The sequence below is a fragment of the Synechococcus sp. CC9616 genome, from assembly GCF_000515235.1.
In the GTDB taxonomy this organism is placed as follows: domain Bacteria; phylum Cyanobacteriota; class Cyanobacteriia; order PCC-6307; family Cyanobiaceae; genus Parasynechococcus.
In genome coordinates, this window is sequence record NZ_KI911558.1 from 1,607,769 (window position 1) to 1,697,818 (window position 90,050).

General features: G+C 58.0%; 88 protein-coding genes, 2 tRNA genes and 3 rRNA genes. 46 read left to right on the forward strand and 47 right to left on the reverse strand.

The features are described 5' to 3' along the window. The 3 genes from SYN9616_RS0109450 to SYN9616_RS15610 form a co-directional block, all read left to right on the forward strand. On the forward strand, positions 1-241 hold a 241-nt coding region (locus SYN9616_RS0109450; RefSeq protein ID WP_232200279.1), incomplete at its 5' end, for a phospholipase D-like domain-containing protein. Positions 242-370: 129 nt separating this feature from the next. Next, entirely contained in the window at positions 371-1,396 is a 1,026-nt protein-coding gene (locus tag SYN9616_RS0109455) for a reprolysin-like metallopeptidase (protein WP_028952862.1), read from the forward strand. Between the two features lie 45 nt (positions 1,397-1,441). After that, a complete protein-coding gene (locus tag SYN9616_RS15610; protein WP_051411001.1) occupies positions 1,442-1,849 on the forward strand; it encodes a hypothetical protein in 408 nt (135 codons plus the stop codon). A gap of 16 nt (positions 1,850-1,865) precedes the next feature. Here SYN9616_RS15610 and SYN9616_RS0109465 read toward each other — a convergent pair whose 3' ends face one another. Next, positions 1,866-2,105 (reverse strand): hypothetical protein, encoded by a 240-nt coding sequence (locus tag SYN9616_RS0109465; protein WP_028952863.1) that lies wholly within the window; start codon positions 2,103-2,105, stop codon positions 1,866-1,868. Positions 2,106-2,133: 28 nt separating this feature from the next. Continuing rightward, positions 2,134-2,562 (reverse strand): hypothetical protein, encoded by a 429-nt coding sequence (locus tag SYN9616_RS0109470; protein ID WP_232200280.1) that lies wholly within the window; start codon positions 2,560-2,562, stop codon positions 2,134-2,136. A 41-nt stretch (positions 2,563-2,603) separates the two neighbouring features. Here SYN9616_RS0109470 and SYN9616_RS0109475 point away from each other — a divergent pair, with 41 nt between their 5' ends. Further along, positions 2,604-4,262, forward strand: a complete 1,659-nt coding sequence (locus SYN9616_RS0109475) for an alpha-D-glucose phosphate-specific phosphoglucomutase (RefSeq protein ID WP_028952865.1) — start codon at positions 2,604-2,606, stop codon at positions 4,260-4,262. 1,038 nt (positions 4,263-5,300) lie between these two features. Beyond that, entirely contained in the window at positions 5,301-6,425 is a 1,125-nt protein-coding gene (locus SYN9616_RS0109480) for a hypothetical protein (protein WP_156918752.1), read from the forward strand. Between the two features lie 59 nt (positions 6,426-6,484). On the opposite strand, the gene SYN9616_RS0109485 is transcribed toward SYN9616_RS0109480, so the two are convergent. The 3 genes from SYN9616_RS0109485 to SYN9616_RS0109495 are packed head-to-tail and all read right to left on the reverse strand — an operon-like array spanning position 6,485 to position 11,436. Then, positions 6,485-6,790 (reverse strand): hypothetical protein, encoded by a 306-nt coding sequence (locus tag SYN9616_RS0109485; RefSeq protein ID WP_028952867.1) that lies wholly within the window; start codon positions 6,788-6,790, stop codon positions 6,485-6,487. Further along, positions 6,790-10,239 (reverse strand): efflux RND transporter permease subunit, encoded by a 3,450-nt coding sequence (locus tag SYN9616_RS0109490; protein ID WP_028952868.1) that lies wholly within the window; start codon positions 10,237-10,239, stop codon positions 6,790-6,792. The genes SYN9616_RS0109485 and SYN9616_RS0109490 overlap by 1 nt, the downstream gene beginning before the upstream one ends. A 9-nt stretch (positions 10,240-10,248) precedes the next feature. Then, entirely contained in the window at positions 10,249-11,436 is a 1,188-nt protein-coding gene (locus SYN9616_RS0109495; RefSeq protein WP_028952869.1) for an efflux RND transporter periplasmic adaptor subunit, read from the reverse strand. A 95-nt stretch (positions 11,437-11,531) separates the two neighbouring features. Here SYN9616_RS0109495 and SYN9616_RS15615 point away from each other — a divergent pair, with 95 nt between their 5' ends. After that, positions 11,532-13,745, forward strand: a complete 2,214-nt coding sequence (locus SYN9616_RS15615) for an AAA family ATPase (RefSeq protein ID WP_037990906.1) — start codon at positions 11,532-11,534, stop codon at positions 13,743-13,745. A 35-nt stretch (positions 13,746-13,780) separates the two neighbouring features. Here SYN9616_RS15615 and SYN9616_RS0109505 read toward each other — a convergent pair whose 3' ends face one another. The 3 genes from SYN9616_RS0109505 to SYN9616_RS15625 form a co-directional block, all read right to left on the reverse strand. Next, positions 13,781-14,416, reverse strand: coding sequence for a hypothetical protein (locus tag SYN9616_RS0109505; RefSeq protein ID WP_028952870.1), 636 nt, complete (start codon positions 14,414-14,416; stop codon positions 13,781-13,783). A gap of 98 nt (positions 14,417-14,514) precedes the next feature. Then, positions 14,515-15,033 (reverse strand): hypothetical protein, encoded by a 519-nt coding sequence (locus tag SYN9616_RS15620; protein ID WP_051411002.1) that lies wholly within the window; start codon positions 15,031-15,033, stop codon positions 14,515-14,517. Positions 15,034-15,052: 19 nt separating this feature from the next. Continuing rightward, entirely contained in the window at positions 15,053-15,646 is a 594-nt protein-coding gene (locus SYN9616_RS15625; protein ID WP_051411003.1) for a 4'-phosphopantetheinyl transferase superfamily protein, read from the reverse strand. Between the two features lie 71 nt (positions 15,647-15,717). Here SYN9616_RS15625 and bcp point away from each other — a divergent pair, with 71 nt between their 5' ends. Beyond that, positions 15,718-16,185 carry a thioredoxin-dependent thiol peroxidase gene (bcp, locus tag SYN9616_RS0109520; protein WP_028952871.1) on the forward strand — a complete coding sequence of 156 codons (468 nt, stop codon included), beginning with the start codon at positions 15,718-15,720 and terminating at the stop codon, positions 16,183-16,185. On the opposite strand, the gene SYN9616_RS0109525 is transcribed toward bcp, so the two are convergent. Continuing rightward, on the reverse strand, positions 16,163-16,906 hold the full coding sequence (locus SYN9616_RS0109525) for a type III pantothenate kinase (protein WP_028952872.1): 744 nt from the start codon (positions 16,904-16,906) through the stop codon (positions 16,163-16,165). The two genes, bcp and SYN9616_RS0109525, sit on opposite strands and share 23 nt — an antisense overlap. 2 nt (positions 16,907-16,908) lie before the next feature. After that, complete coding sequence (locus tag SYN9616_RS0109530) at positions 16,909-17,700, reverse strand: phosphoadenylyl-sulfate reductase (protein WP_028952873.1); 792 nt, start codon at positions 17,698-17,700, stop codon at positions 16,909-16,911. Positions 17,701-17,767: 67 nt separating this feature from the next. Here SYN9616_RS0109530 and SYN9616_RS0109535 point away from each other — a divergent pair, with 67 nt between their 5' ends. Genes SYN9616_RS0109535 through SYN9616_RS0109560 form a run of 6 tightly spaced genes read left to right on the forward strand, consistent with a single transcriptional unit; the run spans position 17,768 to position 25,725 of the window. Next, a complete protein-coding gene (locus SYN9616_RS0109535) occupies positions 17,768-18,916 on the forward strand; it encodes an NAD(P)/FAD-dependent oxidoreductase (protein ID WP_028952874.1) in 1,149 nt (382 codons plus the stop codon). Continuing rightward, complete coding sequence (hflX, locus tag SYN9616_RS0109540) at positions 18,913-20,583, forward strand: GTPase HflX (protein ID WP_028952875.1); 1,671 nt, start codon at positions 18,913-18,915, stop codon at positions 20,581-20,583. Before SYN9616_RS0109535 ends, hflX begins: the two co-directional genes overlap by 4 nt. A 3-nt stretch (positions 20,584-20,586) precedes the next feature. Continuing rightward, the gene (locus SYN9616_RS0109545) at positions 20,587-22,401 is read left to right on the forward strand and encodes an SLC13 family permease (RefSeq protein WP_028952876.1); all 1,815 of its coding nucleotides are present in this window, start codon (positions 20,587-20,589) and stop codon (positions 22,399-22,401) included. Positions 22,402-22,442: 41 nt separating this feature from the next. Beyond that, positions 22,443-23,852 (forward strand): TrkH family potassium uptake protein, encoded by a 1,410-nt coding sequence (locus SYN9616_RS0109550; RefSeq protein WP_028952877.1) that lies wholly within the window; start codon positions 22,443-22,445, stop codon positions 23,850-23,852. A 24-nt stretch (positions 23,853-23,876) separates the two neighbouring features. Further along, positions 23,877-24,581 (forward strand): TrkA family potassium uptake protein, encoded by a 705-nt coding sequence (locus SYN9616_RS0109555; RefSeq protein WP_028952878.1) that lies wholly within the window; start codon positions 23,877-23,879, stop codon positions 24,579-24,581. A 4-nt stretch (positions 24,582-24,585) separates the two neighbouring features. Beyond that, positions 24,586-25,725, forward strand: coding sequence for an anhydro-N-acetylmuramic acid kinase (locus SYN9616_RS0109560; RefSeq protein WP_028952879.1), 1,140 nt, complete (start codon positions 24,586-24,588; stop codon positions 25,723-25,725). A 1-nt stretch (position 25,726) separates the two neighbouring features. Here SYN9616_RS0109560 and SYN9616_RS0109565 read toward each other — a convergent pair whose 3' ends face one another. Further along, complete coding sequence (locus SYN9616_RS0109565) at positions 25,727-26,020, reverse strand: hypothetical protein (RefSeq protein ID WP_028952880.1); 294 nt, start codon at positions 26,018-26,020, stop codon at positions 25,727-25,729. A 158-nt stretch (positions 26,021-26,178) separates the two neighbouring features. Between SYN9616_RS0109565 and SYN9616_RS0109570 the strand changes: the two genes are divergently transcribed. Further along, complete coding sequence (locus SYN9616_RS0109570) at positions 26,179-26,544, forward strand: hypothetical protein (RefSeq protein ID WP_028952881.1); 366 nt, start codon at positions 26,179-26,181, stop codon at positions 26,542-26,544. Between the two features lie 49 nt (positions 26,545-26,593). Continuing rightward, a complete protein-coding gene (locus SYN9616_RS0109575) occupies positions 26,594-26,824 on the forward strand; it encodes a hypothetical protein (protein ID WP_028952882.1) in 231 nt (76 codons plus the stop codon). Here SYN9616_RS0109575 and SYN9616_RS17700 read toward each other — a convergent pair. Continuing rightward, positions 26,802-26,972 carry a hypothetical protein gene (locus tag SYN9616_RS17700; protein WP_198015169.1) on the reverse strand — a complete coding sequence of 57 codons (171 nt, stop codon included), beginning with the start codon at positions 26,970-26,972 and terminating at the stop codon, positions 26,802-26,804. The two genes, SYN9616_RS0109575 and SYN9616_RS17700, sit on opposite strands and share 23 nt — an antisense overlap. Positions 26,973-27,064: 92 nt before the next feature. Here SYN9616_RS17700 and SYN9616_RS0109585 point away from each other — a divergent pair, with 92 nt between their 5' ends. Further along, positions 27,065-28,789: an ATP-binding cassette domain-containing protein gene (locus tag SYN9616_RS0109585; protein WP_028952883.1), complete on the forward strand. Its 1,725-nt coding sequence runs from the start codon at positions 27,065-27,067 to the stop codon at positions 28,787-28,789. 116 nt (positions 28,790-28,905) lie between these two features. Next, a complete protein-coding gene (locus SYN9616_RS17705) occupies positions 28,906-29,079 on the forward strand; it encodes a hypothetical protein (RefSeq protein ID WP_198015170.1) in 174 nt (57 codons plus the stop codon). 6 nt (positions 29,080-29,085) lie between these two features. Here the strand turns inward: SYN9616_RS17705 and SYN9616_RS0109595 are convergent, their stop codons facing one another. Then, complete coding sequence (locus tag SYN9616_RS0109595) at positions 29,086-30,246, reverse strand: trypsin-like peptidase domain-containing protein (protein ID WP_084218333.1); 1,161 nt, start codon at positions 30,244-30,246, stop codon at positions 29,086-29,088. A gap of 132 nt (positions 30,247-30,378) precedes the next feature. Here SYN9616_RS0109595 and SYN9616_RS0109600 point away from each other — a divergent pair, with 132 nt between their 5' ends. The 8 genes from SYN9616_RS0109600 to SYN9616_RS0109640 all read left to right on the forward strand — a co-directional run bounded on the left by SYN9616_RS0109600 (position 30,379) and on the right by SYN9616_RS0109640 (position 36,156). After that, the gene (locus SYN9616_RS0109600; RefSeq protein ID WP_037991457.1) at positions 30,379-30,651 is read left to right on the forward strand and encodes a DUF2973 domain-containing protein; all 273 of its coding nucleotides are present in this window, start codon (positions 30,379-30,381) and stop codon (positions 30,649-30,651) included. Positions 30,652-30,709: 58 nt separating this feature from the next. Beyond that, entirely contained in the window at positions 30,710-31,093 is a 384-nt protein-coding gene (locus tag SYN9616_RS0109605) for a hypothetical protein (RefSeq protein WP_028952886.1), read from the forward strand. Positions 31,094-31,325: 232 nt separating this feature from the next. After that, positions 31,326-33,842 carry an ATP-dependent helicase HrpB gene (gene hrpB, locus SYN9616_RS0109615; protein ID WP_028952887.1) on the forward strand — a complete coding sequence of 839 codons (2,517 nt, stop codon included), beginning with the start codon at positions 31,326-31,328 and terminating at the stop codon, positions 33,840-33,842. 91 nt (positions 33,843-33,933) lie between these two features. Continuing rightward, entirely contained in the window at positions 33,934-34,080 is a 147-nt protein-coding gene (locus SYN9616_RS0109620; protein WP_028952888.1) for a chlorophyll a/b-binding protein, read from the forward strand. Positions 34,081-34,157: 77 nt separating this feature from the next. Then, positions 34,158-34,403: a hypothetical protein gene (locus tag SYN9616_RS15630; RefSeq protein WP_156918754.1), complete on the forward strand. Its 246-nt coding sequence runs from the start codon at positions 34,158-34,160 to the stop codon at positions 34,401-34,403. Then, on the forward strand, positions 34,393-35,556 hold the full coding sequence (gene xseA, locus SYN9616_RS0109630; RefSeq protein WP_028952889.1) for an exodeoxyribonuclease VII large subunit: 1,164 nt from the start codon (positions 34,393-34,395) through the stop codon (positions 35,554-35,556). Before SYN9616_RS15630 ends, xseA begins: the two co-directional genes overlap by 11 nt. After that, entirely contained in the window at positions 35,553-35,807 is a 255-nt protein-coding gene (gene xseB, locus SYN9616_RS0109635) for an exodeoxyribonuclease VII small subunit (RefSeq protein WP_028952890.1), read from the forward strand. Before xseA ends, xseB begins: the two co-directional genes overlap by 4 nt. After that, positions 35,800-36,156, forward strand: a complete 357-nt coding sequence (locus SYN9616_RS0109640; protein WP_028952891.1) for a DUF2834 domain-containing protein — start codon at positions 35,800-35,802, stop codon at positions 36,154-36,156. Before xseB ends, SYN9616_RS0109640 begins: the two co-directional genes overlap by 8 nt. Here SYN9616_RS0109640 and SYN9616_RS0109645 read toward each other — a convergent pair. The 11 genes from SYN9616_RS0109645 to SYN9616_RS0109705 form a co-directional block, all read right to left on the reverse strand. Beyond that, the gene (locus tag SYN9616_RS0109645; RefSeq protein ID WP_028952892.1) at positions 36,132-36,485 is read right to left on the reverse strand and encodes a hypothetical protein; all 354 of its coding nucleotides are present in this window, start codon (positions 36,483-36,485) and stop codon (positions 36,132-36,134) included. The genes SYN9616_RS0109640 and SYN9616_RS0109645 overlap by 25 nt on opposite strands. Positions 36,486-36,529: 44 nt before the next feature. After that, complete coding sequence (locus SYN9616_RS0109650; protein ID WP_232200281.1) at positions 36,530-37,375, reverse strand: YihY/virulence factor BrkB family protein; 846 nt, start codon at positions 37,373-37,375, stop codon at positions 36,530-36,532. Positions 37,376-37,562: 187 nt separating this feature from the next. Beyond that, positions 37,563-37,679, reverse strand: a 5S ribosomal RNA gene (gene rrf, locus SYN9616_RS0109655). Positions 37,680-37,780: 101 nt separating this feature from the next. Beyond that, positions 37,781-40,646: ribosomal RNA gene (locus tag SYN9616_RS0109660) — 23S ribosomal RNA — on the reverse strand. Between the two features lie 413 nt (positions 40,647-41,059). Further along, positions 41,060-41,132 (reverse strand) — tRNA-Ala (locus SYN9616_RS0109670). A 9-nt stretch (positions 41,133-41,141) separates the two neighbouring features. Beyond that, positions 41,142-41,215: transfer RNA gene (locus tag SYN9616_RS0109675), tRNA-Ile, on the reverse strand. A gap of 182 nt (positions 41,216-41,397) precedes the next feature. Next, positions 41,398-42,882, reverse strand: a 16S ribosomal RNA gene (locus SYN9616_RS0109680). Together the 16S, 23S and 5S rRNA genes with 2 tRNA genes alongside form the textbook arrangement of a ribosomal RNA operon. A gap of 673 nt (positions 42,883-43,555) precedes the next feature. Continuing rightward, on the reverse strand, positions 43,556-44,362 hold the full coding sequence (locus tag SYN9616_RS0109690) for an inositol monophosphatase family protein (RefSeq protein ID WP_028952895.1): 807 nt from the start codon (positions 44,360-44,362) through the stop codon (positions 43,556-43,558). Then, entirely contained in the window at positions 44,356-46,140 is a 1,785-nt protein-coding gene (locus SYN9616_RS0109695) for a TolC family protein (RefSeq protein ID WP_028952896.1), read from the reverse strand. Before SYN9616_RS0109695 ends, SYN9616_RS0109690 begins: the two co-directional genes overlap by 7 nt. Positions 46,141-46,164: 24 nt before the next feature. Beyond that, positions 46,165-47,562, reverse strand: a complete 1,398-nt coding sequence (locus SYN9616_RS0109700; RefSeq protein ID WP_028952897.1) for a TIGR03279 family radical SAM protein — start codon at positions 47,560-47,562, stop codon at positions 46,165-46,167. A gap of 21 nt (positions 47,563-47,583) precedes the next feature. Beyond that, positions 47,584-48,447 carry an undecaprenyl-diphosphate phosphatase gene (locus tag SYN9616_RS0109705; RefSeq protein WP_028952898.1) on the reverse strand — a complete coding sequence of 288 codons (864 nt, stop codon included), beginning with the start codon at positions 48,445-48,447 and terminating at the stop codon, positions 47,584-47,586. 98 nt (positions 48,448-48,545) lie between these two features. Between SYN9616_RS0109705 and SYN9616_RS0109710 the strand changes: the two genes are divergently transcribed. From SYN9616_RS0109710 to nadB, 3 genes are all read left to right on the forward strand, one after another. Then, a complete protein-coding gene (locus SYN9616_RS0109710) occupies positions 48,546-49,259 on the forward strand; it encodes a DUF3120 domain-containing protein (RefSeq protein ID WP_028952899.1) in 714 nt (237 codons plus the stop codon). Between the two features lie 116 nt (positions 49,260-49,375). Continuing rightward, entirely contained in the window at positions 49,376-49,783 is a 408-nt protein-coding gene (psbU, locus tag SYN9616_RS0109715) for a photosystem II complex extrinsic protein PsbU (protein ID WP_028952900.1), read from the forward strand. Between the two features lie 60 nt (positions 49,784-49,843). Beyond that, positions 49,844-51,505 carry an L-aspartate oxidase gene (nadB, locus tag SYN9616_RS0109720; protein WP_028952901.1) on the forward strand — a complete coding sequence of 554 codons (1,662 nt, stop codon included), beginning with the start codon at positions 49,844-49,846 and terminating at the stop codon, positions 51,503-51,505. 2 nt (positions 51,506-51,507) lie between these two features. On the opposite strand, the gene SYN9616_RS0109725 is transcribed toward nadB, so the two are convergent. Next, positions 51,508-52,437: a vitamin K epoxide reductase family protein gene (locus SYN9616_RS0109725; protein ID WP_028952902.1), complete on the reverse strand. Its 930-nt coding sequence runs from the start codon at positions 52,435-52,437 to the stop codon at positions 51,508-51,510. A gap of 86 nt (positions 52,438-52,523) precedes the next feature. Between SYN9616_RS0109725 and rimO the strand changes: the two genes are divergently transcribed. Together rimO and SYN9616_RS0109735 are read left to right on the forward strand one after the other, a co-directional pair. Further along, the gene (rimO, locus tag SYN9616_RS0109730) at positions 52,524-53,900 is read left to right on the forward strand and encodes a 30S ribosomal protein S12 methylthiotransferase RimO (protein ID WP_028952903.1); all 1,377 of its coding nucleotides are present in this window, start codon (positions 52,524-52,526) and stop codon (positions 53,898-53,900) included. Then, positions 53,897-55,126 (forward strand): MFS transporter, encoded by a 1,230-nt coding sequence (locus tag SYN9616_RS0109735; protein ID WP_028952904.1) that lies wholly within the window; start codon positions 53,897-53,899, stop codon positions 55,124-55,126. Before rimO ends, SYN9616_RS0109735 begins: the two co-directional genes overlap by 4 nt. Here SYN9616_RS0109735 and SYN9616_RS0109740 read toward each other — a convergent pair. Beyond that, on the reverse strand, positions 55,113-55,205 hold the full coding sequence (locus SYN9616_RS0109740; RefSeq protein WP_028952905.1) for a hypothetical protein: 93 nt from the start codon (positions 55,203-55,205) through the stop codon (positions 55,113-55,115). The two genes, SYN9616_RS0109735 and SYN9616_RS0109740, sit on opposite strands and share 14 nt — an antisense overlap. Before the next feature lie 147 nt (positions 55,206-55,352). Here SYN9616_RS0109740 and SYN9616_RS0109745 point away from each other — a divergent pair, with 147 nt between their 5' ends. Next, positions 55,353-56,927, forward strand: a complete 1,575-nt coding sequence (locus SYN9616_RS0109745; RefSeq protein WP_028952906.1) for a B12-binding domain-containing radical SAM protein — start codon at positions 55,353-55,355, stop codon at positions 56,925-56,927. 190 nt (positions 56,928-57,117) lie between these two features. After that, entirely contained in the window at positions 57,118-57,342 is a 225-nt protein-coding gene (locus SYN9616_RS0109750; RefSeq protein ID WP_037990914.1) for a photosystem I reaction center subunit IV, read from the forward strand. Positions 57,343-57,669: 327 nt separating this feature from the next. On the opposite strand, the gene SYN9616_RS0109755 is transcribed toward SYN9616_RS0109750, so the two are convergent. Beyond that, positions 57,670-62,181, reverse strand: a complete 4,512-nt coding sequence (locus tag SYN9616_RS0109755) for a calcium-binding protein (RefSeq protein ID WP_037990916.1) — start codon at positions 62,179-62,181, stop codon at positions 57,670-57,672. Between the two features lie 275 nt (positions 62,182-62,456). Beyond that, positions 62,457-62,810 carry a hypothetical protein gene (locus tag SYN9616_RS15635; protein WP_156918755.1) on the reverse strand — a complete coding sequence of 118 codons (354 nt, stop codon included), beginning with the start codon at positions 62,808-62,810 and terminating at the stop codon, positions 62,457-62,459. Between the two features lie 38 nt (positions 62,811-62,848). Here SYN9616_RS15635 and SYN9616_RS18215 point away from each other — a divergent pair, with 38 nt between their 5' ends. Further along, positions 62,849-63,049, forward strand: a complete 201-nt coding sequence (locus tag SYN9616_RS18215) for a helix-turn-helix domain-containing protein (protein ID WP_028952910.1) — start codon at positions 62,849-62,851, stop codon at positions 63,047-63,049. Positions 63,050-63,055: 6 nt separating this feature from the next. Here the strand turns inward: SYN9616_RS18215 and SYN9616_RS0109770 are convergent, their stop codons facing one another. Then, positions 63,056-63,466, reverse strand: a complete 411-nt coding sequence (locus tag SYN9616_RS0109770) for a DUF4346 domain-containing protein (protein ID WP_028952911.1) — start codon at positions 63,464-63,466, stop codon at positions 63,056-63,058. A gap of 9 nt (positions 63,467-63,475) precedes the next feature. Continuing rightward, a complete protein-coding gene (locus SYN9616_RS0109775) occupies positions 63,476-64,651 on the reverse strand; it encodes a GNAT family N-acetyltransferase (protein WP_028952912.1) in 1,176 nt (391 codons plus the stop codon). Positions 64,652-64,675: 24 nt separating this feature from the next. Between SYN9616_RS0109775 and SYN9616_RS15640 the strand changes: the two genes are divergently transcribed. Further along, positions 64,676-64,978, forward strand: coding sequence for a hypothetical protein (locus SYN9616_RS15640; RefSeq protein WP_232200282.1), 303 nt, complete (start codon positions 64,676-64,678; stop codon positions 64,976-64,978). Between the two features lie 105 nt (positions 64,979-65,083). Here SYN9616_RS15640 and SYN9616_RS0109785 read toward each other — a convergent pair whose 3' ends face one another. The 3 genes from SYN9616_RS0109785 to SYN9616_RS0109795 all read right to left on the reverse strand — a co-directional run bounded on the left by SYN9616_RS0109785 (position 65,084) and on the right by SYN9616_RS0109795 (position 67,151). After that, positions 65,084-65,473 (reverse strand): hypothetical protein, encoded by a 390-nt coding sequence (locus tag SYN9616_RS0109785; RefSeq protein ID WP_051411005.1) that lies wholly within the window; start codon positions 65,471-65,473, stop codon positions 65,084-65,086. A 78-nt stretch (positions 65,474-65,551) separates the two neighbouring features. Further along, positions 65,552-66,223, reverse strand: coding sequence for a RibD family protein (locus tag SYN9616_RS0109790; protein WP_028952914.1), 672 nt, complete (start codon positions 66,221-66,223; stop codon positions 65,552-65,554). Positions 66,224-66,230: 7 nt separating this feature from the next. After that, positions 66,231-67,151, reverse strand: coding sequence for a 6-carboxytetrahydropterin synthase (locus tag SYN9616_RS0109795; RefSeq protein WP_028952915.1), 921 nt, complete (start codon positions 67,149-67,151; stop codon positions 66,231-66,233). A 51-nt stretch (positions 67,152-67,202) separates the two neighbouring features. Here SYN9616_RS0109795 and SYN9616_RS0109800 point away from each other — a divergent pair, with 51 nt between their 5' ends. After that, entirely contained in the window at positions 67,203-67,778 is a 576-nt protein-coding gene (locus tag SYN9616_RS0109800) for a shikimate kinase (RefSeq protein ID WP_028952916.1), read from the forward strand. A gap of 11 nt (positions 67,779-67,789) precedes the next feature. On the opposite strand, the gene SYN9616_RS0109805 is transcribed toward SYN9616_RS0109800, so the two are convergent. Continuing rightward, positions 67,790-69,127 (reverse strand): FAD-binding oxidoreductase, encoded by a 1,338-nt coding sequence (locus SYN9616_RS0109805; RefSeq protein ID WP_028952917.1) that lies wholly within the window; start codon positions 69,125-69,127, stop codon positions 67,790-67,792. Between the two features lie 101 nt (positions 69,128-69,228). Then, positions 69,229-69,492, reverse strand: a complete 264-nt coding sequence (locus SYN9616_RS0109810) for a chlororespiratory reduction protein 7 (RefSeq protein ID WP_028952918.1) — start codon at positions 69,490-69,492, stop codon at positions 69,229-69,231. Between SYN9616_RS0109810 and SYN9616_RS0109815 the strand changes: the two genes are divergently transcribed. After that, on the forward strand, positions 69,491-70,168 hold the full coding sequence (locus tag SYN9616_RS0109815; protein ID WP_028952919.1) for a DUF6816 family protein: 678 nt from the start codon (positions 69,491-69,493) through the stop codon (positions 70,166-70,168). The genes SYN9616_RS0109810 and SYN9616_RS0109815 overlap by 2 nt on opposite strands. Here SYN9616_RS0109815 and SYN9616_RS0109820 read toward each other — a convergent pair. Beyond that, positions 70,134-70,859: a glutathione S-transferase family protein gene (locus SYN9616_RS0109820; protein ID WP_028952920.1), complete on the reverse strand. Its 726-nt coding sequence runs from the start codon at positions 70,857-70,859 to the stop codon at positions 70,134-70,136. The genes SYN9616_RS0109815 and SYN9616_RS0109820 overlap by 35 nt on opposite strands. Before the next feature lie 58 nt (positions 70,860-70,917). On the opposite strand from SYN9616_RS0109820, the gene SYN9616_RS0109825 reads away from it, so the two are divergent. The 5 genes from SYN9616_RS0109825 to SYN9616_RS0109845 are packed head-to-tail and all read left to right on the forward strand — an operon-like array spanning position 70,918 to position 75,147. Continuing rightward, positions 70,918-71,124, forward strand: a complete 207-nt coding sequence (locus tag SYN9616_RS0109825) for a DUF751 family protein (protein WP_028952921.1) — start codon at positions 70,918-70,920, stop codon at positions 71,122-71,124. 7 nt (positions 71,125-71,131) lie between these two features. Beyond that, positions 71,132-71,536, forward strand: coding sequence for a 30S ribosome-binding factor RbfA (gene rbfA / locus SYN9616_RS0109830; protein ID WP_028952922.1), 405 nt, complete (start codon positions 71,132-71,134; stop codon positions 71,534-71,536). Then, positions 71,517-73,115 carry a glycoside hydrolase family 3 N-terminal domain-containing protein gene (locus SYN9616_RS0109835; RefSeq protein WP_028952923.1) on the forward strand — a complete coding sequence of 533 codons (1,599 nt, stop codon included), beginning with the start codon at positions 71,517-71,519 and terminating at the stop codon, positions 73,113-73,115. Before rbfA ends, SYN9616_RS0109835 begins: the two co-directional genes overlap by 20 nt. A gap of 35 nt (positions 73,116-73,150) precedes the next feature. Continuing rightward, entirely contained in the window at positions 73,151-74,353 is a 1,203-nt protein-coding gene (locus SYN9616_RS0109840; RefSeq protein ID WP_028952924.1) for a glycosyltransferase, read from the forward strand. Next, entirely contained in the window at positions 74,350-75,147 is a 798-nt protein-coding gene (locus SYN9616_RS0109845) for a uroporphyrinogen-III synthase (RefSeq protein ID WP_028952925.1), read from the forward strand. The genes SYN9616_RS0109840 and SYN9616_RS0109845 overlap by 4 nt, the downstream gene beginning before the upstream one ends. On the opposite strand, the gene SYN9616_RS0109850 is transcribed toward SYN9616_RS0109845, so the two are convergent. The 3 genes from SYN9616_RS0109850 to zds are packed head-to-tail and all read right to left on the reverse strand — an operon-like array spanning position 75,123 to position 77,594. Beyond that, complete coding sequence (locus tag SYN9616_RS0109850) at positions 75,123-75,671, reverse strand: hypothetical protein (protein ID WP_028952926.1); 549 nt, start codon at positions 75,669-75,671, stop codon at positions 75,123-75,125. The two genes, SYN9616_RS0109845 and SYN9616_RS0109850, sit on opposite strands and share 25 nt — an antisense overlap. A gap of 16 nt (positions 75,672-75,687) precedes the next feature. Further along, positions 75,688-76,125, reverse strand: a complete 438-nt coding sequence (locus SYN9616_RS0109855) for an SRPBCC family protein (RefSeq protein WP_028952927.1) — start codon at positions 76,123-76,125, stop codon at positions 75,688-75,690. 2 nt (positions 76,126-76,127) lie between these two features. Beyond that, on the reverse strand, positions 76,128-77,594 hold the full coding sequence (zds, locus tag SYN9616_RS0109860) for a 9,9'-di-cis-zeta-carotene desaturase (protein WP_028952928.1): 1,467 nt from the start codon (positions 77,592-77,594) through the stop codon (positions 76,128-76,130). Between the two features lie 70 nt (positions 77,595-77,664). Here zds and SYN9616_RS0109865 point away from each other — a divergent pair, with 70 nt between their 5' ends. The 4 genes from SYN9616_RS0109865 to SYN9616_RS0109880 all read left to right on the forward strand — a co-directional run bounded on the left by SYN9616_RS0109865 (position 77,665) and on the right by SYN9616_RS0109880 (position 80,043). Then, entirely contained in the window at positions 77,665-78,057 is a 393-nt protein-coding gene (locus SYN9616_RS0109865) for an iron-sulfur cluster assembly accessory protein (RefSeq protein ID WP_028952929.1), read from the forward strand. Positions 78,058-78,128: 71 nt separating this feature from the next. Beyond that, on the forward strand, positions 78,129-78,548 hold the full coding sequence (locus SYN9616_RS0109870; protein WP_028952930.1) for a hypothetical protein: 420 nt from the start codon (positions 78,129-78,131) through the stop codon (positions 78,546-78,548). A gap of 20 nt (positions 78,549-78,568) precedes the next feature. Beyond that, a complete protein-coding gene (locus tag SYN9616_RS0109875; RefSeq protein ID WP_028952931.1) occupies positions 78,569-79,771 on the forward strand; it encodes a lipid-A-disaccharide synthase-related protein in 1,203 nt (400 codons plus the stop codon). Then, positions 79,771-80,043 carry a hypothetical protein gene (locus tag SYN9616_RS0109880; protein WP_028952932.1) on the forward strand — a complete coding sequence of 91 codons (273 nt, stop codon included), beginning with the start codon at positions 79,771-79,773 and terminating at the stop codon, positions 80,041-80,043. The genes SYN9616_RS0109875 and SYN9616_RS0109880 overlap by 1 nt, the downstream gene beginning before the upstream one ends. Here SYN9616_RS0109880 and SYN9616_RS0109885 read toward each other — a convergent pair. Together SYN9616_RS0109885 and SYN9616_RS0109890 are read right to left on the reverse strand one after the other, a co-directional pair. Further along, positions 79,991-80,920: a TIGR01777 family oxidoreductase gene (locus SYN9616_RS0109885; RefSeq protein ID WP_028952933.1), complete on the reverse strand. Its 930-nt coding sequence runs from the start codon at positions 80,918-80,920 to the stop codon at positions 79,991-79,993. The two genes, SYN9616_RS0109880 and SYN9616_RS0109885, sit on opposite strands and share 53 nt — an antisense overlap. 27 nt (positions 80,921-80,947) lie before the next feature. Continuing rightward, complete coding sequence (locus tag SYN9616_RS0109890) at positions 80,948-82,180, reverse strand: cation:proton antiporter (protein ID WP_232200303.1); 1,233 nt, start codon at positions 82,178-82,180, stop codon at positions 80,948-80,950. 58 nt (positions 82,181-82,238) lie between these two features. Between SYN9616_RS0109890 and SYN9616_RS0109895 the strand changes: the two genes are divergently transcribed. Next, positions 82,239-82,493 carry an NAD(P)H-quinone oxidoreductase subunit O gene (locus tag SYN9616_RS0109895; RefSeq protein WP_028952935.1) on the forward strand — a complete coding sequence of 85 codons (255 nt, stop codon included), beginning with the start codon at positions 82,239-82,241 and terminating at the stop codon, positions 82,491-82,493. Here the strand turns inward: SYN9616_RS0109895 and SYN9616_RS0109900 are convergent. From SYN9616_RS0109900 to SYN9616_RS15650, 6 genes are all read right to left on the reverse strand, one after another. Beyond that, a complete protein-coding gene (locus tag SYN9616_RS0109900; RefSeq protein ID WP_028952936.1) occupies positions 82,472-84,541 on the reverse strand; it encodes a phospholipid carrier-dependent glycosyltransferase in 2,070 nt (689 codons plus the stop codon). The genes SYN9616_RS0109895 and SYN9616_RS0109900 overlap by 22 nt on opposite strands. Beyond that, positions 84,541-85,212 (reverse strand): J domain-containing protein, encoded by a 672-nt coding sequence (locus tag SYN9616_RS0109905; protein WP_028952937.1) that lies wholly within the window; start codon positions 85,210-85,212, stop codon positions 84,541-84,543. The genes SYN9616_RS0109900 and SYN9616_RS0109905 overlap by 1 nt, the downstream gene beginning before the upstream one ends. A 24-nt stretch (positions 85,213-85,236) precedes the next feature. Then, a complete protein-coding gene (gene cysK, locus SYN9616_RS0109910; protein WP_028952938.1) occupies positions 85,237-86,205 on the reverse strand; it encodes a cysteine synthase A in 969 nt (322 codons plus the stop codon). Positions 86,206-86,424: 219 nt separating this feature from the next. Then, on the reverse strand, positions 86,425-86,811 hold the full coding sequence (locus tag SYN9616_RS17980; protein WP_156918756.1) for a carbohydrate porin: 387 nt from the start codon (positions 86,809-86,811) through the stop codon (positions 86,425-86,427). Continuing rightward, on the reverse strand, positions 86,812-88,482 hold the full coding sequence (locus SYN9616_RS15645; protein ID WP_051411007.1) for an S-layer homology domain-containing protein: 1,671 nt from the start codon (positions 88,480-88,482) through the stop codon (positions 86,812-86,814). A 210-nt stretch (positions 88,483-88,692) separates the two neighbouring features. Next, positions 88,693-90,050 (reverse strand): iron uptake porin (locus SYN9616_RS15650; protein ID WP_037990923.1); only part of this gene is annotated, 1,358 nt, incomplete at its 5' end.

Sequence of the window (90,050 nt, forward strand, 5' to 3'; positions counted from 1 at the left end):
CCACAAGTTTGCGGTGATCGACAACAAAACTGTGATCACAGGCAGCTTCAACTGGTCACCCGCTGCCTCACACACCAACGACGAAACCCTGCTGGTGATCCACTCACCCCAACTCGCCAAACACTTCACCCGTGAGATAGATCGCCTCTGGGACAGCGCTGAGCTGGGGATTACACCTCACATCCAACGCAAACTCGATCGTCAACGGATCAAGTGCGGGGATGGGGTGGAGAGGGAATGAGAGGGATTGAAGGCTAGAGTTAGAAGGCGTGAAGAGCACTAAGAATCATCGAAAGGGATTAAAAATTATCATCTTGCTTGAACTACTAACTATTAGGCTAATATAGACATACCGGCAGCCACATTAACAATGAAAGAAATTTTGACCACAGAGCTGATCCATTCAGACGAGCTAATCAGAGACATGAAGAAAGTAGTCGGCGACGATTTGACATTAAAAGTGTATATATCTCCCGGAAATGAATCACATACTGCTTGGGATGACGAAGCACAAAAAGACATCAAAACCAAGACTAAAGCCCCTGACGACTGGCAATACAATATTATCAGGAACGCATTTTCAAGAATAAATTCAGAGCTAGGAGTTACGATCAAAGAGGTTTTCGAGGAAAGCGATTCTGACACTCAAGTCAAGCTGACAACGGTCCCAAATGCAGACGCAGTCAATGGTGAATGGATAAGAAGCTGGGACAAAAGCGGCGTTACTGATATCTATCTTTCAATGACCTATCAATCTGGTCTTGATGGCTCTAAATATCCGGATGCTCATAAGAATCCTGATAAATACCAACATATTGATTGGGAAAGATCAGAGTGGAAAAAAATATTTGTTCATGAGCTAGGTCACCTTATAGGACTTGAGCATCCATGGGATAAAGAAGATGGAGACTGGGCAGTTAAAAATTCAGACATTAAAACAGTTGATACAATTATGGGCTACGAAAGTTATGACTTAAATGGCAACATCATGGACTGGTTTCAGGAGATCGACTCAAAAGCACTCAGGGAAATCTGGGGGACAGCTGATTCTCCAATATCAATAGATAGTGCGGAAGATAAATCTATCAATAAACCATCAAAATTCAAGAAGAAATCAGTAGACAAAATCACCAATTTCAATCCTTCGACTGACACTCTAAAAATTGATGCTGACAGCTTTGGTATCGATAGCTCTGCCACCTTTGCCGCTGGCAAAAACAAAAAAGTGGTCAAAAAGCAACTTGCAAAACAAGATTTTGACGTCCTCTATGACCAAAAGGCAGGTGGGCTTTACTTCAACGAAAACGGCGCAGACAAAGGCTTTGGCGATGGCGGCATGATTGCCATCCTCAAAGGCGCTCCTGATCTGAGCTCAGGCCATTTGGCGTTCATTTGATCCCCGCAGCCGAAGAACCCTTGCTGATCGGGTCAGAATGCCGCCATGAACAAGACTGTCCTTTCACCAGCGCTGCTGCTGTTGTTTGCTCTGGCCCTGCCAGCAGGGGCTGCTGAAAAATACGTTTCCTGGCCCAGCAAAAATGAGCTGCGTCAGATCCAGATCGATGCCTTCAGCTGTTCACGGGAAAATTCCGAGTCGACCTGTCAGAGCGCAAGGCGCAAGGCGGACGGCCTGATGGATCATCCACGGCTGCCGGGCGTTTGTAAGGACGTGCTCTGGAAGCTGATGGAGACGGCGAAGGTGGCCCCTGCCAACACCTACAAACGGCGCGACGAGATTGATCAACCCGCCAGGCGACTTACGACCATCTGTGCAGAACCGATCAAGAAGAAAGATCCCAAGAAACAGGGTGGCCCCCAGCCCAACAATGGACTTGGCTTCGGGGCCTGATTCTGAGGTGTAATCCTTAGTCGAAATCGAAGCTGAACCGCTGTCCCTGCATCAGTCGGCCCACCTCGCCACGAATCTCCTCAAGCAGGGCACCGCTGACTTCAGGATGCTTCTTGATTTCATCAACAAAACTCTGAACATCAGCCGCCGTCAGGCCGTGGCTGGAGATCTTCTCGTTCACCTTGGACCGGAAGCTCTCCAGTAGAGCTTTCTGGTCATCGTTGAGGGGCTGGGCACTTGGATGTTTGATTTCCATCTGGGAGGAGAAAGGAAAAAGAGATTGGTCAGCGGGACACTGCTTCATCACCAAACATCTGGAGCAGCGTCTCAGAGGTGGAGAGCATCTCTCCCATGCTGAGTTCGCTCTCCTGGCCGGCGATGTCGTTAGCCAGCTCACACACGGAGGAGGAGCGACCCGCAGCATCGCAGCTGTTGGACAATCGCACCATGGCATTGGACAGCTTGCCGCGCAGGCATTCCTCCGATCCGCCCTCACCGATCACCGCTTCAGCGGCCTTGACTGCTCCGGCGGAGGCCTCCGGATATGGGTCGGCCCGTTTCCAGGCCGGAGAAGCAAGAGCTGGAGTCGGCCAGAACATCAAGCCCTGGAATCCAGCCAGGAACAGCAGCAGCAGCGATCGGTGCATACCAGAGCCGGAAATGAGAAGTGTGTGGCTGGCGACCACAACTGGACGTTGATAACACGCTGCCACGGTCTTCCGTGTTTACGTTTCAGGTAGTCCCACTCTTCGTGATGACCACCTCGGCCCCGGCGGATCCGACCCAGCGTCAGGTACGCCTCGAGACCCCCTTCACAGACCAGAAGCCAGGGACCTCCGGCCTGCGCAAGAGCAGCAGCCAGTTCGAGGAGCCCAATTACCTGGAGAGTTTCATCGAGGCGTCGTTTCGCACGCTGCCGGGTGTGCAGGGGGGAACCCTGGTGCTGGGCGGAGACGGCCGTTATGGCAACCGCCGGGCCATCGATGTGATCCTGCGGATGGGCGCCGCCCATGGTCTCAGCAAGGTGATCGTCACCACCGGAGGCATCCTCTCAACACCAGCGGCCTCAAACCTGATTCGCAAACGCCAGGCCATCGGCGGCATCATCCTCTCCGCCAGCCACAACCCTGGAGGTCCAGAGGGCGATTTTGGCGTGAAGGTGAATGGCTCCAACGGTGGACCGACACCCGCCACATTCACCGACGCGGTTTTTGAGTGCACCAAAACCCTTGAGCAGTACTCCATCGTTGATGCGGCAACGATTCCACTCGACAGCACCGGACTGCACAGCATCGGCGCGATGCAGGTGGAGGTGATCGATGGCGTCGATGACTTCGTCGCCCTGATGCAGGAGCTTTTCAACTTCGAGCAAATCCGCGATCTGATCCGCAGCGACTTCCCGCTGGCCTTCGATGCCATGCACGCGGTGACTGGGCCTTACGCCACGCGCCTGTTTGAAGGTCTGCTGGGTGCTCCAGCCAGCAGCGTGCGCAATGGCGTTCCCCTGGAAGATTTCGGCGGTGGTCACCCCGACCCGAACCTCACCTATGCCCATGAGCTGGCTGAGCTGCTGCTCAAGGGCGACGACTACCGCTTCGGCGCCGCCTGCGACGGCGATGGCGATCGCAACATGATCCTGGGGCAGCACTGCTTTGTGAATCCCAGCGACAGCCTCGCGGTACTCACCGCCAATGCCACGCTGGCGCCGGCCTATGCCTCCGGCCTGGCGGGAGTGGCCCGCTCCATGCCCACCAGCGCTGCGGTGGATGTAGTGGCCAAGGAGTTGGGCATTGCCTGCTTCGAAACGCCGACCGGATGGAAATTCTTCGGCAACCTGCTGGATGCCGGCAAGATCACCCTTTGCGGAGAAGAGAGTTTCGGCACCGGCAGCAATCACGTGCGCGAAAAGGACGGGCTATGGGCAGTGCTGTTCTGGCTACAGATCCTGGCTGAGCGTCGCTGCAGCGTGGCCGAGATCATGGCCGAGCACTGGAAGCGCTTCGGACGCCACTACTACTCGCGTCACGACTATGAAGCCGTGGCCAGCGAAGCGGCCCATGGCCTGTACGACCGCCTGGAATCCATGTTGCCGAGCCTGTTGGGTCAGTCGTTTGCCGGACGCAACATCAGCACTGCGGACAACTTCAGCTACACCGACCCAATCGACCAGTCGGTCACCAAAGGGCAGGGGCTTCGCATCCTGTTGGACGACGGCAGCCGCGTGGTGGTGCGTCTCTCCGGCACAGGCACCAAAGGGGCCACGATCAGGGTCTATCTGGAAAGCTATGTGCCCAGCAGCGGCGACCTCAACCAGGATCCCCAGATCGCCCTGGCGGGGATGATCAGAGCCATCAATGACCTGGCCGAAATCCAGCAACGCACGGGCATGGATCATCCAACCGTGATCACATAATCGAGTTCATGATTGGATGAGCTGGCTATCTAGACCTAGAGAAACATTTGGCAATTTGCAAAATGAGTCTTCCCTTTAAGAGAGTGGAGAAACTTATTGATGACTCACCAGTAAGATGATGGCAGCCAACAAACACAGAGTCAGCAAAGCGTAGCAACAGATACCCTTGACTTGGAGCCGCCGGACTACAAAAAGATCAGTACTTGAATATTTTTATGTCGAAGCACCAAGCAAAACGAAGCCACACAAAAAGCAATTCATAAACTTATATGCTATGCAGCACATCCTCACTAAGCACTTCCCAAAAAGCCTTCATCTCAATATTCAAAATCTAAAAACCTCGTAGAATTACAAACAGAATAAATCTCACTCAGTTCCTACATGACTCTTATACGACCGGACAATGTCCCCCCCCACGTTTGGAATGAATTTCGTCAAAACGGGAGACCTGACGCTCCGACACCTTCGCCCGGCCAGAGAGGACCAGATATGTGCGGTGGGCATGCAGACAGGCATAACAATAAATATCTCATTGGACCAATTAATAGCTCAATAACAGGCCATGAATATTTAGCTACTGTTACAGTAAAAAATCGCAGTAGGGAACAAGGAGGCCGTCATACTGTTAACCGTTGCAATGCAAGATTTCGTGGATCATGGAACGAAAGATTTGCCAGCCGAGTCAGGGTTCAATTCGAAGCTCTTCCGAGGCACGGTTTTAACAACAATCTATTGAATAGATCCGTCCAAACGCGACAATTCGAGCTCATCAATAGGCACAATTATCGCAATTGGGGATCTGCGCGTCCAACCAATTGGATTCGGGTACCACGACCCATGCAAATTCCAGGTAGCCCTCGTCAGTCGAGAATGTGGCCAAGAAATTCTTATGTCATCAATAGCACTCAAAGGGGAGATATTTACAATCTACGGAATCGTTACCTTCACAACACAATTAATTTCCTGGGAGCTCGACGAGTCCAAATTCGTTTCAACTTACCTAACAATAACAAGTTGCAACCCCTTAGACAGCTTGACATGAGATATTTTCGCGACAACTTTACGCAACATTTTGGATATACTACGGTACGGAATTTCTCAGAAGAAAGGACCAATTATGTTTATGACGAAGATGCCCAGATAGCAACCGGGCAGGGCCTCTGGCATTTTGTTCATCACAACAACCTGCCTGAGAACCACTTTCAAACGCGCACCAACAACAGTAATAAGCAACTGAGAGGTTTTAGTCGCATTTCACACGATGGTTTTGATATCCCCAACCAGAGCTTAAATGCACTGAATCATGCAACACATAATTCTTCTGAACAACCTACTCACACGTGGCTAACTTATATTTTGGCACCCGAGTCTGGCAAATATACATTTTCGTATCTCAACGCCAGCCAAAATAGAAATGTCAATGATGAATTCCAATTTTATAAAATCAGCGCATCGCCGGAAGAAACGGGTGAGAAAGCGAGTTTAATCGAATCTTTTCCAGTCAAACTTGAGAAAGACGATATTGTGATGGCTTATGGGCAACATAGTGATCCAATTAAACCGTTGGGCTGGCAAATATCAGATAAAAATAGAGCCAACTCTAGTGGAACAAACAACGCCACCGAGGTCCCGGCATCGGCGATGTTTTTATCTTCTCAAGCCGCAATCCTTTCCAAGGGAATTGATGAAATCAATGCTGAAGGCTCCGACAATACAGCGACTTTTCAAATCTTCTCAACTCGACCTACTTCAGACCAATCTTACCAAGTTCGCGATGCCCTAAATATCCAGCCTCCCGAAAATAAAAATCTAGCCTTTAACCCAACGGCCTTTGCTCCCGATGAGGATGGTCCACAAAGTACCCACATCTTTCATGACTATCGAATCAAACCAGAGGAACGTATTGAATTCAAGACTCTTGATCTAGGCGTTCCAGACATTGAGTTGCCAACTAATATTTATGCCGCAGATTTCAAAGTTGGCGTACTACAGGATCTCTATGCAGAACGGCAATCAGGCAACGCTTCAAATGAATACGAATCAATCAGGATAAACCTTGATGATTCATTCTTTGCAGGAAGAAATATGATATCAGAGCAAAACAACTACGACATACCCATCATCGATTCAGCTCCATTCTTATCACTTTCTCATTCAAGTTAATAGTTTCAGAATCGGTCCATAAAGACTTTTTCTGGCATTTGGCGTGAATAACCCAACCCTCAGCGACGACGGCTGCCGCGGTGGGGGTTGTAGCGCTTGTAAGCGTCGTCGGTGGTTTCTTCCTGCAACTGCCGCATCGATTCAATCGAGAAGCCGGCAAGGCCGCCCGAAGCGATCACCATGATCACAAAAAGACGGGTGCGCTGATCAGGGATTTCAGCGGGACTGTTCTTGATCAACACCGTGATGAAAAAGGCCACTGCGGCCCCAATCACACTGCCGATGGCAATGGCCGCAAGAACACGCGCCCCACTGAACGGCTTGGCTTGATTGACCTCTGGATTCCGTGATGGCGTTGGATCCATTAGCTGGGCTGGGGCGTGGGTTGGAGATCACTGGATCCTCCTTCTCCTCCCTCCGGAGGCTTGGCATCCGCCTGACCCAACAAACTCTTCATCACCACGAAGAAAACCGGCACCACAAGGGTGGAGAGGAACGTGGCCACGAGCAATCCGCCAAACACCACAAGACCCAGGGAAGCCTGGCTCTGAGCTCCAGCACCGCTTGCGAGCATCAAGGGGAGGAAGCCCGTCAGCGAGGAGATCGACGTCATCAGGATCGGGCGAAGTCGGGACTTCGCAGCAAAACGAGCGGCATCGATTGCCCCCATGCCTTTACCCATTTGCTGATTGGCCAGGTCGACAATCAAGATGGCGTTTCCTCCCGCCAGACCGATCAACATCACCAGACCCACCTGGGCATAGATGTTGAGAACCTGGCCGGCACCGCCGAGGAATACCAGGGCACCCAACAGAGCCGTCGGCACCGTCAGCAAAATGATGATCGGGTCGGTATAGCTCTCATACTGAGCGGAAAGCACCAGGAACACCGCCAAAATGCCGAGGGCGAAGATCACAACAGCCAGGGATCCTGCCTTGACTTCCTCGCGGGAGATGCCGGTCCAATCGAAACCGAGTCCCTGGAACTTTCCGTCTTCAAAGGTCTGCTTCATGGCCGTAATCGCCTGACCAGAGCTCCGACCAGGAGCCGGACTTCCTTCCACCTTGATCGAACGGAACAGGTTGAAGTGCGGAATCACACTGGGACCATTGATCGGCTTGATCGTGAAGAATTCCGATAACGGAATCTGTTCTCCGTCGTTGTTGGAGACATAGCTGGATGTGAGCTGCTGGGGCTTGGATCGGTTGATGTCATCCGACTGGACATACACCCGGCGAACCTTTCCCTCCTGGAAGGTGTCGTTCACATAGGCACCACCAAAGTTGACACTGAAAGCTGACATCGCACTGCCGTAATCCACTCCCAACGACGCCATCGTTTCGCGATCAACGGTGATCTCGTACTGGGGCGATTCAGGTGCGAAAAGGGTATAAACACGATTCAAGAGAGGATTCGCATTACTGTCTTGAATGATTTTTCCGGCCGAGCCAAAGAAATCAGACAGGGAATAAGCACCACTGCTGCGATCAAGAAGCTGGAATTCAAAACCTGCTCCAGTTCCATAACCGGGAATGGACGGCGGCTCAACGACGATCACACGACCGGCATCAATCTGGTCGTAGAACTTTTTGTTCAACCGTTCAACAATGGCCGCAAGAGATTGCTCTTTTTTCGTCCTCTCATCCCAGTGTTTGGTTCCGAAGAAGAACAGGCCTTTGTTGGGAGCGTTACCGTCAAGGCTGGCGCCACTGAACAGAGCAGCAGAGGCAATATCAGGCTCTGATCTCAGGATTTCGGCAACCTTTCGATTGATTTCAAGGGTTTTTTCGTTGGACACACCCTCAGGTGCCTGAACAAAACCAACAGAGAAGCCCTGGTCTTCAATCGGCACAAAGCCAGCAGGAACACGGGTGAAGGCGAAACCCGTGAGAAGAATGCCCACCGCCAAAATACCCATGACGACAGGACGGGCCTTCAATGCCATGTCGAGGATGCTCGAATAGCGGCTTTCAAATCCGCCATAGAAACGGTTGAACCCGGAGAAGATGACAGGGACAAACCAGCCCACAACCAAGCCGATCCCTGCAAACAACACCACCGGAATAGGATTGGAAAAGAGCACACCTGTGGTGATCAAGCCCACCACAGCACCTCCAACGGCAAACGGCAACCTGAGAGGAAGTCGGGTGACTTTTGAAGCCACAAAACCAACGATGCCGCCAATGATCGTGGGGATCAGCGCTTGCGCTGCTCCGTTACCAGCACTAAGCAAGCCGTAAATGAAACCGAGGGTGACACCGGCGACGGCATACTGATTGCGATTGAGTTCTTTGGTTTCTCTCGAGAGCAACAATGCCGACAGCATCGGCGAGAACGTGAGCGCGTTGAAGGTTGAGATGCTGATTGAGAACAGAATCGTGGCAGCGAACTGCTTGTAAATCGTTCCCGTAGCGCCTGGGAAGAACAACACGGGGATGAACACGGCCATCTTCACCAAAGAGGTGGCGATCACAGCGCTGAACAATTCGTCCATGGTTTCCATGGCCGCCTGAACTGCCGTTCGGCCCTCCTCTCTCTTGGCAGAGGTGTCCTCGACAACAGTGATGGCGTCATCCACCACCAAACCTGTGGCAAGTACCAGGCCGAACAGGGTGAGCTGATTCAACGAGAAACCGAAGGCCAACACCAGGCCAAACGTGCCGATCAGCGCAACTGGGATTGCGATCGCAGGAACCAACGTTGCTTTCCAGTTCTGAAGAAAGAGGAACAAGATCAACACCACCAGGATCACAGCGTCCCTAAGGGAATTGGTCACACCCTTGATCGATTGATTAATGAAGTCGGTGACATCGAAGATTTTCTCAACTTCCAAACCAACGGGAAGTGTTTTTTCGAAGTCGCTGATCACATCCTTCACGCCATCGGAGACGACAATGGCGTTACTACCAGTGAGCTGATAGATCGCAACACCAACAGCGGGATTCCCACGAAGATCGATCGCATCAACTCCATACACTTCACCACCGAGGCTCACTCTTCCAACGTCTTTAAGCCGGATCAGACCACCATCATCCGTCGTTTTGAGAATGATGTTCTCAAATTCTTTCTCAGAAGTCAGTCGACCCTGGAGCTGAACAGTGAAGGTAAATTCCTGGCCTTTCGGAGCTGGAGCACCACCAATCTTTCCAGCTGGAACAAGACGGTTTTGACTGCGCAATTGCGTGACCACATCATTCGCGGTGATGCCGTTAGCAGCCAACTTCTCAGGATCCAACCAGAGGCGGAAAGCGATTTTGCGGTTGCCGAAGTAAACCACTTCACCAACACCTTGCACCCGCTTGATATTATCTGTAAGGTTCTTATCAAGATATCCACTAATTGTTTCAACGCTGTATTCAGTCTGCGAAGGATCTTTGTTAATGAAGTTGTAAACCAACAGGGCTGAGGTCGACGATTTGTTGACCGTGACACCCGATTTACGAACTTCCTCAGGCAGCTGGGGTTCAGCCAGAGCAACCCGGTTCTGAACATTCACCTGATTGATGTTGGCGTCCGTGCCGCTGTTGAACGACACGCGAATGGAACTCACGCCATCGGCTGAACTGTTGGAGGTGATGTAATCCATTTCCTCCACACCGTTGATCTGCTGCTCAAGCACTGAGGTGACACCCTGCTCAACAGAAACGGCATCAGCTCCCACATAGGTGGCTTGAACCTTCACCGTTGGTGGAGCGATATCAGGGAGGTTCTCAATTGGCAGGATTGGAATAGCGATCAAGCCAACGATCACAATCAGCAGACTGCAGACCGTGCTGAGGACCGGCCTGGTAATGAAGTTATTGGAAGCAGACATCGATCAACCTCAGTTCTCTTGAGCTGGAGTCGCCGAGGCGGCGGCGTCCTTGGACAAAATCTGGACAGGCATGCCGTGCTTGAGGTTGAGCAGGTTGGTGGTAGCCACCTTTGCGTTAGGTATCAGGCCCTCTGTGATCGGATAGAGGTCATTCTCCAGTTCACCCAGTTTCACCGGTGTCTGGATTGCAAACTGCGTGCTCGCTGGGATTTTGCCGGCCTCAATAGCTTTCGTCAGTGTGTCGATATCGGCCTTGCCGGGGTTGGCCTTGAGCTCCTCGAAGCTGCCAAGACGGAACACAAAACTCTGGCCCGAGGTCTGGGTCACCGCTGCGAAGGGAACCGACAGCTCATCTTTGGCCTTGATCAGAACGCGGGTCCGAAGACGTTGACCATTCAGCAGTTTTCCATTGGGATTGTTGAACACGGCTTTGACCAACAGGCCCTGGGTCTTGGTGTTGATCTGAGGGTTGATCGTGTCCACCTTGCCGGTGGCGATCACAGCGTCACTACCGGGGGCGCTGAGCAGCACCGGCTGGCCAATGGCCAATCGTTCTGAGAAGACAGCCGGCACCTCGACACGCGCCTCAAGCTCGTTGTTCTGAACAATGCTGGTGAGGGTTTGCCCCTTGTTGATCACATCACCAACCTTCACCAACACATCGGAGATGAATCCTCCAGAAGGAGCCCGCAGGTTGCTGTAGCTGAGATTCGCCTCAATGGACTTGATCTGCTCCTTGGCGGAAATCACCCGTTCACGAGCCGTGTTGTACTGCGTGCGGTAGCTGTCGCGCTGCTTCTCGGAGGCTGCTCCCTGCTTGGCCAGATATTCGTAGCGATCAAGGTTTGTCTTGGCGGTTTCGGCCTGGGCTTCCTCCTCCGCCAGCTTGGCTCTGGCTCTGGCGAGCTCAGCTTGGGTCTGCACCTGATCGAGCACCAGAAGCAACTGACCGGGCTCAACCTGATCTCCCTGACGGATCTTCAGCTCGAGAATGCGACCGGACTCCTGGGCTGCCAGTTCAACCCGGCTGGTGGCTTCCAGGGTGCTGACGGTATCGACGCCTTCGGTGAACTCAGACTGCGTGGCTGTCGCCGCCTGCACTTTCGGCGGTGGTGGCTGGGCCGGTTCCTCACCTTTGCAGGAGCTGACTGTGATCAGGGCAGCGAGGGGAAGAAGCAGGCGCAGCGGTCGACGCACGTAACGAGTGTCTCTTCGCGGATTATGAGCACGATCTCGCGAGATGACGACTATCCACAGCAAGCGGCACAATTGACACCACGCGGTTTCGCGGCTTGAGCCAGGACCTCTTCGCGTTTCATGGCGAACAACAGCGTCGCCGGATGGCCCCGCTGGCCGATCGCATGCGCCCCCGAAATCTCGATGAATTCGAGGGACAGAGCGGAATCCTGGCTGAAGGGCGACTGCTGCGCCGTGCCATTGCCGCCGATCGCGTCGGCAACGTGATCCTGCATGGACCGCCGGGGGTGGGCAAAACGACCCTGGCGCGGATCATTGCCAACCACACCCGCGCTCACTTCAGCAGCCTCAATGCCGTTCTGGCAGGGGTAAAAGACCTCAGAACCGAGGTGGATGCCGCCCGACTGCGGCTGGAGCGCCATGGACTGCGCACCATCCTGTTCATCGACGAGGTGCATCGCTTTAACAGTGCCCAGCAGGATGCCCTGCTGCCCTGGGTGGAGAACGGAACTGTCACCTTGATCGGTGCCACCACCGAGAACCCTTATTTCGAAGTCAACAAGGCCCTGGTGAGTCGATCATGCCTGTTCCGGCTCACCCCACTGGAGCCCGACGATCTTCACCAGTTACTGCAACGGGCGATCGATGACCCGGAACGGGGCTACGGCCAGCAAACCGTGCAGCTCAGCGAGGAGGCCGCCTCCCATCTCGTGGATGTGGCCGGAGGAGATGCCCGAAGCCTGCTCAATGCCCTTGAGCTCGCCGTGGAAAGCAGTGAGCTCGATGAGCAGGGAGCCATCCAGATCGATCTGGCCATTGCTGAGGAATCGATCCAACAACGAGCCGTGCTGTACGACAAGCACGGCGATGCCCACTACGACACGATCAGCGCCTTCATCAAGTCGCTGCGGGGGTCCGACGCCGATGCAGCGCTGTTTTGGCTGGCCCGGATGGTGGAAGCAGGAGAAAATCCACGCTTCATTTTCCGGCGGATGCTGATCGCTGCTGGAGAGGATGTCGGCCTCGCGGATCCACAGGCGGTGGTGGTGGTAGAAGCCTGCGCTGCCGCCTTTGATCGTGTTGGCCTGCCAGAGGGGCTGTACCCCCTTGCTCAGGCCGCCATTTACCTGGCAGGTGCTGAGAAAAGCAACAGCGTGCTGGGCTTCTTCGACGCTCTGAAAACGGTGCGTGCCGCCAACCGTCAGGACGTTCCCAGCCACCTGCGTGATGCCAATCGCGATGGGGCGGCCTTCGGCGATGGGGCGGGCTATCGCTATCCCCATGCCTACGCGGAGCATTGGGTGGAGCAGCAATACCTTCCCTCCCTGTTGCAAGGGGAGGTGTTCTGGCAGCCAGGGCATCTGGGCTGGGAAGGTGAGCGGCGGGAGCGCATGGCGGAGCGCCGGGCCGCCCAGCTCGCCGCGGCCGCTGAGCTGGCGGTGGAGCAGCCGCTGCTCCTGAGCAGCGGACCGGACAGCCCTGCGGTGGATCGCTGGATCCAGCGTCAGCTCGGCCAGGAAGGGGAACGACTGAATCGACTGCGGCAGCGGCTTTGGCAGGGGGTTTCATGGCAACGGACCGATCGGGTGCTGCTTGTGGGCATGCGCTCACTGCTCTGGGCCATTGATCCTCTGGCGAAAGTTCCCGAAGGTGGTGTGACCCTACTGGCGGCATCGGAGGAGGATCGTCTCCGCCTCGAGGCCCAGCTCGACCTGCTCGATGCGGAACGTCGCCCCAAGGTGCTCGGCGGTGAGCATGAGGCCCTCAATGAGCTGCTGCCAGAGCACAACTTTGAATGGATCGGAGGCCGACTCGGCGCACTCGACCTGCAGCAACCGCACAGATCAGAGCTCTGGTCTTGCCTTGCTGATCGCTGCACAGCCAACACCAGGTTGCGGCTGCTGGTCAGCCGGCCTGAAGCAGGACCTGCCACGGCCTTGCTGCACACGCTCCGGCTGTCAGGCAAGAGCCAATCAACCAATCAGCCCGCGCTCAAAACACTGCTGGACGAAGAACAACGCTGGCTCAGTGGACTCAAGGGACCGGCCAAGCAGCTCAAAAAGCTGGGATGGCAACTGGACGAGGAGGACTGGAACGAAACGCTTGACCTCGGAGGCGGTGCAGCTCTGGAACAACGCTGGTTGGCGGAAGGTTCCGCCTATCGCCTGGCCATGCAGGCAGTCGACCAAACCGTGTTGGAAGAACTTCGTCCAATGCTGCGACAGAACAGTGAGCCAGGCCTGGCGCTGCCGATGCACCACCAACTGCTGACGGGCCGTTACCAGGCCACAAAAAAAAGCCCCGGTTGAACCAGGGCTTAATGAACAAAGAGCTCAGGGCCTGATCACCACAGGGGACGAGCAGGAGCAGGAGCGGGAGCAGAAACTGCAGGCTCAGGAAGAGCAGAGTTGGCCTGCACGCAAGCGGGCAGGAACACATACCAGGAGAGAAGGGAGGTGCACTGAGCGTCGCCTTCGCACTTGTCAGGAGCACAGACGTTCTGAGCACCGTCGTAGGTGTTGCAGGTGTCAGCCAGACGGAAGTCGACTGGGAGATAGCTCATGATTCCAGCAGAGGACAGCGAGCCGTCTACGGAGTCAAGGATGATGGCGGAACGAAGTGCAAAAACCGCGGTGCTCTTCATCTTCCAGTAAGGGAAGTAGGAGCGGGTCTGATCCTTGAGGAACTTGACACCGTCGGTGGAATAGAGGAAACGGGTAACGCCTACTACATCGACCGAATAGGTCTTGGACAGGCCTTCCTGAATTTCTTCAGCGGTCCAGCCGGAACCGTTAATACCGGCCATCAGTGCCCGGTCGGTGATTTCACCGGAGCTGAGGAAAGTTTTGAAAGCGCTGAAACTGGTGGACCAAACAGCACCACCAGTGTTCCAACGAACAGGAGTGGCAGCTTCAGCTGGAGCAGCCAGAGCAGCGAGAGAGGCACCAGCAAGGAAGCCGGCGGCGAGACGAGTGAACACGGACGACAAATGGGGACGTCATTCGAAAAATAGCCGTGAAAGGAAAATCCGCCAACAAAACGTTCAGGTTCAGGATTGTCTCCTCACTGATTCAAGTCTCAACTCTTCGTTTCCGGGATATCGATGCCGATCCAGGACGCCGGACAATCACTTGTGAAAGGTTGCAGAACCTGCTCGCGATGTCCTTTGCAATACCTGGTGGACAGACGGTTCTCGCGACGTTTCACAAGAGCCAGATATGCCGTATCGCCACGTCCTGGCTCGATCCAAAGCCTGGTTGAGCTGTCATCACTGCGGACCGTCGTTTTGGCCTTCTCCATGGGTGTCAGTCCCAGCTCGACAAGAGAACCGGCAAATGCCCCCCAGTAATGACGCGTCATCTGTCCACGCGTGAAGTCCTGCAGCAGAACCTCCGCCTCGCGTTGCTGATCGAGGCTGAACTCACGTTCACTGAGCTTCGACTCAAGAACTGTTTGATCAGCCGCAATAGCAAGGGTGGAGCTCCCGTCCAATCCGATCACTCGCCTTGGTCCCACTAGGCCGGAGGTCCCGATCAACATCAGTGCCAGAGCCGCGGCAGCGCTGCTCAAAGCCACTCCACCTGAACGGTCGCCCATCAACCTTCCAAATGACGCCTCAGAGTAGGCAGACCATGTGCTTCAGTCCGGCGGTTCCAGCGTTGTTGGCAATCGCCATCCACCAGTGACCAACAGTTAGATGCTGCAGCCGCACCTGCAGGCCATGGTCCTGATGTCTGGCATGAGCCTGCGATCCACTCCAGGACCACCGCGAAAGATCAATGGCAAGAGAACCTTCCTGCCATTTGATCGCCGCCTCTTTGGCGATCCACTGACGCAGAACCTCGCGCCGGAGAGCTGCCGTTGGCAGCCCGCACAAGGCGGCTCGGTCATCGGTGTGGAAAAAACGCTGAGCCAGGGCAGCAGCATTGAAAACTCGATCTGATCGCTCCAGATCAACGCCGATCGCTTGGCGAGACCAGCTCAGCAGCAAGGCATCACTGGTATGGCTGATGCTGACGTAACCCCAGCCAGGCTCCAGTTTTGGAGCCACCCCAGGGGGAGCCCTCAGGGGGATGCTTTGTGGCGACACCCCAAAACTATCCGCCAGGCAGGCACGCAGCCAGGAGCGGGAGCGGCGGAATTGTTCCGAGTGTTCTCCCGTCAAATCAGCGGCCCAATCAGACTCCTGCTGCGAAAGGCTGACGGGCATCTGCAGCCAACGTTCAGCCGTAACCAGCCAGAGGGCCGTTACGCTTCCGACACCAAGTTCCTGCTGGTTTCGTGGCTCTTCAGATCGGTGATCCCGCACCCGATTTCACACTCCCGGATCAGAACGGTGACCCCGTGAAGCTGTCCGAACTGAAAGGTCAGCGGGTCGTCCTCTACTTCTATCCGAAGGACGACACTCCCGGATGCACCAAAGAAGCCTGCAATTTCAGAGACCGTTGGTCGAGTTTTGAGGAGCATGGAATTCGCGTGCTGGGCATCAGCAAGGACAACGCCACCTCTCACGCCAAGTTCATCGGCAAGCACGAGCTTCCCTTCACCCTGCTCACAGACCTGGAGCCTTGCCCTGTCGCCGCCAGTTACGAGAGTTACGGCCTCAAGAAATTCATGGGGCGTGAATACATGGGAATGATGCGCCACACCTTCGTGATCGATGCCGAAGGAAAGCTGGAACGCACTTACTTCAAAGTGAAGGCCGCCACCATGGCCGACACCATCCTCAGCGATCTCGCTCTGGACTGATCGTTTCGATCCACGTCACCAACCCCTTCAGGACCAGATCGGGATCCGTTGTGACATCGGTTTCGATTGGGGAGCTGCCGGGGTCAAGCAGCTCCCGTTGGAGAGTCATGGAATCGCCACCACAGATCCAGAGACAGGCACCCGAGCGCTTCTGAGCGTCCCGCACCGCTCCAGCCATGGCCTGCAGAGCACCGCGCACCATGGCTGAAGCAGTACCCCGGGGGAAGCGATCACGGGGCTCATCCCCCAGATCTGGAAACACCTCTGGACAGACCAACGACTCGGTACCGACATCCATCGACCTCAGCTGCAACCGCAAGCCCGGACTCAGCTGTCCGCCGACAAAGGCCCCATCCGCATTGAGCAACGTGAGGCTCAGAACCGTTCCGGCATCGGCAAGCAGCAAGCCAGAGCTGAGATCCATGCCGGCCAGCTGACTGTTCTGCCAGGCGGCCCAGGCGCCAAGGACACGATCCACACCCAACCAGTCCGGACAGCCCGGCAGGGGAACATCTGCGCTCGTCAGTCGATCCCGATGCTCGAGGTCTGCATCAACGGGTATCGCTCCCACCGCCGCCCAGATCAATCCACGCTGGTGCTGTCCAGCGATCAGGCGAGCGCTGTCCGGGGGACCGTGATCAAATCTCCAGTGCTCTCCGTCCTGTTCGGCCCAGTGCCAGCGGCTGTTACCAATCAGCAGGCCACGGGAGACGGACGGCACCGTCAGATGCCGTCTCCCATCATTCCCTCAGCGGACGGCTGTGGAACATGAATTCCACACTCCTGTTTCAGACCGCCGAATCGGGTGTCGCGACCGCTCTGTCCGGCAGCATCCGGTCCACTGGAATGCCAATCGCCAACCGTTGAGTACCCCTGTTCAAACAAAGGATGCTGGGGAAGATCGTTCTCCTGCATGTAGTAGTAAACGTCTTTGTTGGTCCAATCCAGCAGGGGGTGCAGGGCCAGGCGACCCCGGATGGGATCAAGCCAGGTCATGGTCTGTCGGTGATCCGTCTGCTTCCGTCGCACCCCGCTGGCCCAGCAGTGAATGCCGAGGGATGAAAACGTTCGCTCGAGGGGATCGACTTTGCGAAGCCGGTGATAAAGCTCGAGGTCTGCCACATCACCCGTTTCCCAGAGACGTCCATGCAGGGCCTCCATCCGAGCCGGGGAGAGCTGAGCCTGGGCCACGACAAGGTTGATTCCCAAATGCTGCGTGAGCGTGTCGGCGTAGCGGTAGGTCTCGACGGGGAGATAGCCGGTATCCACCCAGATCACTGGGATCTGGCGTCCAGCGGGTTGTGAGCTGAGCATGTGCAGCAACACCGCCGACTGGATCCCGAAGCTGGTGGTGAGGGCAAATGTTTTGGGGTAGGTCTCCAGTGCCCAGGCCAGCCTCTTCTGGGACGACAGGCCAGCGAGTTCCGAACGAAACAGTGCCAGTTCCTTCGCTGCAGTCGCTGCCGTCTCACCGGAAACCGCTGTGCCCACCATGCCGTCAGACGTCTCCGTCATTCCATCATCTTCCCCTGTCACCGACCCTGAGACTCTGCCTATGGTTCCAGCAGATCGAGCGTCGCGGATGCTGCAGGAGCCGTTACCCACCAACAGTTGCTTGATCGTGGGTGGTGGATTCGGTGGACTGACGGCAGCGCTGTCACTTGCTGAACAACAACCCCGCAGGCCTGTCGTTCTGATTGAACCCAGGCAGCAGTTCCTCTTCCAGCCCCATCTCTACGAACTACTCAGCGAAGAGCTTCAGGCATGGGAAGTTGCTCCTGCCTACAGGGATCTGCTCAGCAATCGGGGCATCAGCTGGATTCAGGATCGGGTGGTGTCGATCAACTCGAGCGCGCAGACCGTCAGCACCGCAGCAGGACATAAGTTCCACTGGGAGCAGCTGCTGGTGGCCTCTGGATCCGGTCCGAATGATTTCGGCATCCCAGGAGTCAAAGACAACGCCCTCGGTTTTCAGAACCTTGATGACGTTCATCAGCTGAAGCGTCTGATTCGCGAACTCCGCCGGCAACGCCTCAACAATGCGTCTCTCGTCATTGTTGGAGCAGGTCCAACCGGCGTGGAACTGGCCTGCAAACTGGCTGATCTGCTGGAAGGCAGAGCCCGCCTGCATCTGATTGAACAGGGCGCAACAATCCTGCCGAACAGCCCGGCCTTCAATCGCGAGCGTGCGGCCGCGGCCCTGGAGCGTCGTGATGTGACGGTGCACCTGGAGACGGCGGTGACAGCCGTGACCCCAACCAGCATTGAGCTCAACAGCGGCAACCCGCTCGCTCATCACGGCCTGATTTGGACCGCAGGCAGCCGTCCGAATCTTCCCGACATCTCGCCAGCTCCTGCGATGGCCAGAGGACGGTTGGCGATCGATGCTCAGCTGCGCCTGGTGGATCAACCATCGGTGTTCGCCATTGGTGATGTGTCCTGCTGCGAAAGCGAACCATGGCCGAGCACAGCCCAGGTGGCGATGCAACAGGGGGTGGCCGTTGCCCGATCAATCCAACAGCAACAGCTGGATGAGCACCCCACAGCCTTCCGCTTTGAAGACCGTGGAGAAATGCTGAGCCTTGGCATTGGTGACGCCACACTCACCGGCATGGGCATCACCCTTGCAGGGCCACTGGCCTTCGGAATTCGCCGAGCGACCTACCTCACAAGGCTGCCAGGACTGTCACTGGGACTGCGTGCTGCAGGCGCCTGGCTGCTGGGTCGTTGAAACAGGCTCAGCTCGCCGGCCGCACCCGAGGACTTCGCCCCAAGCAACATCGCCAGCTGGATCGGCTGAGCCATCGGCGTCATCCCGAAAGCGTCGGGGCTGATCTGCTCACCCTCGAACGGCTGGCTGATCTGGCAAAGGAGCTGGAACAACCGCTGCATCTCGTTCTGGATGGACGCGGGCTTTGTCGACTGCTCTGGGTTGGACCACTGTCCAGCTCCGAATCCCTGCTGCAGCATCTGCCGGAAGCCCCACGTCGCCAGGCAGGTGGCTGGAGGCTGGTGAGCTGTTGCCATCAGCAGCAAAGCCTGCAACCCAACGCAAAAGACGCCGTGGTGGCTCTCGACCTCGCACCGCGGAGCTGGCTTTGGTTCAGTGATCGCCCGGCACCGGATGGTCAGCGTCCTGCGGCGCTGCTGCAACCGGAGCCGGCAGAGTCCTGCGGCTGGTGCGAACTCGGTCGCGGCGACCTGCGCCAGCTCTGCCAGGGAGAGCTCGATCCCGGTGTCAGCGCAGCGGCGCCACACCAGGCTGTGACCGACGGCACGGAACGGGTCCTGCTGCTGACTCTGACAACGCGCGACAAGACCCGTAGCGAACGCGACCTTTCGGAACTGGAGGGACTGGTGCGCAGCGCTGGCGCCAGACCTGTCGCGGTGATCCGTCAGCGGCCTGGACAGACCAACGCCCAGACGGTCTGGGGGACAGGGAAGCTGCAGGAAGCGGCTCTGGAGGTACGGCGCAGCCAGGCCTCGCTTGTGATCACCGACCGGGAGCTCACCCCGGTTCAGTCAAGAACCCTGGAACGGCTGCTGGACTGCCCCGTGATGGACCGCAGCGAGCTGATCCTCGACATTTTCGCCCAGCGAGCTGGCAGCGCCTCAGGACGGCTGCAGGTGGAACTGGCGCAACTGCGCTATCGCTTGCCGAGGCTGCTGGGCCGCGGCCGCAGTCTCTCCAGACAAGGCGGCGGCATCGGCACCCGGGGACCTGGTGAAACCCAGCTGGAAAAAGATCGACGTGCCATCTCCCGCCGGATCGAACGATTGCTGCGCGATCTCCGGCAGCTCAGAGAACACCGCAGCCGCTTGAGAGAACAACGCCGGGCTTTGCCCAGGGTGGCCCTGGTCGGATACACCAATGCCGGCAAATCAAGCCTGCTGAATGCTCTGTGCTGTCGGCGGGAGAACCACCGGGTTCTGGCGGAAAACAAGCTATTCGCCACTCTGGATCCCACCACACGGCGACTGGAACTGCCCTGCAGTGGAGCGGCTCCCAACACACTCCTGCTCACCGACACGGTGGGCTTCATCCGAGATCTGCCGGAACCTCTGGTCGAAGCCTTCGGGGCCACTCTGGAGGAAACACTCGATGCGGACATCCTCCTCCTTGTGGTCGACCTTGCCGACCCGGACTGGGCACACCAGCTGAACACCGTGCATGGATTGCTCGACTCACTCGGCAGTCGGAGCTTCCGCCAGGTGATCGCCAATCAGATCGATCGCTGTTCCCTGGATGCCATCGATTCCATTCGTGGTCAGGAGCCCAGCTGCCTGTTCCTTTCAGCTCTGCGTGGAGATGGCCTGCTTGGACTGCAGCAGTGGCTGCATGAGCAGTTTTTTGATCCGGGGGCAGAATCAGGCGTAACAGCCGATCGGCTCACCTAAGGAATGGCCCAGCTGATCAGCACGCTCCAGGACCCCCAGGCCCTGATCAGCCTGGCCGTGCTTGTTCTGGCAGTGGTGCTGTTCATTTCAGGAGCCTTGGCTCCTGAACTCACGGGTCTGCTGAGCGTCGGCCTGCTCATGGCCACAGGTGTTCTGGGCCCGAAGGAGGCACTGGCCGGATTCGGCAGCCCAGCACTGATCACCTTGCTGGGTCTGTTCCCGGTTTCAGCAGCCCTGTTCAAGAGCGGCGCCCTCGATCGTTTGCGGGCACTGATCGCCTCGGAGCGAATAAGGACCCCCCGCCGCCTGATCGCCCTGATGGCGTTCGTGATCGCTCCCGTTTCAGGCGTTGTCCCGAACACTCCGGTGGTGGCATCCCTGCTGCCGGTGGTTGAGAACTGGTGCCATCGCCGCGGCCTCTCCCCATCCAGGGTGTTGCTGCCGCTCTCCTTTTCAACGGTCCTGGGGGGAACCCTCACCCTGCTCGGCAGCTCAGTGAACCTGTTGGTGAGCGACATCAGCCAACAGCTGGGCTATGGATCTCTGGAGCTGTTCAGCTTCACCCTGATCAGCCTACCGGTATGGCTGACGGGGGCTGTGTATCTGGTGCTGGCACCCAGGGTGCTGCTGCCGGATCGTGGCAGCGACGGAGATGACCTGGCCGTGAGCCCCGAACGGAGCAGTTACTGCACGGAAGTGACCATTCCCGTGGATTCGGAACTGGTGGGTAGCTCGCTGCACAACAGCCGACTGCAGCGACGCTTCGATGTGGATGTCCTGGAGCTGCAACGCAGCGGAGAACGGCTGCTCCCCCCTCTCGCCGACCGCCGTCTGCAAGCCGGCGACCATCTGCTCCTGCGGGTGACCCGACAGGATCTGCTGCGGCTGCAGCAGGACCACACCGTCCAGCTCACAACCCAGAAGCAGGACGTCGAAGCCAGTCTTGATGGAGCCAGCAGCGGTCAGAAAACCGTTGAGGTTCTGTTGCCGGCTGGGTCAACCCTGGCGGGAGCCAGCCTGCGGGAGCTGCGCTTTCGACAACGGCACAACGCGACGGTGCTGGCGCTGAGACGCGGGCAGGAGACCGTGCAGGAACGACTGGGGCAGGTGGTTCTTCGCGAAGGGGACGTGTTGCTTCTGCAGGCCCCTCTGGATTCGATCCGAGGCCTGCAAGCCAGCAACGATCTGCTTGTGCTGGATCGGCTGGAGGATGACCTGCCGACGGTCCGACGCAAACCTGTTGCCGTCTCGATCGCCATCGGCATGCTGCTGCTACCAACCCTGACGCCCGTCCCGCTGGTGGCGTCGGTGCTGCTGGCAACGGTTGCAGTGGTGGCGAGCGGCTGCCTGCGACTGGGCGAGCTGCAGAGGGCAATTCGCCTGGATGTGATTCTGCTGCTGGGATCCCTGACCAGCTTCAGCGTCGCCCTCCAGAAAACAGGGCTTGCGGATGCCCTCGCCACAGGCCTGGAGCAATGGCTGATGGGCTGGCCCAGCTATGGGTCGCTGATGGTGCTGTTCATCGGCACCACCTTGCTGACGCAGGTGATGAGCAATGCGGCCTCCGTGGCTCTGCTGGCACCGGTGGCGGTTCAGCTGGCACCAAGCCTGTCTCTGCCACCCACCGCCATGCTGATCACAGTGTTGTTCGGCGCCAGCCAGTCGTTCCTCACCCCCGTCGGCTACCAAACCAACCTGATGGTGTTCGGCCCTGGCCGCTACAGGTTCCTTGATGTCACCCGTTACGGCAGCGGACTCACGCTGATCATGACCCTGCTGGTCCCGGCGCTGGTCCTCTGGCGTTACGGACCAACCTGATCAACACTGGTTCCTCTCGTGATGATCTATCCCTGACCCACGTGCCCCTCCGTAAGGTCCTCACACGCAGCCAGGCTTGGCAACGGCGACTAACGGTGCCGCAGTTCACCGTGGTCACGGGACTGCTGGTGATCCTGCTCGGCACACTGCTGCTCGCGACACCGCTTTGTTCAGGCGCTCAGGTCGGTCTCTGGGAGGCCCTGTTTACAGCCACATCCGCGATCACGGTCACCGGACTGTCGATCATCGATGTGGGCACTGATCTCACCGGCTTCGGCCAGGGGGTGCTCGCCGTGATGATCCTCGCTGGAGGGCTGGGATTGATGGCGATCACAACGTTTCTGCAGGGATTCGTGGTGAAGGGGACAGGTCTGCGACGGCGTCTAGACCGCGGCAAGGCTCTTGATGAATTCGGCGTCGGCGGCGTCGGCAGAACCTTCCGCGGCATCGCCCTCACGGCTGCCGTTCTGATCCTCATCGGCGCCACGCTTCTTTACGGCTTCGGTTTCAGCGATATCCCCGATCGTGGCGAACGACTCTGGGCCGCCCTCTTCCACAGCATCTCTGCCTACAACAACGCCGGCTTCGGACTCTGGAGCGACAGCCTCGAGCGCTACCGCAGCAACGGCTTGGTGAATCTGGTGATCATGCTGCTGATCGTGATGGGCGGTCTTGGCTGGCGGGTGACCAGCGACATGGCCGGCCAGCTGCTGAGCCGACGACGACGACGGCTCAGCCTCCACACCCGTCTCGTCCTGAGAACGTCGATTCTGCTGGTGCTGATCGGAGCCATTGGACTGATGCTGACGGAATGGCTCAACAGCGGGCAGAATTTTCTGACATTGCCCTGGTCGGAACGATGGCTTGCGGCGCTGTTCCAGTCGGTCACAGCCCGCACCGCGGGCTTCAACACCGTGCCGATCTCCGTTGAGACCATCACCGAATCAGGCACGTTGCTGGTCATGACCCTGATGTTCATCGGCGCCAGTCCAGGCGGAACTGGCGGTGGCATCAAAACCACCGTGGTTGCTGCCCTTATGGCCGCAACGCGCTCCACCCTGCGCGGCCGCGATGCCGTTGTGATCCGCAACCGTGAAATCTCAGAAAAAGTGGTCCTGAGGGCCGTCGGCATCACGGTGTCCTCCCTGCTGTTCGTGTTGGTGATGACCCTTCTCGTCAGCTTCGCCAGCAACTTCAACGGCCGGGATGACTTCACCTTCCTGGCGATGCTGTTCACCTGTATCTCCGCCTTTGCCACGGTTGGGCTGGACATGGGTGTGACCAGCGAACTGAGCCATTTCGGCCAGGGGGTTCTGCTGGTGGGAATGTTTGTCGGACGTCTGGGGATCTGGTTGCTGCTGAGTGCGGTCTGGGACGCGATGAGCCAGGAGCAAAATCATCTCCATCGTCAGAATCGAATCGGTTACCCACACGAAGATCTGTATGTCTGATCAGGCACTCAAGGGGCACCCGCGATGAGGGATTGGTGGAACTGGAGCCCACTGCAGGGCAGTGAGCGACTTGGGTTCGCTGTGATTGGCGTGGGCCGCTTCGGTATCGCCGTCTGCCGGGAACTGATGCAGAACGGAGCGGAGGTGCTGGCGGTGGATCGCTCATCACGGGCCGTTGATGAACTGCGGCAACTGGAACCCGCCATTGAGGCAAGGGTGGTGGATTGCACGGATGAGGAATCGCTGCGCGAGGCCGGCGTGCTCGAGATGGGAACGGTCGTGGTGGCGATGAGCGAACCGATTGAGGCGAGCATCACCGCCACCCTCATCGCCAAAGACAGCGATGGCAGCCGGGTGCAGCAGGTGATCGCAAGGGCCACCAGCGATCTGCACGAAAAAATGCTGAAGCGAGTCGGCGCTGACCGCGTCATCTTTCCCTCCCGCATGCAGGGCGAACGATTGGGGCGGGAATTGATCCGGCCCAACCTGATGGAGCGCCTCAAGCTGGACGAGACCCATGGCATCGAGGAGATCAAGGTGCCGGAACTCTTTGTTGGCCAGTCACTCCGGGATCTCAATCTGCGCAAGAACTTCCGCGTGAATGTTCTGGCCGCGGGCCCGCAGCGCAGCCTCACGGTCAATCCACCCGCATCGCACGTGCTGGAGCAGGGGCATCTGCTCGTGGTGATGGGGCTGATGGAGGACCTGCAGAAACTTCCAAGGACCTGAGCTGATGCGCTGCCTCGGGCTGATGAGCGGCACGAGCGCCGATGGCGTGGACGCGGTTCTGGCTGAGTTCCGGGGGTCCAGCCATCAGCCCCGCTGGAGCTTGCTGCAGCATCACTTCGTCCCTTACCCAGCCACGCTTCAAGACGGGATCGTGCGCGCCGGTCAGGGAGATCCAATGCCGGCTGAAGCCTGGCTGGACCTGGCAGAAAGCCTCACCGAAGTGCAGGCCCTCGCAGCCAAGGCCTGCGATCCGAAAGACAGCGCAGCTCTGGTGGGATGCCATGGGCAGACCGTGTGGCACCGACCACCCAGCCAACAGCGCCGCGGCGCCAGCTGGCAGCTGTTGCAAGCTCCGCTGCTGGCTCGCCTTCTGAACCGCCCAGTAGTGCATGACTTCCGGGCCGCAGACCTGGCTCTGGGCGGCCAGGGGGCTCCCCTGGTTCCGCGAGCCGATGCCGCCCTGCTCGGTGGGATCGAGGGCTGGCGAGCTCTGCTGAATCTTGGCGGCATCGCCAACATCACCCTGATTCCGCCAAGAGGGGGGCCGGATTGTGATGCCCCCGTTCGGGGCTGGGACTGCGGCCCTGCCAACAGCCTGATCGATCTCGCGGTCAAACGATTCAGCCAAGGACGTCTTGGGTTTGATCAGGACGGTGCCATGGCTGCAGAGGGGCTCTGCCATGAGGAGACCGTTCAGGCCTGGCTGCAGCATCCCTATCTGCAGGCCGCACCTCCCAAATCAACGGGCCGGGAGCTGTTCGGCGGGCATGACCTGGACCAACGCCTGAGGCAGCTGGGCGGGCAGTCAGACACTGATGTGATCGCGACGCTCACCGGCTTCACAGCCGCCCTTGTGGCGCAGGATCTGGAGCATCTTCAGGCAAGGGAAGGAATCAGCCCCCTTGAGCTGGTGGTCGCTGGAGGCGGACGACGCAACCCGACGTTGATGAAGGAACTGCGGCATCGTTGCCTGGGGCTGCAGCTGCGCAGCAGCGATGAACTTGGACTGGCAGCGGAAGCCAGGGAAGCACTTGTGTTTGCCCTGCTGGCCTGGTGGCACCTGCGACGGCATCCCGCCAATGCTCCAGCCATCACCGGCGCGCAGCGGGAGACCGTTCTGGGGGTCCTGGTGAGACCGGACTGAATCAGCGCGGGCGCTGCAAGCGCAATCGGCGGGGCGCTCCACGCAGGCGACGCGGCTGCTGGGCTTCCAAAGCAGAACGGAAGCGCTCCTCCTGAGACACCACCGGTTTGGACACGGACTGAGCCTGCTCCTGGCGCTGCACTCCCTGCTGGATCAGCACGCGCGCCATGTTGCTGACCGTCCTGGACTCCTGCTCGGCCAGCCACGTCAGACGCTCACAAAGATCCTCAGGCAGAACCACCTGGATCCGGGGGGATTTGGGCTTCCCGCTGGAGGAGGTCTGACGCGTGGGCACGCCCGGTAGCCAAAAGGGTCTTTGTTAGTGAGAAGTGTACAGAGGTGGTCAAGGGTAGTATCCATGACTATGCTGTCAGCACTGAATCGATGGCGCGACATCCCGGAGAGCCGATCCGAACGGACGCTCCCTCACGCCATGCCTCCCCGGAGTGCCTCATGACCCCATCCGCCTCCTCGTCAACACGTCGCAGCCAATCCACAAAAAACCGCTCGACAAACAGCGGTTCATCAAAGAGCCGTTCATCGAACAGCCGTTCATCGAACAGCCGCTCATCAAGCAGCCGGAGGCGGCGCAGCTCGGAGACCAGCGACGTTCTGGTGTCGGCGGTCATCAGCACCTACCTGCTGACCCATCTCCACCATGTGTTGCAGCGCGCCGAGTACGGCGCCGCCCAGGAAGGGCGCTCAGGCCAGGCCTCGAACTTTGCAGAGCTCCGCAAAGTTCTCTGTATGGACGCGCGCAGCATGGAAGACGCTTCGGCGCTCGGGCAGCTCGACGAGGAGATCGATCAGGCCGCCTGATGCCAGTCGGGTCCTTCATGAATACGGTTTTCACAGAGGCCAGACCGTGATGTCCAGCAACGCCGCCGAGCTTTACGAGCGGATCAAAAGCAATCCCGAACAAACCCAGGCCCTGTTTCGTCAGGCTCTGCAGGATCCGGCGGGCGCCATGCTGTCGATCTGCAGCCTTGGCAATGAACTGGGTTTACCTGTCACAGCGGATGAGGTCAAAGCCCATCTGGCGAGCGTTGATGATGCCGACACCAGCCGCTGGGTGGTCAAAGCACGTGGGGGACTCTGAGATCTGGCGTCGTGCGAATCGACTGGTCTCCTGAAGGGTCGCGTCGCTCATAACCACCACCTCCAGCCCAGCTGAAAAAAAGCCAGTAGCTGACGAGCGCCAGACCAGCAGCCACAACAACCGCTGCCAGCTGCTCAAGTTTCAGCATGGCGTGGACGTCTCAGGATGTGGGTCCAGTTTGCAGGGCAAACAACAAGACTGAGCCCGAGAGGGGATGATGGACGGCCATGAGCCCTTCCGGTGCTTCGACTCGAGCGCGTCAGCAAGATCTATCCAACCGGTGAGGTGCTGCGTGATGTCACCTGGGAGGTCAAATCCGGAGACCGCATCGGCCTCGTTGGCGTCAATGGCGCCGGGAAATCCACGCAGTTACGCCTGATCGCAGGCCATGAGGAGCCCAGCAGCGGACAGGTGGTCCGCCAGGGAGATCCACGCATCGCTTACCTGCAGCAGGAATTCGATGTGGACCTCGATCGCACGGTGCGGCAGGAACTGTTCCAAGCCTTTGGCGAGGCCGCTGAGGTACTGAATCGCCAGAGGCAGGTTGAGGAGGCCATGGCTGGCGAGCGGGCCGCAGACGATCCCGATCACCTCGATGCCTTGATCCACGAACTGGGACAACTGCAGAACCGCTTCGAATCGCTGCATGGCTACGAGCTCGAGGCACGCATCGACAAGCTTCTGCCGACCATCGGATTCACGCCAGAGGCCGCTGAAAGGCCTGTTCGCGACTATTCCGGGGGCTGGCAGATGCGGATCGCCCTGGGCAAGATCCTGCTTCAGGATCCCGATCTGCTGCTGCTGGACGAGCCCACAAACCATCTGGACGTGGAAACGATCCAATGGCTTGAGGGGTATCTGCTGGAGCAGAGCGCTGCCCTGGTGGTGATCAGCCACGACCGGGCCTTCCTTGATCGGGTTTGCAATCAGATCGTGTCCACCGAACGGGGCATCTCACGCAGTTATCTGGGCAATTACACAGTTCATCTGGAACAAAAGGCCCTGGAGAGGGAAGCCACCCAGGCGGCCTTCGATCGCCAGCAGAAGGAAATCGCCAGCCAGCAGGCTTACATCGATCGCTTCCGAGCCAGCGCCACCCGCAGCACCCAGGCCAAGAGCCGGGAAAAACTGTTGGACAAGGTTGAACGCATTGATGCCCCGGTCGAAACCGTCTCCGGACCGAGCTTCCGCTTTCCGGAAGCCCCTCGCTCTGGTGCCCAGGTGGCCTTAATCGAGAACCTCACCCACAGCTACGGCGAGAAAATTCTGTTTCTGGACGTAGCCCTCGAGGTGGAGCGGGGAGACCGGATCGCCTTCGTTGGTCCGAACGGAGCCGGCAAATCGACCCTGCTGCGGCTGGTGATGGACCTGGAAAAGCCTGATGAAGGCTTTGCCCGGCTTGGTGAGCACAACGTGGTGGCCCGTTATTTCGAGCAGAACCAGGCGGAAGCGCTGGACCTCGACAAAACCGTGATCGACATGATGTTTGAAGCGGTTCCGGACTGGACTCAGACCCAGGTGCGCTCGCTGTTGGGGAGCTTCTGCTTCAGCAACGACTCGGTGTTCAAGCAGGTGGGACAGCTGAGCGGCGGAGAGAAAGCTCGGCTTGCTCTCGCCCTGATGCTGCTCAGCCCCTGCAATCTGCTGGTGCTGGACGAACCCACAAACCACCTCGACATCCCTGCCAAACAAATGCTGGAGGAAGCGCTTCAGGCGTATGAGGGGGCCGCTTTGTTGGTGTCCCACGACCGATATTTCATCTCCAGAGTGGCCAACCGGATCGTTGAACTGCGCGATGGAGAGCTCGTGCTCTACCGGGGCGGATACGACTACTACCTCGAGAAGAAAGAGGAGGAAAGGCTGGCTGCCGATGAACAACGCCTGGCCAACGAACGCGAAGAGAAGCGAAAAGCGAATCGCGCCAAGCAGAGAGACCGGAAAGACCGCCGCAAAAAGGCGGCATGACTGGCGTCTGACGACCTGGCAGGGGAAAACTTCACAGCAAATTAGGCAGGAAAACTCAATTTCCTTTACCCGTTTGTTTGGTGTGCATAGGCTGACAAAACCAATCCCTAGACATGATGAGCAAGGCGCATCGCTCAGGTTCAGGACAAGGTCCGAGGGGCCTGTCAGATCAGCACGACCAGACCTGGGATGCCGTGGAGACCTACTTCGAATGCATCACCACCTGCTCCCTGAACGATGGTGATTGCATCACACGCTGTGTGGAGCAGCTGAGGGATTCCGAAGCCTGATCGTGTTCAGGGACGACTAAGGGAGCTCATATCCACTGGCGTCAGGCTCACATCCAGAGTTGAGCCACCGCGTCGGACTGTGACGATGAGCGCATCACCGATACCACGCCGCTCAATCGCGCTCACCACAGCTGCGGGATCAGCCATCGAGGTGCCATCGATCGCCACAATCACGTCCTCTTCACGCAAGCCGGCAAGAGCAGCCGGTCCACCAGGCTGAACCGAGCGGATCACCGCACCGGGTGGGATAGCAGCACCAGGCGTGGATGCGGGGACAGGCGAGAGACCGATGCCAATCATCGGATGACGGGCTCGTCCTGTTTCAACCAACTGCTTGGCGATCGCGCGTGCCCGGTTGATCGGAATGGCAAAGCCAAGGCCTGCCCCAGGCCCGGTGCGAACCAGGGTATTGATCCCGATCACCTCGCCATCGGCGTTGAGCAACGGACCTCCTGAATTACCAGGGTTGATCGCTGCATCGGTCTGAATAAGATCAAGACGCTTCCCGGAAATCCCCAGCTGCGACACATTGCGGTTGAGATTGCTGACAATCCCGAGGGTGACAGTGTTTTCAAGGCCGAACGGGTTGCCGACGGCAATGGCCCAGTCGCCCACCTGCAGACGATCGGAATTGCCAAGACTGGCCGTTGGCCAGGGCCCTTTGCCTTCAAGGCGCACGACAGCCAGGTCCGTGAGGGTGTCCTTGCCGACCACCCTTCCAGGGACCCGTCGCCCGTCAGCCAGACCCACCATGAGCTGATCGGCGTTGTCCACCACGTGGGCATTGGTCAGCAGCAAGCCCTGCGAATCGAAGAGAACGCCACTGCCCTGGCCTCGCTGCACCTGGGACGACGGCGCCCTTTCTCCCTTGAGACCGAAAAACTGGCGAAACATTGGATCCTGCAGCAGGGCAGGGGGAAGCCCGTAAACAGAGCTTGTTGGCATGCTGCGCGTGGTCTCAAGGGTCACCACAGCTGGACCGCTGCGCTGGACCGCCGCGGCCACAAAGGACTGCCGCGACAACGCGGCGGTTGCTGGACGGGCGATGGCAGTCCGCAGCGGAGGCAACAGCTGAACCGAGGCACCACCCGCTGCCAGAAGACCAGCAGCAAGACAGCCGCGCAGGAGATTTCGGCGCAAAAAACGGCGGTTGAGAGGCATCGGCATTCGGACGTGTTGATCGGACGCTACGCAGACCGGAACAGGGAAAAAAGACGGAGAACCGTCAAATCTGTGACCGTGTGCAACCGGGGCCGGGCTTTGGCGATGATGGTGGTGTCGGACGAAGGGCCGCCCGCCATGCTCAGCTCTCTGTTTCCCCTGCTCTATGGAGCGGTTTTCGTTGCCCTGCTCTGGCAGGCATTCCGCGTGATGAGCAAAGGGTTCCGAGCCGCTAGCGCACCACTAGATGGACCGCCTTCCTCAACGGGGGGAGACCGCACTGGCCAGGTCACCGTGCATCCGGAACTCCTTGATCAAGACGGTCGCATCACGGAAGAGGATCTGCTCACGGTCCGCTTCAGCAGCGATGACGACTCGGCTGGACCAGGCTCGGGACCGGGCGCCGAATAAATTAGGGAGTCGGTGCCTAGAAAAGCACCATCCCGGAACTGTTGAGAGGCCCCACCGAGTGGATCAGAGAACACGCATCGTCGCAGCGGTGATCAAGAGCCTGAAACTCCCGCCCCGCTTCCGGTTGCGGCTGCTCAAGGAGGATCCTGTACGGCTGGAACTGAGCCTCACGCCGGCCTACGGCAAAGACCCAATCCAGGTGGGCCTCGTGGAATCGTTGGATCTGGTGGCGCGCCGTGATCGCGAAGGTCGCATCCCTCGCGATCTGCAAGGCACTTGGGACTGGACCGTGCGCCATGGACAGGTCAACACCGGAGGCTGGAATCCCTACCTGAAGGAAGCCCTGCAAACCATGTTCGAAACAGGATTGCCAGCGATCGTGTTCGAAGAGCTCACCGGCGAGGAGTACCACCCGGTGGATGGCACCCGCCACGTGCGCTGAAGCATGTGAAGGCGTGCAAACCACTACAGCGCCGACCGAGATTCGCGATCTAAAACGGAGTGATTGCGGCCTTTAAGAAAGTCTTCATGGCCAACCTCTCGTTCACTCCCGGTCCGCTGATCTCACTGCTGACAGCCTTCGGCGCGATCAGCAGTTTGCTGTTACTTGGCGTGCTCAACCTCGTTCACTGATCAGATCCTCTGAAACAAGATCACTGCTGTAGCGAGTCGGCTTGACGGCCTTTCCGATCGAATCGCTGTTGCCACATCTCTGTGAGCAGCTCAGGCCCGGCAGCACCGTGTTGTTGCAGGCTCCGCCCGGCGCAGGAAAAACCACCCGTGTGCCGCTGGCTCTGCTGGGGGCGCTCGGTCCGATGGGCAAAGCCGCACCGATCCAAGGAGACATCTGGATGGTGGAGCCCAGGAGACTGGCCGTTCGGGCTGCTGCTGAACGCCTGGCGGACAGCCTGAATGAACCGGTGGGACATCGGATCGGCTTCGCGATCCGCGGGGAACGCCGTCGCTCGGCGCAAACCCGCATCGAAGTGCTGACCGATGGCCTGTTCCTCAGGCGCCTGCAGGCCGATCCGGCTCTGGAAGGCGTTCAGTGCGTGCTGTTCGATGAATTCCACGAACGTCGACGCGACGCCGACCTGGGGCTGGTGTTGCTCCGTGAGGCGCGACCGTTGCTGCGACCGGACCTCGCCGTGATGCTGATGTCCGCCACGCTTGATCTGTCGGACCTCAGACAACGTCTGCCAGAGGCCTCCGTTCTTGAAAGTGAGGGTCGCTGTTTCCCCGTGAAAACGGTGCACCAGCCCCCCCGCCTGCAGGAGTCACTGCCCCGGCAGGTGCTGCGAGCGATCGAAAGCCATGCTCTCTCGCTGCCCGACGGAAGCGGCGTGCTGGTGTTTCTACCTGGAATGGCAGAGATCCATCGGTGCCGCGATCTGCTGCAGCGAACGGACAGCCTTGTGGATTGGAGTGTGGTGTGTCTGCACGGCCAGCTGCCTCTGGAGGAACAGTGCAGGGCCCTGCAGGGCTGTGATCGCCACCACTGCGGGCAACTCATCCTGGCCAGTGCCATCGCCGAAAGTTCAATCACCCTCAGCGGGGTACGGCTCGTGATCGACAGCGGTCTCAGTCGACAACTGCGCTACGACCCAAGCAGCGGAATGGAGGGCCTCGAGACCGTCCCGGCCAGCCTCGCCAGCGCGGATCAGCGTCGCGGACGCGCAGGCCGTCAGGGTCCTGGACGCTGCATTCGCCTGTGGTCGCCGGCCAACCAACAGCGGCGGCCACAGTTCAGCCCCCCGGAGCTCGGGCTGGCCGATCCCCAACCGGTTGTTCTGGAACTGGCGACATGGGGGTGCGGCCTTGGAGACGATCTGCCCTGGCTGGATCCGCCTCCGCGGCCTGCTCTGATCAACGGCCGCGATCAACTGATCGCGCTGAAGGCACTGGAGCCTGATGGCAGGCTCAATGCACGTGGTCAGATGCTGGGACGGCTCGGGGTTCACCCCCGACTGGCGTTGCTGATGCTGGAGGCACGACGCTGCGGAATGCCAGAACTGGGCTGCGATCTCGCCGCCATCCTCAGCGAGCGGGACCCACTGCCCTGGCGTGATGTCGGCTGCGACCTCGCAGCCCGTCTTGAGGCCATGCGTCAGCAGAAGCAGTTGGCTGCTCTCCGGCTGCTCAGCCGGCAACTGCATCGACAACTGGACAAGCTGCCCCAAGAGCGCGACGACCGCCAGCCCGAGATCTCCGCAGCTGAACTCATCCTCAAGGCATTCCCTGAATGGCTGGCATTAAAACGATCGGACCGACCTGGACGCTTCCAACTCCGCCAAGGACGCGGTGCCCGTCTTGACGAACAGGACCCGCTGATCAATGCCGAGGCCCTGGCGGTGGCACGCCTGGACCTGGGACAGCGCGACACCAGGATTCAACTGGCACTCCCTCTCAGCCGCAGCACTGTTGATCGATTGGCGGACGAGGAGGGGAGCTGGGAAGACCTTCTCAGCTGGGACGAGCAGTGCCAGCGAATCCGCTCAGAGCGGACACTGAACCTCGGCGCCCTGACGCTGCGCCGTGCACCCCAGCCAGCACCAGACGGGCAGGAGTGCCGCGATCTGATCATCGAACGCCTGCAACGGGGCGGCACGCTGGAGGTGCTGAGCTGGTCCCCAGCGGCAGTGCAGCTACGCAGACGCCTGGATCTTGCTTATCGACAGTTGGGATCACCCTGGCAACCGAAGGATCCCGACGTCTTGCTGGCCACGCTGTCCAGTTGGCTCGGGGATGCCCTTGAGGGTTGTCAAAGCTGGAACAATCTCGATGCCACCGCTTTGGAACATGCTCTCTGGGGGTCGCTGGATTGGTCGCAACGGGAGGAATTGGAGCGACTGCTTCCCACGCGCCTGTTGATTCCAAGCGGTCGATCCGCGCAACTGACCTACGAAGAGGATGGGCAGATCGTGCTGGCCGTGAAATTGCAGGAAATGTTTGGCTGTGAAACGGGCCCGACCGTTCTGCTGGGACAGCTGCCAGTGACCGTGGAACTGCTCTCCCCTGCAGGACGCCCCCTACAGAGAACGTGTGATCTATCGGGTTTCTGGCATGGCAGTTACGCCAGTGTTCGCAAGGAGATGCGAGGGAGATATCCAAAACATCCATGGCCGGAGCAGCCCTGGGCAGCCCAGGCAACGGCGGGCACGAAGCGGCAGAGTGGACGCATGAAAGCCTGATTCGCGGATCACTAATTCGGGTATCCGCAATCACTGGCAACAAATCTCCAACCTTTGTTACATTTGCCTCAACCCAACGGTTCTTCAACCCATGTCCGACAACACTCAGGCCCGCTTCGGTTTCGTGAACTTCGCAGAGACCTGGAACGGCCGCCTCGCCATGCTCGGTTTCGTGATCGGCCTCGGCACTGAACTGCTCACCGGCCAGGGAATCCTGTCCCAGGTTGGCCTCGGCTGATCAGCTTCTGGTCCGACAGAAGTCTGTTTCATTCAAAACAGCACAAGACCTCATCGGATTTTCGGTGAGGTTTTTTTGTGGCGAATTCCCCAACCGAATCCCACCAACGATGCTTCAAAGTGGTGGGTGGCACCTCAAGGATGAGCTTGGCACCGCTTTACGTTCAGAACCGACGCGATGGATCCAGGCTGCTGAGCAGTGCGCTTGTGATCTTCTGCGTCGCCCTGACCCAAAGCCACCGATCCTGGGGGGGAGCATTGGCTGTGATCAGCGGTTTGGTCTGTCTTTACTGGGGCTTCGCATACCGTCGCCTTGATCGCTGACCCAATCCCGACCTATTCAGTCTGCGAGCTGAACTCGGCCATTGGCAGCCTGCTGGAACGGGGTTTTGCACCGCGCTTCCTGGTTGAGTGCAGTGTCTCAAAACCCCAGTTGAAGAAAGGCCATCTCTGGCTCACCCTCACCGATGGTGACGCCACGATTTCAGGGGTTGTCTGGGCATCAAAGCTGAAACAACTGAACTATCGCCCCGTGGATGGTGATGGGGTGATTGTTGTCGGAAAACTGAATTTCTGGACCGCTCGGGCCAGTCTCAACGTGCAAGTGCTGGACATCCGTCCCAGCCTCACAACGGTGTTGCGGCAGTTTGAAACCGTTCGAGCACGCCTGCTGGACGCCGGCCTGCTTGATGCAGACCGAAAACAGCCACTGCCGCAGCAACCCAGAACCGTGGCAATCCTCACCAGCGTGCCGAGCTCTGCGCTGGCGGACATGCTGCGCACAGCGCGGGAACGCTGGCCGATGACGACACTGATCGTCGTGCCGATCCCGGTTCAGGGACCCGTGGCAGACCAGATCCGGGAAACCCTTGCCGCTCTGAGCGCTCGCCATCAGGACTTGCAGCTGGATGCTCTTGTTCTGGCCAGGGGTGGCGGCAGTCGTGAAGATCTTGCGGTCTTCGACGATGAAGGGCTCTGCCGTGATCTGGCGGCTTGTCCACTGCCGGTCGTGACCGGGCTGGGACATGAGGACGATCTCACGGTGGCGGATCTGGTTGCAGACCATCGCGCCGCCACGCCGACCGCCGCCATGGTCAGCTTGCTGCCCGATCGCCAGGAGGCATTGAGGGGGCTGCAGCAGCGCAGGCAGAGCCTGCACAATCAAGTCCAAAACAGGATCTCTCGGGAACAGCAACGCCTCGCGGACAAACGCCTTCAACTGGCCGAGCAGGCACCAGAGCGCGCCTTTCTACACCTGAAACAGGAGCTGTCCCACAGACAGCGGCTGCTGCAGGCGCTTTCACCCCAACGATGGCTCAAACGGGGACTGGCCATTGTGAGCGACGCGGAGGGGGCCACGATCAGTTCGGTTCAGGATGCAGCTGCTGGAGATCAGCTGATCATTCAGCTTCAAGATGGTGCTCTCGATACCCGCGTGAACGCTGTTCTCCCATCTTCTGTTAGCCCTAACCCATGAGCAAAAGCCTCAGCACCCAACTGAAGAGCTGGCGTAAGGATGCTGCAACGCTCAGCTACGAGGAATCACTGACCGCGCTCGATCTGTTGCTGGAAGAACTGCAAAACGATGCGGTGCCGCTGGCAGATCTTCAACAGCACTATCTTCGAGGCCAGATTTATCTCGAGCGCTGCGAAGGCCTGCTGCTCAAGGCCGAACAGAACGTGGTGCAGCTCAATCCCGACACCCTCGAACCTCTTGATGATGCGTAAAGCCCTTCCCTGGATCTATCTGCTGCTCGCTGTCCTGGGCGCTGTTCTTCCCTGGCGAGCGAACCTCGAGTTCATCGCAGAGAGCGGTCAGACCTTTGATCTGCAACGCTTCATCAACGATGCCAATGTCACAGCCGCTTCACGCTCCCTCTCGGCGGATCTCCTCATTGGTGCCTCAGCGGTGAGCATCTGGATCTGCACGGAAGGGATCCAGCAGAAGATTCGGGGCTGGTGGGTTGCGATCCTGATGAGCTTTGGAATCGCATTCGCCTGCGGTGCGCCCTTTTTTCTATTTCTGCGCGAATGGCAGTTGCAAGGACGCGTTCAGGATTCCGATTCTGCATCTTGAGCAGTGATGTCGATCGTGACCTCACTGGCAGGGACTGAACGGCTTGCCTGCGCTCCTGCATCAGCCCCAGATGCAGCTGTCTGAAGTGACGCACCACACACTCCACAGTGGGACGACTGGCCAAGCGAGGTGGAGCCGCAAGCAGGACAGGTGACCAGGCGTGATCGCAGGATCTTCCAGCCAATCCAACCCACGCCTGTGAGCACAAGAGGCAGAGCAATCAACACAAGAACCACTCCTCCCGCCAGATCAAGGAGGACACGACCGGCTGCAGTCGGCAACAAGAGGAGCAATAAAAGCAGCCAGAGCAGCGCGGGTGGTCGATTCATCGACGAATTAATTCACAGACATCATCAATGGTTTGTCGATGGAATCAAGCCTGCACAAGGTTCGGCTCTCCGCGACGGATCTCTTTTAAGCGGGAACTCACTGTTTCAACACTGACGCATTGACCGAAATAAAGAATGATCCCAACCATCCAGATCCACAGTGTTAAGACAAGAACACCACCAATCACTCCATAAGCCTGAAAGCGACTCCCTAAAGAAACAATACTAAGACTCAAAATAAGATTGAGAACAGATAATGCATACCCGATCAGTACGGAGCCTGGAATCAAAGAGCGCCAGGGAATCTTCTGTCTTAACAGAACTCTTTGAAGCAGAAAAGCAAGGACAGAAAGCCATAAACCAGCGATCACAAGTGACCCAAATGTGAACATATGCTGGTGATCGAACAGTCTCGACAATGACGGCATCAGCATTCGGAACCACTCCAGGATTTCAATGGGCAGACGACTAATGCCGACAATGACCTGCTCAACAACAATCAGGACTGCAACAATCAAAACCACCAGGAATGCCTCTGCTCTGGCTCGGATGAAGTCAAAAATCTGCCGTTCCATTCCTTCCTCGGCCCGAGGCGGAATAACGTCATTCCATAAACGATCAGCACCTCGCTGCAAAGTGAGATAAACGTTGCTTGCCGTCACCAACAAAACAATAATTCCCAGCAAACCGGCGCCAACTCCTTGAGCCACCAAGCCCAATAATGTTGACTCCACTAATTTGACAACTGACGGTGGCAGCAGAGGAGCGATCCCTGCAATCACTTCTTCCACACCTGAAGATTTGCCATACATCCTGGCCGCTACACCAAGGGCAATTAATAAGAGTGGAAAGATGGATTGGAGTGTGTAGTAGGCAAACGCCGCGCTCAAGTCAACACAGCCGAACGTGTCCCAACGCCTGTATGCATGCCATAACAGCAACAGCATTTTTCGAGTCGAGCGCTGTCTGCGATGCACACGTGTACAGCCAATCACATCAGATTACATGGATGAAAGACATCACAAAGGCACAAAAAAAGCCACTCCCAACAAGGAGTGGCTTTTTTTAGAATGTTTTACCTGGCATCGAGCTATTTTCTCAGGGGGCTACCCCCCAAATATCGTCGCCGCAGATGCGTTTCACAGCCGAGTTCGGGATGGATCGGAGTGGTTCCACACCGCCATGGACACCAGGATAGAAACATTCTCAGAGATTGAACCCTGAGAACTGCATAGGATCTTCAGCAAAGCTGAGCGTCTGAATCAACAAAGTCTTTCAGGCAAGAACCAAAGAAGTTGGTCAAGCCCTCGGTCTATTAGTACTCCTCCGCTGCATCCATTACTGGACTTCCACGTAGAGCCTATCAACGGGTGTTCTTCCCGTGACCTTACTGGGTTACCCCATGGGAACACTCATCTTGAGGTGGGCTTCCCACTTAGATGCTTTCAGCGGTTATCCACTCCGCACATGGCTACCCAGCGTTTACCGTTGGCACGATAACTGGTACACCAGAGGTGCGTTCCTCCCGGTCCTCTCGTACTAGGGAGAAATCCTCTCAATGTTCCTACGCGTACACCGGATATGGACCGAACTGTCTCACGACGTTCTGAACCCAGCTCGCGTACCGCTTTAATGGGCGAACAGCCCAACCCTTGGGACCGGCTTCAGCCCCAGGTTGCGATGAGCCGACATCGAGGTGCCAAACCTCCCCGTCGATGTGAACTCTTGGGGGAGATCAGCCTGTTATCCCTAGAGTAACTTTTATCCGTTGAGCGACGGCCCTTCCACTCAGAACCGTCGGATCACTAAAGCCGACTTTCGTCCCTGTTCGACTTGTGGGTCTCACAGTCAAGCTTCCTTCTGCTTTTGCACTCGTCAGCTGATTTCCAACCAGCCTGAGGAAACCTTTGCGCGCCTCCGTTACCTTTTAGGAGGCGACCGCCCCAGTCAAACTGCCCACCTGATACTGTCCGCTCCCCGGATAACGGGTGAACGTTAGAACCCTAGCTCTGAAAGAGTGGTATCTCACCAGTGACTAACTCATACCCACAAGCATGAGATCAACGTCTCCCACCTATCCTGCGCATTCAGAGCCCGGGCACAATACCAAGCTACAGTAAAGCTTCATAGGGTCTTTCTGTCCGGGTGTACGTAGTCCGCATCTTCACAGACAATTCTATTTCGCCGAGCCTCTCTCCGAGACAGCGCCCTGATCGTTACGCCTTTCGTGCGGGTCGGAACTTACCCGACAAGGAATTTCGCTACCTTAGGACCGTTATAGTTACGGCCGCCGTTCACCGGGGCTTCAGTCGCCAGCTTCGCTTACGCTGACCGGCTTCCTTAACCTTCCGGCACTGGGCAGGCGTCAGCCCCCATACATCGTCTTGCGACTTAGCGGAGACCTGTGTTTTTGGTAAACAGTCGCCAGGGCCTCTTCACTGCGACCAGCTCTCGCTGGCACCCCTTCTCCCGAAGTTACGGGGCCATTTTGCCGAGTTCCTTAGAGAGAGTTACCTCGCGCCCCTCGGTATTCTCTACCACCCCACCTGTGTCGGTTTCGGGTACTGGCAGTCATGCCTTAACGGGTATAGAGCTTTTCTTGGAAGCTTGACATCACCAACTTCGCTGCCGTGGCAGCTCGTACTCACGCCTCAGCTCGGAACGTTTTCACCGCTCCTCAACGCCTCGAACGCTTGAACCAGTAACCAACATCTGGCTTGGCTAGCCTTCTCCGTCCCTCTTCCCAAAACATGACCGGTACAGGAATGTTGACCTGTTATCCATCGACTACGCCTTTCGGCCTCGCCTTAGGTCCAGACTAACCCTCCGCGGACGAGCCTGCCGGAGGAACCCTTAGGGTTTCGGGGCATGGGATTCTCACCCATGTTTTCGCTACTCAAGCCGACATTCTCACTTCCATACAGTCCACGTCCGCTCACGCTAACGCTTCGCCCCGTATGGAACGCTCCCCTACCATAAATCCGCAGCTTCGGTACAACGCTTAGCCCCATTCATTTTCGGCGCAGGATCCCTCGACCAGTGAGCTATTACGCACTCCTTTGAGGATGGCTGCTTCTAGGCAAACCTCCTGGTTGTCTATGGAATCCCACCTCCTTTATCACTTAGCGTTGATTTGGGGACCTTAGCTGGCGGTCTGGGCTGTTTCCCTCTTGACCATGGAGCTTATCCCCCACAGTCTGACTGCCTGACTACACACAGGGTATTCAGAGTTCATCTCGATTTGGTACCGCTCTCGCAGCCCGCACCGAAATGGTGGCTTTACCCCCCTGCTGGAGCATCAGACGCTACGCCTCAACGTATTTCGGGGAGAACCAGCTAGCTCCGGGTTCGATTGGCATTTCACCCCTAACCACAGCTCATCCGCTGACTTTTCAACGTCAGTCGGTTCGGACCTCCACTTGGTATCACCCAAGCTTCATCCTGGCCATGGTTAGATCACCCGGGTTCGGGTCTATAAACACTGACAAACGCCCTATTCAGACTCGCTTTCGCTGTGGCTCCACCATTACCGGTTTAACCCGCCAGTGCCTATAAGTCGCCGGCTCATTCTTCAACAGGCACACGGTCACCCTATGAGTAGGGCTCCCATTGCTTGTAGGCTCACGGTTTCATGTTCTATTTCACTCCCCTCCCGGGGTTCTTTTCACCTTTCCCTCGCGGTACTGTTGCGCTATCGGTCACACAGGAGTACTTAGCCTTACGAGGTGGTCCTCGCGGATTCACACGGAATTTCACGTGCTCCGTGCTACTCGGGATACAGCTAGGTCAGTTCAGTTTTCAGGTACGGGGCTTTCACCCTCTGTGGCGTGTCATTCAAACACTTCTCCTAACATTCCTGATCCACATTGCTGTCCCACAACCCCGATACTCGAAAGTATCGGTTTAGGCTCTTCCCCGTTCGCTCGCCGCTACTTAGGGAGTCGTTTTTACTTTCCTTTCCTCCAGCTACTAAGATGTTTCAGTTCGCTGGGTTGGCTCGCGCCAGCCTATGAATTCAGCTGGCCGTACTAGGGGTTGCCCCATTCGGAAATTCCCGGATCAAAGCGTGCTTCCAGCTCCCCGAGACTTATCGCAGGTAACCACGTCCTTCATCGCCTCTGTGTGCCAAGGTATCCACCGTGAGCCCTTTGTAGCTTGACCAAATAATCTCTAAAATGCTTACTGTTGTTGAGACAGATTTTCAAGTTTTCAAATAGAAAACAAGATCAAACTCATAATCGCTCGACACGATTAGAAGAACATTTCAGAGTCTCGGCTCTTGCTCAAAAGAATTTTCATTATTCTGGAATTTGAGATCCTAAGACCTCAAAACCAAAACAATGCATCCATGAGATGCTTTGTTTTTCCAGACTTCACCTATGCAGTTGTCAAGGTTCTGCCAGACTTCAAACTGATTGCTCAGTTCGAGCCCAGCATCTTATCAACCAAATTCAAAGCTTTCGCTTTTAAACTTGGAATGACAGGAAGCTGGGGTCATCCAGCGGACACATCTAAATCACATACCAATCGAGCTCGACTCCAATAAATTGGAGACGGGGATAAAGTTCGGTCAGTGGAGGTTAGGAGACTCGAACTCCTGACATCCTGCTTGCAAAGCAGGCGCTCTACCAACTGAGCTAAACCCCCAACACCGAATGGGCCATCCTGGACTTGAACCAGGGACCTCACCCTTATCAGGGGTGCGCTCTAACCACCTGAGCTAATGGCCCAGGAGTCTCATCCCTTTTGGGGTGTGACCTAGACAAAGTTTAGGAACTGAAAATCTCCATCAGTTACGGCACATTGCTGCACCATCTTGATATCAAATCTGAGGTACCGATCGACCTAAGGTGACAGGATTTCGGCCTAAGAATAAAATACTCAGGCATCAAAATCGTTGTTTGTCTCCCTGTTAGGAGGTGATCCATCCGCACCTTCCGGTACGGATACCTTGTTACGACTTCACCCCAGTCATCAGCCCCACCTTCGACGTCCTCCTCCCGAGGGTTGGAGTAACGGCTTCGGGCATGGCCAACTTCCATGGTGTGACGGGCGGTGTGTACAAGGCCCGGGAACGTATTCACCGCAGTATGCTGACCTGCGATTACTAGCGATTCCTCCTTCACGTAGGCGAGTTGCAGCCTACGATCTGAACTGAGCTACGGTTTACGGGATTTGCTTGTCCTCGCGAACTTGCTGCCCTCTGTCCGTAGCATTGTAGTACGTGTGTAGCCCAGGATGTAAGGGGCATGATGACTTGACGTCATCCACACCTTCCTCCGGTTTATCACCGGCGGTCTCTCTAGAGTGCCCAACTAAATGCTGGCAACTAAAGACGTGGGTTGCGCTCGTTGCGGGACTTAACCCAACATCTCACGACACGAGCTGACGACAGCCATGCACCACCTGTCACTGCGTTCCCGAAGGCACCCTCTCGTTTCCAAGAGGTTCGCAGGATGTCAAACCCTGGTAAGGTTCTTCGCGTTGCATCGAATTAAACCACATACTCCACCGCTTGTGCGGGCCCCCGTCAATTCCTTTGAGTTTCACACTTGCGTGCGTACTCCCCAGGCGGAACACTTAACGCGTTGGCTACGACACCGAGGGGGTCGATTCCCCCGACACCTAGTGTTCATCGTTTACGGCCAGGACTACAGGGGTATCTAATCCCTTTCGCTCCCCTGGCTTTCGTCCATGAGCGTCAGTGATGGCCCAGCAGAGCGCCTTCGCCACTGGTGTTCTTCCCGATATCTACGCATTTCACCGCTACACCGGGAATTCCCTCTGCCCCTACCACACTCAAGCCCAACAGTTTCCACTGCCATGATGGAGTTAAGCTCCACGCTTTAACAGCAGACTTGAAGGGCCGCCTGCGGACGCTTTACGCCCAATAATTCCGGATAACGCTTGCCACTCCCGTATTACCGCGGCTGCTGGCACGGAATTAGCCGTGGCTTATTCCTCAAGTACCGTCAGATCTTCTTCCTTGAGAAAAGAGGTTTACAGCCCAGAGGCCTTCATCCCTCACGCGGCGTTGCTCCGTCAGGCTTTCGCCCATTGCGGAAAATTCCCCACTGCTGCCTCCCGTAGGAGTCTGGGCCGTGTCTCAGTCCCAGTGTGGCTGATCATCCTCTCAGACCAGCTACTGATCGATGCCTTGGTGAGCCATTACCTACACCAACTAGCTAATCAGACGCGAGCTCATCCTCAGGCGAAATTCATTTCACCTCGCGGCATATGGGGTATTAGCGGCCGTTTCCAACCGTTATCCCCCTCCTGAGGGCAGATTCTCACGCGTTACTCACCCGTCCGCCACTAACCCGAAGGTTCGTTCGACTTGCATGTGTTAAGCACGCCGCCAGCGTTCATCCTGAGCCAGGATCAAACTCTCCGTTGTAGATCATTTCCTTTTAGACGCTTTCACGTCCTCAAAATGATTTGCGTCACCCATTGCTCAGTATCTACTGGCAACAGTTGAGGCCTCCTTTTAGCTGACACAAAAAGGGTTCTTAAGAGTGCATCTCTAGATTTCTCTGTCAATGACTTTCCGGGATCTCAGATCCGGTTGTTGCTCCACAATTCGCACACCGACAACAAGAAGGCTCGTGAAAACCCTCTCGTTGCAGCGAATTGCTTCATCGCAACGAAATTTTTTGACGGGACCTCACACCTTCATCGCTTTTACATTCAATTCTCAAGAAATCATCAGAGATGATTTCTGAAATCGAACGCGATGAAAGCGTCAGTTCCTAAACTTTTCAATTGTCCAGGTTCGATCATCAACACTCCGTTGCCGGAGAGAGCTGATCAACGCGGCCTCTGACGACCGCTTTTGAAACTTACAACACCGTGGGATTGCCTCCCGCTGGTTTGTAAGCGTGGCCGACTCGCGACCACCTCAGAAACCTACAACACCGTGGGATCGCTCCCGATGGGTTGAAGGCCCGTCAGAACGTCGGCCTGCAAGGCCTGGTTCAGACGTCTGCGGGCAGGTCTTTCAACTTGCGCGCAGAAGAAGATCATAACACCCCTTCAGCCATCGATGCAACCCCACGGTTCAAACAGCTGGATCAGCCTTGCAACAACGCCTCTCCCCAAGGGATCAGACGCTCGAGATGCTCTTGGGAAGCCGCAGCCAGCATGGGAAAACCGCACTCCGATAGGTCCTCACCGGAGGAGAAACCGGAGGGGTCTTGAGTTGCCAGCCACTGGATCGGGCATTGCAATTGCTCCAAGACCAGCCAGGCAGCTGCCAGATCCCAGATTTTCGGTGTGGCTTCCAGAGCAGCCACGGTTTGGCCCATGGCAACACTCAGAAGATTGAGGCTGGCCACACCCAAGAGCCGGATCTTTCCAGGGAACGGACGGTCTGGACGACGTTGCAACACGCGTATCGAGCGACTGCACAGAGATACACAGGAGCTGGTGGCTATCGAACGCGTCGCAACCGACAACGCCTTTCCGTTCCTCCAAACCCCTTCACCCCGGATCGCGACGATCCGCTGGCGAAGTGCCGGTACGTCTAAAAACGCCTGAACAGGGAGTCCATCGACGAAACGCGCCACCGAAATCGCCCAGTAAGGAATTCCGGCAGCAAAATTTGTCGTGCCGTCCAGGGGGTCAACCACCCAGTAGGCCTCTGAATCAGGGACCACCTGGGACCCTTCCTCACTCAGAACGCCCTCGCCTTGGGTGATGGCCTGCAAGCCCTCAACCAAGGTGGTGTCGCTCCAGCGATCACAGGCAGTGATCAAGGTTCCATCAGGTTTCACATCGGAAACGATGTGACCAAAATCGCTCCGCTGCCGGGTTGCCACACGATCCAGAAGAGTGCTGATCGCCCTGAGCTGATCTGCCGAAAGGCTTTGGTTCACCAAAGCGGTTGGACAGAAATGCCGATCGCATCATTCGAAGCTGCACCTGAGTCAGCAACCGCAGGGCAAACAGCCGGTAGAGCCGTGGGTTCAATGGGGATGTCGGACGTTTCCGTTGCAGGCTTTTCAGCGGGTAAATCAACTGTCCCGCAGGTGACAAGGGCATCCAGGCCGGTCCTTCGACGCAACTGAGCCAGGGAGGTGTTGTAGTCACGAATGGCTTCGGTGTACTGCAACTCAGCTCTTGTGAGGTCCTGCTGGTTGTTGATGACCTCACGCTGGGTGCTCACTCCAGCCTGAACTCGAAGCAGGGACAAGCGAAGGGATTCACGAGCCGTCAACACCCGACTGGAGGTGGTTTGGATGTCCTGAATCGCTTTTCGGAGGTTATAGAAGCTCTCTTCGACCTCAAGGCGAATGGAATCTCTCTGAGCCGCGAAGTTGTATGTGCTTTCCTCAGCAGCCTGTTTGGAGGCTCGGTAGTTCGCCTGGGCGCGGCCACCGTCGTACAGGTTCCATCTCAGCTGCAGTGAGGTGGCGTTGCTGACGTTCCACTGGTAGTCGTCCATATCGACTGCACCCCAGGACTCCTGAGCACTCTCTCCCTGACTACGGCCTGTGTTCCAGTTGTTGACGAAGCTCAGCACCGGCTGAATCGCCGCTAAGGACGCATTGGCACGACTGTTGTTGATCGAAATATCGAGAATCAATTGGTCGAGTTCTTCTCGATAGTTGTAAGCCGCGATGATGCTCTCCTGCAGCGACGGCTCCCAGAGGCCCAGGGGTTTCGGCGGCGTTGCAGCCGTGGGGGTGATGTCCTGAGGCAGATCAAGCAACTGGGCAATCCTGCGCCGTGAAATGTCCTGGAAGGCCAGGGCATCCGTGAGAACTTTGCGGTCCTGGGCCAGCTGCGTCTCGGCTTCGAGCACATCCAGCTTGGTGTTCACTCCGGCGTTGTAACGGGCCCGTGCATCGCGAAGACTGAGCAATGAGGCTCGAACTGAGGCCTGGCCGACACGAACTCTTTCATCAGACGCCTGGAGCGTGAAATAACTGGTGGATGCATCGAGCCTCAGGTCTCGCAGGGCAATCAGATAGGCGTCGCGAGCCCGTTCAAACTGATCACGGGCAGCAGATATCTGTGGGACTCGGGAGGGATTGATGATGTCCCAGTTGATCGAAACACCGAAATTAGCCTTCCATTCCCGTGTGTAGAACTCATATTGACCCTGGCGGTCAATGGTGCGTGACCCTTCAGAATTCGTGGGATCGGGAATCGTGACCGAGCGGCTTCTGAATTCAGGATTTCGGTAGGTGTAGTTCTTGAAATACTCAGGTAAAGCGTTAGCTGAGAGATTCACGCTTGGATACCAGGCAGAAATCGCTGCTCTCAGCTGCGATTTGGACTGATCGACCCGACTGGCTGCCGCCTTGAGTGTGGGGCTGTTGACCTCCAAGATCTGGAGGGATTGCTCCAGAGTGATCGGACGCAGTTCACGGATCCGTACCTGCTCTGGACGGTCGGGCAAAGCCAGGCTTGGCGGGGACCCGAGGTCATTGCTCTCCGCTGGCAGGTCAGTCGCTGCAGGGGGAAGGGCTGATGGATCCGCCTTCGGACGCGGACCCTTCTGCTCGATAGCGTTCGGCAGGGTGCTCTGGTCGATCAAGGAGCTGTTGTCGCTCCCAGCCACCTCTTGGCTCGACTCTTGACTCAGAGCCGGAAGCCCGCCAGTCGCCAGTACGCCTGCAACTAAACAGGAGGCTGCTGTGAGGCGGCGCACGGCATAAGAAAAACTTGCCGGAGCTTAGGGACTTTTTCCTATTGGATTCAGGACCGAGGCCACGATGTCAGCCGCCCCACTCACAACACGGATTGGAACAGGGAGGACTTCCTCCAACTGCGTCAGCGTCATGTCGTCGAGGAAGACGGGTTGCCCCTGCCGCAACATCACCGAGGGCAGCAGCAGTTCATCACCAAGATCCTCTTCCGAGAGCCCATCGATCAGATCCTGACCCGTCAAAAGACCCGTCACCACCTGGTCCTGCCCCCAGTAAGGGCTTGGCAATCCGATCAATCGCAGACGAACGCCATCAACGCCATTGAGGCGATCCAGCACTGGCTGCAGTGCCGACGCCACAATCCTGCCCACCACCCAACTGCAGGAGCGTGGCTGATCCAGGCGTTGTGGAAGCACCGCCGTGGCCTGATCCAACGACTCCAAAAAAGCACGGATGCTGCCGACACCGTTTTCCTGCTGGGGAAGATCCTCGTACTCCGGACGTGGAGGAAGTGGTTGTCCTGCAATCAGATACCACTCATCAGACAACCAGGCAAAACGCGTGCCGAGATCGGCCTGGAATGTCGCCTGCAGACGCTCCACCCGGGCAATCACGTCCCGCGCACATGCAGGGCTGACGGGGATAAGACCATCATCAGCAGGACGAAAGCGCGTTAACCCCACCGGCACAACAGCTGCCGAGAGCACCGCCGGCCAGTCCCCGCTCGCGAAGCGCGACAGATCGGTGAGGGTTTGCTCGAGGGCAACACCGTCATTGATTCCAGGACAGACCACAACCTGCGCATGGATCTGCAGATCACGTTCTGCGAACCAACTCAGTTGATCGAGCAGCCGTGCCGCCCGCGGGTTCTCAAGCAGCCGTGCCCGCAACGTGGGCTCGGTGGCATGCACAGATACGTACAGCGGCGAAAGCCTCTGGGATTCAATCCGTGCCCAGTCGCTGTCATTCAGGTTGGTGAGCGTCAGGTAGGAGCCATAGAGAAAACTGAGCCGGTAATCGTCGTCCTTCAGATACAGGCTGTCCCGCCGTCCGGGAGGCTGTTGATCAATGAAACAAAAAGGGCAGTGGTTGTTGCACTGCCGCAAACCGTCAAATAACGCTTCGGTGAAGCCCAGGCCGAGGCCGTCATCGGCGTCTTTCTCGAGATCCACCTCATGCAGTTCTCCCCGGGCATCGCGAACCTCGAGACGCAGCTCCTCATCCACACAGAGGTAGCGGTAATCGATGAGATCCCGAGGGCGGATGCCATTGATGCTCAGAAGCTGGTCGCCGGGTTCAAAACCGAGCTCCTCTCCGATGGATCCCGGTTCCACGGAATCCACCACTGCCGGCTGGGGCTGACGCGCAGCGCGGTTGGGATCGAGTGCCGACATCGCGACACCGGCAGATGGCTCATTCCACAAGGCAGAGACAGGTGCTTTTCTTCAGTTTGCGCCGGATGTGAACCACCAGGCCAGTAGGACGACCCCGAAGAGCAAGCGGTAGCCCACAAAAATCCAGGTGCTGTTGCGCTGCAGAAATTTCAACAGCCAATCGATGGCCAGCCACGACACCACCGCAGCGGACAGGATGCCAACGATCAGAGGGAGAGGACCCGCTGCTGCACTGGCGGCGAAAGCATCTTTGAGTTCCACGATTCCCGCAATCGTGATGGCGGGAATGCCTAATAAAAAGGAGAAGCGGGCCGCATCAGCACGTTGCCAGCCATCGAACAGGGATGCCGTGAGCGTGCTGCCGGAGCGGGATACCCCTGGAATCAAGGCCAGCACCTGGGCGATTCCCACCAACACTCCATCGCGGCCAGAGACGTCGGTGAGTTGTTTGATGCGCGATCCGAACTGCTCAGCCAAAGCCAGCAGAAGAGCCATCACAATCGACACCACCGCAATCGATGGCACGCTGCGCAATGGGGAGGATTCATATCCCTGGTCCCAGAACAACTTGATGCCAAGGCCAACGACCAGGATTGGCACCGTGCCCAGAGCCATGGCGATTCCTAGGCGGGCATCTGGCTCGCGCCACTGTCCCTGCCGAAACGCCCGAGAAATCCCCTTGAGAACCTGAGCCAGATCGCTGCGGAAATAGGCAATCACCGCTGCGATGCTGCCCAGTTGAATCGCGGCCGTCACCGAGACACCAGGATCTCCCCACCCCAGCATCACCGGCACAACTTTGAGATGGGCCGTGCTGCTGATCGGTAGAAATTCTGTAATTCCTTGAACGACACCCAGCACAAAATCCCGCCAGCAGGCCTCAAGCAACCCGAGAGGAGCAGTGGTGTCGGTCATGACGGTCTGGGTGGCCGGGCAGACGTTATGCCGAACACGGCTTTTGGAGATGTCTTCTAAGGTTCCGTGACTTTCTTCACATTGGACGGAGAAAAACGTTGATCGGCGGAACCTGGCAAACCACACTCCCCGATCGATCGCAGTCCCTGGCTGTCCCCCAAATCGCGGCGACACTGGTGACTCTGCCGGTTTTTCTGCAAGCACCCTGGGTTCGTCTTCACCCCTTCACAGCCACGCTGTTCACGATCGTGTTGCTGACAGCAGGGGTAAACCTGCAGCTGAACAGCCGCGGTCGGCGAGCCGAAATCGGTTCCCTGCTTGTTGGTTTCAGTGGTAGCTGGTTAGCGGGGTGCCTGTTCTGGGGATGGTTGCGTGCACACCCCTTGCTGCACTTACCGATTGAAGCCTTCGCACTGCCACTTGCCGTCACCGGACTGAACAGTCGCTGGAGGCTGGCCTGCGGCTTCTATCTCGCCTCCTTGCTGGGCACCGTCTGTACCGACTTGATGATGCTGGCCACCGGCGTGATGCCCTTCTGGCCTCAGGTGGTGAGTGCTCCGCTTCATGAAGCTGGCCTGCAGCTGCACGATGCGGCGATTCAACTGCTCAGGCCTCAATCACTGACCCTGCTAGCGACTGCAGCCACTGGGATTCTTATCACAGCCAGACTGTTACGCCAGCGTTCCCTGGAGGGGACTGCCGGCGACGACCTCCTTGGCATGGCAGCGGCGGTTCTGACCACGACGCTTTGGGTTGATGGCCTGTTCTTGGCCGCTGCTTTGCTGCAACCAGGGCTCAGTGGCCTGATCTGAGTGAAACGAACTGCAAAAGCTCCCGTGATTCAAAGAGAGCGAAGGGGTTTCGACTTGTAATGTTCCCGGACCGGCCTTGCCGGCAGACGCGTTCCGATCCCCGACGGAGAGTTGTGATGAAGCGGCTTCTGAGCTGGCTCACAGGTTTTGTATTGATGGCAGGCCTGCTTGCGGGCCTGATTCTGCCCGCGAGCGTTTCTGCAGACGATGACCTCGTCGGCAAATACTCCGGCAACGAAATCCGCAATGTGGCGGATGACAAGATCGCCGAACGCGAAGGGAAGGTTGACCTGAACAATTCCTCGGTCCGCCGTTTCCAGCAATTCCCAGGCATGTACCCAACCATGGCGGGCAAGATCGTGCTGGGAGGTCCCTACACCAGCGTGGACGAAGTGCTGGAACTCGATCTCAGCGAACGTCAGCGGGAACTTTTTGAGAAGTACAGAGACAATTTCACGGTGACGCCTCCGTCAATCGCCCTGAACGAAGGAGACGACCGGATCAACGACGGTCAGTACCGCTGATCAAAAACACGCCACAATCAACGCACTGAACCGTCGGCTTTCCGGCGGTTTTTTGTCGTGATGGACCAACACCGCACCACCGATTCGATTCCCCCCGGCCCCTGGGACGTGGTTGTGATTGGTGCGGGAGCTGCAGGGCTGATGAGTTGCCTGGAACTGCCAGCAGGTTTGAGGATTCTGCTGCTGAATCGCAACACCGGGCGGCGCTCCTCCAGCCGCTGGGCACAGGGAGGCATCGCGGCGGTGACGCGGACAGAAGACAGTGCTGAAAGCCATGCGGCAGACACCCTGCGCGCCGGGGCCGACCTTTGTGATGGCGATGCGGTTCGGCTACTGGTGAATGAGGCCCCCCATCGGGTGGAACAACTCCAGGCGATGGGCATGGCCTTCGATCGGGAGGGAAGCTCTTTGGCGACCACCCTGGAAGCGGCCCACAGCCATCACCGCGTTCTGCACGTCCAGGACCAAACGGGCAAAGCCCTGGTGGAAATGCTGCGAGAGCAGGTGGAGCAGCGGGCCGGACTGCTGCATCGCCGGGGTGTGCGCGTCACGAAACTCTGGGTTGAAGGACAACACTGCTGCGGCGTGCAAGTGCTGGATGGACCGCAACTGCGCTGGATCCGTGCCCGAGCCGTGGTTGTAGCCAGCGGCGGCGGTGGGCATCTGTTCGCGAACACCACCAACCCAGCACAGGCCTGCGGCGAAGGGGTGGCTCTGGCATGGCAGGCCGGTGCTGCCGTTGAGGATCTCGAGTTCGTGCAGTTTCATCCGACGGCACTGCGGCTGGAGGATGCCCCCTGCTTTCTGATCTCAGAAGCGGTGCGCGGTGAAGGGGGCGTTCTTGTGGATGCGGCAGGAGACAGCCCGGTCGCGCATCTGCAGCAACGGGATCTCGCTCCCCGCGATCAGGTGAGCCGCGCCCTGGTGCACTCCATGCAACGTCAGGGAGTGCACCAGATGTGGCTTGATTTCTCACCGATCCATCGCGATCGCGCTGAAAACCGCTTCCCGACAATCCTGGACCGTTGCGGGGAGTTTGGCCTGAATCCCCTGGAGCGGCCCATTCCCGTTGCACCGGCCGCTCACTACTGGATGGGTGGTGTTGCCACGGATCTGCAAGCCGCCACCAGCCTGACGGGGCTCTACGCCGTTGGGGAGGTGGCCTGCACGGGGCTGCATGGAGCCAACCGCCTGGCCAGCAATTCACTGATGGAATGCCTGGTGTTCGCCCACCGCATGACTGACATTGCCTTGGCGCCTGATGTCAGCCCGATCCCTACGGCACACATGCAGCTCTGCAACACCGCACTGAGCCACGGGGAAACAACGGCTGGACTAATTGAGCGGATTGAACACACACGTCGCCTCTGCTGGCGGGAAGCCGGCGTCAACCGCTCACCACAAGGGATGGCGGATGCCCTGAAACAGCTCCTCCATGACGATCGTGAGCTGGATGGACAGCCTCTGCTGCGGGATCTGGGCCAGCTGCAACCAGGGCAGGGACTGCATCTCGAGGATGGCTCACGCCGGGATCTCAACCTGCTGTTGGATGTTCGCCACCGGCTGCTGGTGAGCCGCTTGATGCTGGAAGCCTGTCTGTTTCGCCGGGAGAGCCGAGGTGGCCATTTCCGCACAGATGCACCGGCAGCCATGCCGGCTTGGCGATGTCATACCCGTCAGTCCCGCGGGGAAGGCATCCGCACCCGCCCCGTGAGGAGCTGAGCTCAGAAATCCCGTGGACCTTTGTAACCGCTGAGATCGGCCAGTTTGTCGAGGGGTTTCACGCCTGAATCGATGCTGCCGTTGATCTCCCAGCTGGGGAATCCCTCTAGCCCCTTGCTACGGCAGAGATCAACCTGATTGTTCTGACCATCGGGGGCACACTCGACCACCTTGAGTGCCTTTGCGGCCTCCTTGCCAAACAATTCTTTCTGCTCATGGCAGTGGGGGCACCAGTAGGCGGAATACATGACGGCACCGCTGCCGGTGAGATGGTCTGCCAGGGCCAGCTTTGCCGGGTTGCTTGCTGAGGTAACCAATGGGGGAGTGCCAGGGCCACCAGCCACCGCCTCAGGCCGGTTCGGATCCAGCACCGACGCCCAGACCAACCCTCCGAGCAAAACGGCCAATGCCAGGAGGACGCCTCGGAAGATCAACTGAGCTGGGTCATCCCATCCCCCACCAACCAGCGACAGGATGAACAGGGCCAGCGATAACGCGGCGGAGAGAACGCAGAAAAAGCAGAAGGCCTGGATCTTGATCACCATCAGGCCCACCAGCACGCCGCTGAACACCGTCATCCCCAGAGACACGGCGAACAGACCCCACCAGGTGCGCCGCGAGAGATCAGCCTTGCTTTCCTGCAAACCAGGAAGCAAGGGCAGCAACGCCATCAGCAGAACGGCGCCGTAGGCCAGTACGCCCACCAGGGACAGTGGGATCCCATCGCCAAGGCTGCCCCAGGGACTGTTGAGCACCTTGTCGCAGCCATCTGCACCGATCGGGCAGTTGAGATCCCCAAGAAGACCCCAGCGCTTGAGGGTGATCGACCCGGTGTCGATCACACCGATCGTGGCCAAGACCGCCATGGCGACCCTCACCCACTTGGAGCCGGAATCCTGGCGGCGGCGACTGACGAGACGGGTGGTGCCCATCTTTAAGCTTCGAATGACAGGATTTTGGCAGTTCCGTGCGCGGCAACACGTCTCCTTAGGCTGAAGATCGGCCTGCCGGTGTTGCGATGACGATCAGCCCCAGCAAACCGACGGTGGCTTTTGCCCATCTGGGCTGCGAGAAGAACCGAGTCGACACCGAGCACATGGTGGGGCTTCTGGCTGAGGCCGGGTATGGCGTGAGCACCGATGAGGACAGCGCAGCGGTGGTGGTGGTGAACACCTGCAGCTTCATCCAGGACGCCCGCGAGGAATCGGTGCGCACCCTGGTTGGGCTGGCGGAGCAGGGCAAGGAGCTGATCATCGCCGGCTGTCTTGCCCAACACTTCCAGGAGGAATTGCTCGATTCGATCCCTGAGGCGAAGGCGATCGTCGGCACAGGGGACTACCAGCACATCGTTGAAGTGCTGCAGCGCGTGGAAGCCGGGGAACGGGTGAACCGGGTGAGCAAGGTTCCCACCTTCGTGGGTGACGAACATCTGGCGCGGCATCGCACCACCCATGAGGCCGTGGCCTACCTGAAGGTGGCGGAGGGCTGCGATTACCGCTGCGCCTTCTGCATCATTCCCAAATTGCGGGGCAATCAGCGCAGCCGACCGATCGAATCGATCGTGGCCGAAGCCCATCAGCTCGCCGATCAGGGGGTACAGGAGCTGATCCTGATCAGCCAGATCACCACCAACTACGGGCTCGACCTTTACGGCAAACCAAAGCTGGCAGAACTGTTGCGGGCGCTCGGCGAGGTGGAGATTCCCTGGATCCGGGTGCACTACGCCTATCCCACCGGGCTGACCCGGGAGGTGCTGGCGGCCTATCGGGAGGTGCCCAACGTTCTGCCCTACCTGGATCTGCCGCTGCAACACAGCCACGCAGACGTGCTGCGGGCGATGAACCGCCCTTGGCAAGCCGATGTGAACGAGAGGCTGCTGGATCAGATCCGCGAACAGCTGCCCGATGCGGTGTTACGCACCACCTTGATCGTTGGGTTCCCAGGCGAAACGGACGACCACTTCCGGCACCTGATGCGCTTCCTGGAACAGCAGCGCTTTGATCACGTGGGCGTGTTCACCTTCTCGCCCGAGGACGGCACGGCCGCCGCGGATCTCCCCGACCGGGTGGCTCCAGAGATGGCGCAAGCCAGAAAAGATGCCTTGATGGCCCTGCAACAACCGATCTCAGCAGCCGCAAACCAGCGCTGGGTGGGGCGCACCGTGGATGTGCTGATCGAACAACACAACTCGCAAACCGGCGAGATGGTGGGTCGCTGCGCCCGCTTCGCCCCTGAGGTGGACGGAGAAGTTCATGTTCAAGCCGGAGCAGACGGTCAACAGGCGCGGCCAGGAACGATGGTGCCGGTGCACATCACCGGGGCCGACATCTACGACCTAAGCGGACAGATTGTGGGTGCCCGGGCGATGGTGGCGGCAATCAGATCCGACGCTTGAGCGCCTTTCCCCTTCGCCTCGAACAGCAACGCAAACTGTTCCTGGTGGTTTCCGGCATCAGCACCGCTGGATCCTTCGCTGGAATCACAGCCAAGGGCTGGATTCTTTTGCATGGCAGTGCCGATCCCTTTGTGCTGGCGCTGAATTTCGCGGCTTTGTCGCTGCCAAGCCTGATCGTCAGCGGGCCGGCGGGGGTGCGCACCGATCGACTGGGTTGTGAGCGCGTTCTCGTGCAGGCCCAGTGGGCGTTACTAGCCGCAGCCGCCCTGGGAGCACTCGCCATTCCGCTGCTGGAGGGGATGGCCCAGGTGCTGCTACTGCTGTTCAGCACCCTGCTGGTGGGGATCGCCGGTGCCTTTGAACTAACGGCACGCAACAAATACTGCTCACTGCTGGTGGATGAACCGGAACAGCTGGCGGGCTATCTGGCCAGCTTTTCAGTGGTGTTCAACGTGGGAAAACTGGTGGGTCCGCCGATAGGTGGCTGGCTCGTGGCCATCGCTGGACCGTCCTGGGCCCTGGGGATCGATGCCGCCAGCTATCTGCTGCCGATCGCCAGCGTGATGTTTCTGCTCCAGCCGCGGCGTGATCTGGAACAACGCAGTGATGGCAAGGCTGGAGCCACTCTGCTCAAGGCCTGGCGCGACTGCGGCGGCACCTTGCGCGGTGTGCTGACGCTGACCGCAGGGCTGTGCGTGGTGAATTTCTTCCACCCAGGCCTGGCGCCCCTGATCGCTGAACAGGTTCTGGGACCGGACCCCCGTGATCTGGGACTGTTCACCAGCGTGCTTGCCGCTGGCAGCATCGCCGGCGGCGTGGTGCTGCAGCGCAACAGTGCGCGTTTGAGCAGCCGTCCCTTTCTCACCCTGGGGGGCTTCGCTCTGATCACCGCCATCGCCCAGCTGGGGATGGCCAGCACATCCTCCGTTGGGATCAGCCTCGGGATGACCTTTCTGATCGGTGCAGGAACCGCCGGGCTGCTGAGCAGCTGCAATCTGATCACCCAGATCGGAGCTCCACAGGTGATGCGAGGACGCATGGCCGGGCTGAGCCAGATCGCCTTCCTCGGCGGTGGAGGCCTGAGCGGCCTGTTGGCAGCGCTGCTGGTGATGGCCACAAGCCTGTCGAGCACCTTCGCCATCACCGGCGCGATCGGTGCCGTACTGGCGTTGCTCTGGATCGTTCGACGCGGTGATCGCCGCCTGGAGCCGATCAGATCAGCTTGATTCCCTTGAGCAGCTTGGTGAGCACAAAAGCACTGACAAGACCTGCGCCGACCAGGCCGAGGTAGATAGCGACGCCCATGTGCGAGTAAGGAGGTGGCCACTATTAGACCAGAGATTGAACTAGCGCTTGGAAGTTGCGCTTAAGGTTCGTTAACTCGTGTCACCTGTCTCACAGGTGGACGCAAGCCGGGCCGTCCGGACCGTCCAATCGCTTCCGTTCGCCGACATGCGCACCCTCTTTATTTATCCCGAATTCCCGAAGACGTTCTGGAGTTACGAGAAGATCCTCGAACTGGTGAACCGCAAGGTTCTGCTTCCACCCCTGGGAATGTGCACCGTGGCAGCACTGCTGCCTCAGGAATGGGAGATGAAGCTGGTTGATCGCAATGTGCGAGAGGTGACGGAAGCGGAGTGGGACTGGGCTGAGCTGGTGATCATCTCCGGGATGATCGTTCAGAAAGACGACATGGCCATCCAGATCGGCCGTGCCAAACAACGCGGCTTGCCCGTGGCCATCGGCGGACCCTTTGCCAGCTCCACACCGGATGCACCGGAACTCGACAAAGCGGATTTCAAGATCCTTGATGAAGGGGAAATCACCCTGCCGATGTTCCTCGATGCACTCGAGCGCGGCGAAACCAGTGGGCGATTCACCTCGGAAGGCGACAAACCGGATGTAACGGCAACGCCGATCCCCCGTTTCGATCTGCTGCAGCTGGACGCCTACGACTCGATGAGCGTTCAGTTCTCACGGGGCTGCCCGTTCAACTGCGAGTTCTGCGACATCATCGTTCTCTACGGCCGCAAGCCCCGCACCAAAACCCCCGAGCAATTGGTGGCGGAGCTTCAGTACCTCTACGACCTGGGTTGGCGTCGTTCCATCTTCCTGGTGGACGACAACTTCATCGGCAACAAGCGCAACGCCAAGTTGCTGCTCCCCCAGATCCGCACCTGGCAGGAAGAGCGTGGTTATCCGTTCAGCTTCGCGACGGAAGCCTCGGTGGACCTCGCCGATGACGAGGAGATGATGCGGATGATGCACGACGCCCGCTTTGAAAGCGTGTTCCTCGGCATCGAAACCCCCGACGAATCAAGCCTTGAGACCGCCCGGAAGATTCAGAACACGCGCAATCCACTGGATGCGGCTGTGGACCGAATCACGGCCAACGGCATTCGGGTGATGGCGGGCTTCATCATCGGCTTCGACGGCGAGAAGGATGGCGCAGGCCATCGGATCGTTGAATTCGTGACCCGCACGGGCATCCCCGCCGCGATGATGGGCATGTTGCAGGCCCTTCCCAAGACAGCTCTCTGGGCACGACTGGAACGGGAAGGTCGCCTGATTCAGGGTGAAGATGCCGCCAAGGGTGTGAACCAGACCAACCTGCTGAACTTCAAGCCCACCCGGCCGATCCGCGACATCGCCAACGAATACGTGGAAGCGTTCTGCGCGCTCTACGAGCCCAATGCCTACATGGATCGGGTGTACAGCTACTACCTGAAGATGGGCGCACCCCGCTGGAAAGCCGCCGCCAAACTGCCAACCTTCACAGATATCAAAGCTCTGAGCATCGTGATCTGGCGCCAGGGGATCAAGCGCGACACCCGCGGACGTTTCTGGCGCTACATGGTGGGGATGGCCCGCCAGAACCCTGCCCTGCTTGAACAGTTCCTAGTGGTTCTGGCCCACAACGAGCATTTCCTGGAGTATCGCTCAATCGTGCAACGGGAGATCCGCGAGCAGCTGGAATGCCTGCCACCGGAAGAGCCCACAGCAACAAAAGAACTTCAGACCGTGTAGATCTGGTTTCAGCTTTAGACAACCGAACCCGTCAATCAGCCCCAACTAGCAACCGGCGGCATTGATCAGCTGTTTTCACTACAAAGCGCAGCAGACCGCATTTCTCGTTCATCTGATACGCGCATCTCCATCATTTCTGACTGAATCACATGTGGGCGCTGCTCAGACTTGAAGCAATCGGCTGGCAGAAATGACCGCGATTGTGAAAGGATCAAAGGTTCGCATCAAACGCAAAGAGTCCTACTGGTACAACGAAGTGGGCGTTGTTGCCTCTCGCGAAAAAGAACCCACCAAGTCGCGCTACCCCATCACCGTTCGATTTGAAAAGTGCAATTACTACGGGCTGCAAGGTGTTGACGGTGGAAACACCACCAATAACTTCAGCGAGAAAGAGCTGGAGCTGGTCACAACCTAATCACCCCAAATCAACAACGCTTTTCAGTAAATATGCTGAGCCAATAACAATCTATCAGCACATAAGCGAACCAATTAGTGAGATCGCATCTTAACTAGATGCTTTTAAATATATCTATTTTGCCTGCTTTTTAGGTAACTCTATACCGCAAGAAATCCCTTTCTTGTCACCACGAATCCGACTTTAGGCGTTCGGAAGCCAAACATTCCAACCTGATGACACTTAAGCCGCATCATTCCTGCATCAAGACTCAACCTTTTTGAAGATCAGACGCCGTACTCGGCAAATGCCTACCGAGAATCGACGCACAATTCAGGCAAAGCCGGATCAGATCACGTAGACCTCAGCAGCTGGCACAATCTCAAGATTGTCCGGGAAATTCGTCAGGAAATCATCCTTTTGAACATTTTGGAGCAAAGTGTTCACTCCATAAAGGCCTGTGATCCGTAGATCGTCGCCTTCTTGGCTGAAGATGAGATCAACTGCTTTGGTGAGGCCGATGCCATCTTGATTGACATTGAAATCTGTGATGACGTCACTTTCTCCTGGTAACTCTCTTGAAAGCAGGAACACATCCTGGCCTTTACCACCTGTGAGCGTGTCGTTTTGGTAGCCGCCATACAGCAAATCATTACCCTTACCCCCTTTCAGGACATCAGCACCTTTGCGGCCAAGCAAAACATCCGTTGCTGCTCCTCCTAATGATGTGTCATCACCTCCGCCGCCATAGAGATAATCATTGCCATTTTTGCCAACGAGTCGGTCGTTTCCATTCCGGCCTCTCAACATGTCGGTTGCAGAGGAACCCTTGATGGTCTGATCCGATCCATCACCTTTTGTGAAATAACCAAAGGACTCTGGATCAGGGTTTTCTTCCAGCGTGATGGCTCTCAGTTGATTGCCATCATCTGGAATGGAATCAATGAGATTGGAATCAATGGTTGAATCACCACCGTTTGTTCCCTCATCTCCAGGCAGATTATTGCCACCTGAGACATCACCCTCGGGCAGACCCTCCGGATCAACAGGATTGCCTAAGTCAGGGGGGATAATTTCCCCGGAGCCTCCGTTGCCGCCGGCCTCACCACTGCCAGAACCGCTGCCACTTTCTGAGCCGTTGTCACCGCCAACGATTGGAAAGCCAGCGAGATCATTATCTTCTTTGAATTCGATCATCTCTTCATAATTTTCGACTTTAATGATCGTTTTGCCTACCTCTTCTCCTGAATTATTTGCAACAGCAATGGTGACTGTGCTCTCCTCTTCATTAAAAATTGAATTTTTTCGCTCCCATATGTAAGAGCTGCCGCCAGAGTTGCCGTCTTCTAATTCGTGTAAACCAAAGACAAAGTCCTCAATCTTATCTTGACCAGGGCTTGCTACAAAAACATCGTTGTATGTATTTTTACCTGACTGATTATTTCCTGATCCATACAGAATATCATGGCCATCTCCACCATCAAGGACGTCAGCTCCGTTTTTACCTTTTAATGTGTCTTTACCATCTCCACCAATCAGTAAATCTTGATTACCGCCGCCAATTAATTTGTCATCTCCATCATTTCCGTCAATTTCATCGCTGTGGTTGCCACCACTAATTGTGTCGTCGGACTTTCCACCTTTAATAGTGTCTTGCCCTCCTCCCCCATTGATACTTAGTGCATCATTTTCTGCTATTGAAGTAGGCTTAGGAGAACCTGATTCATTAACATATCTAAAGTCATCATTTTGATAATAGTCTGAAAAATCATTGATACTGACGAGATCAATTGGGTTACCTAAGCTTCCCCCGTCAACTACGAACTGATTGTTTTTTTGACCTTTTCCTGGGCCTGCATATGCAAGAATAGTGCCAGGGTCACTTGCGCCGCTTGGAGGAAACTTACCTTCATTGATGACTTCGATAAGGTCAATATAGTTCTTGACTTTAATGGTTGTTGTGCCAACCATTTCGTTTCCGTCCTTTTTTAGTACGTCAATAACAACTTCCTGTTTTTCTTTATCAAAACTGGGATTGTCTCGATCCCAGATATAATATGTAGAGTCCTTTAGGCTATCTTCACCAAAGGTAAAGTCCTCAATTAAATCATTTTCTGTGCTCGCAAAAAAAGAATCATCTCCAGCTCCTCCCTGAAGAGTATCGTTTCCTCCAAGTCCACGTAATCGATCTGATCCATCGCCACCAATGAGTGAGTCGTTGCCCACGCCACCATCGAAGGTGTCGTTTCCACTACCACCATCGAGGATGTCATCTCCACTACCACCTGCAAGGGTGTCATCTCCATTCTCAGCCTTCAGATAATCGTCTCCATTTCCGCCATCAAGGCTGTCTTCCCCGTCCCACCCAAAAAGTTTGTCGTTTCCCTCCTCCCCTTCAATTGTGTCATTATCATTACCCCCAAGAAGTCTGTCATTGCCAAGTCCGCCTTCGAGTTTGTCATCTCCAACATTCCCATGTAAATAGTCATCTTTGTTGCCACCTGTAATGGAGTCATCCCCCTGTTTGCCATCAATCGAATATGAATCATCTGATGTCGCTATTTTTGGCTTTTCTGGTCCGACTTCCGAATCATATCTTTCTTTGTAATCATAATAATAATTAGCAAACTCGTTAATTCCTTCAACGGAGATTATATTATTTTCTTTTCCTCCTATCGCCTCAAAGTCTTTATTATCGCTTTTATAGATTAACCGGGTGTCTGGATCGCTGGCCCCCAAAGATGGTTCGAACCCAGGTGTTATTAGTGCGTCGTAGTAATCCTTGAACTCGTCATAATTTTTGACTGTGATTGTTGCCGTCCCAACGACTTGGTCGCTTCCCTCTATCAATAAAACATCCACTTCTACATTATTTGTGTCTTCGATTAGCCTAATATTTTTTCTATCCCATACATAATTCACGTTTTCACTGGTAGGAGATACAAGTGCATCAACACCATAGACAAAGCCTTCGATCTTGTCGTTTCCTTTACTTGCTAGGAATTGATTGGATCCATCCCCGCCATTGAGTGTGTCATTGCCATCTCCGCCATAAAGGGTGTCATCACCAGCTCCACCATCCAAAATGTCTTTACCATTCCAGCCTCTCATTGAGTCATTGCCATCTCCGCCATAAAGGGTGTCATCATCAGCTCCACCTCCAAGGGTGTCATTACCTTCGTTGCCAATGATGGTGTCATTCCCAGCGGCTCCATGCAAGGAGTCATCATTGCTGCCAGCCTCGATTTCGTCATTGCCACCGCCTCCGTCAATTTTGAATTTGTCAGTTGATGTGGCCTCAGTTGGCTTACTTCTGCTGCTTGATGGTATGTACTTTTCATCGTCTGCTACGTAAAAGTCGGCAAACTCGCTGATTCCTTCAACGTTGATTATATTGTTTTCTCCGCCACCATTGACACCGAAAGAGTTATTGCCATCTACCTCCCCTTTGTAGATCAATTCTGAGTCAGGATCGCTGGCTCCCACGGACGGTGGGAAGCCAGGATTGTCTAGTTCTTCGACGTCAACTTTGAAGTTATCGTATCCTGATTTAAATATCACAGTCGTTGTTCCTGCTACTTCGCCACTTGTTTTGCTTAAAACATTGATTGTTGCTGTCTCGTTGTCAGTATCTAATTCAACACTACCTCTGTCCCATTCGTAGTCATTGCTGTCTATGAGCTGATCTCCTTCATCGCCATATTCAAAATCTGTGATTGTGTCGTTGCCTGGGCTGGCTTTGAATTTGTCGTTCTGAGATTCAATGCCGTTCCCATCACCCGTTAGTTCATCGTCGCCATCACCGCCATTCAGAATGTCACTACCTGCACCACCTAATAAAATATCCTTTCCTTCATTTCCATAAAGATGATCATTATCCTGGTCACCTATAACTCTGTCATTGCCATCGCCGCCGTTCAATGTGTCGTCACCTAGTCCTCCTTTGATGGTGTCGACGTCATTGTTTCCGTTAACTTTGTCATTACCTGGGCCGCCTAGAACTGTATCAATTCCGCTGTTTCCATAGAGGATGTCATCGTCGGCACCGCCCTCGATGTAGTCGTCGCCTTTGTTGGCGAAAATATAGTCATCTCCACCTTTTCCATCAATTTTTTCTGCCTGATCCTTGTTTTCGGGCTCGAATTTTTGATCACTTTTATCGCCTATGGTCCAGGTCACTGTCCCCTCAGAAAATTTATCTTCGTGACCTGATGGATATGCATAGTTGTTGCCATGTGAGACGTCATTGCTATGACTTCCGTTCACCACGAGGTCAAAATCAGATTTTTCCTCGAACTCTAAAACTGATTGTTCGCTGATGCCGATGACCTTGGTGGTGAAGCTTTCGCCAGCGATTTCAATACGCAAAAATGCTGCTTCCTTGCCATCAATCGTGGTGCGTTCCACCACCACCGCGTCGCGGCTTAATCCCGCATCCACAAGCTCCTGCGACAGAACAATCTGATCGCCGGCCTTATAGCCCTGAATCGTGTCGTCCCCGCGGGACAAGACATAGGTATCCCCTCCAGAGCCACCAATCAGTAGGTCGTCTCCATTTCCGCCATCGAGGGTGTCATCACCCTTGGCGCCTTCCAAGGTGTCGTCGCCGTTTCCGCCATCCACCACGTCATCGCCACCACCGGCTTCGATTTCATCCGCTCCAGCTCCGCCATCCACGCTGTCGTCACCAGCTCCGGCCTCGATGCTGTCGTTTCCAGCTTCTCCATCGACATCATCAGCTCCTTCTCCGCTCTCCACCACGTCGTCACCGACTCCGGCGTCGATCACATCCGCTGAAGCCGTACCGCCGATCTCGTCATCCCGCAGCAGTGCACCTCTCTTGCGGCGCCCTGCGATCAAGCTCTCATTCCACTCACTCCAGCTTTGAGCGGCAGTCGTCTGAGGAGAACGCATTGAGCACGGATTGGACACTATTTTTATCCTGTACCTAAGCAAGTTGTTTGTCATCCCTCAGTTGGGGGATTATGGATTTCGCGGCTTTTTCGTACCAATAACCAATGGACGACGTCCTGATTTGTTGGCTTCCAACGTGCCGCTGGTCGCTCTCCCATTCCTGAACTGAGCGTTCACTCTGTTTCCTTCTAGATACGACGCACAATTCAGGCAACGCAAGATCAGATCACATAAACCTCAGCAGCTGGCACTATCTCAAGATTGTCCGGGAAGCTCGCCAGGAAATCATCCTTCCGAATATTTTGGAGCAAAGTGTTCACTCCATAAAGGCCTGTGATCCGTAAATCGTCGCCTTCCTGGCTGAAGATGAGATCGACTGCTTTGGTGAGGCCGATGCCATCTTGATTGACATTGAAGTCTGTAATGACATCAGACTCTCCTGATAATTCTCTTGAAAGGAGGAACACATTCTGGCCTTGACCGCCAGTGAGCGTATCGCTTTGGTAGCCGCCATTCCCACGCCACGACCTGCCTGGCGGCCCACAGCAAAACACTACTGAAATCGCCGTCTTCAATCAGCAAAGCAAGCCGTGAACAATTTGGGGAGTCCCCGATGCAATTGCCGAAACAGATTCGGCTGGAGCAAGTGCAAACTCTGCTAAGGGATCCTGATCAGCAGCAACGACTGGGAACTCAATCAATCAGTTCCATTGCGAAACGATGCGGATTCACAGCTCCCAATCACTTCGCTCGCGATTTTCGAATCATGTTTGGGGAAAGCCCAAGACAAACGTTCAGCCGTAGAAAAGCTTGAGTTGCATCAATCCTGTACATAAACGCGACCTTCCCGTAAACACTGCTCGGCTTTCTGGAGTTCACGGCCGAGATACAGCGCATGATCCAGACAGCTCAGCGGATGGGGGCCATCACCTTCGGTGAGTTGAATGCCGATCTGCTTGGCACTGCGGCCGCGATACACCGCTGAAGCAGCGCGAGGACCATTGCCGCCTTTTTTGCAGCTCAGCACTTCACCGGTATCGGAATCGCGGGCAAGACCCTTCTCATCGATGGTGTTGCCGAAGTGCTCCAGCACCAGCTCACCGGCCTCCGAATCAACCTTGATCAGGAAGTAGCCGCTGGGGTCCAGCGCAATGAAGCGCTGGGACAGACGCTCATCGAGGGCCTCGATGGCGGCCGTCAACGCGGCAGGGGAGTCCGGAGACTTGATCATCTCTTCAACCTACAAACCAAGGCTTGGCGCGTCCGCCTTGAAGGGCAATTCGGCGTTGATCGCATCGATCTCCTCGAGCATCAAACCATTCACCTTGGGCAGCCAGGCTCGGATCAAGGAATCCATCTGGGGCTGGTACCAGCGGTGCAGGCTGGCGTGGGGACGGGCCACAAACCCTCGCCGGCGCTTATGGCTGCCGCCTGCTCCTGGATCAAAGCTGTTGATGCCTTGGCCGATCGCCCATTCGATCGGCGCGTAGTAGCAGACCTCGAAGTGGAGGCAGTCGATCTCCTCCTCACTGCCCCAGTAGCGGCCCCAGAGCTGCTGGCCGTCGTGCACGCACATCGACATGGCAACGGGTTCCCTCGGATCACCGCGATGGGCTGAAAACAGCACCACCTGATCGCGCTGACCATCCGCCAGCAAGTCAAAAAACGACTTCTCGAGGTATTTGCTGCCCCATGGCCCCCAGCGGGCGCAGTGCTGTTCATAGAAGCCATGCATGGTCTGCAGCAGCTCGAGATCCAACTGATCACCTGTGAGTGGCGTCACCGTGATGCCCGCCTGGGTGACCGCCTTGCGTTCCCGCTTGATGTTGCGGCGCTGGTTGGCGTTGAAGCCTTTGAGGTAGTCGTTGAAGCTTTGATCATCTCCACGACTCCAGAGGCTCTGCTGGTTCAGCCAGGGAGCGCACCCCGCCGCCTCAGCGAACGGCCGCCATTCCGGATCGACATACAAAAAATTGCAGCTGAGGATGCCGCTCTGCTCGCAGAAGGCATCGATGGCGCGGAGTAACACCGCCGTGAGCTGGGCGACATCTTCATCCTCACGAATATGAAAGCGGTAGCCGAGCACCGGGCTGACCGGACTCATGCCCAGCAGCTTCGGGTAATAGCGAAGCCCAAGATCTGCAGCGAGGCGTGCAAAGGTTTGATCGAAAACGAATTCGCCGTAGCTGTGACCCTTGAGATACAGCGGCGCCACAGCGACGGGTTGATCACCGCGCCAAAGCGCCAGGTGAAACGGCTGCCAGCCTTGATCCGGCACAACGCTGCCTGAGCGCTCCAGCGCATCAAGCCAGCTCCAGCGGTAAAACGGAATCGCCTGTTCACCCACCAACGCCGTCCAGTGGTCTTCCGGAATCTCCCGGATCGAACGATGCCAACGCGCGGAAAGTGGAGTCATGCAGGCAGCAGCTGGATCCGACTCTTGGCCGACCCTAACCAGCGCAACGTTCCTGTACGCCTTTCGTTGGCATGCCTACTGGTGGGGATGAGTGCCGCCTTGGCCAACCCTGCAGCCGCTGGGTTGTTACGCCCCATGCTGGATGTGATGCGTCCACGCTTGGAAGAACGACTCAAGGACGAATGCCTGAAGCTGGTGAGCAGCGAACTGTCTGCCCTCCAGAACCTGGTGAATGACAGTTGCCAGTCGATGGCACGGCCGGCGACCGTCTGTCTGATTGAGGAGACCAGTCGCAGCGGCCGGGAACTTGGGTTATCACCGAGCTGATCTCAGGCCGGATCGGAGATGACGGTGAGGTGGTGATCAAACGCTGTCTCGGCAAAATGCTCGGTTTGCCGGCCACCAGCCTGGAGAACCTGGCGTGGCCTGAGATCAGGCCATCGGGTCGCTGACCATCGTGATCTCCCGAGCTGCGAAGTCGAGATTCAGCAAATCTGCATTCACCCCTTTCACCACAGCCTTCACGTCCTCTCCCTTCATGATCCAGGCGTCGTTGCCCTTCATCTCGATCACGGTGGACGCGCAGCCACAGAACTCGATCCTGTCGCCGAGCTCAAAATCCATGATTTTCACGTGACCCTTGCCGCCATCGACGGTGACGATGGTGTCGTCTCCCTCACCACCCCAAACCTTGTCCTTGCCCTCACCACTTTCGATGACGTCGTCACCCTCGTAGCCCCAGATCAAATTTTTCTTTTTCGACCCGGTGAGCTCATCGCTACCGCTTGTGCCACGGATTTTTCTCTTGCTCTTGCGTCCCATGGCCTCGTTGAATCAGGTGCTGTGCAACTGGAGATTAGTGAGATTCTTCCAACTGAGAATCCCCTAAATGGGGGATTCTCAGCGATCTCCAAGCTGATGGCGACGGCTGTAACGCAGCAACAGCTCATCACCACCCAGGCAGCTCGAGGCGTTCAACTGCCAGGCTCCCGTTGCAGCCAGGGCCTGGGGCAGATGGCTACCTATCCGGGCCCCGGAGGCAACCCAGCTGTGCTCACCCCCGAGCAGCCGTGGCGTCAGCGTGAGCTGCAGTTCGTCGATGGCATCCGCCGCCAGCAGCGACGTCGCCAGCTCAGCGCCACCAAGGACCACCAGTCGGGCATATCCCTGCTGATGCAAGCGTTTCAGGGAGACAACCCAGGATTCACCCTGCTCCACCCAGCCGTCAAAACCGGTCTCTGCTGGTTGCGGGCCAAGCAGCACCCGCCGCAAAGGCTGCTGAAAAAACAACCAGTTGCCAGGAAAGTTGTTCTGCCGGCTGACAACGACGGCATCGGGTTGATCAGGACGTTCGGCAACACGACGCGTTTCCAGAAAATCCGCATCCCGGATCAGACAGGTGCATCGGTGAGCCCGCAGGGTGCCAGCTCCGATCAGACAGGCATCAGCCCAGGTGAGGGATTCCTCCAGAGCCCGTCTGTCACCGCTCCCTCCCAGCTGGGCAGCCCCACCGCCCGGTGGCGCAAGGCGACCATCAAGGCTGACGGCCAGCACCAACCGGACTGTCTGCATCAGCCGGTCAGAGCGCCGCGACGGCCTCCAGGGATGCAGGCGTCATCTCCAGCTGAGGAGCTTCGGCGTACACCTCAGCCGCGTTGTTCGGACTTTCCTGCAAACGCACCTTGTGAAGCTGGGCACCGATGGCTTTCACCGGGGTGGAGAGGCGATCGGCGATGTGCAGAGCGATGTTCTCCGCCGTTGGCACACACTCGGCAAAGAAGGGAACGTCCTTGTTCAAGAACGTGTGGTCGAAAGGCTCGACCACCAGATCGTCCACCAAACGCTGCAACGCCGAGAGGTCGCAGACCATGCCGGTGCGGGGATCGATGGCACCACGGACGGTGACGTCAACCAAATAGTTGTGGCCATGGCCATGGGGTCGGGCGCATTTGCCGTAAATGCGCTCGTTCTCCTCCTGGCTCAGTTCCGGGCGAGCCAGACGGTGGGCAGCGGCGAAGTGGGTGCGGATGGTGAGGAAGGCGTCCATGGGATGTCCGAGGTAGTCGGCCCAGAGGCCCGGTTGTTCGTAAAGGCGGAGTGCTGTGATCGGCAGGTGCGGTATCAGCCGCTGCCAGATCACCCGCACAAGCGCTTCGGTGGTGGGGAGACACCCCTCCGGCGTTGCAAGGTTGAATTCAGGCCAGGCCTCATTGAGGAAGCGGAAGTCGAGCTGGCCGGTGATCTCGCTGCGGATGAAGTGCTTCACCTCAGAAAGGTTGAGCACCATGCCATCGGCATCAAGGCCACCCGCCATCGAAACGATCAGCTCGTAGTTGTGCCCATGGCCAGGGGCCAGGGCACAGGGTCCGAAGCGAGCCGCATTGTCGTCAGCCGAGAGCTCTGGCAACCAATAACGATGGGATGCACTGAACGTGGCCCGCCTTGTGATCACGCAGCCGCGGCCTTGGCCGTGCCGTGCAGTCGACTTCGTTTCAGTCATGTGACGTTCCGGCCGGAGGGCATCCTAATGAGCTAACGCCGTTTTCGAGCTATGGCGGAAACCGCCCCCTCCCTGAAACAGACCCTGGCCGGACGAAGCCTGTATTTGGTGGGGATGATGGGCAGCGGCAAAAGCAGCACGGGCAGGCCCCTGGCAGAACGGCTTGGCTACGGCTTTGTTGATGCGGACGCGGTGATCGAACAGGCCGCCGGCTGCACCATTCCCGAGATCTTCGAAAGCGATGGCGAAGCGGGGTTCCGCGCCATCGAAACCCAGGTGCTCAGCGCCATCAGCCAACGCCATTCCCTGGTGGTGGCCACCGGTGGTGGCGTGGTGACCCAGCTCGAAAACTGGGGGCTGCTGCACCACGGCATCGTGATCTGGCTGGATGTGGCCCAGGAACAGCTGCTGGAGCGCCTCAGAGCCGACGACACCGCCCGACCTCTGTTGCAGCAGCCAGACCCCGCTGCGGCCGTCGAGACTCTTCTGAGTGAACGACGGGCTCTCTACGCAGAGGCCGATCTAACCGTGGTGATCCAGGAAGAAACACCAGAGCAGGTGGCCGATGGGATCATGCAATTACTACCAACATTGTTGAAAGATCCCACAAAGAGTCGTAGAGATTGATGATCTGAACATCAACCAAACAGCTTGGCAAGACGCTGCGTATAAAACATATTTTGCGGGTCGAGTTGTCGACGGATCTCCTGAAATTGCGTCAACGCTGGATACACCTTCAACATTTCTCCAGAGGTCATCGAGATCAATTTCGAGAGATGGGGTCGCCCTCCGTAGGCAAGCATCAAGGCTTCAACTTTTCTCACCATCTCGACAATCTTTCTAGGGTTTTGGCTGCCGGCAACATCGTGATAAGCGCCACACTCCACATACACTTTTTGCGGGTCATTCCCACTGGCCAACAAGGACGACTCACCCATCACCTTTTTAAGCCAAACCATGGACGGCAAGGAGAGGTCCAGGGACTGAAACGCCTCCATCACACTCGAAAACAATTCGATTGGAACAGCCCATTCAGAACCCGCAATCGTCGGGGAGGGAGGTTGAAAATTCATCACCACCAGATGGGCCGGTCCTGACATCCAGAACTGTCCATGAGCATCCTCACCAGTGACAACCTCATCACTCAGGGGCGGAACGGAGGCCTCTCGCACAACTTTGAACAGTGTTGAGGCTGGATCCCTTGTACTGGCATGGACAAATGACATCGGCCCGCTATCCACCAAGGCCTGCCGCCAGTCAGCAGTGGCCATCGGTTGCTGCACAAGCTTGAGGCGGTAGGCCGGATCAAGTTGAAGCGTGAGTTGTGTCATTACCCCCAACATGCCCAGCGAAATCCGGGCTGCATCCATATAAGGGTGATCAGACTTCATCTCAACAACGGACCCGTCGGCGACAACGAGTCGACAACGCGTCAGCCTGGACGAAAGGCTTCCGCCCATCAAACTGCCGTGGCTTCCGGTTGAGACGGCTCCTCCAATCGTCACCCACGGTGGTGCTGGAGCATTGGACAGAGTGAGCCCTCTGGCCCATGCCTCACGGTGAATTGTTTCCAACAAAACACCTGGGCCACAGGTCACAGTTCCGGCGTCTTGATCGAAACTCAGTGCATCAAGATGTGCAGTTGACAACATCAATGTGTCGCCATCGCCATACCACTTGGTATTCCAGGATGTTCTTCGACCTACGACACGACATTGGCGATTTTGTTGACGACAATGTCTGACAATCTCAACCACGTCGCCTTCTGTTCTTGGAGCCAGAACATCAGCCGAACCACCAAAAACAGTGAACCCAGACCAATCTCTTAATGGGATCGAAACGGAATCAATCTGAGCGAAGAATGTGTTGTCACTGACAGCCTGGGCATTCAATCGTTCTGCCCAGGAATGGCTACCAATCAGGCCGGCAGCTGTCACACCGCTGCGGAGAAGGAAGGAGCGCCTGGTCAATGCCATGCATCAGCGTCGAACTCTCGTTTCAACGTAAAGGCATCACTCCGAATCCCTGTTCAGATCAGTAACGACGATTGACGGGTTCAAGACAACATCGTGAATCGTCAGTTGGCAGGTGGCTCCAGCCTCACCGCAAACCACTGCAACGTCATCCCTGGGCTGATCTCCAGATCGCAGGCCGTGTCGAGCAAGCGTTGCGCCGCGGCCTGGACCGTCGGTTGATTGCGTAGATCAGCGGGGAGCTGGTCGAGCGATCGCAGCCAATCGCTCAGCCATGTCAACGTGTCGGCAGCGCTGAGCAACTGCTCTGGCTTGCCCGGCTCCAGCACCACGTAGTCATCACAGGCACGGATCAAGGGATCAGACATGAAACAACGGCTGCTGGCCCTGCTGCTGTGCTTCACCATCCTGCTCATGGCTGCACCTGCGTGGGCCTCCTCCGTGCTGGAAGCTCGCCTGAGCAGCTGGCCTGAATGGAACCTGCCAAGCCCTCTGCCCCGGCCGAGCAACGACGATGATCTGGTGTATCCCTCCTGGTTTAAAGGGCTCTGGCAGGTCGAAAGCCTGGATCTCGATGATCCGGACGCACCGCCGCTCATCCATCAGGCCCGTTTCAGCCCTGATGCGGACGGGCGCCTCGTGGGAGATCGCGCCTTCAACGCCCTCGCCATCGGCCAAGCCCTGCTCGGCGATCAGCTGCTGCGGGTGGAAGACGATCCGGACAGCGCCAATCGTCAGATGGCTCAACTCAAGGGTGATCTGCGACTGGAGACCAGCGTCACCGGTCGGCGACAGGAAACCCTGGATGATGGCGGCTTTCTAGCCGATGAGCTCGTTCTGCAAATCCTGCATGCCCCCGGCCCGCCAAGGCTGAGCCGCATCGAAACCCTCAGCCTCTACAAACGCTGCGACGTCGACATCTGTGCCGACCAGTGGCAGGCCCGCTATGCCGCTCCCGGTCAGACGCTGCGGGATCGAGCCGTCGCGACCCACCGTTACAGGCTGCGCTTCACACCTCTTCCAGGGTCCGCTCCATCAACTTGAGTTCAAGCTGATCGCGCCACTGGAAAAGCGCTTGCAACTTGGGGTGATCGCTCAGCCCCGGGACACCGCGCCCCGCCAGCGGAGAACCGGCCGATTGAGGGAAACGCAACAGCGAGAGCTGCGCGGCCACAGCGAGATCAGCCATCGTCATGGTTTCACCCACCAGCCAGGGACTGGCCTCAACCGAGGCCGCCAGTTGTTCAAGACTCGCCAACAGAGCTGTCCGCTCCCCCTGATTCACCAGCTCACTGACGCTGTTGACCCAACCGCCAGGAATCGCACCCATCACAGAGCGGAGGGGATCAGGAACATCGTCGGGCAGCAATGCCACCCGCAACTCGGGATCCAGGGCGGCTGCCTGGACAAGGCACGCACGCCCACCGGCGGCCAGGGTCGTATCCGCCCAATCCTCAATCAGATGCACCTGAGCGGCCTGTTTCGCATCAGCCGGCAAGAGTGCTGGCTCTCCCCCAGCCAGGTCTAGATGGCGGCTGATGGTGCTGGAGTCCGCCAGCACCGTGTCGCCATCCACCAGAACCGGAACCTGGCGTTGTCCGGACAAACGAAACACGGCCACCTGGCCGATCCCAGGAGTGACCTCAACGGTTCGGTAGCTCAGCCCCTTGGCCTGAAGCACCATCCGCACCTTGAGGCAAAACGCTGAATGACGGAATTGATGCAGCTCCAGCATGGGATTAGCGCCATGGGCCCGGCAGAGTAGCCATCAGATCCCAGAGCTCGCCAGCACCATGCGGGAGTTTTTCCTCAACGTCACCCGCTATCCCCGCTATCTGATCGCCTTCACCCTCGGCGTGATGAACTCGGTTGCGGAACCGCTTGCCCGCAGGCGCAGCAACCCGGTAACTGCCGTCGCCTTGATCGGTGCTCTGATCAGCGGCTTGATCAGCCTCAGCCTCGTGCTGCGTGCCATGGTGCAATCAGCACCAGTGGCGTGACGGACCGATGGCTCAGGGGCGTCGTGTGGAACGGGTGGCGGCCCTGATCCGCAAAGAAACAAGCGAATTGCTGATGAATGGCATTCGTGATGAGCGGGTGCATCAGGGCATGGTGAGCATCACGGATGTGGAAGTGTCCGGCGATCTGCAGCACTGCAAGATCTTCGTGAGCGTGTTCGGGGAACAGAACGACCGCAACGAGGTGCTCGAAGGGTTGAAGGCGGCGAGCGGCTACCTGCGTGGTGAACTGGGCCGACGCCTGCAGATGCGCCGGGCACCGGAGGTGGTGTTCCAGCTCGACAAAGGCATCGAGAAGGGAACCTCTGTGCTGGGCCTGCTCAACCGCCTGGAAGATGAACGACAGGAGCGTGGCGAGATCCCCCCAGGCAGCGATGAGCTCCAACCCGATTGATCCTCTGCGGCGTCAGATCGCCGAACTGATCGTGGTGAGGGCCAGTGGTCATCTGGATGATCAGCAGCGCCGTTACCCCCGCTGGGAACTGCCCAACTCCGCATTGCGGCGGCTGCTCCACAACGGTGTCGGCGGCGTGATTCTGCTGGGGGGAAGCGCCACCGAGCTGCAGCAACGAACCCGCCAGCTGCAGAGCTGGGCCTCACAACCTCTCCTGTTCTGCGCCGATGTGGAGGAGGGCGTGGGCCAACGCTTCGAGGGCGCCAGCTGGTTGGTGCCGCCCCTCGCCCTCGGCCGCCTCCACCGCAGCGAACCCGCACGTGCCCTGGCCCTGGCGGAGCGCTATGGACGCTGCACCGGCGAACAGGCCCGTCGCTGCGGCCTCAACTGGGTGCTGGGCCCCGTCTGCGATGTGAACAACAACCCCGCCAACCCGGTGATCAATGTTCGGGCCTGGGGTGAAGATCCAGGAACCGCTGGAGCCCTGGCCGCCGCCTTCCAGCACGGCCTCAACCAGGTTGGCGTGCTGGGTTGCGCCAAACATTTCCCGGGCCATGGCGACACCGCCAGCGATTCCCATCTGGACCTGCCGGTTCTGCCCCACGATCGACAGCGTCTTGATCAGATCGAGCTACCGCCGTTTCAGCAGTTGATCGAGGCCGGAATCGACAGCGTGATGACGGCTCACCTGCTGCTGCCGAATCTGGACCCGGAACGCCCGGCCACACTGTCGCCCACGGTGCTGACGGACCTGCTGCGCCGGCAGATGGGGTTCAGGGGACTGGTGGTGACCGATGCGCTGGTGATGGAAGCGATCGCTGCCCGCCATGGTCCCCAGGAGGCGGCCGTGCTCGCCTTCGAGGCCGGGGCAGATTTAATCCTGATGCCGGCTGATGCCGACGCCGCGATCGACGGACTTCAGGCAGCCTTCAGCGATGGCCGCCTGCCGATGGAGCGTCTTGAGGAGGCCCTGCAGCGGCGGCGCCAGGCCCTTGCCAAGGTGGCCACAACAACAACCGCGGCGATCGCCAGCGAGGACGATCGCGAGCTCGAACGGGAACTGGTCGCTGCCTGCAGCACCATCCAGTGCGCTGCAGGGATCAGCGCCAGCAGCGGTGTGAATCTGATCCGTGTGGATGGCATCTTCCCCTGTCCCGCCTTGAGTGGCGATGCTCCGGCTCTGCAGCTGCCGGAACGTTTGGGGTTGGCCAGCGTGGTGATCCATGGCCAGGGGGTTTCCCCTTGGCAGAACAATGCAGACACTCCGCTGGCCCTGGAGCGAATCGGGTCAGGACCCGTTTTGCTGCAGTTGTTTGTGCGCGGCAACCCGTTCCGAGGCCACAGGGATGGTCGGGAACCCTGGCTGGCGGCCGTCAGGCAGCTGCAGCGGCTCGATCGTCTGGCGGGACTTGTGGTTTACGGCAGCCCCTATCTCTGGGAGCAGCTCAAAGCCGGTCTCGATCCAGAGATTCCTGCGGCCTACTGCCCCGGCCAGATGCCCGAAGCCCAGCGCCATGTGCTGACGACTCTGCTGAGACCAGCTGAAGCATCAGCCCACAACGGCGAATTCACCGACTGAGCGACCTATCGTCGGCCGACTTCACGGCGCCGCTGATGCTCAGCCTCTCGATGATCGTGCGAAACGAGGAGGCACGCCTTGCTGCCTGCCTCGCCTCCGTGAAAGGTCTGGCGGACGAGCTGGTGGTGGTGGACACCGGCTCCACCGATGGCACGATCGCCGTTGCCGAAGCCGCCGGCGCTCGCGTGGAGCGGATCGAATGGCCGGGGGATTTTGCCCCCGCTCGCAACCGTGCCATGGACTTTCTCAGCGGCGACTGGGTGCTGGTGCTGGATGCCGATGAACAGTTACGGCCGGAAGTGATTCCCAGCCTCAAGGCCCTGATGGCCCAGCCCGATGTGCTCGTGATCAATCTGTTGCGCTACGAGCTGGGAGCAGCTATGGCGCCCTACTCGAATGTGAGCCGCCTGTTCCGTCGCCACCCCGGCATTCGCTGGAGCAAGCCGTATCACTCGATGATCGATGACAGCGTCCAGGTTCTGCTGGAGCAGGAAACCCACTGGCGCATTGCTGACTGCCGCGAGCCAGCCATCCTCCACGACGGATACAGACCTGAGCTGCTGGCTGGCACCGACAAGGCGGAGCGGCTGCGTCAGGCGATGCAAAGCGAACTGGAGCGCCATCCCGGTGATCCCTACGCCAGCGCAAAACTGGGCGGTCTGCTGATCAGCGATGGGCAGCTTCAGGAGGCCGTCGCGCTGTTGCGCAGGGCGCTTGATCAGGACTCGATGCAGGACGGTGAGCGCTATGAACTGCTGCTCCACCTGGCGCTGGCTGTCACCCCATCCGAGCCGGGCGAAGCGATTGCGCTTTATCGAAAGGCTCTGGAGATCTCCCTGGACACCCGCATCACCCTCGGGGCCCGGCTCAACCTGGCCGCCCGGCTGATGGAACAAGGAGACCTTGAGGAAGCCATCAACCTGACCCGGATTGCGACCCAACGGGCACCGGAAGTGGCCCTCGGCTGGTACAACCTCGGGCTGATGCATCGCCGTCGTGGCGACATCAGTGCAGCTCTGCAGGCTTATGAGCAGGCCTTGCAGCTTGACCCCGACAACGCTGCATGCCATCAGAACCATGCCGTGGCATTGCTGATGGGGGGTGACATCGAAGGGGCACGCCAGGGGTTCCGCAACGCCATCGCCCAACTGGACCATCAGGGGCGGACGGATGAAGCCCAAAACCTGCGGCAGACAGCAGGGCAGATCGTGAAACTTGATGTGGAGCCGAACGCTTGAGTGATGCGTTGAACGGGCGCACCGTGGTGGTCACCCGTGCTGCCGAACAGCAGGGTGAAGGGCGACGACTGCTCGAATCACTTGGGGCACATGTGCTGGATCTGCCGGCTCTGGTGATCGGACCACCCGATCAGTGGGGACCTCTGGATGACGCCCTGGCGGATCTGGAGAATTTCCACTGGCTGGTGTTCTCCAGTGCCAACGGTGTTGAAGCGGTGGAACAGCGTCTGCGGACCATGGGGAGCAACCTGGCCCGCCGCCCCCGCAGCCTCAAGATCGCAGCCGTGGGTCGCAAGACGGCGCGTCTGCTGGAGGATGTCGGCGCCACAGCCGACTTCGTTCCGCCTCGATTCGTTGCCGACAGCCTGATCGAGCATTTCCCTGTCTCAGGCTTTGGGCTGCGCATGTTGCTGCCCCGTGTGCAGAGCGGCGGCCGAACTCTGCTGGCGGATGCCTTTGCAGAGGCGGGCGTGCGCGTTGTGGAAGTGGCTGCCTATGAATCGCGCTGTCCGCAGGCGATGCCTGAAGCGACAGCGTCGGCTCTGGAGGCCGGCGCCGTGGATGCCATCACCTTCAGCAGCGGCAAAACCGCTGACCACACCGCTCTGCTGCTCAAGCAACGCTTCGGTGATCACTGGCTGGAGCAGCTCGCTGAAGTGAAAGTGGTGTCGATCGGGCCGCAAACCTCACGCAGCTGCCTGGCCCAGTTCGGACGGGTGGATGGGGAGGCCGATCCCCATGATCTCGATGGACTGGTGTCCGCCTGTGCTCAGCTGATGCAGAGCGGATCCTGAGCTGTGCCGTTCTGGGCCAAACGCACGCAACCGCTCGGCACATCGATGGCCAGAACGGACCATCCCGGAGGCAGCAAAGGGGCACTGTCTCCTGAGCAACGCCCATCAGCACTCACACAGAGCACGCCACTCAACTCCGCATTGCTGGCCAGCGCCCGACTCTGACCAGCCACCAGAAGCACCCCCGTGACCTTGATGCCGGAGCCAGGATCGACAGCCGGATCAGCCCCTGGCTCCTGATCTGGATCAGCGTCGGGATTCGTCACCGATTCAGGTGCACTCGGCTGCAGTGGAGCGAAGGGATCAAGCCGACCTCCAGGAGCAGCGTCTCGCACCTGTTCGACCGTTGGCAGAGGCGTCAGCCCCAGTTCCGGCGGCGCAATCCTGTCAGCCGCAGACTGCTGATCCTCCTCTGAAGGCGGGGTTGTCGAGGCGGGGGGGCTTACCGCTGGCTCCGATGTTGTGGACTCGCCTCCACATGCGAACAGGCCGAGAGCACAGCAGCCGATCGCGATCGACGCCATGGACCTGCAGGCCCGCTCAGCCGTCTTCTTCCACGAGGTCCCGGAAACGATCAAGATTGGCTTGGAGCTCCCTGGTCACAATCCCCCCCAGGATGCTGGGCTCCATCAAGGGTGCCAAGACCCCCGGTAATTCGTAGGTGACAGTCAGCTTCACCGCCGTCCGATCTGGCGCTTCCGGGTAAAAGCGCACCGCACCACGGGTGGGCAAGCCACCGACCGACTCCCAATGCAGCTGCTGCTGATCCACACGCTGGGTGATGCGGGCCTTCCAATGGAAACGAAAACCCTGAGCCGCGAGCGTCCAATCCGTGAGATCGGGGTCATCAAGGGTTTTGACCGACTCGATCCAGCGCATCCAGCGAGGCATGGCCTCCAGGTCGCTCCAGACGGCCCAGACGCGTTCCGCAGAGGCCTGAACCTCAGTGGTGACTGAATGTTCCAACCAACGTCCCATCGTCAGGCCACCGCAGCATTGGTTGCCAGTTGCGCCGGCTGCTCAAGGATTGCTGCCGCCGCCAGGTGGCCGCTCATGGTCGCCCCCTCCATCGAATCGATGTAGTCCTGTCGCGTGTAGCTGCCCGCCAGGAAAAAGTTGCGTACTGGAGTGCGTTGTTCAGGGCGATAGGGCTCCATACCCGGTGCTTCCCGATAAAGGGACTGGGCCAGCTTCACCACATTGCTCCAGGTGAGTTTGAGATGTTTGGCCGAGGGGAAGAGATCGCGAACTTGCTGATCTGTGTGGGCGACGATCGCATCGACCGATTTGGGAATCCAGGGATCCCCGGGAGTGAGCACACACTGGAGCAGGGAGCCCTCTCCTTCCTTGCGGTAGTCCTCAGGACTGGCAAGGGCCAGATCTGCAAAACAGCTGAAGTCCGCATCAGCGGTATAGAGAAGATTGTTGAGTCCTGTTGGCGTCGCCACATCCCGACGCTGGGCCTCATGGTCCTCTGCCAGCTCCGTCACCCAGCCGTCGTAACGCAACTGGACCGTGGCCACCGGGACCGCCTCGAGCTGATGAATCGCCTCGAACTGAGGGAAGCGTCGCCAGTCCTCGGGAAGAAGTTTCTGGATGCCGGGGACATCACAGGCGGCGAGATAAGCGTCAGCCTCAGCAGTCACTTCGCCATCGGGAGTGCCTAACAGCAGCCCAGTTACCTCAGGGATTTCAGCATCGCTGAAGTGCACCTGCTTGACCCGATGACGCAAATGGAGCTGACCGCCGCGCTCCTCGATGTATTTGAGGATGGGACCGGTCAACCATCGATGCGGGGATCCCTTGAGGAGGTTGAGCTTGGAGGCTTCGGTTTTGGCCGCAAACATCATGAAGATCGTGAGCATGCAGCGGGCTGAGATCGCCTCGCAATCGATGAAGCCCAGGGCGTAGGCGATTGGATTCCACATGCGGCGGATGCTTTCCGGGCTGCCGCCATGGCCGACGAACCAATCCTGGAAACTGACGGAATCGAGAGCACGGATGGTGCGCATCGCACCCTCGTAATCAACGAGACCCCGAACGATCGGTGAGGTCCCCAGCGCCAGGGCATTGCGCAGCTTGTCGATCCAGCTCAGCTGCGGTGTGGTGAAAAAGGCTTTGAGGCCATTGAAGGGAGCCCCAATGGGAAATCGAAAGTCGAGCTCCCGCAGATCGCCGCCCTTGTTCACAAACAAATGGGTGTGCTGCTTGGGCAACAGGTTTTCAATCGCCCCGACTTTGCGCATCAGGGCAAAGAGGTTGGCGTAATTGAAGAAAAAGACATGCAGACCCATCTCGATATGGTTTCCGCCTTCATCCACCCAGCTACCCACCTTGCCGCCCATGAAGGGCCTTGCTTCGTAGAGATCAACGGAGTGACCGGCATCAACCAAATCCACCGCTGCAGAGAGGCCGGCGAGCCCGGAACCGACAATCGCGACCCGCACCTGTGATGTGCAACTGGACAGGACTCTATTTATCAGACTCCATAGAGTGAGGCTCTACTGTGTGGCGTCGATGACCAGCACCACCACGAATCCAGCCACTCACACCGCTCGCGACGGCAAAGGGATCCTGATCACGGCACCGGCCATGCAGCAGTTGGCGAAGCTCTGCGGCGAACAGGGAAACAATCAGGTTCTGCGTGTCGGCGTGCGGTCGGGAGGCTGCAGCGGCATGAGCTACACGATGGACTTCGTTCCGGCCTCCGAAACCCTGGATGACGACGAGACCTACGACTACGAAACTCCAGAAGGGAACCAGTTCCGCGTGATCTGCGACCCCAAGAGCCTGCTGTACATCTACGGAATGCAGCTGGACTTCAGCACCGCACTGATCGGTGGTGGTTTCAACTTCACCAATCCCAACGCCACGCAGACCTGTGGCTGCGGCAGCTCCTTCGCGGTCTGACCAGCGGATTGGATCGCGTGGGTGTGGCGCCCATGGGAATCTGAACAAGACCCCCACGCGTCTCCCCTTCGATGGAGTCCAGTCAGGAGAATCTGTTTGATCAGGCGATGTCCCGGTATCAGGCCGGTGCCGATGCTGCGGAGATCCTGCCGCTGTTTATCCAGATCACCGAAGCAGCGCCACGTCAATCCGCCGGCTGGACCTGTCTGGCCTGGCTGCAATTGCTCTGTGAGCAACCGGAGGAGGCCCTGCGCTCCGCTCGATTCGCCGTGAAACTCAATCCTCAGGATCCCCAGGCGCGCATCAACCTGTCCCTGGCGCTGCTGGAAACCGATTCAAAGGGTGTGCGCGACCACATCCAGGTTGTGCAGCAGGTTCTCACCATGGCCCCGGAGGTGTCCGATGATCTCAAAGGAGCCCTGGAGGACGGCATGCAACGTCGGCCGGGCTGGAAAGCACTCGAGAAGGTGAAAACCTGGCTCAACCTCTGAGAGACGCAGCAACGATCGCGATGAGAGCCTCCAGGCACCGGTCGACCGCGCCCATCCTGCTGCTGAGCAACGGTCATGGGGAGGATCTCTCAGGAGCATTGCTGGGCCGATCACTCAGGGAGCTTGGCCATCCGGTGGAGGCCCTGCCACTCGTTGGCCGAGGTGAGGCTTACCGCAGGGCAGGCATCCCATTGCTTGGACGCACCCGGGAATTCAGCACCGGTGGGATCGGTTACACCAGTCTGAAAGGACGTCTGACGGAACTGATCCAGGGACAGGTGTTCTATCTGCTCCGGCAGCTGCTCCGCCTGCTGCGGCAATCCCAGCGATTTGAGCTGATTGTGGTGGTGGGCGATGTGATCCCGGTGATCGCCGCCTGGCTGGCCCATCGACCTGTGGCGACGTATCTGGTGGCGTATTCGAGCCATTACGAAGGGCGCCTCAGACTTCCCTGGCCCTGCGCTGAACTGCTCGCCAGCCATCGATTTCGGTTGGTGTTCAGCCGCGATCAACTCACCGCTGACGATCTCAGCCAGCAGCTGAAGCGCTCGGTGGACTTCGTCGGCAACCCGTTCATGGACCCCGTCCTCAGCGCAACGGAAAGAATTGCCGCCACCGAGCCACGGATCGGTCTGTTGCCCGGCAGCCGCAGACCGGAGCTTGAGGACAACCTGCGACTGCTGCTGAAGCTGGTGGAGAACCTAAACAGCAGTTGGGAGCTCGGCCTTGATCTGGCACTGGTGCCATCCCTCGGTGACGCCGATCTGATGGCACTGGCCGAAGGGGTTGGCTGGCGGCTGGAGGCTGAGAGCCTCATGCATGGCAGCGGTCTCAGAATCCAGGTGCGACGCGACGCTTTTCAAACGGTGCTCCAGCAAAGCGATCTCCTGATCTGCATGGCAGGCACGGCTGCAGAGCAAGCGGTGGGCCTAGCCAAGCCGGTGCTGCAGCTGCCAGGCCATGGCCCCCAGTTCACGGAGGCGTTTGCCGAAGCGCAACGGCGTCTGCTCGGCCCGACGGTGTTCTGCGCCGGCGGAAAGGTGGGCAGCAACAGCAATCTGAAGGCCTCAGCCAGCCTGGCGATGGCCTTGGTGGAGCGCAGCCGCAGCGATGCAACCTTGCAACGGCAATGCCGTGAAGAGGCCGAACGGCGGCTCGGATGCGCCGGTGGTGGACGGAGAATGGCGGGGCTGATCAGTGCCGTCGCACTGCCGCAACCCTGATGGCTGCTCCTGAAGAACCGATCTGGAAGCTCTGGCTCGATCGGCTGCTGATGCTCAATGTGCTGCTGGTGTTCGCAGGGGCCGGGTTTTTTGGGGTGGCTGTGGTGGCACAGACCCAGGGACAAGCCAAACCAATGGACTGGTTTCAGCAGCTCTGGCAGCCCCTGTTCACCCCTGCCATCAGCCTGCTGATCATGGCGGCGCTGATCAGTGGAATTCTCAGCTGGTGGCAGCGACGAGGGCCGATGGCAGGTCGGGATAGCGGAAGCTGAAGCCCAGATCCTGCAAGCGTTCCGAGGCCACCTGCTGCCCTTCCAGAACCACCTTGGCGCCATCGCCAAGCAACACCTGGAGCACGGCAGCCGGCACGGGCAAGAGGCTGGGACGTCCCAGGCTGCGACCCAGTTCCTTGGAAAAGGCTGCCATCGTCACGGGTTGAGGGGCCACACCATTCACCACCCCGCTCCAGCTGCCATCTGTGAGGGCCTGAAGGATGAGGGCGCAAAGATCACGGCGATGAATCCAGCTCATCCATTGCCGGCCATCGCCGATCGGTCCACCAAAACCAGCTCGGAAGACCGGCAGCATCTTGCCCAAAGCGCCTCCGTCCGGAGCCAGAACGATGCCGATGCGGACCGTCAGCTGCCGTGTGCTCGATGGAACCGCCGCTGCGGCGGCCTCCCAGCGGGCGCAGAGCGAGGCCAGGAAATCGTCTCCAGGAGCATTGGACTCCTGGAATTGAGCGCTGGTACTGGAGCCGTAAAAACCGATCGCCGAAGCACTTACTAAAACCGACGGTGGCGTGGAGCTTGCCTTGATCGCTTCCACCAGAAGCTGTGTGGTGTCCAGACGACTGCTTTCCAGGAGCTGGCGATGGGGCGGTGTCCAGCGTTTTTCCGCGATGGGCTCTCCGGCGAGATTCACCACGCCATCGGCCTGATCCAGTGCCTCTTTCAACTCAGGCACCTGCCAGGACTGGGGCCTGGAAGGATCGAGCTGCAACCACTCCAGCCGGCCATCAGCTCGCTCGGCCTCAAACCCACGGGGTAAACGACGACTCACCAGGCTGAGCTGATGACCCTCCGCCAGCAGCAGAGGCACCAGCTCCCGGCCGACAAAACCGGTGCAACCGAGAAGCAGCAGGCGCATCAAGCTGTTGTGAACGTGCCCGCGAGGCTAAGAGGGCTCGGCCGTCTCTGGTTTTGAAACCACGCCAAGGCGATGGGCAATCGGCACCAGCGCAAAACCCTGAATCAACAGCCCAAGCAACACCACCGACAGGGCCAGCGGAGGCATCAATTTTCCCCAGCTGGCTGATGAAGCCCAGGCCTGGATGGCCATGGCGATCGGCACAGCGCCTCGCAATCCCGTCCAGCAGATGAAACTTCGTTCACTCCACTGGAAGTCACTACGCAGCAAAAGGGCCTGCACCATCAGCCACCGCACCACCTGCATGGCCACAAACAGCAGCAGGGCCCAGGCTCCAGCCCGCACAACGTCCTGAGGGGCAACGACCAGGCCGAGGCAGAGGAACAGCATCAGCTCGGCCATTTTGGCAAAGCTCGAATGGGCTTCCTCCAAAACGTCCTGATCGGCCGCATGGCCATTGCCGAGCACCAATCCCGCCACGTAGGCCGCCAACAGCGGACTCCCTCCCAGAACCGTTGTTCCACCGGAGAGCACCAGCAAGAGCGCCAGGCTGACGACCGGAAGCATCGAGCCCCTCGTCAGGGAGGTGCTGCCCAGCAACAGCTGGGAGATCACACTGCCGCCAATGAATCCCAGCAGGCCACCAAGCAGAAACTGACGCACCACATCCGTGACCAGATCAGCGGTGGCCACCCCCTCGCCTCCAGCGAGGGCGAGAGCCAGACCCGCCAACACCACAGCCATCGGGTCGTTGATGGTGGATTCCATCTCGATTAGATCGAGAACCTTTTCCGGCATGCGGCCGGCAAGAGGACGCAACAGGGAGAGAGCGGCTGAGGCGTCGGTGCTGCTGAACATCGCACCGACAAACAGCACCTGAGCCATCAACGCCGGCTTCCAGCCGCCCTCCAGAACAAGGATTCCAATACCGATCAAGGTCAACAGAGCTGCAGTGATCAGAACTCCCACCGTGGCAAGCAGCGCCGATGGCTTAACCACCGCCTTCATCCGACTCCAGTTGGTGGTGAGTCCCCCAAAGAACAGCACCAAGACCAGGGCGGCCTGGGTGATGTTGTTGGCGCGGGTGAGCGACAGCAATGGCTCACCGGCAGCACGCATGTCGTTGTCGACCAGCAATCCCAGAGCCAGCACCAGAAGAATGCCCGGCAACTTGACGCGGTCGGCGAGATCATCCAGCAGGACCGCCGCCAGCAAGAGCCCTCCAAAAGCCATCAGGTAGAGGGCAACCGGCTCCTGCACAACGCCTCAGGGCGACACATCTGCAGGTTCTAGCCTGCAGGACCCTGCTCGACCCGTGATGGCCGAAACCGACGCAGCTCCAGCCGCGAAGGCCAAACCGGCGGTTCTCAAAAAAGGTGCTCTCGTGCGCGTCAACCGGGAGGCTTATCAGAACAGCCTGGAAGCGTCTGCCAGTGATCCCGTGGCACCTGCCTACATCTTTGAAGGCCCCGGGGAACTGCTGGTTGTCAAAGGCGATTACGGCCAGGTGCGCTGGAACCGTCCAGTACCCGACGTCTGGTTGCGCATGGATCAGCTGGAAGCCTGCTCCTGATCGTCTGCCTGCAGAGCCTCCTCCACCTGCTCCACCGCCAGGGGCAGTGACTCGAAGGCGGAAGGAAGCCGCCAGAGCGCTCCACCGAGCACACCACTGAGATCAGCAAGGGCGAGGAGAAGAGGATTCGGCGTGCTGGCATGCGCTGCATCCGCCACAGCAGCAGCCTTCCATGGATTCCAGCCAGCCAGGGTGACCACACTGCGATAAGCCGCGGGCCAGGGGTTCTCGGGCAGCAAGGTCTGCAGAGATCCGAAATGGCGAGCCGCTTCAGCCGGACGGTTGGCGAGAACAGCCAGCAGAGCCAGAGTCCAGTGAGGGCCGGGATCCTGAGGGGATTGCTGCAACTGCCGTTCGGCCGCGCGGCGGACCTCCTCGCGATAACCGAAGTGGCCATCGATCATGTGCTCCTGGCCCACCGCTTCAAAGACGGGATCCAGGCCTGCCGGACCAGCGGCCAATCCCGACGCCAGGCTGGGGAACGCCGCGGCGAAGCCAGCCAGCACCGGCTGATCATTCTGGCGTCGCCAAAGCGAGTAACTGCCGCCTTTGGGACGGGGGAAACGCTCCACCTGTTCAAACACCCCGCTCTCACGCACAGCCTGATCCAGGCGCCTGGCTGACTTGCGCACCGATCCCTGATCCCCTTCCGCCAGGACCACCCACTCCGCACGCTGCAGGGTTGGCACGCGATCGGCTCGGCTGCTGCCCAGTTGCCGCCCCACCAGCTGCCCCCCCTGGCGACGCCCGTAGAAGCTGACGTTGTGCTGATTGAGATCCGAGGTGCTGGGCACCACGATCAAGGTGCGGGGGGATCGGCCGGGCTGGCCACCTCCAGCGGCCCGGACAAGCTGCTCGAGGGGGCCCCTTGGTCGGTCCTCAAAACGTTCAAGCTGCGCTGTCCAACCCGCGGGCAGACAGGCCATCAGCCCGGAGATCAGGGCAACCGGCGCCAGCCAGGCCGCCCGTTGACGCAACCAGCCACCCCACTGCCACCAGCCTCGGGCCAAGAGCAGCAACAGCGTGGGCAGCAGCGGTGTGATGTAGCGATCGCTCTTGTTGGGGCTGAGGCTGGTCAACAACCAGGCCGCCAGAAGATTGATCAACAGCCAGCGCCAGTGCCAGGGGTCATCCCGCGTGTGCTGATCAACGGAATCGCGATCTCGCTGAACCCACCAGAGCAGCAATCCGGAACAACCGATCATCAGCAGAACGGGACCCAACTGTTCCGGCAACAAGCGCAGATACCAGGTCCAGCTCTCCAGGCTGAGAACACCAGGATCCCCCTCCCTGGCTGCGGATTCGAAGACAGCCCGATTCGTTCCGCCCAAACTGGTGATCCAGTTGTGACGCAACCAGGGGCCGATCAAGAGCCCCGTCATCAGGGGCAGCAGCAGGGCCTGGCGCCACCATGAACGACCTCGCCGGATCGCGATCACTGCGGCCCAGAGCCCAGCCGGCGTCAACATCAGCAAGGCGCTCTGCTTCACCAGCACCGCCGCCAAAGCCAAGCCGGTGGCGAGAAGCACCTGCCCCAATCGCCCCCCACGCTGGGGATCGCACCAGCAGCCCAGACGCCAGAGCGCCAGGGTTCCAACAGCCGCCAGAGGCATCTCCAGCACATAGTCGGTGCGCAGATCGAGCAGGGCGGGCGCCAGGGCGGTGAGCACGCAGGCCAGCAGTGCCAGGCCCTGACCGTGCAGCTGGCGACCCCATGCCGCAACGGCCAGCAGCAGCAGGCCATGCCAGAGGCTCAGGCTCCAGGCAGCTGCAGCCGGATCATCACCGCTGACGGCCATCACCGTGCCGTTCACAAGAGACGCAAGCGGCGGAATCTTGGGGGACAAATCCAACAGGGCATCCCAGCCCTGCCACTGGCCTCCCGGCAGGACTCCCAGGGCGCGACCGTGATCCAGCGCGCTGTTGAGATAGTCCGCCTGATCCCAGGCCGGCAGACCGGTCTGCAGCTCCCACCAGAGACGATCCACAAGCGTGGACAGCAGCCAGATCAGCAGAACAACGCCCCAGAAACGCCAGCGCACCCTCATCAGATCTCCAGGCGACGCCGCTCATCCTGAAGGCGCTGTCGACGCTGCTTGGCTTCCCTCAGCATCTCTCGACCGTCGTGCAGGTAGTTGTCCACGTAGCCCATGGTGTAACGCTCCAGTTCATGCAGGGCGTCCTCCAGCTCTGAAAAGCAGTGGTAGACACTGAGCCCGAAACCACGGGCTGTCGCTGGAGTTGGCAGCGACTGAAACAGCTGTTTGACGCGATCCAGCTTCTGCAGGCTCTTCTCCAGGTAGGTGCAGAAGTCCTCCATCAACGCGTCGTCATATGGATCGGCTGAAAGCGCTTTGAACTGGGCGGGAAAGGGATTGATCACCTCCCCGATCAGGCGATCGATCGGGGCATACACCTGCTTCAGCCATTCGGCCAAGGCCACATCGGCAGCGGCTCCGCGACCGCGAGCCGAACCGGCTCGACGCACTTTTGGATCACTCGATTCGTGCGGCTGGGAAGCTGGTGTGTGCTGGCGATCAAAGGCGCGCCGCCGATCCGCATCGCCAAGAACTTCCCAGGCAGCGTTGAGGGCAAGGATCCGCTGGTCATCCCCGCCCGCATCGGGATGGTGCTGCTTAACCAGCCGGCGGTAGGCCGCCTTGATCTCGGCTGCACTGGCACTGCTCGACACCCCCAGCGTGGCGTAGGGATTGTTCATTGACGGGGGTGGCTCCCCCCATGGTCACAGCTGTCCATCTCTGCGTGCGGGCAGGGTGGAAGCAGCGCTGAACATGGGGGTGGAGAGATAGCGCTCGCCATAGCTGGCGAGCACCACCACCAGACGCCGCCCGTCCATCTCCGGCCGCTGCCCCACGCGTAAAGCAGCAGCGACGGCCGCACCGCTGCTGACCCCACAGAGCAATCCCTCCTCTCTGGCCAGGCGCCGCCCGATCTCCATGGCGTCGTCATCGTCGATGGGAACGATCTCGTCTACGACCCCCCTATCGAAGACGGCGGGAACAAAGCCGGCACCGATCCCCTGGATGCGGTGGGCACCTGGCGAACCACCGGACAGCACGGCACTGGCCGAGGGTTCCACCGCAATCACCTGAAGCTGCGGCTGACGCTGCTTGAGCAAACGGGCACAACCGGTGATCGTTCCGCCGGTCCCAACTCCCGCGACAAAAGCATCGATCTGACCTGCCGTATCGCGCCAGATCTCCTCGGCCGTGGTGCGTTCATGCACGGCTGGATTGGCTGGATTGTCGAACTGCTGCAGCAGATACGCCTCGGGGATCTCCGCAACCAGCTCTCTAGCCAGTGCAATGGCGCCATTCATCCCCAGGGCACCGTCGGTGAGCTGCAGCTCGGCGCCATAGGCCCGCAACATTGCTCGCCGCTCGGTGCTCATCGAATCCGGCATGGTGAGAATCAGCCGGTAGCCCCGAGCTGCCGCCACCATCGCCAAGGCAATCCCCGTGTTGCCGCTGGTGGGTTCCACCAGAACGGTGCGGCCGGGGCTGATCGTGCCGGCCAGCTCCGCCTCCAGCACCATGGCGCTGGCGATACGGTCCTTCACCGACGCCGATGGATTGAAACTTTCCAATTTGGCCAGGATCTCGGCACGGCAGCCGCAGGCTTGGGGCAGGCGATTCAGCCGCACCAATGGCGTGCCGCCGATTAAGGCGGTGATGTCCGGAGCGATGGGCATAACCCCAGCTTGACGGGGGAAGCCCGCAGTTCAACAAGCCTCTCAAGGAGTAGAGACAAGGCGTAAGGCAGGACGATCGAACTGGCTTCAAACAAATGACAATTGGACTGTTATTCGAACCTCAATGCAAAGAGATGATTCCAACAATTATGGAAAGCTGGCTCAATCTACAACCCTTTATTGTTACAAAGCCATCATGATTCAATAAGAGTTGTCACATCAAAACCTGAAGGTGGATTGAATCAAACCACCAAACACTCCAAAGGTACTGTTCTTACTGGGGTCCTGATCGTTGGTGAAATTATCAGTGAATTGCCCGAGTGGACGCGTCAGCCAAAACACGGCCGGCGTCACCATCAGATTATCGGTGACCTGGAATGAAGCAAAAAGCTCCATCAAATAATTGCCGTCGTACACCCCATAACCACCCTTCAAATTAGTGGCATGGTTAGGCTGACCGATTGCAAAGCCTATGTCATTGCCGAGGTCAAAGACGTTGTCCCATTTAAGCCCGAGGAACCAAGAACTGCTTGAGATCGGCGATCCCTTTTTGAAGCCATAGCCCTTGACATGACTCTCTGAGTAGCTTGCCGAGACTGAGGGAATCTAACCTTCCGATTCCGGATTCCAATAACCACTGATTGCGAAGTTATGGGACGAACGGTCCGCTCGTTCTGCAACAAAATCACCAGTGTAGATCGGCTTGTTATCCCAATTCCAGACATCGTAGGTACATTGATTGTTAAATTCTTCAGCCGCTAAAAAGTTAGTTCCACGCCGCTTCCCTGTCCCACATTGACCATAGCGGTAAGCAAAAGCTGCACCATATTCAGCACCACCCCAACCGACCTGAGTCAAGACACTTGCTTGAGAATTTGCCGTGAACATACCCCCTTCAGTTGAATCGCTGGAGTTACCACGACCAGCTAAAGATACATAGTTAACGGAGAATGAAAATGCTGGATCTCCTTTGATTTCCTTCTTCTCTTTATAAATAATACCAAACAAAGGGCCCGTCGCCTTGTTGTAAACGTTGGGAGCTCCCGCGAGAGAAGTCCAGTCCAATATTCGATCTGCACCTAAATTATATGCGGAAGGCCAGATGCCCAAAGATTCTGTATTCCTTGCCATTGGCCCTGCAATGAAGGTGAAAGTGTGATCAATCAATTCATCATTTTTATATGGGAACCGATAGTAAAGACGTCCCAGCCCTAATGAATTATCCGTACATGGAGCTGTACTAAGCTTTGCTAAACCCACACCATCACCTGCGAAAGCACTATCGCAGAAGTTGCCAGCAGTAAAACTCGCATAAAGCAAATCTTTCCCAGTAAAACTCGTCTTGAAATTGATTTTATTCTCATAGTTGAAGTACCAGGCACCATATTGATTGTTATAAGCGCGAGCAGCACCTCCTGTACCATCTTTTTCCCAGTTCTTACGCTGACGAAACTTCCGAGAATCCACATCTTTGTAGTACTTTTCAAGCCCGGTTCCTTCAAGCAGCTGCAAGCCCTCAAGACCTCCCTTTTTACGGAAACTGCCGTCTTTGTTATGAACTGTTAGCCAAGCTTTTCGGGTCTTTTTCCAATATCGACTATTAACAGTTTCTCCAATTGATGTTTCATTGCCATCAATAGTAACCATTTTGTATTTCTTGTCAAAGTTCCAATAATATTTCGAACCGTTGGTTGTTCCATAGGCCTTTGTCGCGCCCATCGTGAACACACTTTTACCCTTGAGCTTCGTTGTGGTGGAGAATTGATTAGCCTCCAAAGTACCAACTCGATCCTCCAGCAGCATGATGCTGCCAGCAACAAATTCGAGTTCCGTTTTGAATTCCTCGATTAGCCGTTCAACTTCTTCTGTCATTTCACTAACTCTATCGAGGCAGGAGGCCAACAACGCTGCCGCCTCGTTCCGCGTAATGGGGATATAACCGCGGAAACTACCATTGGGATAACCAGCCACACATCCGTACGTCTTTACAAGACGAACCAAAGCCTGATAAGCCCAATCTGTTGGGTAGACATCATTGAACTGGTTAACACTCGTTACCTGCTGGAGTAACTGTTTCGCCTGCTCTAGATCAAGGCTACCCGAATAATCAGAAACAGAGTCGATGTTCAGCTCAGCTGCTTGCGCTGCGGGTGGAGCTAAAAATGGCAATAAGACCGTGGGGTAGATCAGCAACGCCTGAAATAGTTTCGCTCCACAGGATTTCACAAGAATAGCGAATAAAGAAACTTGAAAAGAAGCCAAAAGCTTCTTCAGCAATAGGAAAATGTTAAGCAGGTATCGCAGGTTTGTGTTATTAGCTGATTAAGAGAATGCAATCATTAGCTTAACAAGTGTGGATATATAAGGGTTCACCCGCCTTCTATCATCTTGGGCCAATGTTACTGATGACACAAAAAAGCCTCCCATAAGGGAGGCTTTAATTGCTCTAAAAGAGTGACAAACAAGGAATCTTATTGACAGAAACAATCAGAACTTGAAGGTGGTCATCAACAGGCCACCGAAAACGCCGAGGGACTTGTAGTCGCCTTTGACGTTCTGGGTGTCGTCGCCGAAGGGACGGCTGAGCCAGTAAACCGCAGGTGTGACCTGGATATTGTCGGTGACCTGGAAGCTGTACCAGAGTTCCATGGCGTAGCCGCCATCGGCCACAAAGCCGTCTTCGACGTCGTAAACGAATTGGGGCTGACCCACGGCGTAACCCAGAGCATTGCCTTCTAGGAAGACATCGTTCCAGGTGAGACCCGCCATCCAACTGGCCATGGCCCGCTTGTTGGTGTTGTCATCCCAAGCACCGTTGCCATTCAGATAAGACGCACCAACACCGGCACTGATCGACGGCATCCAACCGGAATCCTCAGGACGCCAGAACGCATTGAAGGAGAAACTGTTGCTGGACGCGCCGGAACGCTCGATGATGTCCTGCTCTTCGCCGTCGCCATCAATGAAGGTGCCGGTTGCGACGCTGCAAGGGGTTCCGTATTTGTCGCTCTTGGCGAACTCAGTAGCGGTACGGAACTTGGCTCCGCACTGGCCGTAGCGATAACCGGCGGCCAAACCCCACTGCTTGTTGCCGTAGGCAATCTGAGAGGTGAAGTTCGCTTCGGAGTTGTCGGTCATGAAGCCACCCGAATTCGGGTTGCTGTCATTGGCCTCTCCGGAGTCAGCCACATAGTTGGCAGCAACGGTGAAGTAGGGGTCACCCTTCTCGACTTGCTTCTTGTTGGTGTAGATGGCTCCCAAGCCACCACCGGTCTCTTTGTTCCAGACACCAGGAACGCCGAGGGATCCACCGAAGAAGTCGAGGATCTTGGTGCCGCCCTTGGCATAGGCACTGGCCTTGTATCCCATCATCTCGGTGTTCCGGGTCAGCGGACCAGCCTGGATGGTGAAACTGCTACCTAGGGGGAAGCGGTAGTAGAGACGGTCGATCTCAACAAGGTTTCCACCCGGGGCGGCCGTGTCAAGTTTGTTCAAAGCGACCCCGTTGCCGTCCCACACACTGGCGTCACCCATGTTGCCTGCACGCAGACGGGTATAGAGCAGATCCTTACCGGAGAAGGATGTTTTCAGACCCAGGCGCAGGTCGTAGCTGAACGTGAAGGCGCCCCATTCAGAGTTGTAGGCATCGCGAGCACCTTTCTCGCCACCGGTGTTGTAGTTGTCACCTTTGGCCTTCGTCGCACCAGCAACCCAGACGGTTTTGGCTTTCAGCTTGGTGGTGGTGGAGAACTGGGTTGCTTCCAGTTCACCAACGCGGGCCTCAAGGCCATCGACGCGGCCACGGATGATGGCGAGTTCTCTTTCAAATTCCTTGATCAGGCGAC

What these genes read in the sequence shown, in the direction of transcription:
- SYN9616_RS0109455 (WP_028952862.1), top strand. Translation starts at nt 371, where the DNA reads ATGAAAGAAATTTTGACCACAGAGCTGATCCATTCAGACGAGCTAATC.
- SYN9616_RS15610 (WP_051411001.1), top strand. Translation starts at nt 1,442, where the DNA reads ATGAACAAGACTGTCCTTTCACCAGCGCTGCTGCTGTTGTTTGCTCTG.
- SYN9616_RS0109465 (WP_028952863.1), bottom strand. Translation starts at nt 2,105, where the DNA reads ATGGAAATCAAACATCCAAGTGCCCAGCCCCTCAACGATGACCAGAAA.
- SYN9616_RS0109475 (WP_028952865.1), top strand. Translation starts at nt 2,604, where the DNA reads ATGACCACCTCGGCCCCGGCGGATCCGACCCAGCGTCAGGTACGCCTC.
- SYN9616_RS0109480 (WP_156918752.1), top strand. Translation starts at nt 5,301, where the DNA reads ATGAGATATTTTCGCGACAACTTTACGCAACATTTTGGATATACTACG.
- SYN9616_RS0109485 (WP_028952867.1), bottom strand. Translation starts at nt 6,790, where the DNA reads ATGGATCCAACGCCATCACGGAATCCAGAGGTCAATCAAGCCAAGCCG.
- SYN9616_RS0109490 (WP_028952868.1), bottom strand. Translation starts at nt 10,239, where the DNA reads ATGTCTGCTTCCAATAACTTCATTACCAGGCCGGTCCTCAGCACGGTC.
- SYN9616_RS15620 (WP_051411002.1), bottom strand. Translation starts at nt 15,033, where the DNA reads ATGGGCGACCGTTCAGGTGGAGTGGCTTTGAGCAGCGCTGCCGCGGCT.
- SYN9616_RS15625 (WP_051411003.1), bottom strand. Translation starts at nt 15,646, where the DNA reads ATGCCCGTCAGCCTTTCGCAGCAGGAGTCTGATTGGGCCGCTGATTTG.
- SYN9616_RS0109530 (WP_028952873.1), bottom strand. Translation starts at nt 17,700, where the DNA reads ATGACGGAGACGTCTGACGGCATGGTGGGCACAGCGGTTTCCGGTGAG.
- SYN9616_RS0109535 (WP_028952874.1), top strand. Translation starts at nt 17,768, where the DNA reads ATGCTGCAGGAGCCGTTACCCACCAACAGTTGCTTGATCGTGGGTGGT.
- SYN9616_RS0109545 (WP_028952876.1), top strand. Translation starts at nt 20,587, where the DNA reads ATGGCCCAGCTGATCAGCACGCTCCAGGACCCCCAGGCCCTGATCAGC.
- SYN9616_RS0109555 (WP_028952878.1), top strand. Translation starts at nt 23,877, where the DNA reads ATGAGGGATTGGTGGAACTGGAGCCCACTGCAGGGCAGTGAGCGACTT.
- SYN9616_RS0109560 (WP_028952879.1), top strand. Translation starts at nt 24,586, where the DNA reads ATGCGCTGCCTCGGGCTGATGAGCGGCACGAGCGCCGATGGCGTGGAC.
- SYN9616_RS0109570 (WP_028952881.1), top strand. Translation starts at nt 26,179, where the DNA reads ATGACCCCATCCGCCTCCTCGTCAACACGTCGCAGCCAATCCACAAAA.
- SYN9616_RS0109575 (WP_028952882.1), top strand. Translation starts at nt 26,594, where the DNA reads ATGTCCAGCAACGCCGCCGAGCTTTACGAGCGGATCAAAAGCAATCCC.
- SYN9616_RS17700 (WP_198015169.1), bottom strand. Translation starts at nt 26,972, where the DNA reads ATGCTGAAACTTGAGCAGCTGGCAGCGGTTGTTGTGGCTGCTGGTCTG.
- SYN9616_RS17705 (WP_198015170.1), top strand. Translation starts at nt 28,906, where the DNA reads ATGAGCAAGGCGCATCGCTCAGGTTCAGGACAAGGTCCGAGGGGCCTG.
- SYN9616_RS0109595 (WP_084218333.1), bottom strand. Translation starts at nt 30,246, where the DNA reads ATGCCGATGCCTCTCAACCGCCGTTTTTTGCGCCGAAATCTCCTGCGC.
- SYN9616_RS0109600 (WP_037991457.1), top strand. Translation starts at nt 30,379, where the DNA reads ATGCTCAGCTCTCTGTTTCCCCTGCTCTATGGAGCGGTTTTCGTTGCC.
- SYN9616_RS0109620 (WP_028952888.1), top strand. Translation starts at nt 33,934, where the DNA reads ATGTCCGACAACACTCAGGCCCGCTTCGGTTTCGTGAACTTCGCAGAG.
- xseB (WP_028952890.1), top strand. Translation starts at nt 35,553, where the DNA reads ATGAGCAAAAGCCTCAGCACCCAACTGAAGAGCTGGCGTAAGGATGCT.
- SYN9616_RS0109640 (WP_028952891.1), top strand. Translation starts at nt 35,800, where the DNA reads ATGCGTAAAGCCCTTCCCTGGATCTATCTGCTGCTCGCTGTCCTGGGC.
- SYN9616_RS0109645 (WP_028952892.1), bottom strand. Translation starts at nt 36,485, where the DNA reads ATGAATCGACCACCCGCGCTGCTCTGGCTGCTTTTATTGCTCCTCTTG.
- SYN9616_RS0109705 (WP_028952898.1), bottom strand. Translation starts at nt 48,447, where the DNA reads ATGACCGACACCACTGCTCCTCTCGGGTTGCTTGAGGCCTGCTGGCGG.
- psbU (WP_028952900.1), top strand. Translation starts at nt 49,376, where the DNA reads ATGAAGCGGCTTCTGAGCTGGCTCACAGGTTTTGTATTGATGGCAGGC.
- nadB (WP_028952901.1), top strand. Translation starts at nt 49,844, where the DNA reads ATGGACCAACACCGCACCACCGATTCGATTCCCCCCGGCCCCTGGGAC.
- SYN9616_RS0109725 (WP_028952902.1), bottom strand. Translation starts at nt 52,437, where the DNA reads ATGGGCACCACCCGTCTCGTCAGTCGCCGCCGCCAGGATTCCGGCTCC.
- rimO (WP_028952903.1), top strand. Translation starts at nt 52,524, where the DNA reads ATGACGATCAGCCCCAGCAAACCGACGGTGGCTTTTGCCCATCTGGGC.
- SYN9616_RS0109740 (WP_028952905.1), bottom strand. Translation starts at nt 55,205, where the DNA reads ATGGGCGTCGCTATCTACCTCGGCCTGGTCGGCGCAGGTCTTGTCAGT.
- SYN9616_RS0109745 (WP_028952906.1), top strand. Translation starts at nt 55,353, where the DNA reads ATGCGCACCCTCTTTATTTATCCCGAATTCCCGAAGACGTTCTGGAGT.
- SYN9616_RS0109750 (WP_037990914.1), top strand. Translation starts at nt 57,118, where the DNA reads ATGACCGCGATTGTGAAAGGATCAAAGGTTCGCATCAAACGCAAAGAG.
- SYN9616_RS18215 (WP_028952910.1), top strand. Translation starts at nt 62,849, where the DNA reads ATGCAATTGCCGAAACAGATTCGGCTGGAGCAAGTGCAAACTCTGCTA.
- SYN9616_RS0109770 (WP_028952911.1), bottom strand. Translation starts at nt 63,466, where the DNA reads ATGATCAAGTCTCCGGACTCCCCTGCCGCGTTGACGGCCGCCATCGAG.
- SYN9616_RS0109775 (WP_028952912.1), bottom strand. Translation starts at nt 64,651, where the DNA reads ATGACTCCACTTTCCGCGCGTTGGCATCGTTCGATCCGGGAGATTCCG.
- SYN9616_RS0109785 (WP_051411005.1), bottom strand. Translation starts at nt 65,473, where the DNA reads ATGGGACGCAAGAGCAAGAGAAAAATCCGTGGCACAAGCGGTAGCGAT.
- SYN9616_RS0109790 (WP_028952914.1), bottom strand. Translation starts at nt 66,223, where the DNA reads ATGCAGACAGTCCGGTTGGTGCTGGCCGTCAGCCTTGATGGTCGCCTT.
- SYN9616_RS0109795 (WP_028952915.1), bottom strand. Translation starts at nt 67,151, where the DNA reads ATGACTGAAACGAAGTCGACTGCACGGCACGGCCAAGGCCGCGGCTGC.
- SYN9616_RS0109800 (WP_028952916.1), top strand. Translation starts at nt 67,203, where the DNA reads ATGGCGGAAACCGCCCCCTCCCTGAAACAGACCCTGGCCGGACGAAGC.
- SYN9616_RS0109805 (WP_028952917.1), bottom strand. Translation starts at nt 69,127, where the DNA reads ATGGCATTGACCAGGCGCTCCTTCCTTCTCCGCAGCGGTGTGACAGCT.
- SYN9616_RS0109815 (WP_028952919.1), top strand. Translation starts at nt 69,491, where the DNA reads ATGAAACAACGGCTGCTGGCCCTGCTGCTGTGCTTCACCATCCTGCTC.
- SYN9616_RS0109810 (WP_028952918.1), bottom strand. Translation starts at nt 69,492, where the DNA reads ATGTCTGATCCCTTGATCCGTGCCTGTGATGACTACGTGGTGCTGGAG.
- SYN9616_RS0109820 (WP_028952920.1), bottom strand. Translation starts at nt 70,859, where the DNA reads ATGCTGGAGCTGCATCAATTCCGTCATTCAGCGTTTTGCCTCAAGGTG.
- SYN9616_RS0109825 (WP_028952921.1), top strand. Translation starts at nt 70,918, where the DNA reads ATGCGGGAGTTTTTCCTCAACGTCACCCGCTATCCCCGCTATCTGATC.
- rbfA (WP_028952922.1), top strand. Translation starts at nt 71,132, where the DNA reads ATGGCTCAGGGGCGTCGTGTGGAACGGGTGGCGGCCCTGATCCGCAAA.
- SYN9616_RS0109835 (WP_028952923.1), top strand. Translation starts at nt 71,517, where the DNA reads ATGAGCTCCAACCCGATTGATCCTCTGCGGCGTCAGATCGCCGAACTG.
- SYN9616_RS0109840 (WP_028952924.1), top strand. Translation starts at nt 73,151, where the DNA reads ATGCTCAGCCTCTCGATGATCGTGCGAAACGAGGAGGCACGCCTTGCT.
- SYN9616_RS0109850 (WP_028952926.1), bottom strand. Translation starts at nt 75,671, where the DNA reads ATGGCGTCGATCGCGATCGGCTGCTGTGCTCTCGGCCTGTTCGCATGT.
- SYN9616_RS0109855 (WP_028952927.1), bottom strand. Translation starts at nt 76,125, where the DNA reads ATGGGACGTTGGTTGGAACATTCAGTCACCACTGAGGTTCAGGCCTCT.
- SYN9616_RS0109865 (WP_028952929.1), top strand. Translation starts at nt 77,665, where the DNA reads ATGACCAGCACCACCACGAATCCAGCCACTCACACCGCTCGCGACGGC.
- SYN9616_RS0109870 (WP_028952930.1), top strand. Translation starts at nt 78,129, where the DNA reads ATGGAGTCCAGTCAGGAGAATCTGTTTGATCAGGCGATGTCCCGGTAT.
- SYN9616_RS0109875 (WP_028952931.1), top strand. Translation starts at nt 78,569, where the DNA reads ATGAGAGCCTCCAGGCACCGGTCGACCGCGCCCATCCTGCTGCTGAGC.
- SYN9616_RS0109880 (WP_028952932.1), top strand. Translation starts at nt 79,771, where the DNA reads ATGGCTGCTCCTGAAGAACCGATCTGGAAGCTCTGGCTCGATCGGCTG.
- SYN9616_RS0109885 (WP_028952933.1), bottom strand. Translation starts at nt 80,920, where the DNA reads ATGCGCCTGCTGCTTCTCGGTTGCACCGGTTTTGTCGGCCGGGAGCTG.
- SYN9616_RS0109895 (WP_028952935.1), top strand. Translation starts at nt 82,239, where the DNA reads ATGGCCGAAACCGACGCAGCTCCAGCCGCGAAGGCCAAACCGGCGGTT.
- SYN9616_RS0109900 (WP_028952936.1), bottom strand. Translation starts at nt 84,541, where the DNA reads ATGAGGGTGCGCTGGCGTTTCTGGGGCGTTGTTCTGCTGATCTGGCTG.
- SYN9616_RS0109905 (WP_028952937.1), bottom strand. Translation starts at nt 85,212, where the DNA reads ATGAACAATCCCTACGCCACGCTGGGGGTGTCGAGCAGTGCCAGTGCA.
- cysK (WP_028952938.1), bottom strand. Translation starts at nt 86,205, where the DNA reads ATGCCCATCGCTCCGGACATCACCGCCTTAATCGGCGGCACGCCATTG.